97 protein-coding genes, 3 tRNA genes and 1 pseudogene (1 of these 101 cut by a window edge) are annotated in these 114,471 nt (G+C 67.1%); 44 read left to right on the forward strand and 57 right to left on the reverse strand.

From position 1 onward, the window contains the following. The 3 genes and pseudogenes from ACAD63_RS14240 to ACAD63_RS14250 all read right to left on the reverse strand — a co-directional run. Nucleotides 1-398 (reverse strand): annotated as a pseudogene (locus ACAD63_RS14240) (esterase/lipase family protein); the annotation flags it as partial. Further along, entirely contained in the window at nt 388-2,997 is a 2,610-nt protein-coding gene (locus tag ACAD63_RS14245) for a type VI secretion system Vgr family protein (protein ID WP_434032877.1), read from the reverse strand. The pseudogene ACAD63_RS14240 and the gene ACAD63_RS14245, both read right to left, overlap by 11 nt. Before the next feature lie 237 nt (nt 2,998-3,234). Then, nucleotides 3,235-3,618, reverse strand: coding sequence for a hypothetical protein (locus ACAD63_RS14250; RefSeq protein WP_434032878.1), 384 nt, complete (start codon nt 3,616-3,618; stop codon nt 3,235-3,237). Between the two features lie 379 nt (nt 3,619-3,997). Here ACAD63_RS14250 and ACAD63_RS14255 point away from each other — a divergent pair, with 379 nt between their 5' ends. Continuing rightward, the gene (locus tag ACAD63_RS14255) at nt 3,998-4,900 is read left to right on the forward strand and encodes an acyltransferase (RefSeq protein WP_135706253.1); all 903 of its coding nucleotides are present in this window, start codon (nt 3,998-4,000) and stop codon (nt 4,898-4,900) included. Between the two features lie 28 nt (nt 4,901-4,928). On the opposite strand, the gene ACAD63_RS14260 is transcribed toward ACAD63_RS14255, so the two are convergent. The 3 genes from ACAD63_RS14260 to ACAD63_RS14270 are packed head-to-tail and all read right to left on the reverse strand — an operon-like array spanning nt 4,929 to nt 8,428. After that, a complete protein-coding gene (locus tag ACAD63_RS14260; RefSeq protein WP_434032879.1) occupies nt 4,929-6,776 on the reverse strand; it encodes an NAD(P)-binding protein in 1,848 nt (615 codons plus the stop codon). A 42-nt stretch (nt 6,777-6,818) separates the two neighbouring features. Beyond that, the gene (locus ACAD63_RS14265; RefSeq protein WP_243737104.1) at nt 6,819-8,153 is read right to left on the reverse strand and encodes a cytochrome c; all 1,335 of its coding nucleotides are present in this window, start codon (nt 8,151-8,153) and stop codon (nt 6,819-6,821) included. 50 nt (nt 8,154-8,203) lie between these two features. Beyond that, a complete protein-coding gene (locus tag ACAD63_RS14270) occupies nt 8,204-8,428 on the reverse strand; it encodes a DUF2970 domain-containing protein (protein ID WP_133098345.1) in 225 nt (74 codons plus the stop codon). 171 nt (nt 8,429-8,599) lie between these two features. On the opposite strand from ACAD63_RS14270, the gene ACAD63_RS14275 reads away from it, so the two are divergent. Further along, a complete protein-coding gene (locus ACAD63_RS14275) occupies nt 8,600-10,015 on the forward strand; it encodes a PLP-dependent aminotransferase family protein (RefSeq protein ID WP_135705081.1) in 1,416 nt (471 codons plus the stop codon). Nucleotides 10,016-10,048: 33 nt separating this feature from the next. Here ACAD63_RS14275 and ACAD63_RS14280 read toward each other — a convergent pair whose 3' ends face one another. After that, nucleotides 10,049-11,566 (reverse strand): glycine betaine ABC transporter substrate-binding protein, encoded by a 1,518-nt coding sequence (locus ACAD63_RS14280; protein WP_434032880.1) that lies wholly within the window; start codon nt 11,564-11,566, stop codon nt 10,049-10,051. A gap of 207 nt (nt 11,567-11,773) precedes the next feature. Between ACAD63_RS14280 and ACAD63_RS14285 the strand changes: the two genes are divergently transcribed. Genes ACAD63_RS14285 through ACAD63_RS14300 form a run of 4 tightly spaced genes read left to right on the forward strand, consistent with a single transcriptional unit; the run spans nt 11,774 to nt 15,412 of the window. Continuing rightward, entirely contained in the window at nt 11,774-12,784 is a 1,011-nt protein-coding gene (locus ACAD63_RS14285) for a LysR family transcriptional regulator (RefSeq protein WP_434032881.1), read from the forward strand. Next, nucleotides 12,777-14,243: an FAD-dependent oxidoreductase gene (locus tag ACAD63_RS14290; protein WP_434032882.1), complete on the forward strand. Its 1,467-nt coding sequence runs from the start codon at nt 12,777-12,779 to the stop codon at nt 14,241-14,243. Before ACAD63_RS14285 ends, ACAD63_RS14290 begins: the two co-directional genes overlap by 8 nt. Before the next feature lie 42 nt (nt 14,244-14,285). After that, a complete protein-coding gene (locus ACAD63_RS14295) occupies nt 14,286-14,819 on the forward strand; it encodes a CMD domain protein (protein WP_434032883.1) in 534 nt (177 codons plus the stop codon). Next, nucleotides 14,816-15,412, forward strand: a complete 597-nt coding sequence (locus tag ACAD63_RS14300) for a peroxidase-related enzyme (RefSeq protein WP_133098340.1) — start codon at nt 14,816-14,818, stop codon at nt 15,410-15,412. The genes ACAD63_RS14295 and ACAD63_RS14300 overlap by 4 nt, the downstream gene beginning before the upstream one ends. Nucleotides 15,413-15,469: 57 nt before the next feature. On the opposite strand, the gene ACAD63_RS14305 is transcribed toward ACAD63_RS14300, so the two are convergent. Then, nucleotides 15,470-15,811 (reverse strand): cupin domain-containing protein, encoded by a 342-nt coding sequence (locus ACAD63_RS14305; protein WP_133098349.1) that lies wholly within the window; start codon nt 15,809-15,811, stop codon nt 15,470-15,472. Between the two features lie 26 nt (nt 15,812-15,837). After that, entirely contained in the window at nt 15,838-19,371 is a 3,534-nt protein-coding gene (locus ACAD63_RS14310) for a DNA translocase FtsK 4TM domain-containing protein (protein WP_434033996.1), read from the reverse strand. Between the two features lie 208 nt (nt 19,372-19,579). Here ACAD63_RS14310 and ACAD63_RS14315 point away from each other — a divergent pair, with 208 nt between their 5' ends. Then, nucleotides 19,580-20,800, forward strand: a complete 1,221-nt coding sequence (locus ACAD63_RS14315; RefSeq protein WP_434033997.1) for an EAL domain-containing response regulator — start codon at nt 19,580-19,582, stop codon at nt 20,798-20,800. A 16-nt stretch (nt 20,801-20,816) separates the two neighbouring features. Here ACAD63_RS14315 and ACAD63_RS14320 read toward each other — a convergent pair whose 3' ends face one another. The 3 genes from ACAD63_RS14320 to ACAD63_RS14330 all read right to left on the reverse strand — a co-directional run bounded on the left by ACAD63_RS14320 (nt 20,817) and on the right by ACAD63_RS14330 (nt 23,063). Next, nucleotides 20,817-21,383 (reverse strand): DUF4136 domain-containing protein, encoded by a 567-nt coding sequence (locus ACAD63_RS14320; protein WP_135705077.1) that lies wholly within the window; start codon nt 21,381-21,383, stop codon nt 20,817-20,819. Between the two features lie 102 nt (nt 21,384-21,485). Next, complete coding sequence (locus ACAD63_RS14325; RefSeq protein ID WP_133096916.1) at nt 21,486-21,896, reverse strand: DoxX family protein; 411 nt, start codon at nt 21,894-21,896, stop codon at nt 21,486-21,488. Nucleotides 21,897-22,115: 219 nt separating this feature from the next. Continuing rightward, a complete protein-coding gene (locus ACAD63_RS14330; protein ID WP_133096915.1) occupies nt 22,116-23,063 on the reverse strand; it encodes a LysR family transcriptional regulator in 948 nt (315 codons plus the stop codon). A 118-nt stretch (nt 23,064-23,181) separates the two neighbouring features. On the opposite strand from ACAD63_RS14330, the gene ACAD63_RS14335 reads away from it, so the two are divergent. Further along, nucleotides 23,182-23,802, forward strand: coding sequence for an FMN-dependent NADH-azoreductase (locus tag ACAD63_RS14335; protein ID WP_133096914.1), 621 nt, complete (start codon nt 23,182-23,184; stop codon nt 23,800-23,802). 206 nt (nt 23,803-24,008) lie between these two features. Beyond that, entirely contained in the window at nt 24,009-25,298 is a 1,290-nt protein-coding gene (egtB, locus tag ACAD63_RS14340) for an ergothioneine biosynthesis protein EgtB (protein WP_133096913.1), read from the forward strand. A gap of 26 nt (nt 25,299-25,324) precedes the next feature. Here the strand turns inward: egtB and ACAD63_RS14345 are convergent, their stop codons facing one another. From ACAD63_RS14345 to mltG, 8 genes are all read right to left on the reverse strand, one after another. Continuing rightward, the gene (locus tag ACAD63_RS14345; protein WP_434032884.1) at nt 25,325-25,732 is read right to left on the reverse strand and encodes a YkvA family protein; all 408 of its coding nucleotides are present in this window, start codon (nt 25,730-25,732) and stop codon (nt 25,325-25,327) included. Nucleotides 25,733-25,745: 13 nt separating this feature from the next. Beyond that, nucleotides 25,746-26,504, reverse strand: a complete 759-nt coding sequence (locus ACAD63_RS14350) for an ankyrin repeat domain-containing protein (protein WP_434032885.1) — start codon at nt 26,502-26,504, stop codon at nt 25,746-25,748. Beyond that, on the reverse strand, nt 26,497-27,291 hold the full coding sequence (locus ACAD63_RS14355; protein ID WP_434032886.1) for a TatD family hydrolase: 795 nt from the start codon (nt 27,289-27,291) through the stop codon (nt 26,497-26,499). Before ACAD63_RS14355 ends, ACAD63_RS14350 begins: the two co-directional genes overlap by 8 nt. A 24-nt stretch (nt 27,292-27,315) precedes the next feature. Next, a complete protein-coding gene (locus ACAD63_RS14360; protein ID WP_195431383.1) occupies nt 27,316-27,840 on the reverse strand; it encodes a GNAT family N-acetyltransferase in 525 nt (174 codons plus the stop codon). Between the two features lie 37 nt (nt 27,841-27,877). Beyond that, on the reverse strand, nt 27,878-28,282 hold the full coding sequence (locus ACAD63_RS14365) for a PilZ domain-containing protein (RefSeq protein WP_135705072.1): 405 nt from the start codon (nt 28,280-28,282) through the stop codon (nt 27,878-27,880). A gap of 98 nt (nt 28,283-28,380) precedes the next feature. Then, nucleotides 28,381-29,394, reverse strand: coding sequence for a DNA polymerase III subunit delta' (locus tag ACAD63_RS14370; RefSeq protein WP_135705071.1), 1,014 nt, complete (start codon nt 29,392-29,394; stop codon nt 28,381-28,383). Nucleotides 29,395-29,422: 28 nt separating this feature from the next. Beyond that, entirely contained in the window at nt 29,423-30,034 is a 612-nt protein-coding gene (gene tmk, locus ACAD63_RS14375; protein WP_133096906.1) for a dTMP kinase, read from the reverse strand. Between the two features lie 7 nt (nt 30,035-30,041). After that, the gene (mltG, locus tag ACAD63_RS14380; protein WP_195431385.1) at nt 30,042-31,037 is read right to left on the reverse strand and encodes an endolytic transglycosylase MltG; all 996 of its coding nucleotides are present in this window, start codon (nt 31,035-31,037) and stop codon (nt 30,042-30,044) included. Nucleotides 31,038-31,219: 182 nt separating this feature from the next. Here mltG and ACAD63_RS14385 point away from each other — a divergent pair, with 182 nt between their 5' ends. The 3 genes from ACAD63_RS14385 to ACAD63_RS14395 all read left to right on the forward strand — a co-directional run bounded on the left by ACAD63_RS14385 (nt 31,220) and on the right by ACAD63_RS14395 (nt 33,457). Further along, nucleotides 31,220-32,236, forward strand: coding sequence for a YgfZ/GcvT domain-containing protein (locus ACAD63_RS14385; protein WP_434032887.1), 1,017 nt, complete (start codon nt 31,220-31,222; stop codon nt 32,234-32,236). Nucleotides 32,237-32,259: 23 nt separating this feature from the next. Further along, nucleotides 32,260-32,550, forward strand: coding sequence for a DUF4936 family protein (locus ACAD63_RS14390; protein ID WP_434032888.1), 291 nt, complete (start codon nt 32,260-32,262; stop codon nt 32,548-32,550). Nucleotides 32,551-32,629: 79 nt separating this feature from the next. Further along, nucleotides 32,630-33,457: an NRDE family protein gene (locus tag ACAD63_RS14395; RefSeq protein ID WP_133096903.1), complete on the forward strand. Its 828-nt coding sequence runs from the start codon at nt 32,630-32,632 to the stop codon at nt 33,455-33,457. Nucleotides 33,458-33,473: 16 nt separating this feature from the next. Here the strand turns inward: ACAD63_RS14395 and ACAD63_RS14400 are convergent, their stop codons facing one another. Further along, nucleotides 33,474-33,902 (reverse strand): GNAT family N-acetyltransferase, encoded by a 429-nt coding sequence (locus ACAD63_RS14400; protein ID WP_133096902.1) that lies wholly within the window; start codon nt 33,900-33,902, stop codon nt 33,474-33,476. Between the two features lie 201 nt (nt 33,903-34,103). Here ACAD63_RS14400 and ACAD63_RS14405 point away from each other — a divergent pair, with 201 nt between their 5' ends. The 7 genes from ACAD63_RS14405 to denD all read left to right on the forward strand — a co-directional run bounded on the left by ACAD63_RS14405 (nt 34,104) and on the right by denD (nt 41,104). Beyond that, nucleotides 34,104-34,859, forward strand: a complete 756-nt coding sequence (locus ACAD63_RS14405; protein ID WP_434032889.1) for a FadR/GntR family transcriptional regulator — start codon at nt 34,104-34,106, stop codon at nt 34,857-34,859. Nucleotides 34,860-34,909: 50 nt separating this feature from the next. Further along, a complete protein-coding gene (ltnD, locus tag ACAD63_RS14410) occupies nt 34,910-35,803 on the forward strand; it encodes an L-threonate dehydrogenase (protein WP_133096900.1) in 894 nt (297 codons plus the stop codon). 12 nt (nt 35,804-35,815) lie between these two features. After that, nucleotides 35,816-37,087 carry a 3-oxo-tetronate kinase gene (otnK, locus tag ACAD63_RS14415; protein ID WP_133096899.1) on the forward strand — a complete coding sequence of 424 codons (1,272 nt, stop codon included), beginning with the start codon at nt 35,816-35,818 and terminating at the stop codon, nt 37,085-37,087. Continuing rightward, the gene (locus ACAD63_RS14420; RefSeq protein WP_434033998.1) at nt 37,087-37,740 is read left to right on the forward strand and encodes an aldolase; all 654 of its coding nucleotides are present in this window, start codon (nt 37,087-37,089) and stop codon (nt 37,738-37,740) included. The genes otnK and ACAD63_RS14420 overlap by 1 nt, the downstream gene beginning before the upstream one ends. Before the next feature lie 149 nt (nt 37,741-37,889). Then, nucleotides 37,890-39,254, forward strand: coding sequence for an MFS transporter (locus ACAD63_RS14425; RefSeq protein ID WP_434032890.1), 1,365 nt, complete (start codon nt 37,890-37,892; stop codon nt 39,252-39,254). Between the two features lie 65 nt (nt 39,255-39,319). Then, the gene (gene otnI, locus ACAD63_RS14430) at nt 39,320-40,102 is read left to right on the forward strand and encodes a 2-oxo-tetronate isomerase (RefSeq protein WP_135705066.1); all 783 of its coding nucleotides are present in this window, start codon (nt 39,320-39,322) and stop codon (nt 40,100-40,102) included. Between the two features lie 27 nt (nt 40,103-40,129). Next, entirely contained in the window at nt 40,130-41,104 is a 975-nt protein-coding gene (denD, locus tag ACAD63_RS14435; protein WP_135705065.1) for a D-erythronate dehydrogenase, read from the forward strand. A gap of 115 nt (nt 41,105-41,219) precedes the next feature. On the opposite strand, the gene ACAD63_RS14440 is transcribed toward denD, so the two are convergent. The 3 genes from ACAD63_RS14440 to ACAD63_RS14450 form a co-directional block, all read right to left on the reverse strand. After that, a complete protein-coding gene (locus ACAD63_RS14440; protein ID WP_063241858.1) occupies nt 41,220-41,657 on the reverse strand; it encodes a YbgC/FadM family acyl-CoA thioesterase in 438 nt (145 codons plus the stop codon). 111 nt (nt 41,658-41,768) lie between these two features. Beyond that, the gene (locus ACAD63_RS14445; protein WP_133096895.1) at nt 41,769-42,752 is read right to left on the reverse strand and encodes a tripartite tricarboxylate transporter substrate binding protein; all 984 of its coding nucleotides are present in this window, start codon (nt 42,750-42,752) and stop codon (nt 41,769-41,771) included. Between the two features lie 63 nt (nt 42,753-42,815). Further along, entirely contained in the window at nt 42,816-43,823 is a 1,008-nt protein-coding gene (locus ACAD63_RS14450) for an alpha/beta hydrolase (RefSeq protein WP_135705064.1), read from the reverse strand. Nucleotides 43,824-44,128: 305 nt separating this feature from the next. Here ACAD63_RS14450 and ACAD63_RS14455 point away from each other — a divergent pair, with 305 nt between their 5' ends. Then, the gene (locus tag ACAD63_RS14455) at nt 44,129-45,277 is read left to right on the forward strand and encodes an iron-containing alcohol dehydrogenase (RefSeq protein WP_135705063.1); all 1,149 of its coding nucleotides are present in this window, start codon (nt 44,129-44,131) and stop codon (nt 45,275-45,277) included. A gap of 62 nt (nt 45,278-45,339) precedes the next feature. Further along, a complete protein-coding gene (locus tag ACAD63_RS14460; RefSeq protein ID WP_133096892.1) occupies nt 45,340-45,861 on the forward strand; it encodes an O-acetyl-ADP-ribose deacetylase in 522 nt (173 codons plus the stop codon). A gap of 63 nt (nt 45,862-45,924) precedes the next feature. Here the strand turns inward: ACAD63_RS14460 and ACAD63_RS14465 are convergent, their stop codons facing one another. The 19 genes from ACAD63_RS14465 to ACAD63_RS14555 form a co-directional block, all read right to left on the reverse strand. Further along, on the reverse strand, nt 45,925-46,881 hold the full coding sequence (locus ACAD63_RS14465; protein ID WP_135705062.1) for an alpha/beta fold hydrolase: 957 nt from the start codon (nt 46,879-46,881) through the stop codon (nt 45,925-45,927). Nucleotides 46,882-46,913: 32 nt separating this feature from the next. Then, nucleotides 46,914-47,816 (reverse strand): SDR family oxidoreductase, encoded by a 903-nt coding sequence (locus ACAD63_RS14470; protein ID WP_133096890.1) that lies wholly within the window; start codon nt 47,814-47,816, stop codon nt 46,914-46,916. A 68-nt stretch (nt 47,817-47,884) separates the two neighbouring features. After that, entirely contained in the window at nt 47,885-48,820 is a 936-nt protein-coding gene (locus ACAD63_RS14475; protein WP_133096889.1) for a glutathione S-transferase family protein, read from the reverse strand. 81 nt (nt 48,821-48,901) lie between these two features. After that, on the reverse strand, nt 48,902-49,756 hold the full coding sequence (locus ACAD63_RS14480; protein WP_135705061.1) for a class II aldolase/adducin family protein: 855 nt from the start codon (nt 49,754-49,756) through the stop codon (nt 48,902-48,904). Between the two features lie 103 nt (nt 49,757-49,859). Then, nucleotides 49,860-50,870, reverse strand: coding sequence for an NADP-dependent oxidoreductase (locus ACAD63_RS14485; RefSeq protein WP_116378597.1), 1,011 nt, complete (start codon nt 50,868-50,870; stop codon nt 49,860-49,862). A gap of 88 nt (nt 50,871-50,958) precedes the next feature. Then, nucleotides 50,959-51,396, reverse strand: a complete 438-nt coding sequence (locus ACAD63_RS14490; protein WP_133096886.1) for a PaaI family thioesterase — start codon at nt 51,394-51,396, stop codon at nt 50,959-50,961. Nucleotides 51,397-51,502: 106 nt separating this feature from the next. Continuing rightward, the gene (locus tag ACAD63_RS14495) at nt 51,503-52,285 is read right to left on the reverse strand and encodes an SDR family oxidoreductase (protein WP_133096885.1); all 783 of its coding nucleotides are present in this window, start codon (nt 52,283-52,285) and stop codon (nt 51,503-51,505) included. A gap of 41 nt (nt 52,286-52,326) precedes the next feature. Further along, nucleotides 52,327-54,189 carry an acyl-CoA dehydrogenase gene (locus tag ACAD63_RS14500; protein WP_135705060.1) on the reverse strand — a complete coding sequence of 621 codons (1,863 nt, stop codon included), beginning with the start codon at nt 54,187-54,189 and terminating at the stop codon, nt 52,327-52,329. A gap of 247 nt (nt 54,190-54,436) precedes the next feature. Next, complete coding sequence (locus tag ACAD63_RS14505; RefSeq protein ID WP_135705059.1) at nt 54,437-55,615, reverse strand: acetyl-CoA C-acyltransferase; 1,179 nt, start codon at nt 55,613-55,615, stop codon at nt 54,437-54,439. A 45-nt stretch (nt 55,616-55,660) separates the two neighbouring features. Beyond that, nucleotides 55,661-56,305: a bifunctional nicotinamidase/pyrazinamidase gene (pncA, locus tag ACAD63_RS14510; RefSeq protein WP_133096881.1), complete on the reverse strand. Its 645-nt coding sequence runs from the start codon at nt 56,303-56,305 to the stop codon at nt 55,661-55,663. A gap of 30 nt (nt 56,306-56,335) precedes the next feature. Then, the gene (locus tag ACAD63_RS14515) at nt 56,336-58,417 is read right to left on the reverse strand and encodes a 3-hydroxyacyl-CoA dehydrogenase NAD-binding domain-containing protein (RefSeq protein ID WP_133096880.1); all 2,082 of its coding nucleotides are present in this window, start codon (nt 58,415-58,417) and stop codon (nt 56,336-56,338) included. A gap of 1,261 nt (nt 58,418-59,678) precedes the next feature. Then, nucleotides 59,679-61,556, reverse strand: coding sequence for a TonB-dependent receptor (locus ACAD63_RS14520; protein ID WP_434033999.1), 1,878 nt, complete (start codon nt 61,554-61,556; stop codon nt 59,679-59,681). Further along, entirely contained in the window at nt 61,448-61,972 is a 525-nt protein-coding gene (locus ACAD63_RS14525) for a TonB-dependent receptor plug domain-containing protein (protein ID WP_434032891.1), read from the reverse strand. The genes ACAD63_RS14520 and ACAD63_RS14525 overlap by 109 nt, the downstream gene beginning before the upstream one ends. A 357-nt stretch (nt 61,973-62,329) precedes the next feature. Beyond that, on the reverse strand, nt 62,330-63,043 hold the full coding sequence (locus tag ACAD63_RS14530) for an ABC transporter ATP-binding protein (protein ID WP_133098361.1): 714 nt from the start codon (nt 63,041-63,043) through the stop codon (nt 62,330-62,332). Then, a complete protein-coding gene (locus ACAD63_RS14535; RefSeq protein ID WP_434032892.1) occupies nt 63,043-63,816 on the reverse strand; it encodes an ABC transporter ATP-binding protein in 774 nt (257 codons plus the stop codon). The genes ACAD63_RS14530 and ACAD63_RS14535 overlap by 1 nt, the downstream gene beginning before the upstream one ends. Next, nucleotides 63,813-65,126, reverse strand: a complete 1,314-nt coding sequence (locus ACAD63_RS14540) for a branched-chain amino acid ABC transporter permease (RefSeq protein ID WP_133098359.1) — start codon at nt 65,124-65,126, stop codon at nt 63,813-63,815. The genes ACAD63_RS14535 and ACAD63_RS14540 overlap by 4 nt, the downstream gene beginning before the upstream one ends. 4 nt (nt 65,127-65,130) lie before the next feature. Beyond that, entirely contained in the window at nt 65,131-66,078 is a 948-nt protein-coding gene (locus ACAD63_RS14545) for a branched-chain amino acid ABC transporter permease (protein WP_029048186.1), read from the reverse strand. 212 nt (nt 66,079-66,290) lie between these two features. Beyond that, the gene (locus tag ACAD63_RS14550; protein ID WP_133098358.1) at nt 66,291-67,541 is read right to left on the reverse strand and encodes a branched-chain amino acid ABC transporter substrate-binding protein; all 1,251 of its coding nucleotides are present in this window, start codon (nt 67,539-67,541) and stop codon (nt 66,291-66,293) included. A gap of 170 nt (nt 67,542-67,711) precedes the next feature. Next, nucleotides 67,712-69,337 carry a 3-(methylthio)propionyl-CoA ligase gene (locus ACAD63_RS14555; RefSeq protein ID WP_434032893.1) on the reverse strand — a complete coding sequence of 542 codons (1,626 nt, stop codon included), beginning with the start codon at nt 69,335-69,337 and terminating at the stop codon, nt 67,712-67,714. A 420-nt stretch (nt 69,338-69,757) separates the two neighbouring features. Between ACAD63_RS14555 and ACAD63_RS14560 the strand changes: the two genes are divergently transcribed. From ACAD63_RS14560 to ACAD63_RS14580, 5 genes are all read left to right on the forward strand, one after another. Further along, on the forward strand, nt 69,758-71,338 hold the full coding sequence (locus tag ACAD63_RS14560; protein WP_135706247.1) for a protein adenylyltransferase SelO: 1,581 nt from the start codon (nt 69,758-69,760) through the stop codon (nt 71,336-71,338). A gap of 151 nt (nt 71,339-71,489) precedes the next feature. Continuing rightward, nucleotides 71,490-71,954 (forward strand): peptide-methionine (R)-S-oxide reductase MsrB, encoded by a 465-nt coding sequence (msrB, locus tag ACAD63_RS14565; RefSeq protein ID WP_063242135.1) that lies wholly within the window; start codon nt 71,490-71,492, stop codon nt 71,952-71,954. Between the two features lie 39 nt (nt 71,955-71,993). Next, nucleotides 71,994-72,533 carry a septation protein A gene (locus tag ACAD63_RS14570; RefSeq protein WP_133098356.1) on the forward strand — a complete coding sequence of 180 codons (540 nt, stop codon included), beginning with the start codon at nt 71,994-71,996 and terminating at the stop codon, nt 72,531-72,533. A 37-nt stretch (nt 72,534-72,570) separates the two neighbouring features. Next, on the forward strand, nt 72,571-72,852 hold the full coding sequence (locus ACAD63_RS14575) for a BolA family protein (RefSeq protein ID WP_135705056.1): 282 nt from the start codon (nt 72,571-72,573) through the stop codon (nt 72,850-72,852). Nucleotides 72,853-72,887: 35 nt separating this feature from the next. Next, nucleotides 72,888-73,682 carry a peptidylprolyl isomerase gene (locus tag ACAD63_RS14580; RefSeq protein WP_133098354.1) on the forward strand — a complete coding sequence of 265 codons (795 nt, stop codon included), beginning with the start codon at nt 72,888-72,890 and terminating at the stop codon, nt 73,680-73,682. A 1,287-nt stretch (nt 73,683-74,969) separates the two neighbouring features. On the opposite strand, the gene purL is transcribed toward ACAD63_RS14580, so the two are convergent. Next, entirely contained in the window at nt 74,970-79,016 is a 4,047-nt protein-coding gene (gene purL / locus ACAD63_RS14585) for a phosphoribosylformylglycinamidine synthase (protein ID WP_434032894.1), read from the reverse strand. A 378-nt stretch (nt 79,017-79,394) separates the two neighbouring features. Between purL and ACAD63_RS14590 the strand changes: the two genes are divergently transcribed. The 7 genes from ACAD63_RS14590 to pgi all read left to right on the forward strand — a co-directional run bounded on the left by ACAD63_RS14590 (nt 79,395) and on the right by pgi (nt 88,564). Beyond that, nucleotides 79,395-80,759: an amidase gene (locus ACAD63_RS14590; RefSeq protein ID WP_195431409.1), complete on the forward strand. Its 1,365-nt coding sequence runs from the start codon at nt 79,395-79,397 to the stop codon at nt 80,757-80,759. 115 nt (nt 80,760-80,874) lie between these two features. Continuing rightward, the gene (locus ACAD63_RS14595) at nt 80,875-81,840 is read left to right on the forward strand and encodes a TRAP transporter substrate-binding protein (protein ID WP_133096877.1); all 966 of its coding nucleotides are present in this window, start codon (nt 80,875-80,877) and stop codon (nt 81,838-81,840) included. Between the two features lie 74 nt (nt 81,841-81,914). Beyond that, complete coding sequence (locus ACAD63_RS14600; RefSeq protein WP_135705052.1) at nt 81,915-82,466, forward strand: TRAP transporter small permease subunit; 552 nt, start codon at nt 81,915-81,917, stop codon at nt 82,464-82,466. Next, entirely contained in the window at nt 82,466-83,776 is a 1,311-nt protein-coding gene (locus ACAD63_RS14605) for a TRAP transporter large permease (RefSeq protein ID WP_133096875.1), read from the forward strand. The genes ACAD63_RS14600 and ACAD63_RS14605 overlap by 1 nt, the downstream gene beginning before the upstream one ends. Before the next feature lie 54 nt (nt 83,777-83,830). Further along, nucleotides 83,831-85,126, forward strand: a complete 1,296-nt coding sequence (locus tag ACAD63_RS14610) for a D-amino acid dehydrogenase (RefSeq protein WP_135705051.1) — start codon at nt 83,831-83,833, stop codon at nt 85,124-85,126. Between the two features lie 5 nt (nt 85,127-85,131). Further along, a complete protein-coding gene (locus ACAD63_RS14615) occupies nt 85,132-86,739 on the forward strand; it encodes an NAD(P)H-hydrate dehydratase (RefSeq protein ID WP_195431411.1) in 1,608 nt (535 codons plus the stop codon). Nucleotides 86,740-86,920: 181 nt separating this feature from the next. After that, a complete protein-coding gene (gene pgi / locus ACAD63_RS14620; RefSeq protein WP_434032895.1) occupies nt 86,921-88,564 on the forward strand; it encodes a glucose-6-phosphate isomerase in 1,644 nt (547 codons plus the stop codon). Nucleotides 88,565-88,568: 4 nt separating this feature from the next. Here the strand turns inward: pgi and ACAD63_RS14625 are convergent, their stop codons facing one another. Further along, nucleotides 88,569-89,267: an ABC transporter ATP-binding protein gene (locus tag ACAD63_RS14625; RefSeq protein ID WP_195431413.1), complete on the reverse strand. Its 699-nt coding sequence runs from the start codon at nt 89,265-89,267 to the stop codon at nt 88,569-88,571. Here ACAD63_RS14625 and ACAD63_RS14630 point away from each other — a divergent pair. After that, nucleotides 89,254-89,943 carry an arylesterase gene (locus ACAD63_RS14630; protein WP_195431415.1) on the forward strand — a complete coding sequence of 230 codons (690 nt, stop codon included), beginning with the start codon at nt 89,254-89,256 and terminating at the stop codon, nt 89,941-89,943. The two genes, ACAD63_RS14625 and ACAD63_RS14630, sit on opposite strands and share 14 nt — an antisense overlap. 118 nt (nt 89,944-90,061) lie before the next feature. On the opposite strand, the gene ACAD63_RS14635 is transcribed toward ACAD63_RS14630, so the two are convergent. The 8 genes from ACAD63_RS14635 to mnmC form a co-directional block, all read right to left on the reverse strand. Then, nucleotides 90,062-91,993, reverse strand: a complete 1,932-nt coding sequence (locus ACAD63_RS14635) for a SurA N-terminal domain-containing protein (protein WP_195431418.1) — start codon at nt 91,991-91,993, stop codon at nt 90,062-90,064. Between the two features lie 288 nt (nt 91,994-92,281). Then, nucleotides 92,282-92,358 (reverse strand) — tRNA-Asp (locus ACAD63_RS14640). 50 nt (nt 92,359-92,408) lie between these two features. After that, nucleotides 92,409-92,484: transfer RNA gene (locus tag ACAD63_RS14645), tRNA-Val, on the reverse strand. Nucleotides 92,485-92,665: 181 nt separating this feature from the next. Further along, nucleotides 92,666-95,077 carry an endopeptidase La gene (gene lon, locus ACAD63_RS14650; RefSeq protein ID WP_133096923.1) on the reverse strand — a complete coding sequence of 804 codons (2,412 nt, stop codon included), beginning with the start codon at nt 95,075-95,077 and terminating at the stop codon, nt 92,666-92,668. 262 nt (nt 95,078-95,339) lie between these two features. Beyond that, nucleotides 95,340-96,617 carry an ATP-dependent Clp protease ATP-binding subunit ClpX gene (gene clpX / locus ACAD63_RS14655; RefSeq protein WP_133096868.1) on the reverse strand — a complete coding sequence of 426 codons (1,278 nt, stop codon included), beginning with the start codon at nt 96,615-96,617 and terminating at the stop codon, nt 95,340-95,342. Between the two features lie 271 nt (nt 96,618-96,888). Further along, nucleotides 96,889-97,539: an ATP-dependent Clp endopeptidase proteolytic subunit ClpP gene (clpP, locus tag ACAD63_RS14660; protein ID WP_029049269.1), complete on the reverse strand. Its 651-nt coding sequence runs from the start codon at nt 97,537-97,539 to the stop codon at nt 96,889-96,891. A gap of 120 nt (nt 97,540-97,659) precedes the next feature. Continuing rightward, complete coding sequence (gene tig, locus ACAD63_RS14665; RefSeq protein ID WP_135705047.1) at nt 97,660-99,018, reverse strand: trigger factor; 1,359 nt, start codon at nt 99,016-99,018, stop codon at nt 97,660-97,662. A 210-nt stretch (nt 99,019-99,228) separates the two neighbouring features. Beyond that, on the reverse strand, nt 99,229-101,202 hold the full coding sequence (gene mnmC, locus ACAD63_RS14670; RefSeq protein ID WP_135705046.1) for a bifunctional tRNA (5-methylaminomethyl-2-thiouridine)(34)-methyltransferase MnmD/FAD-dependent 5-carboxymethylaminomethyl-2-thiouridine(34) oxidoreductase MnmC: 1,974 nt from the start codon (nt 101,200-101,202) through the stop codon (nt 99,229-99,231). A 143-nt stretch (nt 101,203-101,345) separates the two neighbouring features. Here mnmC and ACAD63_RS14675 point away from each other — a divergent pair, with 143 nt between their 5' ends. Next, the gene (locus ACAD63_RS14675) at nt 101,346-102,203 is read left to right on the forward strand and encodes a 23S rRNA (adenine(2030)-N(6))-methyltransferase RlmJ (protein WP_135705045.1); all 858 of its coding nucleotides are present in this window, start codon (nt 101,346-101,348) and stop codon (nt 102,201-102,203) included. Nucleotides 102,204-102,234: 31 nt separating this feature from the next. Here the strand turns inward: ACAD63_RS14675 and ACAD63_RS14680 are convergent, their stop codons facing one another. Then, nucleotides 102,235-102,606, reverse strand: a complete 372-nt coding sequence (locus tag ACAD63_RS14680) for a VanZ family protein (RefSeq protein ID WP_135705044.1) — start codon at nt 102,604-102,606, stop codon at nt 102,235-102,237. A 259-nt stretch (nt 102,607-102,865) separates the two neighbouring features. On the opposite strand from ACAD63_RS14680, the gene ACAD63_RS14685 reads away from it, so the two are divergent. The 3 genes from ACAD63_RS14685 (at nt 102,866) to ACAD63_RS14695 (ending at nt 103,748) form a co-directional block, all read left to right on the forward strand. Continuing rightward, nucleotides 102,866-102,952, forward strand: a tRNA-Leu gene (locus ACAD63_RS14685). A 137-nt stretch (nt 102,953-103,089) separates the two neighbouring features. Next, nucleotides 103,090-103,398, forward strand: coding sequence for a hypothetical protein (locus ACAD63_RS14690; RefSeq protein WP_434032896.1), 309 nt, complete (start codon nt 103,090-103,092; stop codon nt 103,396-103,398). Next, nucleotides 103,395-103,748 (forward strand): hypothetical protein, encoded by a 354-nt coding sequence (locus ACAD63_RS14695; protein WP_133096863.1) that lies wholly within the window; start codon nt 103,395-103,397, stop codon nt 103,746-103,748. The genes ACAD63_RS14690 and ACAD63_RS14695 overlap by 4 nt, the downstream gene beginning before the upstream one ends. A 41-nt stretch (nt 103,749-103,789) precedes the next feature. Here ACAD63_RS14695 and ACAD63_RS14700 read toward each other — a convergent pair whose 3' ends face one another. Together ACAD63_RS14700 and ACAD63_RS14705 are read right to left on the reverse strand one after the other, a co-directional pair. Then, nucleotides 103,790-106,903 (reverse strand): efflux RND transporter permease subunit, encoded by a 3,114-nt coding sequence (locus ACAD63_RS14700; protein WP_434032897.1) that lies wholly within the window; start codon nt 106,901-106,903, stop codon nt 103,790-103,792. A gap of 7 nt (nt 106,904-106,910) precedes the next feature. Then, a complete protein-coding gene (locus ACAD63_RS14705; RefSeq protein WP_133096861.1) occupies nt 106,911-108,098 on the reverse strand; it encodes an efflux RND transporter periplasmic adaptor subunit in 1,188 nt (395 codons plus the stop codon). 301 nt (nt 108,099-108,399) lie between these two features. On the opposite strand from ACAD63_RS14705, the gene hpnD reads away from it, so the two are divergent. Together hpnD and ACAD63_RS14715 are read left to right on the forward strand one after the other, a co-directional pair. Beyond that, nucleotides 108,400-109,236 (forward strand): presqualene diphosphate synthase HpnD, encoded by an 837-nt coding sequence (gene hpnD / locus ACAD63_RS14710; RefSeq protein WP_135705041.1) that lies wholly within the window; start codon nt 108,400-108,402, stop codon nt 109,234-109,236. A 36-nt stretch (nt 109,237-109,272) separates the two neighbouring features. After that, complete coding sequence (locus ACAD63_RS14715) at nt 109,273-110,535, forward strand: Zn-dependent hydrolase (protein WP_135705040.1); 1,263 nt, start codon at nt 109,273-109,275, stop codon at nt 110,533-110,535. A 16-nt stretch (nt 110,536-110,551) separates the two neighbouring features. On the opposite strand, the gene ACAD63_RS14720 is transcribed toward ACAD63_RS14715, so the two are convergent. Next, nucleotides 110,552-110,779: a hypothetical protein gene (locus ACAD63_RS14720; RefSeq protein ID WP_255519910.1), complete on the reverse strand. Its 228-nt coding sequence runs from the start codon at nt 110,777-110,779 to the stop codon at nt 110,552-110,554. Between the two features lie 438 nt (nt 110,780-111,217). Between ACAD63_RS14720 and ompR the strand changes: the two genes are divergently transcribed. The 4 genes from ompR to ACAD63_RS14740 form a co-directional block, all read left to right on the forward strand. Next, entirely contained in the window at nt 111,218-111,940 is a 723-nt protein-coding gene (gene ompR / locus ACAD63_RS14725) for an osmolarity response regulator transcription factor OmpR (protein ID WP_010810107.1), read from the forward strand. 24 nt (nt 111,941-111,964) lie between these two features. Next, nucleotides 111,965-113,314, forward strand: a complete 1,350-nt coding sequence (locus ACAD63_RS14730; protein WP_133096857.1) for an ATP-binding protein — start codon at nt 111,965-111,967, stop codon at nt 113,312-113,314. 317 nt (nt 113,315-113,631) lie between these two features. Further along, on the forward strand, nt 113,632-114,180 hold the full coding sequence (locus ACAD63_RS14735) for a peroxiredoxin (RefSeq protein ID WP_133096856.1): 549 nt from the start codon (nt 113,632-113,634) through the stop codon (nt 114,178-114,180). Between the two features lie 118 nt (nt 114,181-114,298). Beyond that, nucleotides 114,299-114,471, forward strand: the 5' portion of a protein-coding gene (locus tag ACAD63_RS14740) for a carboxymuconolactone decarboxylase family protein (RefSeq protein ID WP_133096855.1). It continues 349 nt past the right edge of the window; the window shows 173 of its 522 coding nt (coding positions 1-173); it begins with the start codon at nt 114,299-114,301; its stop codon lies beyond the right edge, outside the window.

The following is a 114,471-nucleotide window of genomic DNA, read 5'->3' on the forward strand; positions in this document are numbered from 1 at the left end:
ACATTGCGGTGCCGTTTGTCGGAATTTGCGGTCGCCTCGCCCATCAGGTCGAACTTTCCCGCGTCTTCGGTCACCTCATAGCGATCGACCTCGGTCTCGTCGGGATCGAAGTTCAGTTGCCGGCGTTTCGGTGAGTCTCTGCGGCGGGAAAGGCTGTCGATCTTCTCGTCCGGCCGCCACGCCCGGTTGTCAGTGCGCTCGAGCTCGGCCTGACGCTTCCGGCTCATGCGCAGATGGGATCCCATCACGCCGGGAATAAAGATGATCGGAATGACCCAGTCCGGAGGCACCGGCAAGCTGACGCGGCGCTTGTCGGTTGACGGTGTCAGGGCAACGGTGGCACCGGCGCGGCCGCCGATCTCTTCGCCGGTTTTCAGGTGGATGCGATCATTGGCCACTTGCTGCCTCCCCGATCTCGATCGTGACGTTTTCCGCGCCCTGGCTTTGCTGGAACGTGGTCAGCCCATCCATGTCGGTGACGCCCTCGATCACGCTGCCATCCGACTGCGTCAGGCGGAATCTCCGATTCCTGGCCGGTGAGCCGTCGGGCAGGTGCAAGTACACCTCCTGGTCGAAATCGCTGTGCGGCAATGCCAGCGAGCTTGGACTCATTCCATCCGGGCCATCGAGACAGAATCCGGCGGCGTGAATCTGCTTTGTCCCGCGCATGCCTTCCACAATCTGCGAAGGCGTCCAGCGCTGGTAGGTCTGCCCGACCTTGAGCACGATGCCCTGGTCGGCTTCAAGGACGATATCGCCGAGCGCCCGAAAGTGGATGTTGCGCCGAGCGGTGCCCTTGATGTCGCCGCCCTGCGCTTCCAGTGCAATGTGATCGGTCGCGGCCACCAGCCGAATCCCCAGGCTGTGCGCGAACAGCGCAATACGCCGGGCCGCGCTGGCGAAGAAGCCGCCGCTGCTGGCGAACGACGCATGCTTGCCGGTCGTGACGGCCAGATGCTCCCCGCTATGCAAGTGGGTGGACCGTGCAGCCGTCGCGGCCAGTGCTGCTGCGGACGCCATTACCAGATGGGGTTCGGTCAGTTCGCCGTTGACCTCGCCCGAGCCACAGATCTCTTCGTGTTGAGCCTTGAGGACCGTGGCGACGTCCTGCTGTTCGCTGTCCTGCGCCTGGTGGTGACGGGCGAGCTGTGCGGTGGTGTGATGGGCGTGCTGCGCGTGGTGCAGGCGGTCCAGCGTTTCGCCCATGTCCTTGTGATGCGCCCTGGCATCGGGCCGGGCCTCGGTGCTGACCAGCAGGCCGTTGGCGCCGCGTATGGCGCCGTGCCCATCGGTACGCAGCTCGAAGCCCTCGCCCCGATGGTCCTGCCGCCCCCGGTTGTCCTCGATACGGGTGAGGTAGCCCAGGCTGAGCTGGGACCGCTGATGATCGGAGGACAGCTGGGACTGGATCTCGCCCTTGGTATCGTCGAATACCAGATGGCCGCTGCCCGAGCCGTCCTGTTCCCGGCTACGAATGCCCGTCAATGCATGCTGGTCCGGCAACTGCCACGGCGGCATGTTCAGGCTGTTCGGCACCGCGCCCATGACAATAGGCTTGTCCGGATTGCCGCCATCCAGGAACATCACAAGCACTTCGCTGCCGATGCGGGGGATGCCGACCTGGCCATGCTGCGAGCCCGCCCATGGCGTTGCCACCCGGACCCAGCATGACATCCGGTTGAACCGGTCCCACGGAAACTGCACGCGTACACGCCCGAAGCGGTCTGGCCATACCGCATGGCCCTCCGGGCCGACCACTGTCGCGCTTTGCGGACCTGTCACCACGGGCCACGGCACGCTCAGGGCGGGACGGAACACCTCCTGTGCCGGATGGCATTCGAATGCCACCCTGCAGTGCCAACGCTGGCCTTCGCCGGCGGCTTCCGCCACGTCTTCCACCGTGAGGTGCGTGTCCAGCACCACATACTCCCGGTTGGCGGCCAGCTGTGGATGCCCGCTGACGTGCATGGTGTGCCCGGGCACGACAGCGCGCAGGTTGCCCTTGCCGAAGCAGCGAAGCCCCCGGGAACGAATCTCTTCCATGCGGATGCGGGCGATCATCTCGCCTTCATCCCAGGGGCGGTTGTCCGTCGCCGGCTGCGCGTGCTCGCCGGGAAATTCGTAGACCTCCTGGTGCAGCGCGCCGGTGTTCTGGCCGGTTTCGCGGGCATCGGCGCTGCTGGCGGTCAGGTTGCCGCGCGGCTGGGTGAAACTGTAGGCATTGGTCGTGTACCTGCCGGCGACCACGGCATCGACTACCGAAAAATCGTCCAGGTGTTCCTCGTCGATCCTGACGCCGGGCGGATGGACTGCAAGCACCTGATAGGCCTCGCTCGGCATCCTGGGATAGCCGCCGACATGGTCGACCAGGATGAGGCGGTGCTTTCCCTCCGAATGCGCGAAGAACCATGAGATGCCCCAGTGCTGCATGAGACGGGCGATGAAGGTGTAGTCGCTCTCGTCGCATTGGGTCCGGTAGGCCCGCGTTGGGTACTTCGCCACATCCAGCCTGCGCTCAACGGGAAAGGAGTAGGCGGACAGCACCTCCTCGATGATCTCGATGTCGGTGCGGTTCTCGAAGATCCGGCTGTTCCCGTTCAGCGTGGCAAGCCACAGCCACGGACGCAGGGTCAGGCCATAGACGAAGTGCCGCCCTTCGGCACGCAGGTAGCGGGCACGATCGACGATGCCGCTGATCTCGCGGGTGCCCTCGCCGATCCGGCCCGCCAGCCCGGTTCCCATGCCATCGAGCTGGATATGCACGGTCAACTCCCGACCGTTCATTTCGCGCAAATCGACATTGCCTTCCCGGCCGTGGAAGTTGAAGTCCTTATCGGAAGTCTTGAGCTCGATCTCGTACTCGAACAGGCCGCAGAGTCCTTCCTTGCCCTGCAGGCGTACGAAGGCAAACGGTGCCTGCCCGCGGCCATGCGGCAATGCCGGGCCGGAGACTGTGACGGTGCGGACGGAGATCGGCAGATGGTCGCGGACATTCATGCGGGCACTCCTGGAATGAAGACAACCACAGGGTGCCCGGATGCACGTCGAGCACGTTCTGCGGAGGGAGTCGATGCTATCCGCAAAACATGCCTGAAGAGGCCCGACTATCGCGACATTTGATGGTACCGATGCAAGTTCAGATTCTTCCCAGCGGACACGCAGACAAAGCGCAAATTGAATTCACACGGCGGACGCTGATATTTCTCCGCAGCCGCGGGGAAATGTAAGACGGCCCTAAGGCAACGTATCCTCCGGCAACACACTCAACCCCGACGCGCTGGTCGACATGGTCCGGCGCTGGCTCCTGAGCACCCCGTTCTCGTCGAACTCGAGCAGCACCGTCGACGAGCGGATGGAGCCGCCGGCGAACAGCGGTCCGATGAACGGGATAAAGCTCTCGGGATTCGGCCGGGAACTCGCGAAGGAATAGACCAGGATGGTCGAGCCGTTGCTGAGCGTCGTCTGCGAGGTGGGCTGGCCCAGTTGCGTGGTGACGTCGTCAAGCGTGGAGAAATCGAGCAGGAAATTCTCCAATTGCTCCTGCCGGACATTGACGCCCGTCGAAACGCAGGCAGCCAGCATCGCGCTGGCTGCAATCAGGGCGTGAACACGTTTCATGTCGTCACCGCCGTACCATGGTGCGTGGCGGGGAGCGTGTCCAGGGCCGTGCTGCCAGCGTAGCCCCGCATTGCGTCCGGCATGCCCTGCTTCAAGCATAGACGCTCCGGGCGGCGTCGGCTTGCGTCCGGTTGACCTGACAATGCAGGTGCCTCCGGCGCCATCCGGTTCCGCTTGCTGTCGTACACTAGGCACTGGCGCCGCACTGACGCTTGCGGTTCCATGTTCGTAGTGCCCGCCTTGACTCTGCTCAAGCCTTTACTCGCCGAGCGCTAGCAAACTGTCATCCATGACTTTTCCTACCTCGCCATCCGGCACGCCCCGCGCCGCCAATGCTGGCCAAGCCAGCGCCTCGTCCAGGTCCCATCGCCCGCTGCCCTTGCCGCGCGGCCGTCTTGCATGGGTCACCGGCATCGTCAGCTGGATCCTGCTGGTTGCCAGCACCCTGTTCTGGTGCCTGCTGCTATTCCCGCTGGCGCTGCTGAAGCTGGTGCTGCCGTTCGCCGCGGTCCGCCGGCGCATCGATCCGGTACTCAACGGTATTGCCACGGCGTGGATTTCCTGGAATACCGGCTGGTTCGCGCGCATCCAGCAGGCGCCGTGGGATATCCAGGGCAATACCGGGCTGCGCTACGCGGACTGGTACCTGGTCAACTGCAACCATCAGTCGTGGGCCGATATCTTTGTGCTGCAGCGCTCGCTGAACCGGCGCATCCCGCTGCTGAAATTCTTCCTGAAGCAGCAGCTGATCTATGTGCCGGTGATCGGGCTGGCGTGGTGGGCGCTGGACTTTCCGTTCATGAAGCGCCATGGCAAGGCGGAACTGCGCCGCAATCCGGCGCTGCGGCGCCAGGACCAGGAAACGGCGCGGCGCGCATGCGAGAAATTCTCGCTGGTGCCAACCAGCGTGATGGTGTTTGCCGAGGGCACGCGCTTCAGCGAGGCCAAGCGCGTCGCGCAGGCGTCGCCGTACCGTCACCTGCTCAAGCCCAAGGCGGGCGGGCTGGCGGTGGCGCTGAATGCAATGGGAACGCGCTTTCGCTCGATGATCGACGTGACCATCGCCTATCCAGACGGCGTGCCAAGCTTCTGGGACCTTGCTTGCGGCCGCGCCGGCATGGTGGTGGTGCGCATGCACCAGTTGCCGGTGCCACCGGCATTCTGCGAGGCCGACTACGCCACCGACAAGGCGTTCCGCACGGAATTCCACCACTGGCTGGCGCATCAGTGGCAGTCCAAGGACGACGAGATCGACGCCCTGACGGCCCGGCGCGCCGACTGACCGCGCGCATCGGCCGGCCGCCGCCCGGCTAGCCCGGCAACCGCTCCACCGCCCGCTTGCCCTGGCTGACCGCCGCCGTCACCGACGGGCTGCCGGCATTGTCGCTGTTGGCAATGCTGATGTTGCCGACCCCGGCCAGGTCCGGCCAGGCCGCGTCGGCAGCCACGTTCTCGCCTGCCACGCTGTCCGGCATATAGCTGTAGCCGTGCGCCCAGCGGTTCACCGTGATGCCGCGGATCAGCTTGCTGGCGCTGAAGCCGGCCTGCCCCAGCATCCGGTCCAGCTGCGCGCGGATGTCGCGCTCGAGCGCATCGAACGGGGTTCCCAAGAGGAAGGCGCGGCCAGCGCGGAAGCGGTCGCGCGCGCGCATGCCGCTGTCGGGCACGGTTGGCACATAAAGCATGTGCAGCACTGCCGGGTCGGACGGACGGGGGCCAGCGGGCGGCTCCAGCCACAGGTCGGTGTACGTCATGGCCGGCGCGTGGATGCGCCGCGCGCGCAGCGCGGCGAAGGCCTGCCAGTTGTCGAGCGCCACCTTGGTGTAGACCAGCGGGGCCTTGGCCTCGTCGCGCAGCACCGCCTTCTGTGCGGCCGGCAGCGACGGCAACAGATACGGGATCATCATGTTGTAGCCGGCCAGCACCACGTGGCGCGCTTCGACACGGTGCAGGTTGCCGCCCCAGCCGTAGGTCACGCGCGTGATGTTGCCATCGGGCTCGACCGCAATCGCGGTGCTGTTCAGCCGCAGCCGCACCGGCGCGCCGTCGCGGTCCAGCCGGTTGTAGTCGAAGGCGGCAGTGGCCACCTCTGCCGGCACGGCAATCGACGCCACGCCCGGAATCAGGCTATGCACCAGCAGCCGTGCCAGCGAGGCATTGCCATCCGGGAACCACAGGCGCGAGGCCGGCGACTTGCCCAGCCGGGGGTTCGGCGCCGGCGCGGGCATGTTGGCGCCGGCGGGCAGTCCGATGGCGATGGCATCGGCGACCGAGATGCCGTCGGCATCGAGCGCATAGGCATCGTTGCTGCGGCTGCGCAGGAAGCGCAGCGCCGGCAGGCCGAGGCCGGCCTTGTCGCGCAGGAAGGCGGCGTAGCGCATGGTGCGCAGCGCCGCGGCGCGTGCGGCGTTGTCGAGGCCGGGCAGGTAGTCGGTGGTGCCGGCCGCCAGGCGGGCCAGCGCGGCGCGATCCGCCGCGGGTAGCGGCGCCTGCTCGAGGAAGCGTTGCAAGGCAGCGGCATCGGGCCCCTGCGCGCGCAGGCCATTGCGCGCATCGGCCAGTTCGCCGAACGGATCGCCGCCGAGCCACTGGTCGCGGCCGAAATGCTCGGCATCGAAGAACACGGCGCGGCCCATGCCCAGCGCGGCATATGGGTCGGACGGCGGTGCAGCCGGCGGGCGCGCGGGATCGAGGCCGATGCCGGCCAGCAGCTCGCGCATGGCAGCGTCGCTGGCTGCGCCGGGCGGCATCTCGGCGCTGCCGCCATAGGTGACCAGCCGCTGGCCGCGGACGGTGAATTCGTTGCGCTTGGCATGGCCGCCGAAGTCGTCGTGATTGTCGAGGATCAGGATGCGCCGGGCGGCGCCGAAACGGCGCCGGTAGAACCATGCCGCCGCCAGTCCGCTCACCCCGCCGCCGACCACGACCAGGTCGAAGGCCTCGCGCGCCAGCACCACGGGATATTTGGCGCCCTCGCGCGCCAGGCCGTGGGCCAGCGTATACGTGCCGTCATGGTTGCCGCGCAGCCCGGTCAGGGCCGGCGGATAGCCGGCGCTTGCCGCCCCGCCCTGCTGCGCGTGCAGCCATTGCACCGGTGCCAGCCCGGCGGCAATGGTCAGCGCGGTGCCGTTGAGGAAGTCTCTGCGCGTGATCGTCATCGGATGCTCATCGGAAAGCGGTGCGTGCCGGAGCGCTTCGCCTCAGCGCTGTGCCGCCAGCGCCTTGCGCCGCGCGGCCACGTCGGCTTCGGTCACCGGACCGGCACGGTTGCCCCAGCCGCGCCGGATGAAAGTCAGCACGCTGGCCAGTTCCTGGTCATCCAGCGTCCAGCCATAGCCGGGCATGTGGTAGTCGGTGGCGGCGGTGCCGACACGCGCGGTCACGGCGCCATCGAGCAGCAGGTTGACCAGCGACGCCGGATCGGGATCGGCCACGGTCGGGTTGCCTGCCAGCGGCGGGAACACGCGCGCGAAGCCCTTGCCGTCGGCGCCATGGCACGGCATGCAGTACACCGCGTACTGGCGTGCGCCCGGCACGTCGAAGCGGCCCTGGTGCAGTTGCTGCGCGGTGGCGGGATCGGGGCGGAACGGCTTGTCCTCGCCGCGCGCGCCGGGCAGCGACTTGAGGTAGGCCGCCACGGCATCGAGGTCGCCCGGACTCATGTATTGCGTGGCGGTGGAGATCACGACGGACATGGGCCCGAACGAGGTTGCGTGCCCATTGCGCCCGGTGCGCAGGAACTCGGCAATGTCCGCGCGCGACCATGCCCCGAGGCCGGTGACCTGGTCGCCGGTCAGGTTGGTCGCGGACCAGCCTTCCACGCTGGCGCCCGACAGGAAATGCCGGCTGCGCTCGTCCAGTCCTTGCTCGGCGAACAACCGGCCGCGGGGCGTGTGGCAGGCTCCGCAGTGGGCCACGGCCTGCACCAGGTAGGCGCCGCGGTTCCACGGGTCGCCGCGCGCGGGCTCGGTGCGAACCGGGTCGTCGTCGAGAAACAGCAGGTTCCAGACCGACAGCAGCGAGCGCATGCCGTACGGAAAGCGCAGCTGCGGCGCCGGGTTGCGCTGCGCCACGGGCGCGACTTCCGCGCGCAGGTAGGCATACAGCGCGGCCACGTCGTCGGCACGCATGCGGGCGTAGGACGGGTACGGCATGGCCGGATACAGGCGCTTGCCGTCGCGCGCCACGCCCTGGCGCAGTGCGCGGTCGAACTCCGCCAGCGTATAAGCGCCGATGCCGGTGGCGGCGTCGGGGGTGATATTGGTCGAGTGAAGGGTGCCGACGGCGGTGCGGATCGGCAACCCGCCGGCAAATGGCTTGCCGCCCTCGCGGGTATGGCATGCGGCGCAGTTGGCGATGCGCGCCAGATAGCGGCCGCGTTCGACCTGCTGCGCCTCGGCGGCGCCCGCGGCCAGTGCCGGACGGGCCGGCCAGGCAACCAGCAGCGCCAGGGACAGCCACAGCCAGGGTAGCCAGGACAGCCACTGCGCGGGCAGCAAAGCGGCGGCGCAATGCCGCCCGGTCGGGCGAGACATGGGGTCGATCAGATTGTTGTTGTGATGAGAATGTAACGCGACGCCGCGGCTCAGGCTATCGTCATGGCCGGTATGGCGCTTGCCGCTGCCGATGCGCCCGACACGGCCCAGTTGGCGGCCAGCACCAGGCAGGCTACCAGTCCGGCGGCCACGGCCACGCCGGTCAGGATCAGCGGCACGGGACGCAGGTTTTCCAGGTCGCGCTGGTGTTCCTGGCCCTTGCGCAGGCCAAAGAAGCCCCACAGCACGGTCCGCAACAGCCTCAACGGGTTCATTGTCTCTCCTTGCACGAAAGCCTTTGGCGACGACAACCGATTATGGCCGCCAGCCGCCGGCCATAACAGCATCAGATACCCGGAAAATTTACGTATCAGTTGCCGGACCCGGGGCGATAATGGCACCCTACACCCCGCCCCGCCCCGCCCCGCCCCGCCCGACTGCGCCCCATGAAACGGTACGAAGCCCTCGCCGAAACCCTGGCCGCCGATATCCGCAACGGCAGCCTGCCGCCCGGCACCCGCCTGCCGTCGATCCGCAAGACCGTGGCGCAATACGGGGTCAGCCCGTCCACCGCGTTCCAGGCCTACTACCGGCTGGAAGAGCGCGGACTGGTGCGCGCGCGCGAGCGTTCCGGCTACTACGTGGCGGGGCCGGCCCGGCGCGACCTGCCGCAGCCGCAGGCGCGGCCGTCGCGGCAGGTGTCGACCCAGGTCGACATCTCCAAGCTGGTGTTCGCGGTGCTTGAAGGCGCGCGCGACCGCAAGCTGGTGCAGTTCGGCTCGGCCTTCCCCTCGCCTGAGCTGTTCCCGTGGGAGCGGCTGGGCAAGTCGCTGGCGCGGGCCGGCCGTGCGCTGGACCCGTGGCATTCGGTCAACGACCTGCCGCCCGGCAACGCGGCGCTGCGGCGGCAGATCGCGCTGCGCTACCTCGGCGCGGGCGCGCCGCAGCCGGCCGAAGACCTGGTCGTCACCAACGGCGCGCTGGAGGCGCTGAACCTGTGCCTGATGGCCGTGACCCAGCCGGGCGACGTGGTCGCGATCGAGTCTCCGGGCTTCTATGCCGCGCTGCAGGCGCTGGAACGGCTGCGACTCAAGGCGCTGGAGATCCCGGTCGATCCGGCGCAGGGCATCGACCTGGGCGCGCTCGACAACGCGCTGTCGCGTCACCCGGTCAAGGCCTGCTGGTTCATGACGCAGTTCCAGAATCCGCTCGGCGCCAGCATGTCGGAAGACAAGAAAAAGGCGCTGGTGGCCCTGCTCGCCCGTCACCAGGTGCCGCTGATCGAAGACGATGTCTATGGCGAGCTCTATTTCGGCAACCGCTGCCCGCTGCCGGCCAAGGCCTTCGATACGCAGGGGCTGGTGATGCATTGCAGTTCGTTCTCGAAGACGCTGTCGCCGGGCTTCCGCATCGGCTGGGTGGCGCCGGGCCGCTTCGGCGAGGCGATCCAGCGGCTCAAGCTGATGACCACGCTGTCGGCCGGCGTGCCCACCCAGGTAGCACTGGCCGAGTACCTGCAGCACGGCGGCTATGACAAGCACCTGCGCCGCCTGCGCCATGTGCTGGAGATGCAGCAGGGCCAGATGCTCGATGCCATCGGCCGGCATTTCCCGGAGGGCGTGCGCGTATCGCGGCCGGAGGGCGGGTACTTCCTGTGGGTCGAGTTCGCGCCCGGCTTCGATGCGCTGGCGCTGCACCATGCCGCGCTGGAGGCCGGCATCGGGCTGGCGCCGGGGCCGATCTTCTCGGCGCGGCAGGGCTACCGCAACTGCATCCGGCTCAACTACGGGCACTTGTGGAACGACGAGGCCGAGACGGCGGTCGCCACGCTCGGCCGGCTGATCGCGCAACAGGCGACCTGAGCGGCCTGAGCGGCCTGAGCGGTCTCAGCGGTCTCAGCGCGCGTCGCGATGGCGGCGCAGCGCCCATTCCAGCGTCTCGAACGCGGCCTGCACGGCGAGCGCCAGCACCGCGGCCGGGATCGCGCCGGCCAGCAGCAGCGTGGTGTCGTTGAGCGCCAGCCCGGTGGCAATGCGCTCGCCAAAGCCGCCGGCGCCGACGAAGGCCGCGATCGTGGCCGTGCCCACGCTGATGATGGCGGCGGTCTTGACGCCGGCCAGCAGCACCGGCAGAGCCAGCGGCAGTTCCACGTAGCGCAGTACCTGGCCGCCGCGCAGCCCGAGCGCGCGGGCCGCATCGCGCATGCCCGGCGGCACCTGCTCCAGTCCGGTGGCGGTGTTGCGCACGATCGGCAGCAGCGCATACAGGAACAGCGCCACCAGCGCCGGCCACACGCCGATGCGGCCCAGCAGCGGGATCAGCATCGCCAGCAAGGCCAGCGACGGCACGGTCTGCAGCACGCTGACGGCGCCCAGCACCACCTGGCCTGTGCGCCGGCGGCGCGCGGCCAGGATGCCCAGCGGCACGCCGGCCAGCGTTGCGGCGCCGACGGCGCCCGCCACCAGGCCAACATGGCGCCGTGCCAGCCGGTTGGTGTCGGGTCCAAGCAGCGCGCCGAGCAGGCCGCGATCGCTGGTGCCTGCCACCGAGGCCGCGGACGCCGCGGACGCCGGCACTGCGGCCGGTTCGGCGCCGGGGTTCGGGCCATGCGTCAGGAACTCTCGCGCGACGAGATCGAACGGCTTGCGGTCGATCTCCGCTGCGGCGTTCATCGCCACCATGTCGGCCGCGCTGATACGGCCCGACAAGCGCTGCAGCGCCTGCCACGCCTGCGGGAAGCGCTGCGGCACGTCCAGCCGGTACACCACCACGGCGTCATAGCGCGGGAAATAGCGGCGGTCGTCTTCGAGCACGCGCAGCCGGTACTTGAGGATCTTGGCGTCGGTCGAATAGATGTCGATCGCATCCACCTGCCCCGCTGCCAGCGCCTCATAGGCAACGCCGTGGTCCAGCCCGACCGGCTGCTGCGGCAGGCGATAGCGGCTGGCAAGACCGGGCCAGCCGTCCGCCCGGCCGAGGAATTCATGCGACAGGCCCAGCCGCAGCCGCGGCTGCGCGGCCAGGTCGCTGAGCCGGCGCAGGTGTGGCGGCCGGGTATCGGAGACGGCCAATGCGTAAGTGTTTTCGAAGCCGAGCGGCATCGCCGCCCCCAATCCCAGCGGGGCCAGTGCCCGCTGGATGGCGTCCAGGCCGGCGCCTGGCGGCAGCTTCAGGATCTCGGCGGCGAGCGTGCCGGTGTAGTCGGGATAAAGGTCGATGCTGCCGGCCTTGAGCGCCTCGAACACGATCGCGGTATTGCCCAGCCCTTGCTGGTGCTGCGCGGTGCCCGGCGGGCCGGCGGCCTGCGTCAGCAGTTCGCCAAGGATATAGGACTCGGTAAAGCGCTTGGAGCCGACGCGCAAGGGGTCGGCGGCCTGCGCGGGCGCCGCCCCGACGAGTGCTGTCGCGAGCACCCAGAGTGTCAAGCGCCACAACGTGGTCCTTTCATTGACCTGCCGATAGCCACCGAGCCAGGCAAACACGTCCGTCCTTTTTGGGGGGCCGGTGTGCTCCCGGCATCTCTACATCATAGCCGCGGCATAGCCTTATCCCGAAATAGTATTTGCCATCTGCATGATAAGCACGTCAGAATCCGTATTAAACATACATCGCCAACGCCAATGGAAATCCGGCAACTGGAAGCCTTCGCCGCCGTCGTGACCACCGGCAGCGTCACCGCCGCGGGCCGCCTGCTCGGCCGCTCGCAGCCGGCCATCACGCGCCTGATCCAGGAGCTGGAGGCCGAACTCGGCTTTGCGCTGTTCACCCGCAGCGGCCCGCGCGTCAGTCCGACGGAACAGGGCTTCCTGCTCTACGACGAGGTCGAGCAGACGCTGGCCGGCATGCAGCAGATCCGCAGCCGGGCCGCGGCGCTGGCACGCGGCGACGGCCGCCCGTTGCGCATCGCCGCCACGCCGGCACTGGCCGCCGGCCTGCTGCCGCCCGCGCTGGCGCTGGCGTTCGAGCGCGGCCAGTGCGCGCCGGAACGCGTGGCCGTGCAGGCCGTATCGCCGGAACAGGTGGTGCATGCCGTGCTGACCGGCGCCGCCGACATCGGGCTGAACAGCCTGCCGCTGGAACACCGCGGCGTAACCGTGCACTGGATCGGCCAGTCGGCTTGCGTGGCGGCGGTGCGCGGCGACGATCCGCTCGCGGCACAGGCAGCGATTTCACTGCAGGATTGCCGCGCGCGCCGCATCGTCACCATGCAGAACCCCTACCGGCTGCGCCGCCGCGTGGACCGGGCGCTGGCCAGTGCGGGCGTGCCGGCCGCCGGCGTGATTGACATCAACACCTCGATCAACGCGCTGACGCTGGTCCGCGCCGGGCTTGGCATTGCGCTGCTGGAGCCCGTGACCGCACGCGGGCTGCCGCTGACCGACATCGCGGTGCGCCCGATCGACGCGGATATCCCGTTCTACTTCGGCGTCATCACGCCGCAGGCGCGACCGGCCAGCACCGCCGTGCTGGCGCTGGTGCAGGCGGCGGCCGATGCCGCCGCCGCGCTGCTGCCGGATCTGCTGCTGCGCGATGCGGCCGAGCACGGCGCGCTGCTGCAATCGCTGTACGGCGACACCGGCGCCGGCACCGACTTGTTTTCACCGGACACCGATCTTCCCAGCCATGACTGACCCCACCACTACCACCCCCGCCGGCCTGCCCGCCCTCGAGGCACGTCTGCGCCAGGACCTGTCCTGGCTGGAACTGCCCGCAAAGCCGTGGACCATGCCGCGCACCCACGACGGCCGTGACGTGCTCGACGTCGCCGTGATCGGCGGCGGCATGGCCGGCCTGGCGGCCGGCGCCACGCTGGCGCACCTTGGCATCCGCGTGCGCGCCTTCGACCGCGCGCCGGCCGGCTTCGAGGGCCCATGGGCCACCACGGCGCGCATGGAAACGCTGCGTTCGCCCAAGCAGCTGACCGGCCCCGCGCTGGGGCTGCCGGCGCTGACCTTCCGCGCCTGGTTCGAGGCGCAGTTCGGTGAAGACGCATGGCAGGCGCTGGACAAGATCCCGCGGCTGCAATGGATGGACTACCTGCGCTGGTACCGGCAGGTGCTGGACCTCGATATCCGCAATGAGCACCGCGTCGAACAGATCGTGCCGCGCGCCGATGGCCTGGTGTCGCTGTCGATGCGGTCCCCCGAAGGCCCGCTGACCGTCCTCGCGCGCCGCGTGGTGCTGGCGACCGGCCGCGACGGCCTCGGCGGCGCCTACGTGCCTCCGCTGGCGGAGGCGCTGCCGCGCCACCTGTGGGCGCACTCGTCCGACGAGATGGACTACGCCACGCTGCGCGGCAAGCGCGTGGGCGTGGTTGGCGCCGGCGCGTCGGCAATGGACAGCGCCGCCACCGCGCTTGAAGCCGGCGCGGCCTCCGTCGAGATGCTGGTGCGGCGCCAGGACATCCCGCGTGTCAACAAGAGCAAGGGTGCCGGCAACCCGGGGCTGACCCACGGCCACTATGGCCTGCCGGATGCCTGGAAATGGCGGCTGCGAAACTACATCAACACCGAGCAGGTGCCGCCGCCGCGCGGCAGCACGCTGCGGGTTTCGCGCCATGCCAATGCGCATTTCAACCTGGGCGCGGCGCTGGAGTCGGTCGAAGTGCGTGGCGACGTGCTGCATGTCGCCACGCCGCAGGGCACCTTCGAGCTGGATTTCCTGATCTTCTCGACCGGCTTCCGCATCGACCTGGAAACCCGGGCGGAATTTGCCGCCTTTGCCCCGCATATCCGTTACTGGCGCGACCGCTACGTGCCGCCGGCAGGCCAGGAAGACCGCGAGCTGTCCGATTCGCCGGACCTGGGCGAATCGTTTGAATTCCAGGAAAAAAAACCGGGCGCGTGCCCGGGCCTGTCGCGCATCCACTGCTTTTGCTACCCGGCGGCGCTGTCGCACGGCACCATTTCCGGCGATATCCCGGCAATCAGCGACGGCGCGCGCCGGCTCGGCCAGGGCATCGCCGCGCTGCTGTACCGGGAAGACGTCGAACTGCACTACGCCGCGTTGCAGGCCTTTGCCGAGCCGGAAGTCTTCGGCGACGAATGGACCCCGGCGCTGCCGCCGGCTCTGCGCACCGCGCAGGCCTGACCGCAAATACTTGAACCGATACCCCCGAACCAACAGAGTCCGATGACCCAGACCTCCGCCCCCGCGATCGACCTGATCGACCAGCTCACCGGCCTGGCGCCCGGCAGCGCCACTTACGCGCTGCGCCATCAACGCGACAAGGTCGTGGCCGCCACCCAGGGCAGCCATGACGCCCTGTTCGACCCGGCCCTGCCCGGCCTTTCGCTCGAAGAACGCCTGCTTGTCGCGCTGTACGCGGCGCGCCTGACGCCCTCCGCGGCGCTGGCGGCGCACTACCGCGCGCGGCTGGAACAACTCGGCGCCGATGCCGCGCACGTGCGCGCCGCCGCCGAAGGCCAGCCTCAGGAGATCGCCGAGCCGCGCCTGCGCGCGATGCTCGCGTTCACCCGCACGCTGATCGAAAAACCCGTCGAAGGCGACAAGGCCGCGCTGCAGGCGCTGCCCGCAGCGGGCCTGAGCACGCCCGCCGTGGTCACGCTGGCGCAGCTGATTGCCTTCCTGTCGTACCAGGTTCGGCTGGTAGCCGGCCTGGACGCCTTGAAGGCATTGAACGACACTGCAGGAGCCCAGGCATGAGCGAGATCATCAAATCCCACGGCTTTACCAACGAAGTGCTGGACTGGAAGGCTTGGCTCGATATTGTCGAACTGGACCAGGCCACGCCCGAACAGGTTGCCGTGCTGGAAGAAAGCCATCCCAAGGCCAAGGTGCAGGACTACTACCGCTTCCTGGTGCACCAGCCCGAGATCCTGCGCCAGCGCTCCACCGCCTTCAACGCCATCATGTACGCACCCGGCGGCATGCCGCGCGCCGAGCGCGAGCTGGCGACCACGGTGGTGTCGCGCATCAATGGCTGCGTGTACTGCGCGTCGGTGCATGCGCAGCGCTTCGAGCAACTGGCCAAGCGCAATGACGTGATCCGGGAAGTGTTCGAGGACCCGCGCTCGGCGGGGACCACCGCGCGTGAGAAAGCGATCGCGCAGTTCTCAATCGAACTGACGGAGCGGCCGGCGGAGGTAACCGCGGCACTGCTCAAACCGCTGCGCGATGCGGGGGTGACGGATGCGGAGATCCTCGACCTGATCCACTCGGTCGCGATCTTTGCGTGGGCGAACCGGTTGATGCTGAATCTTGGCGAGCCGGTGTTTCCGGATCAGGCTGAGGGGTGAGGGTTGACTGAGGACCGGCCTCGATAGCCAGCAACATGCGCTGTCGCGGGACACGGTCTAGCTGTCACCGCCCCCGTAATGCACCGCCAACCAAACCGTCGGCTGCGTTTCGTCAGTCCATGCCACACGATGCCGGCAATGCGCCGGCAAGTGCAGCCAGTCGCCGGGCCGCATCACATGCTGAACTGCCTCACCTTCAATCTCCAGCGCAGCACTGCCGCTGACCAGCAGCACCCACTCGGCTTCCGCGCTGTCGTACCAGAACCCTGCCGGACTGGCCTGCCCGTTGGAGACGATCCGCTCGATCTTCAGGCCAGGCCGAGCCAGCAGCGGCTCGAACACTTCTTCCGCCAGGTTCACCGGCACAGCGGCCAGCAAGCTTCCATGCTCGAGCGCCATCATCGCCTCCGGAAGGTAACGTCGTGTCAGTCCGCCGGCCCCGGCGCCAGCACGTCGCGCGCGCCGTTGCGGCCCATTGGCGACACCAGCCCGGCGACTTCCATCTGCTCGATCAAACGCGCGGCGCGGTTGTAGCCGATGCGCAGCTGGCGCTGCACTGCCGAGATCGAGGCGCGCCGGCTGGTCAGCACGAAGGACGCGGCTTCGTCATACAGCGGATCGGCTTCGCCATCGCCGCCGCCTTCGCCGAACAGGTCGGCGCCGCCGGCCTCGGCCGGGTCGCCGGCCAGGATGGCTTCATCGTAATCCGGCTCGCCGAATTGCTTCCAGTGCTCTACCACGCGGTGCACTTCCTCGTCGGCGACGAAGGCGCCGTGCACGCGCTGCGGGTAGCCGGTGCCCGGCGGCAGGAACAGCATGTCGCCCTGGCCGAGCAGGCTCTCGGCGCCCATCTGGTCGAGGATGGTGCGCGAGTCGATCTTGGACGAGACCTGGAACGCCACCCGCGTCGGGATATTGGCCTTGATCAGCCCGGTGATCACGTCGACCGACGGTCGCTGCGTCGCCAGGATCAGGTGGATGCCGGCGGCGCGGGCCTTCTGGGCCAAACGCGCGATCAGTTCTTCGATCTTCTTGCCCGCGACCATCATCAGGTCGGCCAGCTCGTCGATCACCACCACGATCATCGGCAGCCGCGACAGCGGCTCGGGCGCGTCCGGCGTCAGCGAGAACGGGTTGGGCACCTTGCGCTCCGCCGCCTCGGCGGCGCGGATCTTCTGGTTGTAGCCGGCCAGGTTGCGCACGCCCAGCGCCGACATCAGCTTGTAGCGCTTTTCCATCTCGCCGACGCACCAGTTGAGCGCGTGCGCGGCCTGCTTCATGTCGGTGACCACCGGCGACAGCAGGTGCGGGATGCCCTCGTAGACCGAGAGCTCGAGCATCTTGGGGTCGATCATGATCAGGCGCACATCTTCCGGCGTGGCCTTGTACAGCATCGACAGGATCATGGCGTTGACCGCGACCGACTTGCCCGAACCCGTGGTGCCCGCCACCAGCAGGTGCGGCGCGCGCGCCAGGTCGGTGACCACCGGATTGCCGGTGATGTCCTTGCCCATCGCCAGCACCAGGCGCGAATGGTGTGCCTGGAACGAGGCCGCCTGGACGATCTCGGACAGCCGGATCATCTGCCGGCGCGCATTGGGCAGCTCCAGGCCCATGCAGGTCTTGCCGGGGATGGTCTCGACCACGCGGATCGAGGTCACGCCGAGCGCGCGGGCAAGATCCTTCATCAGACCCACGACTTGCGCGCCGCGCACGCCCATGGCGGGCTCTACCTCGAAGCGCGTGATGACCGGGCCGGCATCGGCGCCGACCACGGCGACGGGTACCTTGAACTCGGCCAGGCGCTGCGCGATCAGTTCACCGGTGTCGCGAAGGCGCTCTTCCGACACCTGCTCGCCGCTGTCGAGCTGGTTTTCCAGCAGGTCGGCGGGCGGCAGGCGGTAGTCGACCGGCGGGCGGGGCGCGGGCGGTTCGGGAACCGGTGCGGGTGCGGGAGCGGGCTGGCTCGAGCCCAGCGGCACCGTGCGGCCGACCACGGCCGGCAGGACGATGCGGGGCTTGGCCAGGGGCGCGGCGATCGGGGGCGGTGCCGGCTCGGGTGCGACGGTCGCTTCCGCAGGTTCCGCTGCCGCCTCGATCGCGGCAGCCGCTAGCTCTTGTTCCGGCTGGATAGCTTCGGTTGACTCGACTGCTTCAACAGTCTCAACTGCTTCAGCTGCCTCAACGACCTCAGCCGACTCAACGACCTCAGCCGACTCAACGACCTCAGCCGACTCAACGACCTCAGCCGACTCAACGACCTCGGCCGATTCAGCAACCTCAACGGCCTCAGCGACCTCCGCCTCCGCATCAGGTTCGCCTGCCCCCCTATCAGCAACCGCTTCGCCGACCAGACCGTTACCGTCCATCAGCGTTTCCGTGTCCCGCTCGGCGGCAGGGTCGGCCGAGGCCGGTGCAGCCCCACTCTCCTCCTCCATCGCCGAGGTAGCGACGGCCTGTGCCACGGCACCGAGATCGTCAGTGTCGTCAGCCGGCACGGCGCCCACAGGCTGGCTTTCGACCTCAGTTTCGCCTGCCGGGACCAGGCCGTCTGCTTCATCCTTCGGCGCAGCATCGATTTCGTCCGCAGCATCCGTCGCGTCGGCAATGTCGGCCAGCGCCGCCGTGATTGCGGGACTTTCAGGAACTGCGGCGACTTCCGTTACGGACGCAGGCTGCCTGGCCTTGCCCGCCAGCGCCTGCAACTCGGCCAGCAGGTCCAGCGCTTCCTGCCGGATTGCTGCCAGCGTGACGGCGTCGATGTCGCCGGCAATGTCCTTGTCGATAGCCGGCTGCGCAGCCGGCTCTGCCGGCTCTGCCGGCTCTGCCGATTCTGCCGCCCCTGCCGGCGTGACCGGCGCCGCGTCGTCGGGCTCGATCACAACCGTGTCAGCGGCGACAGCCGTGTCGGCCTCGGCCACCGGCGTTTCCGGCACCGCCGGCTTGGCGATGGCAATCGCCGGCTCGACTGCTGCCTGGACAACGCCGGCCGCCGCGGCAGGCACAACCTCTGCGGCAGGCGAGAGCGCAGCCAATGGCACCGTTGCCGCCGCCTTCGCCTGCGCCTCCGGCAAAGTCGTGATCGACGAGCGCACCAATGGCTGCGGCTGTCGGAACGGGCTGCTGACGACGGTTGCGCGCGGGGGTTGCGCAGGACGTGCGGCCGCTGCTGCCTGTGCCGGCGCTGCAGCCACTGCGGCCGCTGCGGCCGCTGCGGCCGCTGCGGGCTTGCGTGGCGCCGGCGCCGGCGCAGGCCGTGCTGCCGGCGCCGCCTGCGCAACGGCCTGGGCCGCGCCTGCCGCAGCGGAGGGTCCCGCGGCGCGCACGGTCTTGCCCGCGGCCGGCGCATCGGCAGCATGCAGCCAGATCTCGCCCGGCTGCGGCGGCGATTCACGGGTACGCCGCGGCGGCTGCCACGCGGGCTGGCGCCGCGCCGAAACCGCTTCGAAACTGCGGTGGCGCTGGGGCGGCGCGCTCCAGTTGCCCTGGGCGCCGGTGGCGGCCTCGCGGCGCTCGGCTTCGCGCGGCGCCTGCGGCGTGAAAGTATTGGCGAACGGGTTGGTGAAGGCCGGCGCCGGCTCGTCTGTCGGGGCATCAGGGTCCGCCGCGCGGCGCGGCTTGCGCGCGAACAGGCTGCGCCAGGTTTCGCCGAACACCATCGGTGCCGCCAGCGCCAGCACGCCCAGCATCAGCAGCAAGGCACCGGTCCAGCCGAACAGGTTGCCGAACATGCCGGCAAGCGCGCGTCCCGCGGAACCGCCCGCGCTGGACTCCGGGTCGGACCCGCCGGTGAGCGCCTCCAGGCTGGCGCTGGCACACAGCACCGCCAGCGTACCGAGCCAGGTACGCAGCGAGCCCGGCCCGGCCAGACGGCGATCGCCGGCAAGCCAGCGCCCGGCCATCCGCCAGACCAGCGGCAGCACCCAGAAAGTCGAGAATCCGAACCAGCCCAAACCCATTATCGACATGCCATGTTCAAAACTACGGGCAGCGATTGTAGCGGGTATGGCAGCGGGTCATTGAACCGGAAAGCGCAAATATTCGTAACGCAGCGCGTTTCACCGGCTATATCGCCAATTTCGCTGCGCCATGGCGACAGCCCCACTGCTGGCCGGCGCGCCGATGCCGCGCTACCATGCCCGGATGCGCTCGCCGCGCCCCCCTCCCATGCCGATCCGTTACGCTACCCTGCGCATCCTCGTTGTCGAAGACCACCCGTTCCAGCGGCTCGCGGCCGAGGGACTGCTGCGGCAATTGGGGGTGCAGACGGTGGTGTCGGCGCAGAGCGGCATGCAGGCCGCCGAGTTGCTTGGCCGCCAGCCGTTCGACGCCGTGCTGTGCGACATCGAGATGCCTGGCGGCAATGGCCCGGAACTGATCGCCGAACTGCATCGCCGCGGCGCGCAGGCGTTTGCCGCGGCACCGCCGGTCTGGGTCTGGGTTACCGCGCTGGCGGATGACATCCTGGAATCGAATCGCAGCCTGGCGCACGCCGCGGGCATTGCGCGCGTGCATGCCTTGCGCAAGCCACTCGCGCGCGATGCCGTGGAAGAGGTCCTGGCCGCCGTGCTGGCGCCCGGCCCGGATGACGACGCACGAATGCCCGCCTGCTTGCCCGACGATGCCGAGCTGACCGCCGCGGCGCGCTCGGGCGACGGCCTGCTGGTGATGCTGCAGCCGCAGCACGACCTTGCCAGCGGCCGGCTGGCCGGCGCCGAAGCGCTGGTGCGCTGGCGCCATCCGCGGCACGGACTACTGCGGCCCGATGCCTTTGTCCCGCGCCTGGAAGCGCTGGACGCCGCCCACCTGGTGTTTGAATTCGTCGTGCGCCAGTGCCTGGCGGCACAGCAGCGACTGCAGGCCGCAGGCATCGACATCACGCTGGGCATCAACGCGTCGGCGCAAACCCTGTGCCGGCCGGGCGTGCTGGAACAGCTCGATACGCTGGTGGCGGCCAGCGGCGTGTCGCCGCGCGCATTGACGGTGGAACTGACCGAAGGCTATCCCGTGCCCGACACGGTGGCGCTGTCGGTCGCGCTGAACCGGCTGCGGCTGATGGGCTACGGCGTGGCGATCGACGATTTCGGCATCGGCATCGCCACGCTCAAGCTGCTGGCGGACCTGCCCTTCACCCAGCTCAAGCTGGACCGCTATTTCGTCGCGCAGATCGACGGCCACGGCCAGCGCGAAGCCATTTGCCGCCACATGATCGCAATGGCGCGCGACCTGGGGCTGGAGTGCGTGGCCGAAGGGGTGGAAACGGAATCGCAGCGCGCAGCACTGCGCGCGCTGCGCTGCCCGCTTGGCCAGGGCTACCTGTGGTCGGCGCCCAAGCCCGTCGATGCCTTTATCGCCGAGGCGATCGAGCGCGCGCCGCGGCCCGGCTAGTGCAGGCTAGCGGGGACTATTGCCCCGCACGGAACGGGTACTTCGCGAAGATCTGCCCCACGACCTTGTCGATGCGCTGCTGCGCATCGGCCTTGTCGCCGGTATCGACGCTGCCCACCGCCACGCCTTCCCACACCAGCTTCTTCTGGCGGGCATCGACCAGGTCGATATTGAGCGTGCCTTCGGTGTAGGTATAGACGTCGTTGTAGAAGCCGTAGCCGGGCCACGGCGCATAGAGGCCGCCGCGATAGCCGTAATAGCCCATCATCGGCGCCGGCGCCGGGCTGACCTGGACCTTTTCCTGCAACCGCGTGTTGAAGTTGACCAGCAGGTCCGGGGACTGCTGCGCGTAGCGGTAGCCGCGCGCGGTCATCTCGCGCTGTACCGCGCCCTTCAGGTACTGGGTGGTCAGGCTCTCGTATCCCTGTCGGTCGGTGCCCGGATGCTCGACGAAGCCGAAGCTGCGGTAGGCGCTGAAGTCGGCCGAGCGATTGTAGTCGGTCTTGATGTCGGGCGCGCTGGCGCAGCCCGCCACGGTCAGCGCCACCGCCACCAGCGGAAAGGACAACCGGAAGGATTTCACGATACGTCTCCAGAGGCCACGGTCACGCGTTCACCCGGCACCCCTGCCCATCCGCGCGGCGCCGGAACGCCACGGTGCCGCGCGGCGCCAGACCCGCGGAAGCTAGTTGAGCTTCCCGTTGATGCCGCCCACGCTGAACCTGCCGGCGCCCAGCAACGCCACCGCCAGCGCCGCCCCCAGGAACATGCCCTGCAGCTCCAGCGCCCAGCCGCCGGTCTTGGATAGCGCGCCGAATTCGGCGCTGTGCACCAGGAACAGCGCAAACAGCATGTTGATGGCGACGATGATCGCCGCCAGCCGGCTCCACAACCCGATGATCAGCAGGATCGGCGCCACCAGCTCGCCGATATAGACACCATAGGCAACCCAGGCCGGCAACCCCGCATCCGCGACCACCTTCGACACGAAACCGATGCCGGATGCGCCGGTCACCTTGGCGATGCCGTGCATCAGGATCAGCACGCCAAGCACGATGCGCAACAGCGCCTTGCCCAAATCCTGAGAGCCACCCATGGCCATTCTCCTTGCCGAGTTTTTTGGGAACGGTCCGGCTTCCATGCGCCTTTACCCTCACGCGCAGGTGCCGCCCCTGTACCTTAGTGCGAGCCGGCGTGAAGGTAAAGCCGCAATTGCCAGACTTGCCCGTGGCGCGCCGATGACCCGCGCGGCCGAGATCCGTGCGACGTCCGCCCTCTCGCCGATCACACCACACGCTCCCGGACGGGGCGCGCGCTAGACCACCCTGTGCATGGCCGGCTGCCTCGGTTCGACCATGCCGACCTTGCGCGCGCACTCGGGCAGGATCTCGCCCAGGAAATCGAGAAAGCGCCGGGTCGCCGGCGTGACGCCCTTGCGCGACGGGAACACCGCGTGCAGCGTGCCGACCGGCATCTCATACTGGGGCAGCAGCAGTTCAAGCTGGCCGCTGTCGATGGCATCGCGGCAGTACATGCGCGGCAGCATGGCCACGCCCACGCCGGCGATCGCGGCCTCGCGCAGCAGCGCGAATTCATCGGTGACCAGGCGTGGGTCGTAGGCGATCTGGATGGTCTCGCCGGGCTGGCAGCGCAGCATCCAGACATGCTTGCCGTCATGCGGGTGCTGGCCCACGCCGGGCATGCCGTCGAGCGCCTGCGGCGTGCGCGGCCGGCCGATGCTGTCGAGCAGCGCGGGGCTGGCCACCAGCATCAGCTGGCTCTCGCCGAAGGTGCGCACGGCCAGGCTCGAGTCTTCCATCACCTCGCGCACACGCAGCGCCAGGTCGAAGCCCTCGGCGATCACGTCGACACGCCGGTTGGTCGCCTCCAGCTCGATCCGCACCGCCGGGTTGGCCCGCATGAAATGCCCGATGGCCGGCGCCAGCAGGATCTGCGCTATCGCCACCGGGCAGCTGACGCGCAGCGTGCCGCCAGGCTGCTCGCGCGCCTGCTCGATCACTTCGCGCGCGGCCTGGGCTTCGTTGAGCATGGCCCGGCAGCGTTCGTAGAACGACTCGCCAAGCGGCGTCACGCGCACCTGCCGTGTGGTCCGGCGCAGCAGCTGCACGCCCAGGTCGCGCTCCAGCTGGGCGATGCGCCGGCTCAGGCGCGACTTGGGGACGCCGGTGGCGCGGCTGGCCGCCGAAAAGCTGCCGTGTTCCACCACCTGCGCGAACAGGGACAGGTCGTTGAGGTCTTGCATGACGGTTTGGCTTGGCGTTGCATCGATAGAACAATCATTTGCATTTTGCCTCACTACCGATACCAATGGCCAGCCAGTATCTTTCCTCCATCGCAACCGCCCCTTCGTGGAGAAAGACATGAACATCCTGCAGATCGATTCCAGCGTCCTCGGCGACAACTCCGTTTCCCGCAACCTGACCGCCAGCGTGGTGGCCGACCTGGTCGCGGCCAACCCTGAAGCCAAGGTCACCGTGCGCGACCTGGACCGGGATGGCCCGGCGCACCTGTCGGGCAACCTGCTGCCGGTTCTGGGCGGTCCCAAGGATGGCCTGAACGCCGTGCAGCAAGCCGAGCTGGAGCGCACCGAGCAGTTCCTGGCCGAATTCCTCGCCGCCGACGTGCTGGTGCTGGGCGTGCCGCAGTACAACTTCGGCATCCCGAGCCAGCTCAAGGCCTGGATCGACCGCATCGCACAGGCTGGCCGCACCTTCAAGTACACCGAGAACGGCCCGGTCGGCCTGGCCGGCGGCAAGCGCGTGATCGTGGTGTCGTCGCGCGGCGGCGTGCGCCAGGATGCAAATTCGCTGGACCTGCACGAAGTCACCGTCGACGTGGTGCTGCGCTTCCTCGGCATCACCGACATTACCTACGTGCGCGCCCACGGCCTGGCCATGGGTCCGGAGTTCCGCGAAGCCGGCCTGGCCAACGCCCGCACCGAAGTCGCGGCGCTGAACGACGCCACCCGGCTGGCCGCCTGAACGGCTTGCTGGAATGGCTGACTGAAGCCAGCGGGCAGCCGCGCGCCGTGTAGGACGGCGCCTGCTCGCCCCGGCAACGGATCGGGTCTATGATGGATCGGGGCGCTACGGCGCCCCGCGTGCCATTGGCGGCACGCTGGCGCAGCCAGCAAGGACGCGCCCGCCGGCCGCCTGCAGTCATCGATCGATCCATTCCGGGAGCCCGCATGACTTCAGCCCTGTTGCCCGCCGCCGCCCTCCATCCTCCGCACGAACCCGCCCTGCTTTCGCAGTATCGCCACGTCCGCGCCAGCACCGAGACGCTGGTGGCCGACCTGTCCGATGCCGATGCCACCGTGCAGTCGATGGACGACGCCAGTCCGGCGAAATGGCACCTGGCGCACACCACCTGGTTCTTCGAGGAATTCGTGCTGGCCGCGCGCATCCCCGACTATGAGCCGGTGGACCCGGACTACCGCTACCTGTTCAACTCCTATTACGAGGCAGTCGGCCCGCGCTATCCGCGCCCGCAGCGCGGCCTGCTGACGCGCCCGTCGCTGGACGAGGTGCTGGCCTACCGCGAGGCCGTGGACGAGTCGATGATGGCGCTGCTCGGCAGCGCCCAGACCGACGCCGAGGCCGCGCTGATCATGCTCGGCCTGCAGCATGAGCAGCAGCACCAGGAACTGCTGCTGACCGACATCCTGCACCTGTTCGCGCAGAATCCGCTGCGGCCGGCCTTTGCGCCGGAACTGCCCGAGCCGGTGATTGCCGACCCGCGCCCGGCGCCCGACTGGATCGGCTTCGACGGCGGCGTGGTCGAGATCGGCCATGGCGGCGAGAGCTTTGCCTTTGACTGCGAGGCGCCGCGCCACAAGGTCTACCTGCAGCCGTTCACGCTGTGCTCGCACCCGGTCAGCAACCGCCAGTGGTTCGAGTTCATCGACGACGGCGGCTACCAGACCGCCGGCCTGTGGCTGTCCGACGGCTGGCGCTGGGTCGGCGAGCAAGGCATCCAGGCGCCGCTGTACTGGGAAGCGCGCGAAGGCACATGGTGGCAGATGACGCTGCGCGGCATGCATCCGGTCGATCCGGACAGCCCGGTCACCCATATCAGCTTCTACGAGGCCGACGCATTCGCGCGCTGGGCCGAGCGCCGGCTGCCGACCGAGGCGGAATGGGAGCACGCCGCGCGCAGCCTGCCGGCCACGGGGAATTTCGTCGAAGGCCGCGCGCTGCGGCCGCTGCCGGACCGGCAGAACACCTCGGGCGTGCTGCGCCAGATGTTCGGCGATGTGTGGGAATGGACCGGCAGCGCCTTCCTGCCTTACCCCGGCTTCCGCCCGAACGCCGGCGCGGTCGGCGAGTACAACGGCAAGTTCATGAGCAGCCAGATGGTGTTGCGCGGCGGGTCGTGCGTCACGCCCGAATCGCATATCCGGGCAACCTACCGCAACTTCTTCTACCCGCACCAGCGCTGGCAGTTCACGGGCGTGCGGCTGGCGGACGACGTCTAGAGGCTGTGCCCGCTGTCAGCGCACTGTCAGCGCGGCGCCAGCCAGCGCCAGGCCAGCCACGCCAGCACGCCCCACAGCAGCACGATCACCACGGCGGCCGCGCGAATGCGCGGCCGCTGCGCATGGGTGGCCTGCCAGGCCTCGGCGCGGCCGCGGCATTCCTCGGTGACCGCGGGCGGAATCATCCGCAAGGCGAGCCAGATGCCCACCGGCACCAGCACGACATCGTCGAAGTAACCCAGCACCGGGATGAAATCGGGAATCAGGTCGATCGGGCTGAAGGCATAGCCGACCACCAGCACCGCCAGCAGCCGCGCGCCCCGTGGAGTGCCGGGGTGGCGAGTGCAGAACCACAGTGTCAGCAGGCTGGCCTTGAGCCGCCGTGCCCACTGGCGCAGCCGGCCCGGTGCGGCCGGGGCGGGGGTTGCATCCATGCCGGGGCGCGCCTTACCAGCCCTTGGTCTGCGGCGCAGCCGGCGCGGTGGCGGGACGCTGGCCGCCCGGCGTCCCGGTGGGCGCCTTCAGCGGCGGCGCCGGCACGATCGGCGTCTGCGGATACATCTTCTGCCAGCGCGACTTCAGCCCGTTGGCGATCTCGGCCTGGTTGTAGCGCTCGGCAAAGTCGATCACGGTCATGCCCTGCTGGTTCTTCAGGCGCATGTCGGCGCCTTCGTCCAGCAGCAGCTTGACGGTCTCGATATGGCCCGCGCGCGCGGCCATCATCAGTGGCGTGGTGCCGTTGGGCGACTCGGCGTCGATATACGCGGCATGGTCGACCAGGTACTTGACCACGTTGTTGTGGCCATTGGTGGCGGCGTAGTGCAGCGGGGTCCAGCCGGTCTTGTTGATCTCGGCCTCCATCTCGTCGACCATCAGCTTGACCATGTCGAGCTGGCCCTGCAGCGCCGCCATCATCAGCGGGGTCTCCCCGGCGGGGTTGGCCTTGTCGAAATCGATGTCCTTGGCGCGGATCAGCACCGTTGCCACCTTGAGCGACTTCTCGCGCAGCGCCAGCACCAGCGCCGGGTTGCCGCGGCTGTCGACGATATTGGGATCGACGCCCTTGGCCAGCAGCTTCCTGACGGTATTGGCATCGTCGAACTCGACCGCCTTGCGCATGTCGTCGGCCGGCGTGGCCTGCGCCAGCGTGGCCGCCACCAGCACCACGGCGCCGGCGGCACGGCGGACAGACTTCAGGTCAAACATGAGCATTCCTGTCGATGTGCTTGAATAGGTTAAAGAAATTTTCCGTGGTCTGCTCAGCCACCTGCGCCACCGGCACCCCCCTCAGCTGCGCAATGAACTCGCCTACGTGGCGCACCCAGGCCGGCTCGTTGGTCTTGCCGCGGTATGGCACGGGTGCCAGGTAGGGTGAATCGGTCTCGATCAGCATGCGGTCGAGCGGCACCTTGCGCGCGGTCTCCTGCAGGTCGGCGGCGCTTTTGAAGGTGACGATGCCGGAAAACGAGATATGGAAGCCCTGGTCCAGCGCCTGCCGGGCGACGTCCCAGGTCTCGGTAAAGCAGTGCATCACGCCACCCGCTTCGCCCGCGTTCTCTTCGCGCATCAGCCGCAGCGTGTCGTCGGCGGACGAACGGGTATGGATGATCAGCGGCTTGCCGGTCTGGCGCGCGGCACGGATATGGTTGCGGAAGCGTTCGCGCTGCCATTCCATGTCGGCGATGCTGCGGCCGTTGAGGCGGTAGTAGTCCAGCCCGGTCTCGCCGGTGCCGACCACGCGCGGGTGCGCCGACAGCTCGACCAGGCGCTCGACGGACGGGTCCTCCCCCTCTTCATAATCGGGATGCACGCCGACCGAGGCATACAGGTTGGGATGCTGCTCGGCCAGCGCCAGCACGCGCGGGAAGTCCTCCAGCGTCACCGAGATGCACAGCGCATGCGTGACCTGGTTGGCGCGCATGTTTTCCAGCAGTTCGGGCAGGCGCGCGGCCAGCTCGGGGAAATCGATATGGCAATGGGAATCGACAAACATGGGAATTCTCTTGTCTTCGGCCGCTCAGGCCGGCTGCCCGCCATCCACGCGGAGGCCGAGGATGATCAGGTCGCGCTCGACGCCGTCGAGCACGGCCACGCGCGGCAGGTCGCCCCAGCGGGTAAAGCCCATCGCGGCGAACAGGCCCAGGCTGGGGGCATTGTGCCCAAAGATGAAGCCGAGCAGCGTATTCACGCCGACCGCGGGCGCATGGTCGATGGCCCGCTGCAGCAAGTACCGGCCCAGCCCCTGGCCCCGGCGCTCGGCGTCCAGGTAGATCGAGACCTCGGCGGTGCCGCCATAGGCCGGGCGGCCATAGAAATCCGAGAAGCTCATCCAGCCGGCCATGCGGCCGTCGGCATCCTCGCACACCCATAGCGGGCGGCGTCCGGGCTGGTGGGCGTCGAACCAGGCCTGGCGCGAGTCCACGGTGACCGGCTCGGTGTCGGCGGTGACCATGCGCGACGGCACGGTGCTGTTATAGATCGCCACGATGCCCGGCAGGTCGCGGGGCTCGGCAATGCGCAGGGAAAAACGGGAAGAATTCATTAACTATCAATGGATTGCGAAGCAATCTTCGCAATCTTCATATGGTTTGCGTGGGGCGCCCGGATTCCAGCATCTTGCCCAGGATCTCCTCCACTGCGCGGCGCAGGTTGCGCCCGTTGTCGTCGTCGGGGAAGTGTACGCCGACGCCGGGGGTCTTCATCGGCGTGCCCGCCGGGGTGATCCAGGCCACCTGGCCCGCGATCTGGTACTTCTGCGGCCGGTCCAGCAGGGACAGCACCAGAAACACCTGCTCGCCCAGCCGGAACGGGCGGTTCGACGGCACGAAAATGCCGCCGCGCGCCAGGAATGGCATATAGGCCGCGTACAGCCCGGCCTGATCCTTGATCGACAACGACAGCACGTTGGGACGCGATGCCGCACCGCTGCCGGTCGGCGCGCCCAGCGGGGCGCCCGGCGGTGCCCCGGTGACTGCAGTGTTCATGGTTGACCCCCTGAATGACGATGCTGCTTGTTACTGCTTGTTGTTATGGTGTTGCCACGAAACGGCACTGCGTAGCGGCACTGCGTAGGGGCGCTGCCTTATCGGAACAGCTGCCGGTACTCCAGGAATACTGCCTCCATCACCAGCCTTGCCGCCAGCGGATGGTTCTCGCTGCGGCGATGCGCGGTCAGCCGCGTCGCGTAGGCCTGCAGCCGGTGCGCGTCGGTGGCCCCGGCGCAGCGCGCCAGCGCGGCGCGCTCCTTGGGGAAGTAGCGCGGCGCGGTGCCGCCGGCGCCATCCAGCCGCAGCTTCAGCAGATCGTACGTCCAGCGCTGCAGGATGCCAAGCACGGCGGGCACCGGCAGCTTCTGCAGTTGTTCGGCGGCTGCAGAGGCGTCGAACGCGGCGCCCGCGCCCAGCTGGCTGACCAGCAGGCGTTGCAGCGGCTGCTCCTCGGCCTCGGCCGCGTGCAGCGCGGTCAGCGGCGAACCGCCGGCCTGCGCCAGCTGGGCCTCGGCATCGGCAACCCCCTGGCCCTGCAGCCACGCGAGCGCGGCCTCCGGCGTCGGGCGTTGGGCCGAGAACTGGCGGCAGCGCGACAGGATGGTCGGCAGGATACGGTCGAGCCGGTCGGTCACCAGCAGGAATACGGTCGACGGGGGCGGTTCCTCCAGCGTCTTCAGCAGCGCGTTGGCGCCCTCGGTCTGCAACGCATCGAGCGGATACACGACCACCACGCGCAGGCCTGCACGGTGCGTGCCGACGCCCACCGCCTCGATCAGCGCGCGCACCTGCTCCATGCGGATGATCTTGCTCGGCGCCTTTTTCTTGCCGCCTTCGTCGGTATCAGGCTCGGCCGAGGCATCCAGCGCCTCGGGGCGCACCACGGTGAAATCAGGGTGATTGCCCTGACTGAACCAGTGGCACGCGGAACACTGGCCGCAGGGCTGGCCGTCGGGCCGCGGCGCTTCGCAAAGCAGGCCTTGCGCGAAATGCAGCGCCAGGTCGCGCTTGCCGATGCCTTGCTGGCCATGGATCAGCAAGGCATGCGGGAGCCGTTCGCGCAGGATGCCGAGCCGTTGCCAGTCTTCCTTCTGCCAGGGATAGAGCATGTGAATCAGGGAGTATAGTGCCGTCAGATCAAAGGGTTGCGATAATCTGATCGAGTTCTTCTCGAATTGCGTCGATGCTGCGCGTGGCGTCGATCACGCGGAAGCGCCCCGGTGCCGCCGCGGCCCGGCGCAGGTATTCGTCGCGGGTGCGCTGGAAGAACGCACGCGATTCCGCCTCGAACTTGTCCGGCGCCCGGGCTCCGGCCAGCCGCTCGCTGGCGGTTTCCAGCGGCACGTCGAATAGCAGCGTCAGGTCCGGCTGCAGGCCGTCCTGCACCCAGTCTTCCAGCACTTCGAGCCGCTGCGTCGGCAGGCCCCTGCCCCCGCCCTGGTAGGCAAAGGTGGCATCCGTGAAGCGGTCGGAGATCACCCATTCGCCACGTGCCAGCGCGGGGTCGATGACCTCGGCGATATGCTCGCGGCGCGCCGCGAACATCAGCAGCGCCTCGGTCTCGAGGTGCATTTTCCGGTGCAGCAGCAGCTGGCGCAGGTCTTCGCCCAGCGGCGTGCCGCCCGGCTCGCGGGTGGTGACCACGGCGGGAATGCCGGCGCGCGCCCGCAGCCGTGCCGCCACCCAGTCGATATGGGTGCTCTTGCCGGCGCCGTCGATGCCTTCGAAAGTGATGAATTTTCCGCGCATGGAATGCCTATTTGCCGCGCTGGTACTTGTCGACCGCGCGGTTGTGTTCGGGTAGCGAGTTGGAGAAATGGCTGCTGCCGTCGCCGCGGGCGACGAAGTACAGCGCATCGGACGGCGCCGGTGCGGTGGCCGCCGCCAGCGAGGCCAGGCCCGGCAGCGCGATCGGCGTGGGCGGCAGGCCGGTGCGGGTGTACGTATTGTACGGGGTGTCGGCCTGCAGGTCGCGCTTGCGCAGGTCTCCGTCGAAGGCCTGGCCCAGGCCGTAGATCACGGTCGGGTCGGTCTGCAGCATCATGTTCTTGCGCAGCCGGTTGATGAACACCGCGGCGATCATCGGGCGCTCCGACGCCTGCCCGGTCTCCTTCTCCACGATCGACGCCATCACCAGCGCCTCGTACGGGGACTTGTACGGCAGGTCGGGCGCGCGTGCGTTCCAGGCTTCATTGAGCCGGCGCTGCATGGCGCGATAGGCGTGCTTGTACAGGTCGATATCGCTGCTGCCGCGCGCGAACAGGTAGGTGTCCGGGAAGAACAGCCCCTCGGGCGAGGCCTCGGCGGCGCCGATTGCCTTCATCAGCTGCGCGTCGGACATGTCGCGCGTATCGTGGCTCAGCGCCGGGCTGGCATCGACCGCCGCGCGCATCTTGCGGAACTCCCAGCCCTCGATCACGGTAACCACGTAGTGCGTGACTTCGCCGCGCACCAGCTTGCCCATCACCGACAGCGGCGTGGCGCCGGTCTCGAATTCATAGCCGCCGGCCTTCAGGTCGGGCCCGTGGCCGGTCAGGCGCACCAGCAGCGTGAACAGCCGCGGGTCCATGCCGACGCCGCCGCGCTGGATCTGGCGGCCGACGCTGGCTACGCCCGAATTGGGCTTGATCACCACTTCGACCGGCGAACGGTTCAGCGCCAGCGGGTGATTGGCCCACCACGCAAAGCCGCCGGCTGCCGCCAGCGCGAGTACCAGGAACGCCAGGCCCAGGCGAAGGAAAAAACGTTTCATGTATCAGGATCGGGGTGAGACTGCGGCGCATCGGCCGAAAATCTCGTAGCCCCATATAATAACCGGCAGCCTCGCACCGACCATGCGCGGCGGCTCCGGCGCCTCTTGCGCACCTGGCCGCGCGCGCCGCCACCGGTGCCTTTCCAACCCGATCTGTCTCGGACGATCGCCACGATTTCGCAATGCCAGTGATGAATGCCAAAGCCCCGGAACTCGCCGCCAGCCTCGAATCCTTGCAGGCAAGCGGAATCGTCTGTGCCCCCGCCGGGCTCGGACTGATCCGCGTGGCCGGCGACGATGCCGCCAGCTTCCTGCACACCCAGCTCACCAATGCGGTCGAGGACCTGACGCCGGGCTCCGCGCGCCTGGCCGGCTACTGTTCGCCCAAGGGTCGCCTGCTCGCCACCTTTCTGATGTGGCGCGATGCTGAAGGCATCGTGCTGCAGCTGTCCGCCGATATCCAGGCCGCGGTGCAGAAGCGGCTGTCGATGTTCGTGCTGCGCTCCAAGGCAAAACTGGCCGATATCACGCCCGCCAGCGCCATCGTCGGCGTCGCCGGTGCCGGTGCCGCCGATGCGTTGGCGGCCGCGAACCTGCCGGCGCCGGAAGCGGCCTTTGCCGTTGCCGAGGCCGACGGCGTTGCCGTGATCCGCCTGCCGGACGCCGCCGGGCAGCCGCGCTGGCAACTGTTGCTGCCCGCCGGGCGCGCCGAGGCCGTGCGCGCGGCGCTGGCCGGCAAGCTGCAGGACGCGCCGCCGGCGCTGTGGGACTGGCAGGAAGTGCAGTCCGGCCTGCCCCGCATCGTCGCCGCGACGCAGGAACAGTTCGTGCCGCAGATGATCAATTTCGAGCTGGTCGGCGGCGTGAATTTCCGCAAGGGCTGCTACCCGGGCCAGGAAATCGTCGCGCGCAGCCAGTACCGCGGCACGCTCAAGCGCCGCATGTGGCTGGTGCAGGGCGATGGCGAGGTGCCGGCGCCCGCGGCGGAGATCTACCGGCCGGAAGACCCCGGCCAGCCGTGCGGCATGATCGTCAACGCCGCGCCCGCGCCGCAGGGCGGCTGGGCCGGGCTGGCCGAGCTGAAGATCGACGCCGCCGGCAGCGCGCTGCGGCTGGGCAACGCCGAAGGCCCTGCGCTGGCGACCGCCACCCTGCCCTATGACGTGCCGCTGGGCGAAGCGGCCCAGGCGGCGGGCTGACATTTCGGAACCGGGACCCTGCCATGAGCGACCACCTGTTCGTCTATTTCCGCGTGCCCGAGGCCGTTGCCGCCGAAGCGCTGCCGCTCTGGCACCGCTGGATGGAGACGGTTGCCGAGGCGACCGGAATTGGTGGTACGCTGATGTGCAGGCCCGAGACCCGAGCCGGCGTGCAGACCTGGATGGAATGCTACGCCGACGTGCCGCCCGCCTTCGATGTCACGCTGGCCGGCCTGTGGCGCCAGAGCGGGCTGGACCAGTGGGTGGACGGCGAGCGGCAGGCCGAACACTTTATCGACCTGGACGTGCTGTAGCGTCCCGGAACTGCAGAAACGCGAAGTACGCCGGAACGCCCGCGCGCCCAGCGTCCCCGGCGGCAAAGGAAGCCGAACGATGTGCCTGATCCTGGTTGCCTGGCAATCCCACCCGGACTATGCCCTGGTCGTTGCCGGCAACCGCGATGAATTCTATGTCCGCCCCGCGGCGGCCGTGCACTGGTGGCAGGATGCGCCGCAGGTGCTGGCCGGACGCGACCTGGCGGAAGTGATCGGCGAGCCCGGCACCTGGATGGGCGTCAACGCCGACGGGCGTTTTGCCGCGCTGACCAATTACCGCGCCCCTTCCGAGAAACGCACCGACGCGCGCTCGCGCGGCGAGCTGGTGGCCGGCTTCCTGCGCGGCCATGATGCGCCGTTCGATTATCTCGACGGGCTGGCCGGCGAGGATGGCTGCTACAACGGCTTCAACCTGCTTGCCTGCGACCTGCGCGAACTCTGGTGGTACAGCAACCGCTCGGCCACGCGCCAGCCGCAGAAGCTGCGCCCGGGACTGTACGGGTTGTCCAATGCACTGCTCGACACCCCCTGGCCCAAGGTGCGCAGCCGCGTGGGCGCGCTTGCCGAGGTGCTGGCGGCCGACAGCGGGCGAGCCGATGCCAGCGCCGAGCCCTACCTGCAGATGCTGGCCGACGAGCGCCAGGCGGCGGATTTCGAGCTGCCCTCCACCGGCGTCGCGCCGGAGTGGGAGAAGCTGCTGTCATCGGCATTTATCCGCTCGGCGTCATACGGCACCCGCGCCAGCACGGTGCTGCGCGTGCGGCACGATGGCCGCTTCGACCTGAGCGAACGCAGCTTCGACGCCAGTGGCCGCATCGGCGAGGTGTCCTACCACGGCAAGCTGAACCTGCCGCGCGATACGGGCATCGTGCAGGCGCCGCGGTAATGGCGGCAGCGGGCGCTCAGCCCGCCAGCCGCTTGCGCATCTCGATATGCGGGATGCCGGCCTCTTCGAACTCCTCCCCCGACTGGGCAAACCCCGCGCGCAGGTAAAACGGCGCGGCATGGGTCTGGGCATTGAGCACCAGTTCCGGGTAGCCGAGTTGCGCGGCCTTCTCCATCAGCGCCCGCAGCACCTGCGCGCCGACGCCGGTGCCGCGCGCCGCCTTCAGCACGGCCATGCGGCCGATATGGCCGTCGGGCAGCAGCCGGCCCGTGGCCACCGGGGTGCCATCCCCGGCCAGCGCCAGCGCGTGCCAGCTGGGCTCGTCCCATTCGTCCCATTCCAGTTCCACCGGCACGTTTTGCTCTTCGACAAACACGGTGTAGCGGATGGCGCGGGCACGTTCGCGCGCTTCGGACCAGGGGCAGATCAGGACGGTGACTGGCATGGCGGTTGGGTCTGGGCAATAGGTGTCCCGGCCTTCCAGGCTCGGGCGGGCGCCCATGATACGCCAGCCCGGGGCAGGCGGCGAAGCACCAAAGTGGAGCATTGGTAACTACCAACGCACCATCCTAGGGTTTTCCCGGGATCGCATCGTCCTAGCAAATTTGTATGATGACCTGATTACCGAATAACCCGGCGAATCCGCATGTTCCAGAAAGTCCCTGCCCGAGCGCTGACCGACAACGTCGCCGAACAGCTGCTGGACAAGATCCAGAGCGGCGCCTTTGCCCGCGGCGACAAGCTGCCCACCGAGGCGGTGCTGTCCGAAGAGTTCGGCGTCAGCCGCACCGTGGTGCGCGAGGCGATTTCCCGGCTGAAGTACGAAGGCGTCGTCGAATCGCGCCAGGGCAGCGGCGTGTTCGTGACGCTGCAGGCCGGCATCCGGCCGCTGCGCATCGACTACACCGACACCGGCACGCTGGAATCGGTGCTGCAGATCGTCGAGCTGCGCCGCGCGATCGAAGCCGAGGTGGCCGCGCAGGCCGCGCGCCGCCGCACCGACGCATCGATGGCCGCCATCGATGCCGCGCTGGCCCGCATCGACGAGGAAGTCGGGCAAGGCGGCGACGGCGTGGCCGCGGACGTGGCCTTCCATCGCGCCATCGCCGGCGCCACCGGCAACCCCTACTTCCTGAAGACACTGGAATTCCTCAGCCAGTACCTCGAAGCGGCCACCCGCGTGACCCGGACCAACGAGGCACGCCGCGCCGACTTCTCGCGCCAGGTGCGCGAGGAACACCAGGCCATCGTCGCGGCGATCCGCGCCGGCGACCCGCTGGCCGCGCGCAATGCCGCGCAGAACCACATGTACAACGCCGCCCGCCGGCTGGCCCAGCTGGGCGCCGACGAGAACGGCGCCGGTGACGATGAAGCCGCCGTCACGCGGGGCGCGTCGAACTGACGCCAGCCGCACCTTTCAAGCTTTCCCCGTATCAGATTCAGGAGTCCTCTATGTCCAGGAATATCGGCGTCATCGGCCTTGGTGCCATGGGCTTTGGTGTCGCGCAGTCGCTGCTGCGTGCCGGTTTCAAGGTGCACGCCTGCGACCTGCGTCCCGAAGTACTGCAGCGCTTTGCCGATGAAGGCGGCGTGCCGTGCGCGTCGCCCGCCGAGCTGGGCAGCCGCTGCGACGTGGTGCTGACGCTGGTCGTCAACGCGCAGCAGACCGAGGCCGTGCTGTTCGGCGCCAACGGCGCCGTGGCCGAGATGCAGCCGGGCAAGCTGGTGATCGCCAGCGCCACGGTGCCGCCGGGCTTTGCCGAGACGCTGGGACAGCGCCTCGCCGAAAAGGGCCTGCTGATGCTTGACGCGCCGGTCTCCGGCGGTGCCGCGCGCGCCGCCAGCGGCGAGATGACCATGATGACCTCGGGCCCCGCCGAAGCCTACGCGCTGGCAGAGGACGTGCTGGCCGCCATCGCCGGCAAGGTATACCGCCTGGGCGCCGCCCACGGCGCGGGCTCCAAGGTCAAGATCATCAACCAGTTGCTGGCCGGCGTGCATATCGCCGCCGCGGCCGAGGCGATGGCGCTTGGCATGCGCGAAGGCGTGGACCCGGACGCGCTCTATGACGTGATCACGCACAGCGCCGGCAATTCGTGGATGTTCGAGAACCGCGTGCCGCATATCCTGAAGGGCGACTACACGCCGCTGTCGGCGGTCGACATCTTCGTCAAGGACCTGGGCATGGTGCTCGACACCGCGCGCACCAGCAAATTCCCGCTGCCGCTGTCGGCCGCCGCGCACCAGATGTTCATGATGGCCTCCACCGCCGGCCACGGCGGCGAAGACGATTCGGCCGTGATCAAGATCTTCCCGGGCATCGAACTGCCGGGCACGGCCGAATAAGGAGCACCAACGATGACCGCGCTCCTTGGCTGTATCGCCGACGACTTTACCGGCGCCACCGACCTCGCCAACACTCTGGTGCGCAATGGCATGCGCACCGTGCAGACCATCGGCGTGCCTGAATCCGTGGCCGATACCGGCGCGGCCGATGCGCTGGTGGTCGCGCTGAAATCGCGCACCATCCCCGCCGCCGAGGCCGTGGCGCAGTCGCTGGCCGCGCTGGAATGGCTGCGCGCGCAGGGCTGCCGCCAGTTCGTGTTCAAGTACTGCTCGACCTTCGATTCGACCGATGCCGGCAATATCGGCCCGGTCGCCGAAGCGCTGCTGAACGCGCTGGACAGCGATTTCACCATCGCCTGCCCCGCCTTCCCCGAGAACGGCCGCACCATCTTCCGCGGCCACCTGTTCGTGGGCGATGCGCTGCTCAACGAATCGGGCATGGAGCACCACCCGCTGACGCCGATGACCGATGCCAGCCTGGTGCGCGTGCTGCAGCGCCAAAGCCAGAGCAAGGTCGGCCTGCTGCGCTATGACGCGGTCGCGCGCGGCGCGCAGGCCACGGCCGACCGCATCGCGTCGCTGCGCCACGACGGCGTGCGGCTGGCGGTCGCCGATGCGGTGTCTGACGCCGACCTGCTCACGCTGGGCGAAGCCTGCGCCGGCCTGCCGCTGATCACCGGCGGCTCCGGCATCGCGCTGGGCCTGCCCGGGAATTTCCGCCGCGCCGGCCTGCTGCCGCAGCGTGGCGATGCCGACGCGGTCCCGGCCGTCGACGGCCCGGGCGTGGTGCTGGCCGGCAGCGCCTCGCGCGCGACCAACGGACAAGTGGCCCGCTGGCTGGAGCAAGGCCGCCCGGCGCTGCGCATCGACCCGCTCGCGCTGGCGCGCGGCGAAGCCGTGGCCGACGCCGCGCTGGACTTCGCCGCCTCGCACGACGAGCCGGTGCTGGTCTACGCCACTTCCAGCCCCGACGAGGTCAAGGCCGTGCAGGCCGAACTGGGCGTCGAGCGCGCCGGCCACCTGGTCGAGCAATGCCTGGCCACCGTCGCGGCCGGCCTGCTCGCACGCGGCACGCGCCGCTTTGTCGTCGCCGGCGGCGAGACCTCCGGCGCCGTGGTGCAGGCGCTGAACGTCCGCGCGCTGCGCATTGGCACGCAGATCGCACCCGGCGTGCCGGCCACGGTCACGCTCGGCGCCACGCCGCTGGCCCTGGCGCTCAAGTCGGGCAATTTCGGCGGCCCGGACTTCTTTGACGAAGCGCTGCGCCAGCTCGGAGGCCAATGATGAGCACCGAAAGCAAGCTGCGCGAAGAGATCTGCCGCATCGGCGCCAGCCTCTACCAGCGCGGCTATACCGTCGGCTCGGCCGGCAACATCAGCGCGCGGCTGGACGATGGCTGGCTGATCACCCCGACCGACGCCTGCCTGGGCATGATGGATCCGGCCGTGGTAGCCAAGGTCGCCGCCGACGGCACCTGGGTGTCGGGCGACAAGCCGTCCAAGACGCTCACGCTGCATCGCGCGATCTATGACAACAATCCCGGGGCGCACGCCGTGGTGCACACGCACTCGACGCACCTCGTGGCCCTGACGCTGGCCGGTGCCTGGCAACCGGACGACGTACTGCCGCCGCTCACGCCGTATTACGTGATGAAGGTCGGCCATATCCCGCTGATTCCCTATCACCGGCCCGGCGATCCCGCGGTCGCCGCGCGCGTGGCCACGCTGGCCGCGCAGGTGCGCGGCGTGCTGCTCGAGCGCCTCGGTCCGGTGGTGTGGGAGTCCAGCGTCTCGCGCGCCGCGTTCGCGCTGGAAGAACTGGAGGAGACCGCCAAGCTATGGATGATGATGAAAGACACGCCGGGCTTCGCCGCCCGCGCGGCGCTGCCTGACGGCGCGCTGGCTGAATTGCGTGACGCCTTCCAGGCGCGCTGGTAGCACGGCCACCCGTTTTTCCGACTGACACGGCCATACGGATCTGACCGGCGCGGTTGCCTTGCGGCCACCGTGCGGGACACGCGCATGCCTGCAATTCGCGCGGCCGCCACCCATTACTAGACCAGACTGACTCTACCCGGAGACCACCAATGCCATCCAACCAACCGGCGGCCAGCGTGCCAGCCTTCGACAGCCTGGGCGGCAACGCCCGGCTCGACACCGACACCCAGATCGAGAAACGCGCCTACAACAAGGTGTTCTGGCGCATCATGCCGTTCCTGATGCTGTGCTACGTGGTCGCCTACCTCGATCGCGTCAACGTCGGCTTTGCCAAGCTGCAGATGGGCCAGGACCTGGCCTTTTCCGAGACCGTGTTCGGCCTGGGCGCCGGCCTGTTCTTCATCGGCTATTTCCTGTTCGAAGTGCCCAGCAACCTGCTGATGCACAAGATCGGCGCGCGCATCTGGATCGCGCGCATCATGATCACGTGGGGCATCATCTCGGCGCTGTTCGTGTTCGTGCAGACGCCGACACAGTTCTACGTGATGCGCTTCCTGCTCGGCCTGGCCGAGGCGGGCTTCTACCCCGGCGTGATCCTGTACCTGACCTACTGGTACCCGGCCAACCGCCGCGCCAAGATGATCGCGCTGTTCATGTCGGGCATCCCGGTCGCCGGCATGTTCGGCAACCCGCTGTCGGGCTGGATCATGGACGCCTTCAACGGCACGCATGGCATGAGCGGCTGGCAGTGGATGTTCCTGCTGGAAGCCCTGCCCGCGCTGGTCATCGGCGTGGTGACGATCTTCGTGCTGCGCGACGGCATCGACAAGGCACCGTGGCTCAGCGCCGATGAAAAGCGCGTGCTCAAGCGCAATGTCGAGGAAGACCAGAAGAAGGCCGGCGCCGCCGCCGGCCAGGCCCACGGCCATTCGCTGGGCGCCGTGTTCAGAGACCGCCGCGTGTGGTGGATGTGCCTGATCTACTTCTGCTTCGTCACCGGCCAGTATGCGCTGACGTTCTGGATGCCCACGCTGGTCAAGGCCAGCGGCGTCACCGGCAACCTGAAGATCGGCCTGCTGTCGGCGATCCCGTTCATCTGCGCCATCATCGTCATGAACATCCTCGGCCACAGCGCCGATGCGCGCCAGGAACGCCGCTGGCACCTGATCGTGCCGGCGCTGATGGGTGCGGTGGGCTTCGCCATTGCCGCCTCGTTCACCAACAATACGACCGTGTCCATCGCCGCGCTGTCGCTGGCCGCCGCCGGGGTGCTGACCTGCGCGCCGCTGTTCTGGTCGCTGCCCACCGCGTTCCTGTCCGGCATTGCCGCCGCCTCCGGCATCGCCGTGGTGAACTCGGTCGGCAACCTGGCCGGTTTCGTGTCGCCATACATGGTTGGCGCGCTCAAGGACCTGACGCACAGCACGCAGCTGCCGATGTACGTGCTGTCCGCGATCCTGGTGGTGGGCGCCGTGCTGGTGTGGCTGACGCCGGCTAAACTGGTCAACCGCTGAAATCCGGCCGGGCCGGTCGCGCTGGCCGCGACCGGCCCGGCTTCGTCCTACGCTCTGGAGTTCCCATGCCGCGCTTCGCCGCAAATCTCTCGATGATGTACAACGAGCACGCTTTCCTGGATCGCTTCGCCGCTGCGGCGGCGGACGGCTTCCAGGCGGTGGAGTACCTGTTCCCGTACGAGCACCCCGCCGCCGAGCTGCGCGCACGCCTCGACGCGAACGGCCTCACCCAGGCGCTGTTCAATGCCCCGCCGGGTGACTGGGCAGCGGGCGAGCGTGGCCTGGCCTCGCTGCCGGGGCGCGAGGCGGAATTCCGCGACGCCGTCGGCCGCGCGCTGGAATACGCCGGCGTGATCGGCAATGACCGCGTGCACGTGATGGCGGGCCTGGTGCCGGCCGATGCCGACCGCGCGCGCTACCGCGCCACCTACCTGGAAAACGTCGCTTTTGCCGCGAAGGCGGCTGCCGCGCAGGGTGTGACCATCGTGCTGGAGCCGATCAACACGCGCGACATGCCGGGCTATTTCCTGAACCGCCAGGACGACGCGCAGGCAATCTGCAAGGAAGTCGGCGCGGCCAACCTGAAGGTGCAGTTCGACTGCTACCACTGCCAGATCGTCGAGGGCGATATCGCGATGAAGCTCAGGCGCGACATGGCCGGCATCGGCCATATCCAGATCGCCGGCGTGCCCGAGCGCCATGAGCCGGACCTGGGCGAGCTGAACTACCCGTACCTGTTCGACCTGATCGACTCGCTCGGCTACAAGGGCTGGATCGGTTGCGAATACCGTCCGCGTGCCGGCACGTCCGAAGGACTGGGCTGGCTCAAGCCCTACCTCGGCCGCTGATTACAGAACAACCACAGATCTCTTGCCATGAACGTACTGATTACCGGCGGCGCCGGCTTCCTCGGCCTGCAACTCGCCCGCCTGCTGCTGCAACGCGGCACCCTGAACCTGGACGGCCAGGCCGTCGCCTTCGACCGCCTGACGCTGCTCGACGTGGTCGCGCCGCAAGGTCTTGACGATGCGCGCGTGCGCGTGGTGACCGGCGACCTGTCCGACCCGGCGGTGCTGCGCCAGGCCATCGACCAGGACACCGGCGCGGTGTTCCACCTGGCGGCCGTGGTCAGCGGCCAGGCCGAGGCGGATTTCGAACTGGGCATGCGCGTCAACCTCGACGCCTCGCGCGCGCTGCTCGAAACCTGCCGCGAGCTGGGCCACAAGCCGCGCGTGCTGTTCACCAGCTCCGTCGCGGTCTATGGCGGCGAGCTGCCGGCGGTGGTGCAGGACGACACCGCACTGAACCCGCAATCGTCGTACGGCGTGCAAAAGGCGATCGGCGAACTGCTGCTGTCCGACTACAGCCGCCGCGGCTTCGTCGACGGCCGCGTGCTGCGCCTGCCGACCATCAGCGTGCGCCCGGGCAAGCCCAATGCGGCGGCCTCGTCGTTTGCCAGCGGCATCATCCGCGAGCCGCTGTCCGGCGTGGCAGCGAACTGCCCGGTGGCGCCGGAGACCAAACTGTGGCTGCTGTCGCCGCGCGCGGCGGTGGCCGCGCTGATCAATGGCATCGAACTGGCCGGCGAACGGCTGGGCAACCGCCGCGTGATCAACCTGCCGGGGCTGTCGGTGACGGCCGCGGGCATGGTCGATGCGCTGCGCCGCGTGGCCGGCGATGCGGTGGCGGATCGGGTGACCTGGGAACGCGAAGAGCGCGTCGAGAAGATCGTCGGCACCTGGCCGGCGGCATGGAATGCGGAACGGGCCTTGTCGCTGGGATTCGAGAGCGATGCCAGCTTTGATGCGGTGATCCGGGCTTATATGGAAGATGCGGGTGTGGGCAAGTAAAAATTTGCCGCCTTCGCTATGACGACGGCCTCCTCAGCTGCTGAGAGCCTGTTCCCTCTCCCGCTAGCGGGAGAGGGGAGCAAACATGCGGGATTCAAGGCTCAGTGGCACGCCATCACCCCGCCGGCTTCACCACTTCATACCCCTCGATAATCTCCCGCACCACCCCCGGGATCGCCGCCGACTTCTGCGTCGCCGGATCCGCGCACACATAGACGATTTCACCGGTGATCAGGTGCTCGTCGCCCCGGTACATCTCCACCCGGAACAACATGCTGGATCGCCCCAGCCGCGCCATGCGCCCGCGCAGTTCCAGCTCGTCGTCAAAGCGCGCCGATGCGTGATACTCGAGCGTGGACTTGACCACAAAGATATCGACGCCATGCGCGTGCAATACGTCCTCGGGATAGCGGATCCCCAGCGCGCGCCAGTACTCCGTCACGCAGATATCGCAATAGGTCAGGTAATGCGCATTGAAGACGATCGATTGCGGATCGACTTCGGACCAGCGCACGCGCAGCGGGATGGTGTGGCGGAACTCCTCTTTGGCCATTGACGTGGTCTCCCTGTTTGTTTGTCGGAGCAATGCAAAGCATCAGGCCGCCGCCCCGCCGGCACGGGTCCGGCAGGCGCGGCGGCCTGGTTGAACGCAACTGGTGCTGGCTTACTGCGGCTTGGCCAGGCCCAGCTTCTCGATGATCGCCTTTTCCTTCTTGACGGTTTCGGCGGCGAACTGCGCGTACTGCTGGCTGTTCATGTAGAACGGCTCCATGTCGAACTTGGCCAGCGATTCGCGGTAGTTGGGCATTTCCATCGCCTTCTTGAAGGCGTCATGCAGCTTCTGCACGATTTTCGGATCCGTGCCCTTGGGCGCGACCAGGCCGAACGGCGAGGTCTGCACGATGCCCATGCCCAGTTCCTTCAGCGTCGGCACGTTGGGGAAGCGCGCCGAGCGCTTCTCGCCCCAGGTCGACAGCAGGCGCAGCTTGCCCTGCTCCACGTACGGAGCCCACGCCGGCGTGTCGGCCACCGACATCACATGGCCGCCCAGCAGCGCCTGCATCGATTCCGCATTGCCCTTGTATGGGATATGCGAGAACTGCACGCCCTGCTTCAGCGCCAGTTCTTCCATGGTCAGGTGCAGCGTGGTCATGCTGCCCGGCGACCCATAGGTGAGCTTGCCCGGATTGGCCTTGGCGTAGGCGACGTAATCCTGCATGGTCTTGATCGGCGAATCGGCCGGCACCACCAGGCCGAACGAATAGCCGGCCAGGTTGATGATGTAGCTCAGGTCCTTGACCGGGTCCCAGTTGATCTTGGTGGTGTACGGCAGGCGGTAGACCGGCATGGCGACCTGCGCCAGCGTGTAGCCGTCGGGCGCGGTGGTCTGCATCAGCTGCGCGGGCAGCACGCCGCCAGCGCCGGGCTTGTTCTCGACGATCACCGGCTGGCCCAGGATCTTGGAGGCGTTGTCGGCCAGGACGCGGAACGGGATGTCGGTGGAGCCGCCGGCGGTATAGCCGATCACCAGGCGGATCGGGCGCTGCGGGAACTTGTCGGCCTGTGCCTGGGCAGGCATGGCGGACAGGCCGATGGCTGCGGTAGCGGCGGCGAGGCCCGCGCGGGCGATAAATTGGCGGCGTTGCATTTGACTAGGTCTCCTTGTGCTGCAAGTCACTGCTGAAAAATGTCGGTGCTGCTTTTTTTTTGTTCAGGGCTGGGCGAAGGCGGTCCGCAGCGCGGCGACGGCATCGGCATGCGCCTGCGCCACCGCCGGCACGAACCGGCCCAGCTTGAAGAAATCATGGATCATGCCGGGGTAGTTCGCCAGCGTGGCCGGCACGCCGGCGGCGCGCAGCTTGGCCGCGTAGGCGACGCCTTCGTCATGCAGCGGGTCGTAGCCCGCCACGGCGACCCAGGCGGGGCACACGTTGCGCACGTCGGCACCGTTGCCGCCACCGTCCAGCGGGGCGAAGCGCCAGTCGTCGCGGCTGGCTTCCTGGTCCAGGTACTGCGCGAAGAACCAGCGGATCATTTCAGCGGTCAGCAGGTACCCCTCGGCCAGTGCACGGTGCGACGGCGTGTCCTGGCGCGCGCAGGTGCCGGGGTACAACAGCATCTGCAGCACGGGCGCGAACCCGGCGTTGCGCGCCTCTACCGCGCTGGCCGCGGCCAGCGTGCCGCCGGCGCTGTCGCCGCCCAGCGCGATGCGGGCGGGGTCGGCGCCCAGCCGCCCGGCCTCGGCAAAGATCCAGTGCAGCGCGTCGAACGCGTCGTTGACCGCGGCTGGAAAGCGCCATTCTGGCCCGAGGCGGTAATCCACCGACAGCACCATGCAATCGGCCTCGCCGCACAGCAGCCGGCACAGCGCATCATGCGAATTGACGCTGCCGACCGTAAAGCCGCCGCCGTGGTAGTACACCAGCAGTGGCAGCGGCTCGGCCCAGCTGGCCTCGCGCGGCGTGTACAGCCGCGCCGGGATGGCATGGCCGTCACGCGCGGGCACGTGCAGGTCTTCGGTTGCGTGCACGGCGGGCGGGCTGATGTCGAGGATCGGCGCGCTCTTCTCGTAGGCGATCTTGGCGTCCTCCGGGTCCAGTGCGTTGATCGGCGGCCGCTTGGCGCGGGCGATCAGTTCCAGCAGCTGTGCCACCTGCGGGTCGAGCTGCGCCGACGGCAAGCCGGGCATTTGGTTGACGGAGGATGGTACGGCGGACATGAGAAATCAGTTAAATCCGAGCTTCCGCTGCGACGGCCAGCGTGTCGTGCACGCCGCCCGGGTGGAAGTTCGAATAGTGAACGATCGTTCGATTTTAGTATGATGCCAGATGTTTCTGAAACGAGGCAGTACGAGATAACCCCGAAAGCTCTCGCCAGCCCCTGCCACGCGGCCACTTTTTGCGCGATGATCGGCTGACGCGCGGCGCGGGTCACAACAACTCATTGAAACCGAAGGCAGCGCGCCTGGCCAGTGCCTTACCCTGACCCCGGTTCGCGGCAGATCCCTGCAGGAGGCAAGCAAATATGGCGTTTATCTACTATCTGACCCACATCCACCTGGATTTCGGCGCGGTAAGCCTGCTCAAGTCGGAATGCGAGCGCATCGGCATCCGCCGCCCGCTGCTGGTCACCGACAAGGGCGTGGTTGCGGCCGGCGTGGCGCAGCGCGCCATCGACGCCATGCAGGGCCTGCCGGTCGCGGTATTTGATGAAACCCCGTCGAACCCGACCGAGGCGATGGTGCGCAAGGCAGCCGCGCAATACCGCGAAGCCAACTGCGACGGGCTGGTGGCGGTGGGCGGCGGATCGTCGATCGACCTGGCCAAGGGCATCGCCATCCTCGCCACGCACCCGGGCGAGCTGACCACCTATGCCACCATCGAAGGCGGCAGCGCCAGGATCACCGATCAGGCCGCGCCGCTGATCGCCGTGCCGACCACCTCGGGCACCGGCAGCGAAGTGGCGCGCGGCGCCATCATCATCCTGGACGACGGGCGCAAGCTGGGTTTCCATTCGTGGCACCTGCTGCCCAAGTCGGCCATCTGCGATCCGGAGCTGACGCTGGGCCTGCCGGCCGGGTTGACCGCGGCCACCGGCATGGACGCGATCGCGCACTGCATCGAGACCTACCTCGCCCCCGCCTTCAACCCGCCCGCCGACGGTATCGCGCTCGACGGGCTGGAGCGCGGCTGGACCCATATCGAGCGCGCCACGCGCGACGGCCAGGACCGCGATGCGCGGCTGAACATGATGAGCGCATCGATGCAGGGCGCGATGGCCTTCCAGAAAGGGCTGGGCTGCGTGCATTCGCTATCGCACCCGCTGGGTGGCCTGAAGATCGACGGCCGCACCGGCCTGCATCACGGCACGCTTAACGCGGTGGTGATGCCGGCGGTGCTGCGCTTCAACGCCGACGCGCCCACGGTGGTGCGCGACAACCGCTACGCGCGCCTGCGCCGCGCCATGCATCTGCCCGACGGCGCCGATCTCGCGCAGGCCGTGCACGACATGACCGCACGCCTTGGCCTGCCCACCGGACTGCGCCAGATGGGCGTCACCGAGGACATGTTCGACAAGGTGATTGCCGGCGCGCTGGCCGACCATTGCCACAAGACCAACCCGAAAGAAGCCAGCGCGGCGGATTATCGGCGTATGCTTGAGCAATCCATGTAGTGCATAGCAGCAAGGTGGCCCGCCGGCACCGCGGCGGGCGCGCTCTCAAACCAGGAGACGACATGACCGGCGAGCACCTGCAGGTAGTCCATGGCGACATCACCCGGATGGAAGTCGATGCCATCGTCAACGCGGCCAACAGCGGGCTGCTGGGCGGCGGCGGCGTCGACGGCGCCATCCACGGGGCCGGCGGCCCCGCCATCATGGAGGCCTGCCGCGCGATCCGCGACGCGCAGGGCGGCTGCCCCACCGGCGAGGCGGTCATCACCACGGGCGGGCGCCTGCCCGCGCCGTACGTGATCCACGCGGTCGGCCCGGTCTGGCATGGCGGCGGCCAGGGCGAGGACGAACAGCTCGCCGACGCCTACCGCAACAGCATCCGCGTGGCCACGCAGCACCACCTGCGCACGCTCGCCTTCCCCAACATCAGCACCGGCATCTACGGCTTTCCGCGCGAGCGCGCGGCGGATATCGCCATCGCCGCGGTGCGCGAAGCGCTGGCGGCAGCGCCCGAGATCGAGCAGGTGACCTTCGTCTGCTTCGACGACGAGAACTACCGCCTGTACCGCGAGCGCCTGACCTGACGCTGGCCGCCGGGCCTGCGGCAGAACCTGTAGCGCAGGCCTTCCGGATGCCGCAGGGCGCAGCTAAACCGCAGGCAATGCGCTGCGGATCAGCAGGTTGACGTGCTCCGGCTGCTCGTGCACGACCCAGTGGGTGCCGTCCGGGATGCGCTCCAGGCGCAGGTCCGTGACAAAGTCCTCCAGGCCATTGAGCAGGGATTTCGGCAAGGCGCGGTCGCGTTCGCCCCAGATCACCAGCGTCGGCACGCGGATGACGAACCTGGCCGGATCGAGCTTTGACAGATCCGGCCCCGCGTCGCCGTCGGCCGGCGGCCGCATCGGCGACGCGCGGTAGAAATTGACGCCGCCGGTCAGCGGATGCACGCCCCCTTCACCCTCTCCACCCTCTTCGCCAGGCTGCGACCACGCGGCGTGGTAGCGCTCGCGTGTCTGCGGCGTGTACCACGCGGCCGGCTTGCCGTCGGCATCGGCAAGCATGCGGTCCAGCAGCGCAAAGTCGTTGGCGGCCAGTGCCTTCTCCGAACCCGACTTGCGCAGCCAGTTCATGTAGGCGGAGGCGGCCTGCTGCTCCGGATCGGTGGCCAGCGCGCGCGCGAACAGGTACGGGTGCGGCGAGTTGATGATGACGAGCTGGCGCACGAGCTGCGGGAACTGGATCGCCAGGTTCCAGCAGATCGCGCCGCCCCAGTCGTGCGCGACAACGATGGCCTGGTCATAGCCCAGCGCACCGATGAACTGCACCAGGTCTTCGACGATATGGCGCGGCCGGTAGGACTCTACGTCGCCCGGCTTGCTCGACAGGTTGAAGCCGCGCAAGTCCGGCGCGACGGCGAAATGCGTGTGCCCGAACTCGGCCAGCTGGGCTTCCCACTCGTACCAGAACTCGGGGAATCCGTGCACGAACAGCATCAGTGGCTTGCCGCGCTCGCCTGCGCTGGCGTAGTGCAGCCGGGTGCCGTTGGGCAGGCTGGCGTACTGCAGGTGCCGGATGACGGCGGGGGCGGCCATGGTGGTCTCCATGTGCGTGGCTCCTCGTTGGTGGCGTTGGCGCGTCAGCCGCGCAGCGCGGCCACGAGGCCCGCACGGACTTCGGGCTTGTCGGCAAAGGGATCGCCGGGGTTGCGCGGCCCGACGATGTCCTCGAAGCGCTGGCGCACCGGCGCCAGTGCCTGCGGATGCGAATAAATATAGAAGCTATCGGCGCGGATGGCATCGAAGGTTTTCTGCGCCACCTCGGCCGCGGTCACCTTGCCCGAGCCGACGGCCTTGTCCGACAGCGCCTGCGACACCAGCTGCGAACGCGTGGGCGGCGCCTGGTTGGCCAGCTCCGCCGGCCGGTTGCGCTGCGACTGGTTGATGCCGGTCGGCACGAAATACGGGCACAGTACCGAGCAGCGCACCTGCTCGCTGACCAGGCCGAGGTCCTGGTACAGCGTTTCCGACAGCGACACCACGGCGTGCTTGGACACGTTGTACACGCCCATCGCCGGCGGGTTGAGCAAGCCCGCCATCGACGCGGTGTTGACGATATGGCCCTGGTACGACGGGTCCTTCTCCGCGGCGGCCAGCATCAGCGGGGTGAAGATGCGCACGCCGTGGATCACGCCGTAGAGATTGACGCCCAGCACCCACTCCCAGTCCTGCAGCGAGTTTTCCCAGACCAGTCCGCCGGCGCCCACGCCGGCATTGTTGAACAGCAGGTTGACCTGCCCGAACGCCTCCATCGCCGCGTCGGCCAGCGCCTGCACCTGCTCGGCGCGCGACACGTCAGTGCGCAGCCCGATCACCGGGACGTTGCGCGCCTTGAATTCGGCCACGGTCGCGTCCAGCGCGTCTTCCTGCACGTCGGCCAGCACCAGCTTCATGCCGAGATCGGCGCCGATGCGGGCGAATTCCTTGCCAAACCCCGAAGCACCACCGGTGATGACGGCTACCTTGTTGGAAAAATCCTTCATGTCGTCTGTCCTGTCGCGTGAAATCAATAGGAGAAGGGCCGCGCGCAGCGGCGCAGCGCAGCACCGGTTCAGGCGGCGCGCTGTACCTGGTAGCCCTGCCGCGGGAAGTGCACGTTGAGCGCGCCCGCGCGCGGGTCCTGCCGGCGCAGCGTGACGCGGTGCGGGCCCAGTGCCAGCAGCACGCCGGCCACGGGGTCGCGCGCGTAGTCGGTGGGCGTGACCGTGACCGGGTCGCCCGGCTGCAGGCCTTCGCCCTCGCGCACGCCTTCGTCGAGCGCCACCGGATCTGCGCTACGCGCCATGCCGATGGCCTGCTCGCCATCGATCACGCGCGGACGCCCGTGGCCGAAGGTATTCATGCGCGCATACCAGGCCTGCAGCCTGGGATAGGCCTCCAGCATCTGGGCCAGAGCGCCGGCGCGGCGGATAAACCAGAGGTTGTGGTACAGCGAGAAGTCCGCCACGGACAGCAATGGCCCGGCCACATACTCAACGCCCGCGGCGAACTGCGTTTCGACCCTGCCAAAGGTCTCGTGCAACTGCGCGGTGGCCTCGGGCAGCGGCATGCGCAGCGCGTTGGTGTCGCCGCGCATGGCCTTGCGGTCGGCGACAAACGCCTGGATCTGCGCGGGCGACAGATGGCCCAGCATGCTGGCGACGCCGGCCGGCTGGAACACGTAGGTCGCGGCAGCGGTGAACAGCGCACTGTCGAACCACGCCGCCATCATGCGTGCCGCCGCGGCCTGCGTGGGCGGATACAGCGGCGTGGCCGGGGCCAGCTGGTCGATGACTTCGCAGATCAGTGCCGTGTCGCAATAAATGTCGGCGCCGACCTGCATCACCGGCGTGCGACGGTAGCCGCCGGTCAGCGCCAGCAGGTCGGGCTTGGGCAGGATGGCCGGGATTTCCACCGCCTGCCACGCCAGGCCCTTGGCGCCCAGCAGCAGCCGTACCTTTTCCGAGAACGGCGAGGTTGCGTACTGGTGAAGGATGATGTCTGCCATGCGTGCCACCTCACGGTTGTTGATCGACTGCAGGGATGGCCGCCATGCGGCGGCCGCATTGCAATGCCTTCCGCAGGCCGCTCAGTCCAGCAGGTCGGGCTGTTCCTTGACGATGCGCGCGTACAGCGGCTGGAACTGGAACCAGCCCGCCTGCGCCGTGCCGACGATCGAATACGCCTGCCGTGCGGCAGCGTCGGCAATCACCTTCAGCGGCGCCTGCGTGCGCGCCGCGGCCGCTTCGGCCAGCAGCTGCACCTGGCAGGAGCGTTCCATGGTGATGAACCACCACGCCGCTTCGTCCACGGTCTTGCCGACCGTCAGCAGGCCGTGATTCTGCAGGATCGCCGCCTTGTTCTGGCCGAGCGCGTTGGCGATGCGCTGGCCTTCGTCCAGCTCGACCACCACGCCGCCAAAGTCGTCATAGACCGCGTGGTCGTTGTAGAACGCGCACACGTCCTGCGTCAGCGCATCGAGCGGGCGGCCGAGCGTCGACCAGGCGCGGCCATAGGTGCTGTGCGAGTGCGCGGCGGCGACCGCGTCGGGGCGGGTCTGGTGCACGCGCGAATGGATCGCAAAAGCCGCGGCATTGACCGGGTAATCGCCCTCCACCACGTCGCCATGGTGGTCGCAGCGGATCAGGTTGGACACCTTGACCTGGCTGAAATGCACGCCGAAGGGATTGACCCAGAAGGTGTCGGGAAACTCGGGATCGCGCGCGGTGATATGGCCGGCCACGCCCTCATCGAAGCCGAATTTCGAGAACAGCCGGAAGGCGGCGGCCAGGCGCTGCTTGCGGTGCAGGCGCTCCTCGCCCACGGTGGCGAACTGCGGCGGCCGCGGCAGGTTGCGGTAGCGGGCCTTGACCTCTTCAGGCAGGCCGGCGCCGATATCGTCGCTAGTGTCTTGCTGGACTTGCGGAACTTGCGGGGCATTCATGGGTGTCTCCTCCTCTTTCTTGCCTGCGCTGTCTTGCCTGCACTGTCTTGCCTGCGTTCGCTGCGCGGCACGCCCGTGGGGACGCGGCGTGCCGGTGCTGCATTCAGACCAGCTTGACCAGCTGCTTGCCGAAGTTCTTGCCCTTGAGCAGCCCCATGAAGGCTTCCGGCGCGCTGGCCAGGCCTTCGGCAATGCTCTCGCGGAACTTCAGCTTGCCCTGCGCGACCGCGGTGCCCAGCTCCTTCAGCGCCTGCGGCCAGACTTCCATGTGCTCGGATACGATAAAGCCCTCGATGGTCAGGCGCGAGACCAGGATCAGCTGCGGGTTCTTCAGCGGCAGCGGCTGACCGTCATAGCCGGCGATCATGCCGCACATGGCGATGCGGCCGAAGGCGTTCATGCGCGACAGCACTGCGTCGAAGATCTCGCCGCCGACGTTCTCGAAATAGCCGTCGATACCGTCTGGCGTGGCTTCCTTGAGCATGGTGTAGAGCTCTTTCGGGTCTTTTGCCGCCTTGTAGTCGATACAGGCGTCGAAGCCCAGCTCATTGACCACGTAGTCGCACTTGTCCTTGCCGCCGGCAAAGCCCACCGCGCGGCAGCCCGCCAGCTTGGCCAGCTGGCCCACCACGCTGCCGACCGCGCCCGACGCGGCGCTGACCGCGATGGTCTTGCCCGCCTTGGGCTGGATGATCTTGTTCAGGCCATACCACGCGGTCACGCCCGGCATGCCGACCGAACCAAGGTAGGCCGACAGCGGGATATGCGTGGTATCGACCGGCTGCAGGCCGGTGCCGTCGCTGACGCCCATTTCCTGCCAGCCGAACATGCCGACCACCTTGTCGCCCGGCTTGAACTTGCTGTTTTTGCTTTCCACCACTTCGCCGACGGTGCCACCGATCATCACTTCATTAAGCGGCTGCGGCGCGGCATACGACTTGCTGTCGTTCATGCGGCCGCGCATGTACGGGTCGAGCGACAGGTAGTGGTTGCGCACCAGCACCTGGCCGTCGGCGATCTGCGGCACGGGCACCTCTTCCAGCCGGAAATTGGCCGGCGTCACCGCGCCCTCGGGACGCGAGGCCAGGACGATGCGCTTGAATGTGTTGGACATGGTCGGGTTCCTTCCAATGGGAGATGGAAACTGCATGGAAACTGCTAATGCGGGGCACGAACCGCCCCACATGTCCTGGCGCCGGCGCTCAGCCGTCGGCGCCGGTATCGGTTTCGCCCGGGCGCTGCGGCGGCATGCGCCGGATGTACTTGAACGTGCCCGAGCCGCGCGCCACGGTCTTGCCGTCGGCATCGACAATCTCCGCCTCGCAGAACACCATGGTGGTGGTGCGGTGCACGGTGGTGCCGCGCGCGGTCAGCTGGCCGCGGCCCGGCGCCATGAAGCTGCTCTTCATCTCGATGGTCACCACGCCACGGCCATCGGCATCGCTGCTGCGGCCGGCCACCGCCATGGCCACGTCGAGCAGCGTCATGATCACGCCGCCGTGGGCCATGTCCCAGCTGTTCTGGTGGCGTTTTTCAACCGGCAGCGAGATCTCGCTGCGCCCGCTCTCTGCAACGCTACAGGTCACGCCGAGGTCGGCAAGGAAGGGGATATGGCTCAGGGAGCCGGTGTACTGGTTCATGGCAATGCGAGTCGAAGTGGGGGCTGGAGAGGCGCCGGCGGCAGCTTGCCCGCCGGCGCCGATCCCGCATTATTGCCGCAAACGCCGGCAGTCGTTCAGACCGCGCTCAAACCGCGCTGACGCCGCCGTCGACCGCCAGGATCTGCCCGGTGATGTGCTTGCCGGCATCGCTGGCGAACAGCAGCGCCGCGCCCTTGAGGTCTTCGTCGTCGCCCAGGCGGTGCAGCGGCACGCCGGCACACATCGCTTCGACGCCCATGCGCTCCAGCGAGCCCTTGGTCATCTTGGACGGGAAGAAGCCCGGCGCCAGCGCGTTGACAGTGATGTTGTGCTCGCCCCACTCGCCCGCGAGCGTGCGGGTGAAGTTGACCACCGCTCCCTTGGACGTGTTGTAGGCGATGGTCTCCATCGATCCCGGCGGATTGCCGGCCAGGCCCGCGATCGACGCCACGTTGATGATGCGGCCGTAGCGGCGCGGAATCATCGACAGCTTGCCGATGCGCTGGCTCAGCAGGAACAGGCCGCGGATATTCAGGTTCATCACCTTGTCCCAGGCCTCCACCGGATGGTCTTCCGCCGGGGCGCCCCAGGTGGCGCCGGCGTTGTTGACCAGGATGTCGACGTGGCCAAGCCTGGCGATGGCTTCGTCGGCCAGGCGGGCAATCTCGGACTCCTGCGAGCCATCGGCGGCGATCCAGTCGGCCTCGATGCCGAGGCCCTTCAGGTGTTCCTGCGCCGCGCGCAGCTCGTCGGCCTTGCGTGCCGACAGCACGATACGCGCGCCCTGCTCGCCCAGTGCCTCGGCGATCTGCAGGCCAAGGCCGCGCGAGCCGCCGGTGATCAGCGCGGTCTTGCCCTTCAGGTCAAACAGTTGCTGGATGGTGCGCATGTGTCTCTTCCTCGGTTGTCTTTGAATGATGTAGTCAGCGGTCAGAACCAGGCGTCCTGCATGTCCAGCGTGGTGCGGTCGAGCGATGCCAGCAAATCGAGCTGAGGGCCGACCCTGGGCAGCTCGAAGCGGAAGAAGTACGCCGCCGCGGCCAGCTTGCCGCGATAGAAGTCCTGGTCTTCCTTGCCGCCCGCCTGCGCCAGCGCGGCCTGTGCCAGCAGTGCCTGCTCCAGCCAGATCCACGCGACCACCACGTGGCCGAAGGCTTCGAGGTAGACCGAGGCGTTGGCCAGCGTCACATTGGAGTCGCCGGCGCTCCACAGCGTCTGCGTCACTTCGGCCAGGCGCCGGGTTGCGGCGCCGAGCGCGCGCGCCTGCCGCGCCAGCTCGGCATCGTCCGCGGCGAGCGCGCGGCCGATGGTGGCCTGCACGCGCTCGCCCAGCAGCTTGAACGCGGCGCCATCCTTCATCACCACCTTGCGGCCCAGCAGGTCCAGGCCCTGGATGCCATGCGTGCCCTCGTGGATCGGGTTCAGGCGGTTGTCGCGGTAGAACTGCTCGACGTTGTATTCGCGGGTGTAGCCATAGCCGCCATGCACCTGGATCGCAAGGTTGTTGGCCTCCAGGCACCATTGCGATGGCCAGCTCTTGGCGATCGGGGTCAGGATGTCGAGCAGCAGCGCCAGGCGCGCATGCGCTTCCTGGTCGCCCGCGGCGGCCGCGGCTTCTTCCTCGTCCACCAGCCGCGCGCAATACAGGTTCAGCGCCAGGCCGCCCTCGACATAGCTCTTCTGCGCCAGCAGCATGCGGCGGATATCGGCGTGCTCGACCAGCTTCACCTGCGGGCTGGCGGCATCCTTGCCGCCGGGGCCGACGGGGCGGCCTTGCGGACGGTTGCGCGCATAGTCCAGCGCGTGCAGGTAGCCGGTATAGCCCAGCATCACCGCGCCCAGGCCCACGCCGATGCGCGCCTCATTCATCATGTGGAACATGCAGGCCAGGCCCTTGTGCGGCTCGCCCACCAGATAGCCGATGGCACCGGCCTTGCCGCCCGGCTTGTACTTCATGCCTTCGCCGAAATTCAGCAGGCAGTTGGTGGTGCCGCGATAGCCCATCTTGTGGTTCAGGCCGGCCAGCACCACGTCGTTGTGCTCGCCCAGCGAGCCGTCTTGGTTGACCAGGTACTTGGGCACGATGAACAGCGAGATGCCCTTCACGCCCGGGATCAGCTTGCCGTCCCGGCCGGGGATCTTGGCCAGCACCAGGTGGACGATGTTGTCCGACAGCTCGTGCTCGCCCGCGGAAATCCACATCTTGTTGCCGCGCAGGCGGTATTGCGCGCCCAGCGGCGATTCGCCCTCATACTCGGCGCGCGTCGTGATATCCGACAGCGACGAGCCGGCCTGCGGCTCCGACAGGCACATGGTGCCGAAGAAGCGCCCTTCCATCTCCGGCTTGACGAAGGTCTCGACCTGCGCCGGCGTGCCGTGCGTCAGCAGCAGGTTGGCGTTGCCGATGGTCAGGAACGGGTAGGAGCTGGTACCGACGTTGGCGCCCTTGAAGTAGGCGAAGCCGGCCTTTTCCACTACCACCGGCAGCTGCATGCCGCCCAGTTCGTAGTCCTGCCCGGCGGCCATCAGGCCGGCCTCGCAGAAGGCCTTCAGCGCGGTGCCGACCTCGGGAATGATGGTGACGGTCTCGCCGTCGAATTCGGGTTCCTGCTGGTCGTTCTTCTTGTTGTGCGGCGCGAACAGGTCGGTGGCGATCTTCTCGCAGGTGTCCAGCGCGGCGTCGAAGGTCTCGCGCGAGTGGTCGGCGTAGCGCGGGATGCGGGTCAGCTCGTCGACCTTGAGCCATTCATACAGAATGAAGTTCAGGTCGCGACGGGAAAGGATCATCGACATGGTGTCTCCATGCGGCGCACTGCTTGGTGCGCCGTGAATTCTTGTTGCCTTCTTGTGCGAACCGCCCCCGCATTGAATCGCACCGCATGTGTGCTCCCTCTCCCGCTTGCGGGAGAGGGTTGGGGTGAGGGCCGGCGGGACGACGAAGTAGAGGCCGGTGGTATGCCACCGCCTGCCCTCACCCCCTGCCCCTCTCCCGCAAGCGGGAGAGGGGAGCAAACCGGCAGCGTGCCGGTTTTGTCGGCAGTTACAGGACTTCGAACAGACCAGCAGCACCCTGCCCGCCGCCGATGCACATGGTCACCACCACATACTTCACCCCACGGCGCTTGCCTTCGATCAGCGCATGGCCGACCAGGCGCGCACCCGACACGCCGTACGGGTGGCCCACCGCGATGGCGCCGCCGTTGACGTTGAGGCGATCCATCGGGATGCCGAGCTTGTCGGCGCAGTACAGTACCTGCACCGCGAAGGCTTCGTTCAGCTCCCACAGGCCGATGTCCTCGACCTTCAGGCCAGCCTTCTTCAGCAGCTTGGGCACCGCAAACACGGGGCCGATGCCCATCTCGTCCGGCTCGCAACCGGCCACGGCAAAGCCGCGGAACACGCCCAGCGGCTGCAGGCCCTTGGCCTCGGCCACGCGCGCGTTCATCACCACGGCCGCCGAGGCACCGTCCGAGAACTGCGAGGCATTGCCGGCGGTGATCACGCCACCCGGCACCGCGCTGCGGATCTTGGCCACGCCTTCCAGCGTGGTGTCGGCGCGGATGCCTTCGTCGCGGTCGATGGTCACTTCCTTCGTCACCAGCTGTCCGGTGGACTTGTCGGCGACGCCGGCGAGCACCGTCATCGGCACGATCTCGTCCTTGAACTTGCCGGCTTCCTGCGCGGCGGCGGCGCGTTGCTGGCTGCGCACGCCATATTCGTCCTGGCGCTCCTTCGAGATGCTGTAGCGCTTGGCCACGTTCTCGGCGGTCTGCAGCATGTTCCAGTAGATTTCCGGCTTGTTCTTCACCAGCCAGCTTTCCTGGATCATGTGGCGGTTCATTTCCTGCTGCACGCAGGAGATGCTTTCCACGCCGCCGGCGACGAAGATGTCGCCTTCATTGGCGATCACGCGCTGCGCGGCCATGGCGATGGTCTGCAGGCCCGACGAGCAGAAGCGGTTGACGGTGGCGCCGGGGACGGTGACCGGGCAGCCGGCGCGCAGTGCGATCTGGCGCGCGATGTTGGCGCCGGTGGCACCTTCCGGGTTGGCGCAGCCCATCAGCACGTCTTCCACTTCGGCGGCGTCGATCTTGGCGCGGGCGATCGCATGCTGGACCGCATGGCCGCCCAGGGTGGCGCCGTGGGTCATATTGAAGCCGCCCTTCCAGCTCTTGGCCAGGCCGGTCCGTGCGGTAGATACGATGACTGCTTCGTTCATGTGTTGCTCCTCGGAATCTTGTGTCGTTCAGTTCGGTGGTTTGGTTCAGCCCTGGCCCTTGAGCACATCCGCGGACATCACGCGCGCGACGCCGGCGGCGCCGAGGTCCTGCCATGCTTTCGCCAGCGACCCTTGCAGGTCGATGGCCCGGCACGCATCCTCGATCACCGCGGCCTCGAAGCCGGCGGCGCGCGCATCGAGCGCGCTCCATGCCACGCAGTAGTCCGTCGCCAGCCCGGCGCAGAACACGCGCTTCACGCCATGCTCGCGCAGGTAGCCGGCCAGCCCGGTACGCGTGGTGCGGTCCGCCTCAAGGAAAGCGGAGTAGCTGTCCACGTCGGCATGGTGGCCCTTGCGGATCACCAGCCGCGCGTGCGGCACGTGCAGGCCCGCATGCAGCGCGGCGCCGGGCGTGTCCTGCACGCAGTGCACCGGCCACAGCACCTGCTCGCCATACGGCAGCGTGAGCATCTGGAACGGCTGCGTGCCGGCATGGTTGGCCGCAAACGAGACGTGCGCGGCCGGATGCCAGTCCTGCGTCACCACCACATGCCCGAACGCGCGCGCCAGCCGATTGATGACGGGCACCACCTCATCGCCGTTGGGCACGGCAAGCGCGCCGCCCGGCATGAAGTCGTTCTGCACGTCAATCACCAGCAGGCAATCGTCCGGTCCGATGGTGGTGTTCATGGCCGCTCCTTGCTGAACCCTCTTGGCAAATTAACCGTTGAAGCCCTTGCCTTCGTCCGCCAGCTTCTGCAGCAGCGGCGCGACCTGCCAGGCTTCGCCGTGGTATCCCTTGGCGTAGCGCTTCATTGCCAGCGCCACGTTGTACAGGCCGACCTGGTCCGCATACAGCATCGGGCCGCCGCGGAACAGCGGGAAGCCGTAGCCGGTCAGGTACACCATGTCGATATCCGAGGCCTTGGAAGCAATGCCCTCTTCCAGGATCTTGGCGCCTTCGTTGACCAGCGCGAACACCAGGCGCTCGACGATCTCTTCGTCCGAGATCTTGCGGCGCGTCAGCCCCAAGTCCTTGGAGTGCTGCACGATCATGTCGTTGACCTGCTGGTTCGGGTACGGCTTGCGGTCGCCCGCCTTGTAGTCGTACCAGCCCGCGCCGGTCTTCTGGCCGTAACGGCCCATCTCGCACAGCAGGTCGGCGGTCTTCGAGTACTGGATCTCGGGCTTGTCGACGGCGCGGCGCTTGCGGATGGCCCAGCCGATGTCGTTGCCGGCCAGGTCGCCCATGCGGAACGGGCCCATGGCGAAACCGAACTTCTCGATGGCCTTGTCGACCTGCTCGGGCAGCGCGCCCTCGTCCAACAGGTAGCCGGCCTGGCGGCTGTACTGCTCGATCATGCGGTTGCCGATAAAGCCGTCGCACACGCCCGACACCACCGCGGTCTTCTTGATCTTCTTGCCGATCTGCATGACCGTGGCCAGCACGTCCTTGCCGGTCTTCTCGCCGCGCACCACTTCCAGCAGCTTCATCACGTTGGCCGGGCTGAAGAAGTGCATGCCGACCACGTCCTGCGGACGCTTGGTGAACGAGGCGATCTTGTTCACGTCCAGCGTGGAGGTGTTCGAAGCCAGGATCGCGCCCTGCTTCATCACTTCGTCCAGCTTCTTGAAGACGATTTCCTTGACGCCCATTTCCTCGAACACGGCCTCGATGACCATGTCGGCGTCCTTGATGTCGTCATAGGACAGCGTGGTGCTCAGCAGGCCCATGCGCTGCTCTACCTTCTCCTGCGTGAGCTTGCCCTTCTTGGCGCTGTTTTCGTAGTTCTTGCGGATGATGCCGACGCCGCGGTCCAGCGCTTCCTGCTTGGTTTCCAGGATCGTGACCGGGATGCCGGCGTTGAGGAAGTTCATGCTGATGCCGCCGCCCATGGTGCCGGCGCCGATCACGGCAACCTTCTCGATCTTGCGCACGGGGGTGCCTTCGGGCACGTCGGGGATCTTGCTGGCGGCACGCTCGCCAAAGAAGGCGTGGCGCAGCGCGCGCGATTCCGGCGTGGTCACCAGGAACAGGAAGCCCTCGCGCTCTTCCTTCAGGCCTTGCTCGAACGGCTTGAGCGAGCCGGCCACCGCTTCCAGGCACTTCAGCGGCGCCGGGAAATTCTTGGCCATCGCGGCCACGGTGTTGCGGGCGAAGCCGAGATAGCCTTCGGGGTTCTCGTGGCGCACCTTCAGGTCGCGCACCTTCGGATGCGGGCCGCTGGCGGCGCCGACGTTCTGCGCGAACTTGACCGCCGCGGGCAGCACGTCACCCTCGACGATTTCATCGAACAGCTTGGTGCCGGCGAACTTCTCGGACAGCACCGGGGTGCCCGACACGATCATGTTGGCGGCGGCCTCCAGGCCGATCACGCGCGGCAGGCGCTGGGTGCCGCCGGCGCCGGGCAGCAGGCCCAGCTTCACTTCCGGCAGCGCGATCTGCGCGCCCTTGGACGCCACGCGGTAGTTACAGCCCAGCGCCAGTTCCAGCCCGCCACCCATGGCGACCGAGTGCACGGCCGCGACCACGGGCTTGGACGACGCTTCCAGTACGCGGATCACCGAGTGCAGCGTCGGCTCCTGCATGGCCTTGGGGGTATTGAATTCACGGATGTCGGCGCCGCCCGAGAATGCCTTGCCGGCGCCGGTAATGACGATGGCCTTGACGGCGGCATCGTCCAGCGCACGGGTCATGCCTTCGACGATGCCAAGACGGGTGCTGTGACCCAGGCCGTTGACAGGGGGATTGTCGAGCGTGATGACGGCTACACCGTCCTGAACCTGATACTGCGCTGTCATGCTGGTTCCTTTTACAAAAGTTTGTCTCGGGATTCGAATTCTCGAATTATTGTTTTGCTGCTGGGTGCAGGGGTGATTGGCACAGGGTTAACCCGCCGCGGTTACCGCTTGCCACAAGCCTTCCGGGGCTTGGGCGAAACAAGCATACACAAAATAGCACGGTCGTTCAATTTCAATTTCACGGGTTTTTGTGGGGCATGCGTGGGGCGAATTTCGGCCTGTAGCGTGGTGCATGGAGGCGGGAGCTTGGGCGTGCGGGAGACCGTTTGCTGATGGCGCATCAGGCACATTGGTGAATGTAGCGAGCGCTGGCTCTAGATTAGTATGGGATTTGGAAATGGGGATTTGGGGTTGGGCGCTGGGGTGGCTGCTGGCGGCGGCGGGTGGCGGCTGGCGGCGGCGGGGGCTGCTGGTGACATGCTGTTGGCCGTTGAACCGCCTGGTTCCGCCCTCCTGGGCGGGTCACTTTTTGGCCGAGCGCCAAAAAGTAACCAAAAAACGCGTCGCCTGAGCGGCTGGCTATCAAGTTGGCGGCGTGGGTGGTTCGGGCGGTGGTGATTTCCGCTTGGGCTTGGTGGCCGTTCGACCCTGCTAACGCCAGGTGATTCAGGGCCTGTGCCTGACGTTAACCGGTTATTGAACGATCTCCATGCCGGGCGTAGGCCGCCTGCTAGAAGCCTCATCGGTGGGACGCCTTCGGCTGCGCTACGCGCGGGCCCAAGGTGGCAGAGCGGCCGAAAGCGCTCTGGTCATTGCCGTCGCCGCCCAGCGAGCGAAGCAATGCGGGTTCGGGCCAGGACACCTCACCCGCGAAACTGAGCCGCGCGCAGCGCAGCCGTAGGCGATGACGCGATACCGCAGGCAGCAGGCGGCCTACACCCGTCCTGGGGATGGTTCAAAAGTCGGGAATCGTCAGGCACCGACACTCACTCACCTGGCGTAGCAGGCTGGCACCGCGACCACCTCTCACTGAGACCAATAACGCCCATACATCAAGAAGCGCCAAATTGGCCCAGCCAGCCGCTAGGCGACGCGCTTTTTGGTTACTTTTTGTCGCTCGGACAAAAAGTGACCCGCCCAGGAGGGCGGAACCAGGCGGTTCAAAAGCCGACAGCATGTCACCAACAGCGACAGCGCGGCGCCTCAAAACCCGACAGCATGTCACCAACCGCGACATAGTAGGCACAGAGCACTGGCACCAGCGAAAACAGCCCGCCTCCCATAAATCACAGGAAACGGGCCGCATTGAATTATCAAAAAATTAGAACTTGAAGTTAGCCGTCAACATCCCAAACCGCCCAGCACCCAGCGCACCGTAGTGGTTATGCGCCTTGGTGTAATAGGTCTTGTCAAACAAGTTCTGCACATTCAACTGCAACGACAGATTCTTGTTGACGCGATAAGCCGCCATCAGGTCAAACCGCCAGTACGACGGCACATACAGCGAGTTGGCCGGATTGGCATACACCTTGTCGACATAGTACGCACCACCGCCAACCGTCAGCGCCGGCAGCACCTGATAGGTCGTCCACAGGCTGAAGCTGTTCTTGGGCGTATTGGGGAACTGGTTCCCGTTGTTGGCCGCGTTCGCAGCCTGCGGGCCGTTATCGATCAGTTCGCTGTTCAGGTACGTATAGCCGCCGAACAGGCCCCACTTGTCCGTCAGGTTGCCGGCAAAGCCCAGCTCGAAGCCCTTCACACGCTGCTTGCCGGCATTGACGGTCGTGTTGGCATCAACCGCCACGCGCGCATTGTTCTTCTCGATCTGGAAGATCGCACCAGTCAGCGACAGCCGCTTGGCCAGCAGATCCCACTTGGTGCCGATTTCCACCGAGCGCGCCGTTTCCGGCTCCAGGTTGCGCTGCGCCGCCGTGATGTTGTCGGCGCCGTCACCGTTGGTCGAACCCGGCGGCGTCGACGAGGTGCCATATGACACATAGATGCTGCCGTACTCGACCGGCTTGTAGACCACGCCCGCCTGGTAGTTGAAGAAATTCGACTTGTTGCGGATGTCCACCTGCGCCACGGCCGCGCCCGTGTTCGGGTTGGTATAGGCGTTGGTGAAAGCGTGCGTGTCGTAGCTGTCGTAGCGAACGCCACCGTTGATCATCCACTGCTTGGTGATCTCGACCGTATCGAACAGGTAGACCGAGCGGGTATTGGTCGTAGTGGTCGTGGTGAAGGGCATCTTGGTGATGGTGCCGCGCCACGGGTCGTTCGGGTTCGGGTTGGCCAGCGACGTGCAGTCGAAGCTTGCCAGCAGCGACGCGTTGCAGATGCCCGGGACAGTCGGCAAACTCCGCGTAGGATTGCTCGCAGGATTGGCCGAAAGGACGTTGTACGGCGTGTTGTCGGTATCGTCGCGGCTGAACTCGAAGCCGAACAGCACGCTGTGCTTCAGGCTGCCGGTCTCGAACTTGGCGGTCAGGTCGGTCTGGTTGGTCAGCGTCTCGGTGGCGGAGTCGCGGTTCTTGGTGTTGCGCCAGACAAAGCCGCGCGGCACGTTGCCGCGGCTGTCGTCAGGGTTGGTGACGATGTAGTCGTTGGTGGCGCGGCCCCAGCGCGTGGTGTTGCTGAAGACCAGGCCGTTGCGGAAATCATGCTGGACCGTGGCCGTGGCGATATTGCTCTGTGTCTTCTGGAAATCGCGGTCGGTCAGGCCGTAGAAGTTGTTGCGGTCAACGTTTGCGGGCTGCGACGGGTTGGCCTTGGACGACTGGCTGGCCGGGCGCGAGTACGGAATGCTGTAGTCCGGCATGCCGTTGCCCTGCAGATGGTAGTACGACAGCGTGACCTTTGTATCGGACTTCATGCCGAACGTCACCGACGGCGCAAAGCCCCATGAGTTCTGGTCGACCTCGTCGCGGCCCGGCACGTTGGCGGTATAGCCCAGCGCGTTCAGGCGCACGGCGGTGTTGTCGTTGATCACGTAGTTGCCGTCGGCCGTGGCGCGGAAGTACGAGTCCGTGCCCACGCCGATCGAGCCCTGCGCGAAGTTCTCGGCCTGGGGCAGCTTCGACACGATATTGATCATGCCGCCGGCCGAGCCCTTGCCGCCGTAGGCCGAGCTGGGGCCCTTGATGACTTCGATGCTTTCGATGTTGAAGGTGTCGCGGGTCTGCGAAGCGGTATCGCGCACGCCGTCGACATAGATGCTCGACATCGAGTCGAAACCGCGATGAAAGGACGGTCGCCGATCGGATTGCCGCCTTCGCCGGCGCCGAAGGTAATGCCGGGCGTGGTGCGCAGCGCGTCCTGCAGCGAGTTCGAGCCCGACTGCCGGATCACCTCGGTCGGCACGACGGTCACGGACTTGGGCGTGTCGAGCAGCGGCGCGGTGAACTTGGGCGACTGCGCCTCTTCCACCTTGTAGCCATCGTCGCGCTTGCCGGTCACGGTGACCCGTTCCAGCGTCACCGGCGCAGCCTGGCCGGTGGCGGCGACGACAGGCTGGCTCCCCTGCGCCGATGCACCCTGCATGGCAAACGCTGCGACGGCGCCTGCCAGTGCAGCGGCGAGCGGGGTCAATTCAAACGACTTCTGGTTTCCTTTCACGGTCTTGCCTTCCCTGTGTTGTCTTGTAGTTCTTGACGCGAACAAGCGTGGTCAATGAAGACAAGCCCAAGGAAGCGCACCACCGTCGCCCGTGAATCAAGTCGTCCATCCCCGGCGGGCGACTATAGGGAGGTAGGAATCGAAGTACAAATGCGAATCATTCCCATTTTTTGTGTTAAGACAAATTTACAACAGTGTTGCAAAGTGGCTTGTCCTCAACTGGAAATTTGAGTAATCAACGACCTGAGAAGCACTAGTGAGACGCTCGGAGTTGAAGGAGCGCCTTTCCCGCGGCTGTCGTGAAACATGAAGTGACGCCGACGCTACGGGTGGCACCCGCAGCGCCGGCGGAGACGCTTACACCTCCAGCCACTCCTTCCGGATCTGCGAGTTCGCCTTGAGTTCGCCGGGCGTGCCCTCGAACACGATATGCCCGTGCCCCATGACGTAGACCCGCTGCGAGATATCCAGCGCAATCGCCAGCTTCTGCTCGATCAGCAGCACCGAGACGCCCCGCTCCTTCAGCGTCTTCAGGTAGTCACCCACCAGCGCCACGATCATCGGCGCCAGCCCTTCGGTGGGCTCGTCGATCAGCACCAGGTCGGGATCGCCCATCAACGTCCGGCACAGCGTCAGCATCTGCTGCTCGCCGCCTGACAACACGCCCGCGGAGGTGTTCTCGCGTTCCCTGAGCCGGGGGAACATGTTGAACATGTCTTCCACCGACCAGCGCGGTTTGGGCTGCCGCGGGTTGCGCTTCTCGCCAAGCAGCAGGTTCTGCCGCACCGTCAGCGTCGGGAAGATGTCCCGGTTCTCCGGCACATAGCCGATGCCGAGGTGCGCGATCTCGAACGTGCGCCGCCCCAGGATCTCCTCGCCGCGGAACTTCACCGAGCCCTCGGCCTTGACCATGCCGAGGATGGCCTTGGCCATGGTCGAGCGCCCCACCCCGTTGCGCCCCAGCAGCGCCACGATCTCGCCTTCGTCGATATGCGCATCGACGCCATGCAGGATATGGCTCTTGCCGTAGTAGGCATGCAGGCCCGTGACTTCCAGCATCCGCTTGCCCATCAGTGCGCTCCTTCGGTGGCGTCTTCGTCCAGCGTGGTCCCCAGGTAGGCTTCCTTGACCTTGCGGTTGTTGCGGATCGCCTGCGGGGTATCGGTGGCGATCACTTCGCCGTAGACCAGCACCGAAATGCGGTCGGCCAGCCCGAACACCACGCTCATGTCGTGCTCCACCATCACCAGTGTCTTGCCGACGGTGACCTTGCGGATCAGTTCGACTGCATGGTCGGACTCGGAGCGGCTCATGCCCGCGGTAGGCTCATCCAGCAGGATCACCTCGGCACCACCGGCGATGGTGATGCCGATTTCCAGCGCGCGCTGCTCAGCGTAGGTCAGAAGGCCCGCCTGTGTATTGCGCCGGTGCTGCATGCCGATCAGTTCCAGCACCTCGTCGGCCCGCTCGCGCGCATCGCGCAAACCCGTCAGCCGGTGCCAGAACGAGTACTTGTAGCCAAGCGACCACAGCACCGCGCAGCGCAGGTTCTCGAACACCGACAGCCGATGGAAGATATTGGTGATCTGGAAGCTGCGCGACAGCCCCATGCGGTTGATCACGAACGGCTGCAGCCCGCCGATCTCATGCCCGTTCAGGCGCACCGTGCCGCTGGTGGGCGCAAAGCGGCCCGAGATCAGGTTGAAGGTGGTGGACTTGCCCGCCCCGTTGGGCCCGATCAGCGCGTGGCGCTCACCCTTCGGGATGCTCAGGTTCACGCCGCGGATAATCTCCGTCTGGCCGAACTTCTTGCGTACCTCGGTCAGTTCCAGTGCCGCCGTCATGCCGTGCCTCCCGCGATCTCCGCCTGCACCTTGTCCCATTCGGCGCGCGACGCGCGCACCGTCAGCCGCCATGCGGCCAGCCCCCCGGCCCACAGCACCGCCGCCACCGCCCATGGCGTCCACGTCGCCGCATCGAAGCCGACGCCGAACAGCTTCATGGCCGTGCCATTGGCGCTGTCGACCTGCACCTTGTAGACGAGTTCGACCGTCACGATCATCGCCACCAGCAGCACCACGCCGGCCGCGCCCGCCTTTGCATAAGAGGGCAGCATGCGGCGCAACCTGCCCTTCGCCGCCAGCGGCAGCTGCATCAGCAGCAGGCTGGCCAGGCCGCCCGGCACGAACATCACCATCAGCACGAAGAACAGGCCCAGGTACAGCAGCCACGCCTTGGTCAGGTCCGACAGCGCCACCGCGAACAGCACGAACACCACCGCCCCGATGATCGGCCCGAAGAACACGCCCGCGCCGCCGATGAACACCGCCAGCAGCACGCCGCCTGATCGCACCGCGCTGACGTTCTCGGCCGAGACGATCTCGAAGTTGATCGCCGCGAGCGCCCCGGAGATCCCGGCGAAGAACGCCGACAGCACCAGCACCAGGTAGCGCACGCGCTGGGTGTTGTAGCCGATGAACTCGACCCGCTCGGGGTTGTCGCGCACGGCGTTGGCGATACGGCCCAGCGGCGTCTGCGTCCACGCGTACATGGCCACCATCGACACCAGGCACCACACCGCGATCAGGTAGTAGACCTGGCGCCCGGGCCCGAAGGTGAGCCCCAAAAACGGGTCGCCGACCACGCGGTTGGTGGAGATGCCGCCCTCGCCGCCGAAGAACTCGGGGAACATCAGCGAGCTGGCGAACACCATCTCGCCGATGCCCATGGTGATCATGGCAAAGGTGGTGCCGGCCTTCTTGGTGGTGACATAGCCGAAGATCACGCCGAAGAACGCGCCGGCCAGCCCGCCCACCAGCGGCAGCATCGACACCGGCAGCCAGACCGTGCCGGCGCCGACCATGTTCAGCACGTGCACGGCAATGAAGGCGCCCAGCCCGGAATACACCGCATGGCCGAACGACAGCATGCCGGTCTGCCCGAGCAGCATGTTGTACGAGAGCGCAAAAATGATCATGATGCCCATCTGCGACATCAGCGTGATGGCGAAGCCCCCGGTAAACACCAGCGGCAGCACCAGCATGATGACGATGGTCAGGCTCCAGATTACCCAGCGCGCCAGGTTCAGCGGGCGGTAGCGCAGGGTGCGGCCGGTCGACACCGGCTCGCGCGGTTGTTGCATCGCTTGCTCCATGGCCTCAGCTCTCCCGGGTTCCCATCAGTCCACGCGGGCGGAAGATCAGCATCACCACCAGCAACAGGTACGGCAGCACCGGCGCCACCTGGGCCACCGTGAGCTTCCACAAGGCGTAGAACGGCGTGGCTTCGCTGACTGCCATGCCAAGGCTGCGCAACAGCCCCGCAAGCGAAGCGTCGATCGTGACCGCAAAGGTCTGCAGCACGCCAATCAATATTGACGCAATGAAGGCCCCCACCAGCGACCCCATGCCGCCGACCACCGCCACCACGAATACGATCGACCCGACCGCCGCCGCCATCGACGGCTCGGTGACGAAGGCATTGCCGCCGATCACGCCGGCCAGCCCCGCCAGCGCGGCGCCGCCGCCGAACACCATCATGAACACGCGCGGCACGTTGTGGCCCAGCGCCTCGACCATCTCCGGATGGGTCAGCGCGGCCTGGATCACCAGGCCGATGCGGGTGCGCGTCAGCACCAGGTAGATCGCCACCAGCATGCCCAGCGACACCAGCATCATGAAGGCGCGGTATTTGGGGAAGGTCGAGGTGAACACCTGGAACAGCGGGCCTTCCAGTTCGGCCGGGATGCGGTAAGGCACCGCGGCCAGTCCCCACACCAGCTTGACGCCCTCTTCGATCAGGTAGGCCAGGCCGAAGGTGAACAGCAGCTCTGCCACGTGGCCGTACTTGTGCACCGTGCGCAGGCCGAAGCGCTCCACCAGCGCGCCCGCGCCAGCGACCAGCAGCGGCGCGAAGATCAGCGCCGGCCAGAAGCCGACCTTGCTGGCGATGGTGTAGGCGAAATATGCGCCCAGCATATAGAAGCTTGCGTGCGCGAAATTGAGCACGCCCATCATGCTGAAGATCAGGGTCAGGCCTGATGACAGCATGAACAGCAGCAGCCCGTAGCTGATGCCGTTGAGCAGGGAGATGACAAAGAATTCCACAGCGTGTCCTTCAAGCTGGTGCCGCCGCAGTGGGGTGCGTTGGCATCCGTCCGGTTGGATTTGGGGTGAGCGTCCCCCTCCGCAGGGCGCATGGCGCCCCGGACGCTACCGCTATCGATCCAGAAAGACCGAGAGTATGCAGGATCGGGCCGCCACGCTGTCACGCTGCATCACCTGCGCGTGTCATCGTGGCCGGCCCGACATGGACAGGATCAGCCCGGCCGCTTCATCTGGCAGGACGTCGGCTGCGCGGACACGTACTGGTCCATCTGCGCGTTGGTCTTCCAGCCGTACCCGGTGTTCTCCTGGTCGTACTTGATTTCCTTGCCGTCGATCTTGGTCCAGGTGGCCACCACCAGCGGCTGCTGGGCCTGGTGGTCGGTATTGCGCATCTCGACCAGGCCGTTCATGCTCTCGACCTTGATGCCTTCCAGCGCCTTGGCCACCTTGACCGGGTCGGTCGAGTTGGTGTCCTTGAACGCCTTGGACAGCATGGCGATGCCGGTGTAGGACGCCATCACGTAGAAGTCATCGTTGTACTTCTTCTTGAAGCCCTCGATGACGTCGGAGCCCTTGAACCCCTTGTTGTTGGGGTTGTAGTAGCCCACGTACTTGACGTGCTCGGCACCGGCCGCGCCCATGGCGGTCGGCACGCCGGTGGTGCCGGCGTAGTAAGTGTAGTAGTTGGTGGTCAGGCCGGCGTCCTTGCCCGCCTTGATCAGCAGTGCCAGGTCGCTGCCCCAGTTGCCGGTGATCACGGTATCGGCGCCCGAGGCCTTGATCTTGGCCGCATACGGCGCAAAGTCCTTCACCTGCGCCAGCGGGTGCAGGTCTTCACCCACGATCTGGATATCCGGGCGCTTGCGCTTCAGGTAGTCCTTGGCCGCCTTGGCCACCTGGTGCCCGAACGAGTAGTTCTGGTTGATCAGGTAAACCTTCTTGACGCCGGGATCCTTGGCCAGGAAGGTGGTCAGCGCCTCCATCTTCATGTCCGAGTTGGCGTCGAGCCGGAAATGCCAGTAGTTGCACTTGGCATTGGTCATGTCCGGGTCCACCGCGGCGTAGTTCAGGTAGATGATTTCCTTGCCCGGGTTGCGCTCGTTGTGCTTGGCCACCGCATCCTGCAGCGCCAGCCCGACCGACGAGCCGTTGCCCTGCACGATATAGCGGATGTTCTGGTCGATCGCCTGCTTCAGGATGGTCAGGCTCTCCTGCGGCGAGAGCTTGTTGTCAAAGCCCACCACCTCGAACTTGTGCGCGCCGGCCCAGCCCTTCTGGTTGGCCACGTCGGCCACGAACTGCCAGCTCTTGAGCTGGTTCTGTCCAACGGGGGCCATCAGCCCCGAAAGCGGATCGATGAAGGCGATCTTCACCGTATCCGCGAGTGCCGAACCCGAAACCAGCGCAGAACCCATTGCGGCGAACATGGCCACACCAGCCACCAGCGGACGCATCTTGGTCATACTGTCTCCTTCACTCTTGTCGTTGGCTTGTCGTTGATTGCAGTCGTTGATTGCAGTCGTTGATTGCGGCCGGCGGCGTGGCGCCCTCCTGTCCGCGCCATGCAGCCGGGCCCCGGGCGGCGCCATGCCGCAAGCAGGCGCGGCGCACCGGATGCTGCCCTGTGCCGGCTTCAGGCCGCCGGCAGCTTGTAGTCCTTGAACTGTTCGCGCAGCTTGAGCTTCTGCATCTTGCCGGTGGCGGTCAGCGGAATCTCGGTGACAAAGGCGACATCGTCCGGGATCCACCACTTGGCGACCTTGCCCTCGAAGAACTGCAGCAGTTCCTCGCGCGTGACTTCGGCGCCGGGCTTCTTCACCACCACCAGCAGCGGGCGCTCGTCCCACTTGGGGTGGTAGGCCGAGATGCAGGCCGCCATATGCACCGCGGGGTGCGCGGCGGCGACGTTCTCGATGTCGATCGACGAAATCCATTCGCCGCCGGACTTGATCACGTCTTTGCTGCGGTCCGTGATCTGCATGAAGCCGTCTTCATCGATGGTGGCGACGTCGCCGGTCGGGAACCAGCCGTCGACCAGCGGGTTGCTGCCGTTGCGGTAGTACTGGTCGATGATCCATGGCCCGCGCACCATCAGGTCGCCGAAGGCCTTGCCGTCCCACGGCAGTTCCTTGCCTTCGCCGTCGACGATCTTCATATCGACGCCGAAGATCACGCGGCCCTGCTTCTCCTGGATCTTGTGGCGGTCGGCATCGGACAGTTCCTCATGCTTGGCCAGCAGCTTGCACGAGGTGCCCAGCGGCGACATCTCGGTCATGCCCCAGGCGTGGATGACGTCCACGTCCAGCGCCTCGAGCGCGCGGATCATCGCTGGCGGCGCAGCGGAGCCGCCGATCACGGTGCGGCGGAAGGTGGAGAACTTCAGGTTGTTCGACTGCACGTATTGCAGCAGGCCAAGCCAGACCGTCGGCACGCCGGCGGAGAAAGTCACCTTCTCCTGCTCGAACAATTCATAGAGCGAGGCACCGTCCAGCTTGGCGCCCGGGAACACCAGCTTGGCGCCGACCAGCGGCACCGAGTACGGCAGGCCCCAGGCGTTGACGTGGAACATCGGCACCACGGGCAGGATCACGTCGCGCGCCGAGCAGCCGAGCGCGTCGGGCAGCGCCGAGGCGTACGAGTGCAGCACGGTGGAGCGGTGCGAATACAGCGCGCCCTTGGGATTGCCGGTGGTGCCTGAGGTGTAGCACAGGCTCGACGCGAGGTGCTCGTCGAACTGCAGCCATTCGTAGTTGCCATCCTGCGCGTCGACCAGTTCCTCGTAGCAGAGCAGCGGCACCTTGGACTCGGCCGGCATGTGGGCGCGATCGGTCATCGCAACCCAGCCTTTCACGTTGGGGCAATGCGGCGCGACGCCCTCTACCAGCGGCAGGAAGGTCAGGTCGAAGAAGACGTAGCTGTCTTCGGCATGGTTGACGATATAGGCAATCTGCTCGGGGAACAGGCGCGGGTTGATGGTATGGCAGACGGCGCCCATGCCCGACACGCCATAGTAAACCTCCAGGTGGCGATAACCGTTCCACGCCAGCGTGCCGACGCGCTCGCCCTGCTGCACGCCCAGCGCGCCGAGCGCCTGCGCCACCTTGCGGGCGCGCAGTTCGCAATCGCGGTAGGTATAGCGGTGCAGGTCGCCCTCGGTGCGGCGCGAAACGATTTCCGTCGACCCGTAGTAACGGGCGGCGTGCTTGATGATGGAGGAAATGAGCAGCGGCGCGCTCATCATTTGACCCATCAATGCCATGAAACTGCCTCCTGAAGTCTGGTGGATTCGTCAAAAAACGAACAACCGTACTATTTTTGGGCGGTTGTCCGCGTGCCTCGAAACAGCGTCACTGCGATTCTGTTGTGCACTGCCGTACTGCTGTGGTTAAGCCGTGTGGTGAAGCGTGGTAATCGGGGCCGCAATTCTGCGAAATCCATGCACCGGATTCATGTGCGCATTGAAGGAGGGAAATAACTGCGCGGTGCGTGGCGGTCTCACCGGATGTGAGCCGTTGAGGACGTACAATACTGCGTGGCATGTTGCACCTCAACATGTCGTTTTCCCTAGCCATCTACGCATTCCCGTGCCCTCGCCATGCGGCGCCCGCACCGCCCCGGAAGCGGCTTTGCGCGCCGCACCCGAACCCGCGGATTGCGCTTGCCGCGCGCCCCTATCGCGATGCCAGACACGCCCCAGTCCAACGCCTTGCACGACTTCGATACCTACGGTGCCAACGGTGCCTCGGCGCTCGCCGTACCGTTCGACACCACGCCCGGCTTCTCCGTGCTCGGCGAGAAATTCTTCACGCGCCTGCAGCCAACGCCGCTGCCCTCGCCGTACCTGGTAGGCGTGGCGCCGGCCGCCGCGGCGCTGCTTGGCTGGGATGGCGGCGTGGGCGCCGAGCCCGGCTTTGTCGAGACCTTTGTCGGCAACCAGGTGCCCCGCTGGGCCGATCCCATTGCTACGGTCTATTCCGGACACCAGTTCGGCATCTGGGCCGGGCAACTCGGCGACGGCCGCGCGATCCGGCTGGCACAGGCCGACACGGCCACGGGCCCCTGGGAAATCCAGCTCAAGGGCGCCGGACTGACGCCCTACTCGCGCATGGCCGATGGCCGCGCGGTGCTGCGCTCGTCGATCCGCGAGTACCTGTGCTCGGAAGCAATGGCCGCGCTCGGCGTGCCGACCACGCGCGCGCTCAGCATCGTCGGCTCGGATGCCCCGGTGCGGCGCGAAACCATCGAGACCTCGGCGGTGGTCACGCGCCTGGCGCCGACCTTTATCCGCTTCGGGCATTTCGAGCATTTCGCCGCGCATGACGACGTGGCCTCGCTGCGCCAGCTGGCGGACTTCGTCATCGACAACTTCATGCCGGCGTTGCGCGACGAGGCACAGCCATACCAGGCGCTGCTGCGCGAAGTCTCGCTGCGCACTGCCGACCTGGTCGCGCACTGGCAGGCCATCGGCTTCTGTCACGGGGTGATGAACACCGACAATATGTCGATCCTGGGACTAACCATCGACTACGGCCCGTTCGGCTTCCTCGATGCATTCGACGCCAACCATATCTGCAACCACTCCGATACGCAGGGCCGCTACGCCTACAGCCAGCAGCCGCAGGTGGCATTCTGGAATTTGCACTGCCTGGCACAGGCGCTGCTGCCGCTGTGGCTGCCGGCGGTGGACGCCGACAAGGAAGGCGCCCGCGATGCCGCCATCGAATCGGCGCGCACGGCGCTCGATCCGTTCCGCGACCGCTATGCTGCCGCCTTCTTCCGCCACTACCGTGCCAAGCTTGGCCTGCGCCCGCCGGCCGGCGGCGATGACAAGGTTGACGAGCCCCTGCTGACCAGCCTGTTCCAGCTGCTGCACGGTCAGCGCGTCGACTACACGCTGTTCTGGCGCAAGCTGTGCGGCATCTCGTCGCACGATGCCTCGCGCGATGCGCCGGTGCGCGACCTGTTCCTGGACCGCGCGGCCTTCGACGCCTGGGCCGTCGACTACCGCGCGCGGCTGCGTGCGGAGCAATCGGACGACGCCGCGCGCGAGCTGGAAATGCTGGCGGTGAACCCCAAATACGTGCTGCGCAATCACCTGGCCGAGACCGCGATCCGGCACGCGCGAGAAAAGGATTTCAGCGAAACCGGGCGCCTGCTGGCGGTGCTGTCGCGCCCCTTCGACGAGCAGCCCGAGGCCGACCACTATGCCGCGCTGCCGCCCGACTGGGCCGCCGGGCTGGAAGTCAGCTGCTCGTCGTGACCGGATTGCTCATGTGCCCGAGCCTGCACGCCGGCGCCATCCGGTGTAAGGTTCGCGCCAGTGCGCCGACCAACGAAGGTTCCGGGGCCAGGAGTTCCGAGGCCAGAAGTTCCGAGGCCATTATCCCGGGCAAGACCGTGAGGAAACGACAATGACCACCACCAAGACCGACGCCGAGTGGCGCGACCAGCTCTCCGACATCGAATACCGTGTGACGCGCGAAGCCGCGACCGAGCGCCCCTTCACCGGCCGCTACTGGGATCACTGGGAACGCGGCATCTACAACTGCGTCGGCTGCGGCACGCCGCTGTTCGAGTCCGCCACCAAGTTCGATGCCGGCTGCGGCTGGCCCAGCTATTTCCGCCCCATCAACGGCGAGGTCATTGCCGAACATGCCGACCACACCCACGGCATGGTGCGGGTAGAAGTCCGCTGCAAGGAATGCGGCAGCCACCTGGGCCATGTGTTCGAGGACGGGCCGGCCCCGACCGGCCTGCGCTATTGCATCAACTCGGCTGCGTTAAAATTCGACGATCGCGACCCGGCGCAGCGTGAGGCGGATCATGCCCACGATGCCGGCAGCGGCAACGAACCCCGGCGCGACCCGCAGCGCTGACAAGCGCCGGCCATCGGGCCGGCAACAACCTGGTACCGCATGAAATTCCTGTTCGACCTGTTCCCGGTCATCCTGTTTTTCGCCGCCTTCAAGCTGGCCGACATTTACACCGCCACTGCCGTGGCCATTGCCGCCACGGTGGTGCAGATCGGCTGGGTCTGGTTTCGCCACCGCAAGGTCGAGCCGATGCAGTGGGTCAGCCTGCTGATCATCGCCGTATTCGGCGGCGCCACGCTGGTGCTGCACAACGAAACCTTCATCAAGTGGAAGCCGACGGTGCTCTACTGGATGTTCGCCGTGGCACTACTGGGCTCGGCGATGGTCTGGCGCAAGAACCTGATCCGCGCCATGATGGAAAAGCAGGTCACCCTGCCCGATCCGGTGTGGGCGCGCCTGAATGCCGCCTGGGCCGGGTTCTTCGCGGCCATGGGTGTGCTGAACCTCTACGTGGCCTATCAGTTTTCCACCGACGTCTGGGTCAACTTCAAGCTGTTCGGCAGCATGGGGCTGATGCTGGTGTTCATCGTCGCGCAGAGCGTCTGGCTGTCGCGGCACATGCCCGAGAACAGCCAGGACTGACGCTTCTGCCGTTTTATCCCCGATAAGGAAACTACCGATGGCAGCCAATCCCGCCACGATCGAGGCACTGCTGCGCGAAGCGCTCGCCCCCAGCTACCTGGCCGTGCGCGACGACAGCGCACTGCACGCCGGACATGCCGGCGCCGCATCCGGAGGCGGACATTACGACGTGACAATCGTCAGCGAGCGCTTTGCAGGTCACAGCCGGGTTGCGCGACACCGCATGGTGTATGATGCGCTGCGCAGTCTGTTCCCCGCGCAGATCCACGCCTTGGCCGTGACTGCGTACACCGACCAAGAGTACCAATCGCGCGCATGAGCGCGCTTCTTTCAGCAACTCTCAGACCAGATTCCATGAAGACCACCGTCCTCTCGTTCAGCCTGGCGGCTGTGCTTGCAGCTGGCAGCTTGCCGGCCATCGCCCAGAATGCCGCCGTCGTGAATGGCAAGGCCATTCCGTCGACAAAGCTGGACAAGTTGATCGCCGGCACCGGCCAGCCCGACAATCCGGAGCTGCGCAAGCGTGGCCGCGACATGCTGATCGACCGCGAACTACTCGTGCAGGAAGCCAACAAGCGCGGCCTGACCCAGCGCGACGACGTGCAGGAGCAACTGGAACAGGCACGCCTGAACGTGCTGGCCGGCGCGGTATTTGAGGACTACGTCAAGACCCACGGCGCCAGCGACGCCGAGCTGCGCAAGCAGTACGACAAGATCAAGTCGCAATTCGGCAATGGCAAGGAATACCATGCCCGCCATATCCTGGTGGAGAAGGAAGCCGACGCCAAGGCGATCATCGCCAAGATCAAGGGCGGCGCCAAGTTCGAAGACCAGGCCAAGGCCGCCTCGAAGGACCCGGGCTCGGCTGCCAACGGTGGCGACCTGGACTGGGCCAACAGCGGCAGCTACGTGCCGGAGTTCTCGGCGGCCATGACCGGCCTGAAGAAGGGCCAGATGACCGATACGCCGGTCAAGACGCAGTTCGGCTGGCACATCATCGAGCTGGTCGACGTGCGTGAAGCGAAGATCCCGTCATTCGAAGAGGTCAAGCCGCAGCTGATGCAGATGCTGATGGGTGACCAGAACTGGCAGCGCGAGCAGTTCCAGGCCATGATGAAGTCGCTGAAGGACAAGGCGAAAATCCAGTAATCACGGACCGGTCGCCCCCACCGGTCCTGCAAGGTTGAACGATGCAGCGTGTGGAGACGACCGCCCCCTACTGGCAACTGTGGCATCTCACGTCCCGGGGCATGTGCTATTGCGCGTTGGCCTGGGCGACTCTGGACGGCGCCGCCCCCGGCTGGCGCCAGCTCCACCCCTACCTTCCCCTGCGTGACCGTTATGCGCCCGAGAAGATCCTGCACGCCGTGGTGGCGTACAAGGAGGCTCGGGGTGAAATCAAGCCTGCACCTGGATTTGAATCGGGGCGGATGTTGACTTATGCGTATGCGTCTTGGAGTTCTAGGTTGATGGCGTAGGTTTTGGGGTGAATCGGCTTTAGTAGATTATCGACGGTCCTCGCAGCTGGTGAGATGCTGTCGGCCGTTGATGCGTCGCTGTCGCTGATGGTGACATGTTATCGGCCGTTGCTGCGTCGCTGTCGCGGTTGGTGACATGCTGTCGGCCGTTGAAGCGCCTGGTTCCGCCCTGCTGGGCGGGTCACTTTTTGTCCGAGCGACAAAAAGTAACCAAAAAGCGCGTCGCCTGCGGCTGGCTGAGCCAATTTGGCGCTTCTGGCTATATGGGCGGCGTTGGTCTCAGTGAGCGTGGTCGCGATGCCAGCCTGCTACGCCAGGTGAGTGAATGTCGGTGCCTGGCGAATCCCCACTTTTGAACAATCCCCAGGCCGGGCGTAGGCCGCCTGCTACCAGGGGGATCGCGTCATCGCCTACGGCTGCGCTGCGCGCGGCTCAGTCTCGCCGGTGAAATTCTCGGGCACGGACCTGCGTCGCTACGCTCGCAGGGCGCTGTTGGTGACCAAGTCGAAATCAGCCGCTCTGCCTTCTTGGGCCCGCGCGCAGCGCAGCCGAAGGCGTCCCACCAATATGGCATGCAGCAGGCGGCCTACGCCCGGCATGGGGATCGTTCAATAGCCGGTTAACGCCAGGCACTATCCCTAACTCACCTGGCGTTAGCAGGCTCGAACGGCCACCCAAGCCAAAACGGAAATCACCGCCGGCCGAACCACCCACGCCGCCAACTTGATAGCCAGCCGCTCAGGCGACGCGCTTTTTGGTTACTTTTTGGCGCTCGGCCAAAAAGTGACCCGCCCAGCAGGGCGGAACCAGGCGCTTCAACGGCCGACAGCATGTCACCAACCGCGACTCCAACGCTTCAACGGCCAACAGCATGTCACCAACTGCGACAAAGCGCTTCAAAAGCCCGACAGCATGTCACCAACCGCGAGGTCCCTAGGCGCAAGACAGATCCCAAGCCTTACCCCACCCACTTCCTGGCATTCCTGAACATCCGCATCCACGGGCTACCACCATCGCCAACCTGCTTCCAAGCATCCGGCGCCCAGCTCATCGTGGCAGCACGGAACACACGCTCAGGATGCGGCATCAGCACGGTAAAGCGCCCATCGACAGTAGTCACCGAGGTGATGCCCTCAGGCGAACCATTCGGATTCAACGGATAGCTCTGCGTCACCGCGCCGTAGTTGTCGACGAAACGCAGCGCAACGTTGGCCTCGCCGATATTCCCCTGCTGCGAAAAGTCCGCATACCCTTCACCGTGCGCAACCACGATAGGAATGCGGCTACCTTCCATGCCAGCAAAGAAGATCGACGGCGACGACTGCACCTCCACCGTGACATAACGCGCCTCGTACTGCTCCGACTGGTTACGCGTGAACTGCGGCCACGCCCCCGCCCCCGGAATGATCGGCGCCAGGTTGCTCATCATCTGGCAACCATTGCAGACGCCCAGCGCAAACGTGTCCTCGCGATTGAAGAACGCCGCGAACTGCTCGGCCATCTGCGCATTGAACAGGATGGTCTTGGCCCAGCCCTCGCCCGCGCCCAGCACGTCGCCGTAGCTGAAGCCGCCGCAGGCAACAAAGCCCGTGAAATCCGCCAGGTTGGCACGCCCGGCGATCAGGTCGCTCATATGCACATCATGCGTATCGAAGCCCGCACGATCCATGCTGTAGGCCATCTCGATCTGCGAGTTGACGCCCTGCTCCCGCAGGATCGCCACGCGCGGACGCGCGCCGGTAGCGATGAACGGCGCGGCGATGTCCTCCGCCGGATCGAACGTCAGCACCGGGCTGATGCCCGGATCGGCGGCGTCCAGCAGGCGGTCATACTCGCTGTCGGCGCAGGCCGGGTTGTCGCGCAGGCGCGCGATGCGCCAGCTGACCTCGCTCCAGTTGCGCTGCAGGTCCGTGCGCGACGCGCCGAACACCTTCTTGGCATCGCGGTAGATCTCGACCTGGTCGGTGGTGTTGGGCTTGCCGACCACGTGACTGCATGCGGACAGGCCAGCCTCGCGCAGCACCGCGAAGACCGCGTCGCGGTCCTGCAGGCGCACCTGCACCACCGCGCCCAGTTCTTCCGAGAACAGTGCGCGCAGGGTCTGGTCGTTGCGGCGCTCGGCGATCTGCTGGGCCCAGTTCTTGGCGTCGCCGTAGTCCTGTTCCTGCTGCGGATCGAGCGCCAGCATGTCGACGTTCAGCGACACGCCGCAGTGGCCGGCAAAGGCCATCTCGGCCAGCGTGGCGATGAAGCCGCCATCGGAACGGTCATGGTAGGCCAGCAGCTTGCCCTCGCGGTTCAGGCGCTGGATGACGTTGAAGAAGTTCTTCAGGTCTTCAGCGCTGTCGACGTCCGGCGCGCTGTCGCCCACCTGCTGCGTGACCTGCGCCAGGATGCTGCCGCCCATGCGGTTCTTGCCGCGGCTCAGGTCGACGGCGATCAGCACGGTGTCGCCGGCGTCGGTGCGCAGTTGCGGCGTCAGCGTGCGGTTGACGTCGTCCACCGCGGCAAAGGCCGAGATGATCAGCGATACCGGGGCCACCACTTCCTTGTCGACGCCCTCGTCCTGCCACTTGGTGCGCATCGACAGCGAATCCTTGCCCACCGGGATGCTGATGCCCAGCGCCGGGCACAGCTCCATGCCGACGGCATGCACGGTGTCGTACAGCTTTGCATCTTCACCTTCGACGCCGCAGGCAGCCATCCAGTTGGCCGACAGCTTGACCTTGCCCAGGTCCTTGACCGGTGCGGCCGCCAGGTTGGTCAGCGCCTCGCCGATCGCCATGCGGCCCGAGGCCGGTGCATCGATCACGGCCAGCGGCGTGCGCTCGCCCATGGTCATCGCCTCGCCGGCATTGCCCTTGTAGTCCAGCGTGGTCACGGCCACGTCGGCCACCGGCACCTGCCACGGACCGACCATCTGGTCGCGTGCGTTCATGCCGCCCACGGTGCGGTCGCCGATCGAGATCAGGAACGACTTGCTGGCCACGGTCGGATGACGCAGCACGTCGCGCACGGCCTGCTCCAGGCTAATGCTGGTCACGTCCACCGCCGGCAACGGCTGCTCGACGCGCTTGACGTCGCGGTGCATGCGCGGCGGCTTGCCCAGCAGCACGTCCATCGGCATGTTGACGGCGTAGTGCTCCTTGAGCGCAGCGTCGACGCTGGCATCGACCAGTTGCAACTGCTTTTCCTCGGTGGCGATGCCGACCACGGCGAATGGCGAACGTTCGCGCTCGCACATGGCCTGGAACTGCGGGAAGCTGTCCGGCGCGATCGCCAGCACATAGCGCTCCTGCGACTCGTTGCACCAGATTTCCGCCGGCGACAGGCCGGACTCTTCCAGGTGCACCTGGCGCAGGTCGAAGCGCGCGCCACGGTCGGCGCCGTCCACCAGTTCAGGGAAGGCGTTGGAGATGCCGCCAGCACCGACGTCGTGGATCGAGAGGATCGGGTTGGCGTCGCCAAGCTGCCAGCACGCGTTGATCACTTCCTGCGCGCGGCGCTCCATCTCTGGGTTGCCGCGCTGGACCGAGTCGAAGTCCAGGTCGGCGGTGTTGGTGCCGGTTGCCATCGAGCTGGCGGCGCCGCCGCCCATGCCGATGCGCATGCCCGGGCCGCCCAGCTGGATCAGCAGCGTGCCGGCCGGCAGCGGGTTCTTGTGCGTGTGCGAGGCATCGATATTGCCAATGCCGCCGGCGATCATGATCGGCTTGTGGTAGCCGCGCACGGTGCCGCCGACGTTCTGCTCGTAGACGCGGAAGTAGCCACCCAGGTTGGCGCGGCCGAATTCATTGTTGAACGCGGCGCCGCCGAGCGGGCCGTCGATCATGATCTGCAGCGGCGAGGCGATGCGGTCCGGCTTGCCGGTCACGCCAGGCTTGTCGTCGGGGTTGCGGTGCGCCACCGGCTGGGCGGCGTCGCGGTCGTTTTCCCAGGACTCCACCGCCTCGGGCAGCATCAGGTTGGACACCGTGAAGCCGGTCAGGCCGGCCTTGGGCTTGGCGCCGCGGCCAGTCGCGCCTTCGTCGCGGATTTCACCGCCGGCGCCGGTCGAGGCACCCGGGAACGGCGAGATCGCGGTCGGGTGGTTGTGCGTCTCCACCTTCATCAGCGTGTGCGTCAGCGCCTCGTGGCGGCCGTACTTGTGGCTGTCGCCGCGCGGGAACCAGCGCTCGGCCACGTCGCCTTCCATCACCGCCGAGTTGTCCGAATAGGCCACGATCGAGCCCTGCGGATTGAGCTCGTGCGTATTGCGGATCATCGCGAACAGCGACTTGTCCTGCTGCACGCCGTCGATGGTCCAGGTGGCGTTGAAAATCTTGTGGCGGCAGTGTTCGCTGTTGGCCTGCGCGAACATCATCAGCTCGACGTCGGTCGGGTTGCGCTCCAGCTTGCCGTAGGCGTCGACCAGGTAGTCGATCTCGTCCTCGGACAGCGCCAGGCCCATCTCGACGTTGGCCGCGGCCAGCGCGCTGCGGCCGGCGGAGATGTCGATGAAGCGCAGCGGCTTGGCCGGCAGTTCCTGGAACAGGCCGGCGGCATCGTCGCGCGAGGCCACCACGGTCTCGGTCATGCGGTCGAACAGGTGCGCGGCGACGGCGGCGCGGGTGTCCGCGTCCAGCGACTTGCGGCCGCGCAGCAGGCCCTTCTTGCAGATCACGGTGATCTCGATGCCGCGCTCGATGCGGTGGATATGCGTCAGGCCGCAGTTATGGGCGATGTCGGTGGCCTTGCTGGCCCACGGCGAGATCGTGCCGAAGCGCGGGATCACGACGAAGCGGTCGCCCTCGGGCTGCTCGGCGAACGGTGCGCCATAGGTCAGCAGCGCCGCCACGCGCGACTGGTCGTCGGCCGACAGCGGCGTCTGCGCGTCAACAAAATGCAGGAACTGGCCGTGCACCGATTCGATATCGGCATCGATTTGCCGCAGGGCGGTAAGCAGGCGTTGCTGACGGAAGGCGGAAAGCGCCAAAGCGCCGGGGAAGCACGAGAAATGCGCCATGATCGTAGCGGTCGGGAGGCGTGTAGTAAGGCCGGGAAGGCCTGGGTAATGGCTGGGTATGGCTGCTGCTTGGCCGGCACCGCTGCATGGGGTGTCCGGCTGGCGGGAAACCGCTATTGTACCTTGCCGAGGGCGTGATTTTGCACTGCGCCATCACGACGGCTCCGTGCTACACGGATTCGTGATAATGCTTATGCATCACTTTACGCAATTTATCGCCCATGCGGCATGTGCGACCGCCGGGCCGACACCGGGCCGAATCTCGCCTGCCATGCACGGCACGCGGCGCTTATGCGCGCCATTCGGCATTTTTAGCTTGACACTTGATTCCCGAATTATGAGCATGGTCACCACCCCCGGTACCGCAACCCCGCGCCCATGCCATCCATGCTTCCCGATCTCGATACCCTGAACACCCGCCTGCGCGAGGGCGCCACCAGCCGCGCGGCGATCCTCGAGCAGGCCGCCGCCGCGGCAGCCGGGCCCGCCGCCGAGGCGGTGTTCCTGCACAGCACGTTCGAGGCTGCTGCCCAGGTTGCCCGCGCCGCCGATGCCGCCAGCGGTGCCGGCAAGACGCTGCACCCGCTGGCCGGCCTGCCGGTCTCGGTGAAAGACCTCTATGACATCGCCGGAGAAGTCACGCGCGCAGCCTCGGTCGTGCGCCGCGATGCCGCCCCGGCGACGGCGGACGCGACCGTGGTGGCGCGCCTGCGCCAGGCGGGCGCCGCCCTCGTCGGCCGCACCAATATGACGGAGTTCGCCTTCTCCGGCGTCGGCATCAATCCCCACTACGGCACGCCGGCCAACCCGGCCAGCGAGCCCGGCACGCCGCGCATTCCCGGCGGGTCGTCGTCGGGCGCGGCAGTGTCGGTGGCGCTCGGGCTGGCGGTCGCCGCGCTCGGCAGCGATACCGGCGGCTCGATCCGCATCCCGGCCGCGCTGTGCGGCATCACCGGTTTCAAGCCGACTGCCCGGCGCGTGCCGCTGACCGGCGCCTTCCCGTTGTCGTATACGCTCGACACCGCGTGCGCCATGGCGCGCACGGTCGGCGACTGCGTCGCGGTCGATGCCGTGATCGCCGACCAGGCGGTGCTGCCGCGTGTCACCAGCCCGACGGCGACGCGGCTGGCAATTCCGCGCCAGTACCTGCTGGACGACCTCGACCCCGTCGTGGCCCGCGCCTTCGACCGCGCACTCGGCCGGCTGTCGGCCGCCGGCGTGCAGCTGGAACACGTCGACCTGCCCGAGCTTGGCGAGCTCGCCGCCCTGAACGCACAGGGCGGCTTCAGCGCGCCCGAGGCCTATGCCATCCACCGCCATGTACTGGCCGGCAAGCGCGAGCTGTACGACCCGCGCGTGGCGTCGCGCATCGACCGCGGCGCAACGGTCAGCGCCGCCGACTATATCGACCTGGGCCGCGCCCGCCTCGACTGGATCGCCCGCATGGAAGCGCGCCTGGCCCGCTTCGACGCCGTGGTGTGCCCGACCGTGCCGATGGTTGCGCCCGAGATCGCCCCGCTGCGCACCGATGACGCGCAGTTCTTCCGCGTCAATGCCCTGCTGTTGCGCAATACCTCGGCCTTCAACTTCTTCGACGGCTGCTCGATCTCGATGCCCTGCCATGCGCCGGACGAACTGCCGGTCGGGCTGATGCTGTCGCACGGCCCGATGCGCGATGCCGGACTGCTGGGCACGGCGCTTGCATTGGAACGGATCGTGCAACCGTCTTCGCGCGACGACTGAGACCGCCGCCGCGCTGTTGATCTTGCGCCGACCGCGGCCCGCCGCGCAAGGCACCAGGTAGTACGCAGACAAGCTGTACAACCGCGCCCCCGAGCGCACACCAGGAGAGATCGAGATGCGAGTCAAGGCAATCGTTGCGGCTGGCCTGGCGCTGGCCGCCATGACGGTACAGGCGGATATCAAGTGGGACCTGCCCACCGGCTACCCGGCGAGCAACCTGCATACGGAAAACCTGCAGCAGATGGCCAACGACGTCGACAAGGCGACCGGCGGCAAGCTCAAGATCGTGCTGCATCCCAATGGCTCGCTGCTCAAGGCCAACGAGATCAAGCGCGGCGTGCAGACCGGCCAGGTGCAGATGGGCGAGATCCTGATGTCGCTGCTGGCCAACGAGAATCCGGTGTTCGGCGTGGATTCGGTGCCATTCCTGGCCACCAGTTATGGCGATGCCTACAGGCTGTGGCAGGCCTCGCGCCCGGTCACAGAGAAGGTGCTCGACAAGCAGGGCATCAAGCTGCTCTATGCGGTGGCATGGCCGCCCCAGGGCATCTACGCCAACAAGCCGATCAACTCGGCCGCCGACATGAAGGGACTGAAGTGGCGGGCCTACAACCCGGCCACCTCGCGCATCGCCGAACTGGTCAGCGCGCAGCCGGTGACGATCCAGGCGGCCGACCTGGCGCAGGCGCTGGCCACCGGCACGGTCAATTCGTTCATGTCGTCGGGGGCGACAGGGGTCGACACCAAGGTGTGGGAAAGCGTGAAGTACTTCTACACCGTGGATGCGTGGCTGCCCAAGAACATGCTGGTGGTCAGCAAGAAGGCCTTCGCGGCGCTGGACAAGCCCACGCAGGACGCGCTGCTCAAGGCCGTCGCCGACGCCGAGAAGCGCGGCTGGCAGGTCTCGGAGCAGAAGACCAGGGAGTACCTGGCCACCTTGTCGAAGAACGGCATGACGGTGCAGGCGCCCTCGCCGCAGCTCAAGGCCGACATGCAGAAGGTCGGCCAGACCATGGTGGACGACTGGGCCAAGACCGCGGGCGATGACGGGAAGGCCATCCTCAACGCTTATCGCAAGTAAGCCGTACCGCAGCCTTCCCGCCAGGCCGCGCAGGCTGGCATGGCGGGAATTCCTTCCTTCCTGACGCTGCCATCATGCCGACTACCCCACTCCCCAAGCGCTGGCTCGACCGTCTGCTCGACCTGTTCGCCGCGCTCGGCGCGCTCTGCATTTTCGCCGTCTGCGTGATCATGATCCTGATGTCGCTGTCGCGCGAGACCGCGGTGATCTTCAAGGGCGGCGACGATATCGTCGCGTGGCTGTGCGCGGCCTCGGCCTTTCTCGTCCTGGGCCAGACTTTCCAGCACGGCGGCATCGTGCGCGTGGAAATGCTGCTCGAAGCCGTCGGCCCACGCCTGCGCTGGGTGCTGGAGGTGGTCTCGCTGACCGTCTGCCTGGCGTTTGCCGCCTACGCGGCATGGGCACTCGGCACCTTCGCCTGGCAAAGCTGGGACATCGGCGATGTCTCGCAGGGACAGATCGTGATCCCGCTGTGGATTCCGCAGAGCTTCGCGGTGGTGGGCATCATCGGCTTCCTGCTGGCGGTGGCCGACGAATGGCTGCGCGTGCTGCGCCGGCAGAAGCCGCGCTACCGGCTCGCGCAGGAAGCCAGGCTCGCCGCCGGCGATTTCGGGGAGACGGTCTGATGAGCACAGTCCTGGTTGCATTGGTCCTGCTGCTGGTGCTGATCGTCTTCCTGGCGATCGGCGCGTGGATCCCGGTGGCGATCGCGGTCACGTCGTGGATCGGGCTGGTGGTCTTCTCCGACCGCGAGGCGCTGGTGAGCCTGGCCAACGCGTGGTGGTCGTCGAGTGCGTCGTACACGCTGGCCTCGCTGCCGCTCTTTGTCTGGATGGGCGAGATCCTGTTCCGCACCAAGCTGTCGGAGCAGATGTTCACCGGGCTTTCGCCGTGGTTGAACTGGCTGCCAGGGCGGCTGATGCACGTTAACATCCTGGGTTGCGGCATCTTCGGCTCGGTGTCGGGATCGTCTGCGGCGACGTGCGCCACCATCGCCAAGTCCGCGTTGCCGGAGCTGACGCGGCGCGGCTATGACGAGCGCACCACGCTCGGCTCGCTGTCTTGCGCGGGCACGCTGGGCATCCTGATCCCGCCGTCGATCACGATGGTGGTGTATGCGGTGTCGGCGGACGTGTCGATCATCCGCGTGTTCCTGGCCGGCTTTATCCCCGGGCTGATGCTGATGCTGCTGTTCTCCGGCTATATCGTTGTCTGGGCGCTGGCCAACCCGGACAAGACCCCGGCGCCAGACCGCTTCGACTGGCACGCGCGGCTGGCGTCGATCCGTCAGCTGCTGCCGTGCATCGTGCTGATCGCCTTTATCGCGTGGGTGATGGTCACCGGTTATGCCACCGCGACCGAAGCGGCGGCTTACGGCGTGGTGGCGTCGCTGGGGCTGGCGTGGGCGGGCGGCTCGCTGACGCGCGCGGCGTTCTGGGACAGCCTGATGTCGGCGACGCGGCTGACCGCGATGATCATGTTCGTGCTCGGCGCCACCTCGTTCCTGTCGGTGACGATGAGCTTTACCGGCATCCCGCGCGCACTGGCCGAGTGGGTGGCGGCGCTGCAACTGTCGCCGTGGGCGCTGATCGCGGTGCTGACGGTGATCTACATCGTGCTCGGCACCGCGCTGGACGGCATCTCGATGATCGCGCTGACGACTGCCACGGTGCTGCCGATGGTGCAGGCGGCCGGGTTCGACCTGGTCTGGTTCGGCATCTTCATCGTGCTGCTGGTGGAGATCGCCGAGGTGACGCCGCCGGTGGGGTTCAACCTGTTCGTGCTGCAGAGCATGACCGGCAAGGACAGCAACTATATCGCCCGGGTCTCGCTGCCGTTCTTCATGATGATGGTGGTCGCCATCGGCATCATCACGATCTGGCCGCAGGTGGTGACGTGGCTGCCTGACCTGGTCATGCAGCAGGAGGTCAAATAGCATGGGCCCGGCGCCGCTCGTGCGCCGCTGCGCTGGGCGGAGGCCGCTGACCGCATGCATGTGATTGTCATCGGCGCCGGCGTAATCGGCGTCTGTTCCGCGTGGTACCTGCGCCAGGCCGGTTTCGACGTGACCGTGCTGGAGCGGCGCGCCGCGCCCGCGCAGGAAACCAGCTTCGGCAATGCCGGCATGATCGCGCCGGGCTATGTCACGCCGTGGGCGGCGCCGGGCATGCCGGGCAAGGTGCTGCGCACGCTGTTCGCGCGCGAGGCGCCGGTGGTGTTCCGCCCGTCGGCGGACCCGGCGATGTGGCGCTGGATCGCGCGCTGGCTGCGCGAATGCGATCTGGAACGCTACCGTGCCAACAAGCTGCGCATGCAGCGGCTGGCGTTCTACAGCCGCGCCTGCCTGCACCGGCTGCGCAGTGAACTGGAGATCGACTACGAGCAGTCGCAAGGCTACCTGCAGCTGTTCCGCACCGCGCGCGACCTGGACGTGGCAGGCCCCGCGGTGGCGCTGCTGCGCGAGAACAATGTGCCGCACCGGCTGGTCAGCGCGCAGGAATGCCGGCGCATCGAACCCGGCCTGGCGGCCGATACGCCGCTGGCCGGCGGCCTGCACCTGCCCGAGGATGAGTCCGGCAACTGCCCGATGTTCGTGCGCGCGCTGCACCGGCATGCCGAGGCGGCGGGGGTGGCATTTCGCTTCGAAGCTCAGGTAGCGCGCATCCGGCCAGACCAGCGTGGCAAGCTGCAGGTCGAACTCGCGCACGGCAAGAGCGAGAGCGCGCTGGTGCTGGCCGCCGACCGCGTGCTGGTCGCCGCCGGGGTCGACAGTGTCCCGCTGCTGCGGCCGCTGGGCCTGCGCGTGCCGCTGTATCCGGTCAAGGGATACTCGATCACGCTGCTGGTGCGCGACGAACTGCAGGCGCCGCTGGGCGCGCTGATGGACGAGTCGTACAAGATCGCGATCACGCGGCTGGGCAACCGCATGCGCGTCGCCGGCACGGCCGAGCTGGGTTCGCGCCGGCTCGACCTGCGCCCCGCCGCGCTGCGCACACTGGTCAAGGTAGCGCGCGACTGGTTCCCGGTGGCGGGCAACTACCAGGAAGCCACGCAATGGGCCGGTGCGCGCCCGATGCTGCCGGACGGACCGCCGCTGATCGGCCCCACCGCCGTGCCCGGCCTGTTCCTTAACCTCGGCCACGGCTCGACGGGCTGGGCGATGAGCTGCGGATCAGGCAAGATTGCGGCTGACCAGATCGCCGCCAGCGCCGGCGCGGCACGCGGGCCCGACATCGACATGGAGGGGCTGCTGCCGGACCGCTATGGCCTTGGCCCCGCCGGATAGCCACCATGAGCCACCCTGCCACTTCCACCGCCGCGCCGCAAGACCAGGGCGACGGCTGGTTCGAGCTCGACGCCGCCTCGCCCTTGGCTGTGCCGCTGTACGACGTCGCCGCCATCCGCCGCATCGAGAATGCCGCATTCGCACGACTGCCTTCGTTCACGCTGATGTCGCGCGCCGGCGCTGCCGCCGCGGACTGGCTGGCGCGGCATGCGCCGGCGGGTCCATTGTTATTTCTTGCCGGGCCGGGCAACAACGGTGGCGACGCACTGGTGGCCGCGACGCTGCTGCACGGCGCGGGCCGCACGGTGCAGGTATGGATCGCGGCGAACCCGGCCCGGCTGCCGGCCGATGCGGCGATCGCGTGGCAGCAGGCGCAGGCGGCCGGCGTGCCGATCCGAGAAGCCGGGGAGATGCCGGCATCCGCATCGGATCCCGCACCGGAGTGGCCGCCACAGGCCGCCGCCATCGTCGACGGCCTGCTCGGCATCGGGCTGAACCGCGCGGCCAGCGGCGCCATGGCGTGGTGGATCGAGCAGGTTAACCGCAGCGGGCTGCCGGTATTCGCGCTCGACATTCCCAGCGGGCTGTTCGCCGATACCGGTGCGGGCGCACCGGCGATCCGCGCCCGCCGCACGCTGACCTTCATTGCCGCCAAGCCCGGCCTGCTGACGCTGGATGGCCGCGATTGTGCCGGCGCCGTCGACATCGCGCCGATCGGCCTCGACTATCCTCCCGCGGAACCGCCGCATGCAATGGCCAACGGCACGGCGCTGTTCGGCGCAGCGCTGCCGCGACGGCACCATGCCGGCAACAAGGGCACGCATGGCTCGCTGGCGGTGATCGGCGGCAACCACGGCATGACGGGCGCGCCCTTGCTCGGTGCCCGTGCCGCGCAGTTCCTGGGCGCGGGCAAGGTCCATATCGGCTTTCTGGCGCAGCCGGCGCCGCTGCTCGACCCGGTGCATCCGGAACTGATGCTGCATGCGCTGGACGGCCTGGCGCCGGGCGCAATGTCGGCACTAGTGATCGGCCCCGGGCTTGGCACCGACGCCACGGCGCAGCGACACTTCGCGCGGCTGCTGCAGGCACTAGCCACGACGCCGGTGCCGACGGTGCTCGACGCGGATGCGCTCAACCTGCTCGCTGCCGATCCCGCCCATGCCGGCGCGCTGGCCGCCGCCCGCGCACCCTGCGTGATGACGCCGCACCCGCTTGAAGCGGCGCGCCTGATGGGCACCTCGGTGACGGACGTGCAGCGCGACCGCATCGCGGCGGCCACCGCGCTGGCCAGGCAATGGCAGGCGGTGGTCGTGCTGAAGGGCTCGGGATCGGTGATCGCAGCGCCGGACGGCAGTCCCGCCACACTGAACCCGACCGGCAACGCGGCGCTGGCCAGCGCCGGCACCGGCGACGTGCTGGCCGGCATGATCGGCGCATTGCTGGCGCAGGGCATGCCGCCGCTGCCGGCCGCGCAGGCGGCGGTATGGATCCACGGCCAGGCGGCGGACGACCTCGTCACGCAAGGCACCGGACCGGCCGGCGTGACCGCCAGCGAACTGTACCTGCCCGCACGCGCCGTATTCAACCGGTTGCTCACGGAGAGCGGCGCGTGACGTCCGGTGCGCCGGTCACGACGCGGCCGTCAGACAACGTCCGATAGCTGGCTGGCACGCCGGATGCTATGTTGCAAGTGGTAACGATATGGCGTGGCGACCTGCACGGATGGTCACATTGCTGACGCTATACTTCCTGTCTGCGACTCGGCTCGCGCCCCTGCAACCTGAATTGTCCTGCATGCCCACTGACCTTCACGCCTGGAACGCCCTGCTTCGGCACCATGACACGATTCGCGATGCACAGATGCGCGAGTGGTTCGATGCCGATGGCAAGCAGCGCGTCGCGCAGTTTTCGCTGGAAGCCGCCGGCCTCTATCTCGACTATTCGAAGAACCGCATCACGCCCGAGACCATGCGGCTGCTGGTGCAACTGGCAGCCGAATCCGGTGTGCCGCAGCGGCGCGACGCGATGTTTGCCGGCGAGCATATCAACACCACCGAGGACCGCGCGGCGCTGCATGTGGCGCTGCGCGCCACGGCCGGTGATGGCTACAAGGTCGACGGCGAGCGCGTCATGCCGGCCATCCAGCAGGTGTTGGTGCGCATGCGCGACTTCTCCGAGCGCGTGCGCAGCGGCGCATGGAAAGGCGCCACGGGCGAACGCATCACCGACGTGATCAACATCGGCATCGGCGGCTCCGACCTCGGGCCGCGCATGGTATGCCGCGCGCTGTCGCACCTGTCCGACGCTGATGGCCACGACGGCCCGCGCATGCACTTCGTCTCCAATGTCGACGGCACCGACCTCGCCGAAACGCTGGTGCGCCTCGACCCGCAACGTACGCTGGTGATCGTCTGTTCCAAGACCTTCACCACGCTGGAAACCATGGCCAATGCGCGCAGCGCGCGTGCCTGGTTCATCGCCAGCGGGGTGGCCGAGAACGACCTGGCCAAGCATTTCGTCGCGGTCTCGACCAATACCGACGCGGTGCGCGAGTTCGGCATCGATCCCGCCAACATGTTCGAGTTCTGGGACTGGATCGGCGGGCGCTTCTCGCTGTGGTCGTCGGTCGGCCTGTCGATCACGCTGGCGGTGGGCTTCAACGCCTTTGCCGACCTGCTCGCCGGCGGCCACGCCATGGACGAGCACTTCCGCACCGCGCCGCTGGAGCGCAACATGCCGGTGATCCTCGGCATGCTGGGCATCTGGTACCGCAATTTCTGGCACCTGCCGACCAGCTGCATGGCGCCCTACTCGACTTCGCTCGAACTGTTCCCCGCATTCCTGCAGCAGCTGGAGATGGAGAGCAACGGCAAGTCGGTGCAGCTCGACGGGCAGCGCGTGCGCACGCATACCTCGCCGGTGGTGTGGGGCACGGCCGGCACCAACGGCCAGCATGCCTACTTCCAGCAGATTCACCAGGGCTCGCAAGTGGTGCCGGTGGATTTCGTCGCGCCGCTGGTGCCGCCGCGCCGGCTGCCGGGCCATCACGCCAAGCTGCTCGCCAACTGCTTTGCGCAGGCCGAGGCGCTGATGCGCGGCCGCAGCGCCGACGAGCTGCGCGCCGGGGGGCTGAACGACGAAGTTCGCATCGCCCATATGGTGTTCGATGGCAACCGGCCCAGCAATACCTTGCTGATGGAGGACCTGACGCCGCACGTGCTGGGCGCGCTGATCGCGCTCTATGAGCATCGCACCTTCGTGCAGGGCGTGGTGTGGAAGATCAATTCGTTCGACCAGTGGGGCGTGGAACTGGGCAAGATCCTCGCGCGGCCGATCGAAGCCGAGCTCACCGGCGCCGGCACCGGCCAGCACGACGCCTCGACCGCGGCGCTGATCGAGCGCGCCCGCGCGGTCCTGAAGGCAGGCGCCGCCAGCTAGCGCGTCAGACCTCAGCGCCCATCCATTCGTCGCTGGCCACACGGCCGGCGTCGATGGTCAGGATGCGCCCACAGCGTGCCGCCACCGAGCGGTCATGCGTGACCAGCACCAGCGTCGAGCCGGCGTCGCGGTTGAGCGCGAACATCAGCGCGATCACCGCCTCGCCGGTGGCCGTGTCGAGGCTGCCGGTGGGTTCGTCGGCAAACAGGATGTCGGGACGCGCGACGAACGCGCGTGCCAGCGCCACGCGCTGCTGCTCGCCGCCCGACAACGTGCGCGGATAGTGGCTCAGGCGCGCTCCCAGGCCGACGCGTTGCAGCATGTCCACCGCGCGCTCGCGCACCTGCGACGTTTCACCGCGCAATTCCAGCGGCAGCATCACGTTTTCCAGCGCGGTCAGGTGCCCCACCAGCTGGAACGACTGGAACACAAAGCCGACATGCCGGCCGCGCAGCGCTGCGCGCTGGTCCTCGTCCAGTGCATACAGGTCCTGCCCATGCAGGCGCACCGTGCCCGCGCTGGGCAGGTCCAGCCCGGCCAGCAGTCCCAGCAGCGTCGACTTGCCCGAGCCGGACGCGCCCACGATGGCCAGCGTTTCACCCGGCGTGACGGAAAACGACACCTCGTGCAAAATCGTCAGCGAACCTGTCGTGTCGGCTACGGTCTTTCCAAGGGACTCGACGGCAAGAATGGAAGGGGACATGGATAAAGTGATCCGAGTGATCGGAGAAATCCGGCACAAAAGGCGCAGGCTGCTGCTGGCAGCCGCGGCGACGCTGACGATGTTGGGCGGGATGCAGCCCGCACAGGCCGCAGCGCCTGCGTTGCTGGTGCTGGGCGACAGCCTGTCCGCCGAATACGGCATCACGCGCGGCACCGGCTGGGTCACCCTGCTGCAAGACCGGCTCAGGCAAGAGCGCTTCGATTATAACGTCGTCAATGCCAGCATCAGCGGCGAGACCACCATCGGCGGCAAGACTCGCTTGCCGGACCTGTTGTCGCGGCACAAGCCGGCCATCGTGGTGGTGGAGCTGGGTGCCAACGACGCCCTGCGCGGCCTGCCGCTGCAGACCACGGAGTCCAACCTGCGCCAGATCGTCAGCAGCGCGCAGAAGGCCGGCGCCGGGGTGCTGCTGGTCGGCATGCGCATCCCGCCCAACTATGGCCAGGACTACACCGAAAAGTTCTTCTCGCTGTATCCGAAGCTGGCCGGCGAATACAAGGTGCGGCTGGTGCCGTTCTTCCTCGACAAGGTGATGGCCAGGCAGGATTGGTTCCAGCCGGACCGCATCCACCCCACCGCCGAGGCGCAGCCGGCACTGCTGGAGACGGTGTGGCCGCAGCTCAAGCCGATGCTCAAGCGTAACGCTGACAGGTAGACGATTAAGAGATAAGAGACGATCACGGCGAAGCTTCCAGCAACAAAAAACCCCTGCCTCCATGGCAGGGGTTTTTTGCTTGCGGCGCGCGGCGTGGCGCGTGCCAGCCTTACCAGCCTTACTCGGCGTTCTGCGCCTGCTTGTCCGCCGGCGTCAACAGCTTGACCTTGGAGCGCGCCTTCAGGCTTTCATAGAAGGCCTGCAGGTCAGCCTGGCCGGCGAGTTGCGACAGTTGCTGCGCTTCGGCCTGGCGTTGCGCCGGGTTGGCTTGCGCCGGCTGGCTGACCTTGGAGATGCGATAGACGGCATAGCCATCGGCGCCCAGGTCAACGCCAACTACCGCGGGCAGCTTGGTGGCATCGGCCCGCATCACTGCCTCGACCGCCTTCGGCGGCACGCCATCGGCCTTGGCGCGCGACACGGTCTGCACCGCGCCGAAGCCGTCGGCGCTGTCGGCCTTCTTCAGCGCCTCGAGGCGCGCCTCGCCATCCTTGCGGGCCAGTTCCGCAGCCTGCTGGGCGATATAGCCTTCGCGCACCTTGGCTTCCACTTCCTCGAACTTGCGCACGGTGGCCGGGCGATAGTCGACGATGCGGGCCGCGACCAGCGTATTCGGCGCGACCTGGACGGCTTCGGTATTGCGCTTCTTCTGGACCGACTCTTCGCTGAACAGTGCCTTCAGCACCTTTTCGTTGTTGAGCGGGTTCTGCGCGCCCTGGGCCGGGTTCGGCTTGCGCGTCACGTTGTCGGCGGTCTGGATCGTCAGCTTGAATTTGTCGGCGGCCGGCTTCAGGCTGTCAGCCTGTTCGTACACCATGTTGCCGAAGGCGTCGGCCTGCTCGGCGAACTTCTTGTCGGCCAGCTGTTTGCGCAGCTCGGCTTCCAGTTCGGTGCGCACGGCTTCAAGCGGCCTGGTTTCCGACGCCTTGATGCCGGTCAGCTTGATGATGTGGAAACCGTAGTCGGTCTCGACCACGTCGCTGATCTGGCCATCCTTGAGCGCGTACATCGCCTCCTCGAACGGCTTGACCAGCGCGCCCCGGCCCATGAAGCCGAGGTCGCCGCCCTTCTCGGCCGAGCCCGGATCCTGCGACCGCTTCTTCGCCACATCGGCAAAGGTCTCGGGATGCTTGCGCAGCTCTTCCAGCAGCTTGGTCGCCTTGTCCTTGGCGGCCTGGCGTTCGCCAGCCGGTGCATCCTTCGGCGCGACGATCAGGATATGGCTGGCACGGCGCTGCTCATCGGTACGGAAGCGCGCGATATTGCTTTCGTAGTAGGACTTCAGCTCTTCCGGCGTGACCGCCTGCGCGGCAGCAAGGGCTTCGCCCGACAGCACCAGATATTCGACCTTGGCCTGCTCCGGCACCGAGAACGCCGACTGGTGGCTGTCATAGTAAGCCTTCAGCGCGGCGGCATCGGGCTGCACCTTGGCGGTGTAGCTGGCCGGCTTGAACACCAGTGCCTGCACATCGCGCTGCTGGTCGCGCACGGCGATCAGGCGCTCGAGCAGCGACTTGGGCATGAATGCCGTGGCGGCCACCGAGGCGCCCAGTTGCTGCGTCGCCAACTCGAAGCGCATGCGGGCATCGAACTGCTCGGGCGTCATGCCCTGCGACTGCAGCAGCTGCAGATAGGCCTTGTCGTCGATCTTGCCGTCCGCCTTGCGCGGCAGCTGCGCGATCGCCGGCAGGTTGCTGATTTCCTCGAGCAGCTTGGCATCCGACACGGTCAGGTGCTCGCGCGCCACGGTATTGGCCATGACGCGCTGCAGGATCAGCTGGTCCAGTACCGCCTTGCGCGCCTCCGGGCCTTCGAACTGGCGCGGATCGTAGTTGTTGCCGAGGATCTGGCGCGCACGCTCGCTCTGGTCACGCACGACGTTGTCGACTTCCTGCACGCTGATGGCCCGGCCCTCGACCTTGGCCGCATCGTGCGAGCTGTCCATGAAGCGCGAGTAGCTCTCCACGCCGAAGAACACGAACGACGGGAAAACAAGCACCAGCAGCAGCAAGAGCATCAGGCGCCGGTTGTTGCGTACGAAATCAAGCATGCGGATTCGGGTAGTGGATTGGCACGAAAGACTAACTTCGCGATTCTAGCAGGAGCCGGTGGGGGCGGACCTTTTGTGCAGGGCGCGAAACATGGCGCAGAAAGGAAAAACGCCCGCGAAAGCGGGCGCTTCATAAAACTGGCGGAGTGGACGGGACTCGCCCACGTCCCGCGGGCCGCGGCTGCGCTTGCAAGCGCAGCCCTTCGACTCCCGCCGGAAGCCGCGCAGGCGGCTTCCTCTACTCCGCAAAAATGAAAAACGCCCGCTAAAGCGGGCGTTTCATAAAACTGGCGGAGTGGACGGGACTCGAACCCGCGACCCCCGGCGTGACAGGCCGGTATTCTAACCGACTGAACTACCACTCCTTTGTCGGTTGCTTCCTGCCGCATATGTACCGCACTTGCGATGGGGAACGTGGTGGGTGCTGAGGGGCTCGAACCCCCGACCTACGCCTTGTAAGGGCGCCGCTCTACCAGCTGAGCTAAGCACCCGTTCGACCATCGCAGGCAAGCTGCCTGCAGGTTGCTTTCGCTTCGCACCTCGCGGCAGCTGCCGTGGTTTGCGTTGCGAGGGCGCAAGTGTAATACAGGAGATTTCAGTTTGCCAAGGCCGTGCGCATAAAAAAACGCCGCCGGGCATCGCTGCCCCGCGGCGTTCATTTCACGCAGCCAATCAGTGGTGCAGACGCTCCACCTTGGCCGTGGCCTTGTCCGCCACGTCAGCGGGCTTGGCATCTTCTTCCGGCAACGGCTCGGGCTTGCGCTCGAGCGCCAGTTCCAGCACCTTGTCGATCCAGCGCACAGGCACGATCTCGATGGCGTTCTTCACGTTGTCGGGGATCTCGGCCAGATCCTTGACGTTTTCCTCCGGGATCAGAACCAGCTTGATGCCGCCACGGTGGGCCGCCAGCAGCTTCTCCTTGAGGCCACCGATCGGCAGCACCTCGCCGCGCAGCGTGATCTCGCCGGTCATGGCGACATCCGCGCGCACCGGGATGCCGGTCAGCACCGACACCAGCGCCGTGGTCATGGCACCGCCTGCCGACGGGCCGTCCTTGGGCGTGGCGCCTTCGGGTACGTGGATGTGGATGTCGCGCTTCTCGAACATCTCATCCGTGATACCCAGGCGGCGTGCCCGCGAACGCACCACCGAACGCGCGGCCTCGACCGATTCCTTCATGACGTCGCCCAGCGAACCGGTGCGGGTGATGTTGCCCTTGCCCGGCATGATCGCGGCTTCGATGGTCAGCAGGTCGCCACCCACTTCCGTCCACGCCAGACCGGTCACCTGGCCGACCTGGTTTTCCTTGCCGGCCAGGCCGAAGTCGTACTTGCGCACGCCGAGGAACTTGTCGAGGTTCTCCGAATCGACCTTGATCGTGCCGGACTCCTTCTTCAGCAGCAGGAGCTTGACCGCCTTGCGGGCGATCTTGGACACCTCGCGCTCAAGCGAACGGACACCAGCTTCGCGCGTGTAGTAGCGGATGATGTCGCGGATCGCAGCATCGGTCACCTCGATCTCGCCAACCTTCAGACCATTGTTCTTGATCTGCTTCGGCAGCAGGTAACGTGTGGCGATGTTGAGCTTTTCTTCCTCCGTGTAACCCGACAGGCGGATCACTTCCATCCGGTCGAGCAGCGGCGGCGGGATGTTCAGCGAGTTCGACGTCGCCACGAACATCACGTCGGACAGGTCGAAGTCCACCTCGATGTAGTGGTCCTGGAACGTGTGGTTCTGTTCCGGGTCCAGCACCTCGAGCAGCGCCGACGACGGATCGCCGCGGAAGTCCATGCCCATCTTGTCGATTTCATCGAGCAGGAAGAGCGGATTGCGCACGCCGACCTTGGACAGGCTCTGCAGGATCTTGCCCGGCATCGAACCGATGTAGGTACGGCGGTGGCCGCGGATCTCGGCCTCGTCACGCACGCCACCCAGTGCCATGCGCACGAACTTGCGGTTCGTCGCGCGCGCCACCGACTGGCCGAGCGAGGTCTTGCCCACGCCGGGAGGCCCGACCAGGCACAGGATCGGCGCCTTCACCTTGTCCACGCGCTGTTGCACCGCGAGGTACTCGAGAATGCGTTCCTTGACCTTCTCCAGGCCGTAGTGGTCTTCATCCAGCACGCGCTCGGCGTTGGCCAGGTCGTTGTTGACCTTGCTCTTCTTGCGCCACGGCAGGTTCACCAGCGTGTCGATGTAGTTGCGCACGACGGTGGCTTCGGCCGACATCGGCGACATCAGCTTGAGCTTCTTGAATTCGGCGTCGGCCTTCTTCTTGGCTTCCTTCGGCATCCGCGCAGCCTTGATGCGCTTGTCGAGCTCTTCCAGGTCGGCGCCTTCTTCGCCCTCGCCCAGTTCCTTCTGGATGGCCTTGACCTGCTCGTTCAGGTAGTACTCGCGCTGGCTCTTCTCCATCTGGCGCTTGACGCGGCCACGGATGCGCTTTTCAACCTGCAGGATGTCGATCTCGCCCTCGAGTTGCGACAGCAGGCTTTCCAGGCGCTCGGTCACATTGACCATCTCCAGGATCTTCTGCTTCTGCTCGAGCTTGATCGGCAGGTGCGCGGCGATGGTGTCAGCCAGGCGCCCTGCCTCGTCGATGCCCGACAGCGAGGTCAGGATCTCCGGCGGAATCTTCTTGTTGAGCTTCACGTACTGGTCGAACTGCGACACGATCGCGCGGCGCAGGGCCTCGGTCTCGGCGCTTTCGCCAGGTGCGGGCGGCACGGGCACGGCTTCGCACATGAAGTGCGATTCGTCCTCGCTCACCTCGCGGATATTGGCACGCTGCGTGCCTTCGACCAGCACCTTCACGGTACCGTCGGGCAGCTTCAGCATTTGCAGGATATTCGCGATGCAGCCGACCTCATACAGGTCGTCGGCGGTCGGCTCGTCCTTGGCCGCCGTCTTCTGGGCTACGAGCATGATGCTCTTGCCCGCCTCCATCGCAGTCTCAAGCGCCTTGATGGACTTCGGGCGTCCCACGAACAGCGGGATCACCATGTGCGGAAACACCACCACGTCGCGCAGCGGCAACAACGGGAGGCGAATCGGCTCGGCCGGGAGGAGTTGTGTTCCGGACATCATTTTCCCCAAGTCAGTCATTTAAGGCGTAAATTGGGCCGCCTGATTCGATTACAAGATAAATGATAAATGCCAATCGATTCACCAAGGCAGGGAGATGCCGCTCCCTGCACTTGCAGGCCCCTCTGAAACAGCATACCCGCGTTTCCTCCTTCTCGTCGGTGGAAATAAACAAAAAAAGCCGCTCGCTTCTACGCGAACGGCTTTCTCGCCTGGCTGCCGGTGTGGTTCCAAACACTTACCACCGTTGGCAGCCCTCGCGTCAGTTGGAGCCTGCCACTTTCGGCTGCTGCTCTTCGTACATCAGCAGCGGCGGCGCATCCCCGGTAATCGTATTTTCATCGATCACCACCTTTTGCACGCCCTTGTAATTCGGCAGGTCATACATGACGTCCATCAGCGATTGCTCCAGGATCGAACGCAGGCCGCGGGCGCCGGTCTTGCGGCGGATCGCCTTGCGCGCGATCGCGGTCAGCGCGCCCGGGCGGATTTCCAGCTCGACGCCTTCCATCGCCAGCAGCTTCTGGTATTGCTTGACCAGCGCGTTCTTGGGCTCGACCAGGATCTGCACCAGCGCGGCCTCGTCCAGCTTGGACAGCGTGGCGACCACCGGCAGGCGGCCGATCAGCTCGGGGATCAGGCCGAACTTGATCAGGTCTTCCGGCTCGGTCTGCGGCAGGACTTCGCTGACGTCGCGCTCTTCCTTGCTCTTGACCTGCGCGGCAAAGCCGATCCCGGTCTTGTCCGAGCGCTGCATGATGACCTTTTCCAGGCCGTCGAACGCGCCGCCGCAGATAAACAGGATGTTGGTCGTGTCGACCTGCAGGAAGTCCTGGTTCGGATGCTTGCGGCCACCCTGCGGCGGCACCGAGGCCATCGTGCCCTCGATCAGCTTCAGCAGCGCCTGCTGCACGCCCTCGCCCGACACGTCGCGCGTGATCGACGGGTTGTCGGACTTGCGCGAGATCTTGTCGATCTCATCGATGTAGACGATGCCGCGCTGCGCCTTCTCGACTTCGTAGTTGCAGTTCTGCAGCAGCTTCTGGATGATGTTCTCGACGTCCTCGCCCACGTAGCCGGCTTCGGTCAGCGTGGTCGCGTCAGCGATCACGAATGGCACGTTGAGCAGGCGCGCCAGCGTCTGCGCGAGCAGCGTCTTGCCGGAGCCGGTCGGCCCGATCAGCAGGATGTTGCTCTTGGACAGCTCGACGTCGTCCTTCTTGCCGAGGTGCTTCAGGCGCTTGTAGTGGTTGTAGACCGCGACCGCCAGGATCTTCTTGGCCTGTTCCTGGCCGATCACATACTGGTCCAGGCTTTCGCGGATTTCGTGGGGCGTGGGCAGGTCCGAGCGCGCGGCCGCGGCGGCGTCTTTCTCGGTTGCGGTGGCTTCGTCACGAATGATCTCGTTGCACAGGTCGATGCATTCGTCGCAAATGAACACCGAGGGGCCCGCGATCAGCTTCTTGACCTCATGCTGGCTCTTGCCGCAGAAGGAGCAGTAGAGAAGCTTTTCGCTGGATGAACCTTTTTTGTCCGCCATAGGAATCAGTCACTTTTGCATTGCGCACATCGCGGGGCGAAAGGCTCCCCGGCAATACGCATTAAACGCATCATACGCCAAAACAATTGGCCTCACCGGCGCTCTCCCCCAGCTGTGGGGCAAAAGCAAAAAACGAGGCACAAGGCCTCGTTCCGGTGTAGCCTTCGCCATTTGGGCAATGCTGCCGCGCCAGGACGTTCCGCGCAATGCGGGTTTCCCGGCAGGCTGGCATAGCCGCCGTTGCGGATTGCGCCGCCGGCGGCCCGTGGCATCAGCCGCGGCGGGCGATGACCTTGTCCACCAGGCCGTAGTCCACCGCCTGGTCGCCGCTCATGAAGTTGTCGCGATCGGTATCGCGTGCAATCTTCTCGACCGGCTGGCCGGTCACTTCCGACAGGATGCTGTTCAGCCGCTCGCGCAGGTACAGGATCTCGCGCGCCTGGATCTCGATATCCGAGGCCTGGCCGCGCGCGCCGCCCAGCGGCTGGTGGATCATGATGCGCGAGTTGGGCAGCGCGAAACGCTTGCCCTTGGCGCCGGCCGCCAGCAGGAAGGCGCCCATGCTCGCCGCCATGCCCATGCACAGCGTGGACACGTCCGGCTTGATGAACTGCATGGTGTCGTAGATCGCCAGCCCCGCCGAGACGGAACCGCCCGGCGAGTTGATGTAGAGCGACACGTCCTTGTCGGGGTTCTCGCTCTCCAGGAACAGCAGCTGTGCCACCACCAGGTTGGCGGTCTGGTCGTTGACCTCGCCCACCATGAACACCACACGCTCCTTCAGCAGGCGCGAATAGATGTCATAGGCGCGCTCGCCCCGGCCGGACTGCTCGACGACCATCGGCACCAGCCCCAGGCCCTGGGTTTCCAGTGCCGAAGCCTGCGTGGTGGCGAGACGGTCAAGCAAATCATTGCGGGTCATGCAGGTTCTCCATGGATTCATCGGATCGCAAGGCGATCAGTCACTCGGGACACTGGCCCGCTTTCGCTTGCCTCCGCGCCGGGGCGCGGAAGAAAGCGGGCTTACGGGTTATCCCCGACCTCAGGCAGCTTGCTGCTGGTTGCCTTCGGCGGTGAGTTCCTCGAAGGACACCTTCTTGTCGGTGACCTTGGCCTTGTCGCACACGAAATTTACCACGTTGTTTTCGAGCACGTAGGCTTCCATTTCAGCCAGGCGTTGCTGGTCGCCGTAGTACCAGCGCATCACTTCCTTCGGGTCTTCGTAGCTCTTGGCGAAGTCCTCGATCTCGGCCTTGATCTGGTCGGCCTTGGCTTCCAGGCCGTTGGCCTTGACGATCTCGGCCAGGATCAGGCCCAGCTTGACGCGGCGCTCTGCCTGCTGCGCGAACATCTCGGCCGGGATCGGCATGTCCTTGGCATTGGGCATGCCACGCTGTTCCAGGTCGCGGCGGGCCATCTCGACCAGGCGCTCCTGGTCCTGCTCGATCAGGGCCTTGGGCACGTCCAGCTCGCTCGCCTTCAGCAGCGCTTCCATGACCTGGTCCTTCAGCATCGAATGCGTACGGCGCTTGACTTCACGCTCCAGGTTCTCGCGGATGTCGGCGCGCATCTTCTCGACGCTGCCGTCGGCGATGCCCAGCGACTTGGCGAAGGCTTCGTTGACTTCCGGCAAGTGGGCCCACTCGATCTTCTTCAGCGTCACGGTGAACTCGGCGGTCTTGCCGGCCACTTCCTTGCCGTGGTAGTCCTCCGGGAACGCCAGCGGGAAGGTCTTGCTCTCGCCGACCTTCAGGCCCAGCGTGGCCTGCTCGAACTCGGGCAGCATGCGGCCTTCGCCCAGCACGAACGGGAAGTCCTCGGCCTTGCCGCCGGCGAACTCTTCACCGTCGATCTTGCCGACGAAGTCCAGCGTCACGCGGTCGCCGTTCTGGGCGGTGACGTCGGCACCGCCGTCGCCATGCTCGCCGGCTTCGCCGCGGGTGTGGTAGTGCACGCGCTGCTTGCGCAGGATGTCGACGGTCTTGTCGACTTCGGCGTCGGTGATCTCGGTGCCGGTGCGGGTGACTTCGGCGGCCGACAGGTCGCCGATCTTCACTTCCGGGTACACCTCGAAGGTGGCATCGAACGCGACTTCGTCAGCGCCCACGCCTTCGGTCTTGACCTCGAACTTGGGCTGGCCGGCAACCTTGACGTCCTGTTCCTTGGTGATGTCGAAGAACTTGCGCGCGGCCTTGTCGAAGCGCACTTCGAACTCGACTTGCTGGCCGTACTGCTTCTCGACCATCTTCATCGGCACCTTGCCCGGACGGAAGCCCGACATCTTCACGGTCTTCGACAGGCGAACCAGGCGCTCCTGCTTTTCCTTCTCCACTTCGGCCTTGGGGATGGCCAGGGTCACCTTGCGGTCCAGCTTGCCGAGGTTCTCAATCACGTTCGACATGGTCGTAGATCCAATCCAGAAATGTAGTTGTGTTCGTTGGCGCTACCGTTTGCGCTGCGCCATATGCAGCACTGCCTGGGGCCGCCGCGGCGCGACGGCGCACGGAGGGCTCCGCGCAAACGGAAAACGGGGATTATCGCACGGTTTTGATTCGCTTCCGGCGTTTTTGCCCTGAAGCGGGCCGGGAACCGCTTTCCGGCACCCTCGCCCCTAGCTCACCTGGCCGTGGCGCAGCGCGCGCAGCAGCAGGCGTGCCGGATCGATGGCATCGGCCAGGTCGGCCTCGAGCGGCAGCGGCTCGCCTTCGATCTGGCTGGCCAGCAGCTCGGCCCCCAGTGCGGACCATGTGAGGCCGCGCGACGCATAGGCAAGGGCCGCGTACAGGCCGGGGATTCGCGGCAGGTCGCGCAGGTGCGCGCCGCGCAAGGCACCCGCGTGCGCACGTGCCGCCGCTTCGTCGGCGACCTGCCCGATCAGCGGCAGCCGGTTGTGCGTGACCGTGCGCACGCCGACATAGCCGGTGAGCGCGGCGGGGTCGATGCCGGCCACCGCGCCGGCCTGCCGCGGCAACAGGCCCGCCAGGCGCACGAGGTTGGCGGCATGCACGTCCGGATGATCGACCAGTGGCCCTTCGTCGGGGTCGTAGCTGGAGCCGACGCGGCCCGTGCCGTCGGCGGCACGCGGCAGCAGGTAGCCCGCGCCCGTGACCACGCAGTCCGGCCAGCCGCCGATCGCATCGACTTGCGCGGCCGGCAGCGTGGAGAGCTGGCCGCGCACGCGCCGCATGGTCCAGTGCTGCTGCGGCAGCAGGTGCTGCGCCTCGTGCGCATTGGCCAGCACCAGCACCGGCGCCGACGCCAGCACGGCGCCGTCGGCAGCCAGCGCGTGCCACCGGTCGTCGTCGCGCGCGATGCGCGCCACGCGGCAACCGAAGCGCGCGGCGACGGCATCGCCCGCACGCGCCAGCTGCGCCTTGCAGACATCGGGCGGCGCAACCCAGCCGCCGGCCGGGAACCACAGCCCCCCTCGCGGCACGCCGGCCCGGTGGGCGGACGCCGCCTCTTCGGCACTCATCCAGCGCACGAACGATTCCGGCAGTCCCATGGCCGCGAGCGCGGCGCGCTGGGCCTCGCCCTCGGCTTCGTCCTCGCCGATCTGCAGCACGCCGCAGCCGTGCCAGTCGACCGCGTAACCGGCTTCGCCCAGCGCCGCCCAGGCTCGCAGCGCGTACTGGTTGCCGGCGCGCGAAAGGCGCGACAGCAGGCTGTCGTCGGCAGACACGTGGGCATGCATGGCCGCCGCGCGATGCGCCGAGGTCTGCCGCGCCGGGCCGTCATGGGCATCGAACAGCGTAATGCGCCAGCCGCGCGCGGCCAGGCGCTCGGTCACGGCGCAGCCGGCCAGGCCGGCACCGATCACGATGGCATGCCGGTCGGGCCATTGCGCCGCCAGCGGAGGCGCATGGCGGCGCGACTTCCACAGCGGGCGGAAGCGCGCGACCGTCATGTCGCGCTTGCCACCGAAGCCTGGCGCCTTGCTGGCCTCGAACCCGACCTCCTTCAGCCCGCGCCGGACAAACCCGGCGGCGGTGTAGGTGGCCAGCGTCGCGCCCGGCCGGGCCAGCCGCGCCAGCCCGCGGAACACCGGCGGCGACCACATGTCCGCATTGCGCGCCGGGGAAAAGCCGTCGAGGTAGAAGGCGTCGGCGCCCACCGACAGCCTGGGCAGCAACTGCCCGGCGTCGCCAAGCGCAATCGTCAGCACCACCTGCCCGCCGTCGAAGGCAAGCCGGTGCAGGCCCGGCAAGGCGTCGGGCCATTGCGCCTGCAGCGCCTGCGCCAGCGGTTCCAGCCTTTGCAGGCCGGCATGCAGCCGGGACAGGCCCTCGCGCGTGAAGGGATGCTTCTCGATCGAGACGAAATGCAGCGTGCCGCAGCGCCGGGGATCGTCGCGCCACGCCTGCCAGGTCGCCAGGAAATTCAGCCCCTGGCCGAAGCCGGTCTCGACGATGACGAACTGGCGCTGCCCGGCCCACGCCTGCGGCAGGCCGTTGCCGCCCAGGAAGACATGGGCGGCCTGCGCCAGCCCGCCTTCGGTGCTGTGGTAGACGTCGTCGTAGCGGGGTGAATACGGGGTGCCCTCGGCAGACAGGATGGGCTCGGCGGGCTCGAGTGCGCGCGGCATGGGATACGGATACTTGGGGCCCGGGCGGAGGTGCCGGACATGGGGAGGGGGCGACTCGCCGCGGATGGTAGCATAGCGGCCTTCCCCGCAGTGGCCACGCCGCCCTGCTCCCGATCTTGCGCCTCAGCGGCGCCCGCTTCGCCATGCTCAGCTATCGTCACGCCTTCCATGCCGGCAACCATGCCGATGTCCTCAAACATGCCATCGTCGTGCAGTTGCTCGAGCATCTGACGCAGAAGGACAAGGCGTTCTGGTACATCGACACCCACGCCGGCGCCGGTCTTTATGCGCTCGAGCACGAGTGGGCGCAGAAGAAGGCCGAGTTCGAGACCGGCATTGCGCCCCTGTGGCAGGCCGCCGCCAGCGGCACCGCGCTGCCGCCGCTGCTGGACGAGTACCTGGACCAGGTACGGGCGCTGAACCAGGACGGCACACTGCGCCACTATCCCGGTTCGCCATGGCTCGCCTGGCAGATGCTGCGCGAGCAGGACCGGCTGCGCCTGTTCGAACTGCACAGCACCGAGATCCAGGTGCTGCGCGATAACTTCCGCGGCGCCGGCCGCCGCGTGATGCTGTACGACGGCGACGGCTTCGGCGGCATCAAGGCGATCCTGCCCCCGCCGCCGCGGCGCGCGCTGGTGCTGGTGGACCCGTCCTACGAAGACAAGCAGGACTATGCCCGCACCGTGCAGACCGTGCGCGACGGCCTGGAGCGCTTCGCCACGGGCGTCTACGCGGTCTGGTACCCGCAGGTGCAGCGGCGCGAATCGCTGCAGCTGCCGGTGCAACTGAAGGCGCTGCCGCTGAAGAGCTGGCTGCACGTGACGCTGACCGTCAGGAACCCGGTCGAAGGCGGCCTCGGCTTGCACGGCAGCGGCATGTTCATCGTCAACCCGCCGTGGCGGCTGAAGGAGATGCTGCAGGAGGCGATGCCGCTGCTGGTCGACCTGCTCGGCCAGGACGGCGGGGCGAAGTTCACGCTGGAAGCCGAAGAGCGGTAGAGCGGCAGACCGACAGGCGCCGCCGCGCGAACTAGCGCGGCCAGCGCCGGCCACGGCCGCGCCACAGCCAGTCAAGCGCCAGGCCCGCCAGCACCCCACAGGCGTCCGCCACCAGGTCGAGCCAGTCGGCCTCGCGGTAGGCGGTCATGCCCTGCAGCAGCTCGATGACGCCGCCATAGACGACCAGCACCAGCAGCAAGGACAGCCCGTGGCCGGCAAACGCGCGGCGCCCCAGCAGCGCCAGCACACCGAAGGCCAGCAGGTGATTGCTCTTGTCCCAGCCCGTTGTCGGCAGCGGCTGGGACGGCGGCATCAGCGACAGCGCCAGCACGGCGGCGGCGCAAGCCCAGAACAGCAGGCGCCATGGCGGCGCCTTGAGGGAGGAAGTCTGACCAGGGAGCATGGGACGAGGAGCGCGCCGCCCCATGCGGCACGCGTTGGCAATGCCGACAATATATATCGCTGGCCGGCAGGGCTGGATTCCCCCCGCGCCTTGCGCTACAATCCGCAGCCTCGTTGCGCTGCGGGCGCATAACTGCCGCGGCAGGCGCCGGCAGCAGCGGACCGATGAAAGGCGGGCAGTTCCAGCCGCCTTTTTTGCTTTCGAGTCTGCGCAGGCAACGAGCATCGCGGCCGCCCGTCCGGGCTGGGCCGCAAGGACCGCGAGGGTGGCGAAATTGGTAGACGCACCAGGTTTAGGTCCTGACGCCAGCAATGGTGTAGGGGTTCGAGTCCCCTCCCTCGCACCATCCGCCCTTCCTGTGGCGGCGCCAGCACATCCCCAATCGTCACGGAACCCTCTCAGGCAACGCGGATCGCCGCGCCGGCATTCACTCGTGCCATTCGACGGCCGCTGACACCGCCACAACTGGCAGCGCTGACCGGCATGACCAGCAGTTCGGCTCAGCGGACAGTCCATACGCTCGAGGCGCGCGGCTACGTCGACAGGTATCACCGAGCGCAGGGGTACGCCTGCAGTGACGCGGAATTTTTCCTCGTCGACATGGGTGGTCTCGTCGCGCCGATCGTGTCGGCATTGCCGATGCCAGGAAAAGACTGGCGAGGTGGTAGAACACCTGAGTGCCAACGGCTTTCGCAGCCCTTCCCCGCCATCTATGCTGAAGGTGTTGGAGCGCTGTTGCGCACTTCGCCTGCCGCTCCAGTCTTCACCTCAGCCCTATCGGAGGGCATATGAAAGTTTCTGCCTTGCTGTTGGCAGCGTCGATGGCCGCTGGCTGGTCATCGCTCGCCCAGGCTGCCGGATGCCAGTACGACATGCAGTGCAAAGGGGAGCGGATCTGCCAGCAAGGGCAGTGCGTATTCCCTGATGCCGAAGAAACGGCCGAAGCCGGCGGGCCGAGCCCGGTTCCGGCGCCGACCCTCAAGCGCACACCGATGCCGCCACCGCCGCGCGGCTGCTGCACGGTAGCAGGCAAGCTCAAGCTGTCGCCGGCTTCGGCCTCCGACACCAGCCTGGTCACCGGCGACGCTTGCCAGGGCCTGACCAACTCCGGCAAGCCGGTTCCCGGCACGATCTGCAACTAGGCGCGCAGGCCTGAGGCGTGATGCTGGCGCGCCGCGGCCCGTCAGCTTGCCAGCGCCCCCACCCCTGCCTCGGGCCGCCTGATGCGGAACCACGCCGCATACAGCGCCGGCAGGAACAGCAGCGTCAGCACGGTGGCGATGATCAGCCCGCCCATGATCGCCACCGCCATCGGCCCCCAGAACATCGAGCGCGACAGCGGGATCATCGCCAGCACCGCCGCCGCGGCGGTCAGGATGATCGGGCGGAAGCGGCGCACCGCGGCCTCGACGATGGCGGTCCAGGGCGGCACGCCCGCGCTGATGTCCTGCTCGATCTGGTCGACCAGAATCACCGAGTTTCGGATGATCATGCCCAGCAGCGCGGTGATCCCCAGCTGCGCCACGAACCCCATCGGCGCGCGCAGCAGCAACAGCGTCGCGGCGGCGCCGATCAGGCCCAGCGGGCCGGTCAGGAACACCATCAGCGCGCGCGAGAAGCTGTGCAGCTGCAGCATCAGCAGCGTGAAGATCAGGAAGATGCACAGCGGCAGCTGCGCCGCGATCGAAGCGCCGGCCTTGCCGCTTTCCTCTTCCGCGCCGGCCACCGTGATGCGGTAGCCCGCCGGCAACTGCGCGCGCAGCTTGTCCAGCTGCGGGTTGATCTGCGCGGTCACGGTCGGGCCCTGGATGCCGTCGACCACGTCCGCCTGCACGGTCACGCCGAAGTCGCGGTTCTCGCGCCAGACCACGCCGGGCTCGGACTTCAGCGCCACGCGGGCCACTTGCGTCAGCGGTACGGTGCGGCCGGTGTTGGTCGGCACCAGCACGTTGTTCAGGTCGGACATGGCATCGCGCTCGTTGCGCGGCGTGCGCATCAAAATCTCGATCAGCTTGTCGCCGTCGCGGTACTGCCCGACCGGCACGCCGGTCAGCACGGTCTGCGTCACGCGCGCGATCGCGCTGGTGGTGACGCCCAGCGCGCGCGCCTTGTCCTGGTCGATCTCCAGGCGCAGCATCTTGACGTTCTCGTTCCAGTTGTCATTGACGCCGACCGTGTTCGGGTTCGCGCGCATCTCGGCCTTGACCTGGTCGGCCAGCTGGCGCACCGCGCCCGCCTCCGGGCCGATCACGCGGAACTGCACCGGATACGCTACCGGCGGCCCGTTCGGCAGCAGCTTGACGCGGCCGCGCAGGTACGGCAATTCGGTGTCGAGCAGCGCGATGATGCGACGGCGCAATGCATCGCGCACCTCGGTGCTGACCGGCATCACGATCACCTGCGCCACGTTGCTCTGCGGGAAGATCTGGTCGAGCGGCAGGTAGAAGCGCGGCGCGCCGGTGCCGACGAAGGTGGTCAGGCTTTCCACCTGCTTGTCCTTGCCCACCAGCCGCTCGAAGCGCTTGGCCTCGGCTTCCATCTGGGCAAAGCTGGTGCCTTCCGGCATCCACAGTTCCACCATCAGCTCGGGCCGGCTGGAGTCGGGGAAGAATTGCTTCTCGACGAACTTGAACGCATAGATGCCCAGCACGAACGTCACCAGCGTGATGGCGATCACGGTCTTGCGCCACGTCACGCACCAGTCCACCAGCCGGCGGAAGCGCGCGTAGAACGGCGTGTCGAACACCTCATGGTGCTCGCCGGCGCCCGGCCCGCGCGTCCTGAGCAGCAGGTAGCCGAGGTAAGGCGTGAAGTACACCGCCGCCAGCCACGACAGCACCAGCGCCAGCGCGGTCACGGCAAAGATGGCGAAGGTGTACTCGCCCACCGTCGAGCGCGCCAACCCCACCGGCAGGAAACCCGCCGCCGTGATCAGCGTGCCGGTCAGCATCGGCATCGCCGTCGAGGTATAGGCAAAGGTGGCTGCCTCCATCTTGGAGAAGCCCTCTTCCAGCTTGCGCACCATCATCTCGACCGCAATGATGGCGTCGTCGACCAGCAGCCCCAGCGCCACGATCAGCGCGCCCAGCGAGATCTTGTGCAGGCCGATGCCGAAGATGTGCATGAACAGGAAGGTCACCGCCAGCACCAGCGGAATCGTCAGCGCCACCACCAGCCCGGGCCGCACGTCCAGCCGCAGCGGCCGCGTATGCAAGCCCAGCGCGACAAAGCTGACCGCCAGCACGATCACCACGGCCTCGATCAGCACGCGCACGAACTCGCCCACCGATTGCCTGACCGCCTTGGGCTGGTCCTGCACCTGGTCCATCTCGATGCCGACCGGCAGCTGGCCGCGCAGCTTCTCGAAGGCCGCGCGCAGGTCCTTGCCGAGCTGGATGATGTCGCCGCCCTTCTGCATCGAGATGCCCAGCCCGATCACATCCTTGCCGTTGAAGCGCATGCGTGTCTGCGTGGGGTCGACATAGCCGCGGTACACATGCGCGATGTCGCCGAGACGGATATTGGCGATGCCGTTGGGCCCGCGCAGCACCAGGTTCTCCAGGTCGCCGACGCTGGCGAACTGGCCGGACAGGCGCACCTGCAGGTTGTCGCTCGGCGTGACCAGCACGCCGCTGCCGGTCAGGTTGTTCTGCTGCGAGATCTGGTCGGCGATGGCATTGATGTCCAGCCCGAGCTGGGCAAAGCGCGCCTGGTTGAACTCGATATAGACCTTCTCGTCCTGCAGCCCGATCAGCGACACCTTGGCCACCGACGGCACGCGCAGCAATTCCTGCCGCACCAGGTCGGCGTACTCGCGCAGCTCCTTGTAGTTGAAGCCGTCGGCGGACAACGCATAGATTGTGCCGTAGACGTCGCCGAACTCGTCGTTGAAGAACGGCCCGCGCACGCCCGCGGGCAGCGTCTGCTGGATGTCGCCGATCTTCTTGCGCACGGTGTACCAGATCTGCGCGGTTTCCTTCGCCGGCGAGGTGTCCTTGAGCTGGAAGATCACCGTGGTCTCGCCGGGCTTGGAGAAGCTGCGGATCTTGTCGGCGTAAGGCACTTCCTGCAGCTGGCGTTCGATCTTGTCGGTCACCTGCACCGCGATTTGCTCGGCGGTGGCGCCCGGCCAGAACGCCTGCACCACCATCACGCGGAAGGTAAAGGGCGGGTCCTCGTCCTGGCCCAGCTGGAAGAACGCCAGCAGGCCGCCCAGCAACAGCACCACCAGCAGGTAACGGGTCAGCGGCTGGTGCTCGAGCGCCCAGCGCGACAGGTTGAAGCGGGAATGATCCATGCCGGCTTCAGCCCTCCCTGGGGGTCGGCGCGGAAGCGGGCGCGACGGTCTGCAGCGGCCGCACCTTCTGCCCCGGGCGCAGCAGGTGTACGCCTGCGGTGACGATGGCCTGGCCCGGCGCCAGCCCCTGGCGCACTTCCACCTCGTTGCCGACGGCCTCGCCCAGCGTCACCGTGACCGGCTTGACCGTGCCGGCGGCGGCGTCGTAGATCCACACCTGGTTGCGGCCCTGCTCCTGCAGCAGCGCGGTCAGCGGCACGCGGATCGCGGGAGTGGCCCCGGTCCGCACGAAGGTCACCACAGCGGTCATGCCGAGCTTGAGGTCGGCGGGCGGATCGGGAATGGTGACGCGGGTCGCATAGGTGCGCGTGACCGGGTCGGCTGCCGCGGCAATCTCGCGCACGCGGGCGGGCAGCGCGCGCTTCGGCTCGGCCCAGGTATGGATACTGACATCGGTAATGCCGCGCAGCAGGTCTACCTGGTCTTCCGGCAGGCCGATCGCCACTTCCTTCTCCGCGGTCTGGGCCACGCGCACCACCGGCTGGCCCGCGGTGACGACCTGGCCCACCTCGGCGTCGATGGCCGTGACCACGCCGTCGGCGTCGGCGTGCAGCACGGCATAGCCGGTCTGGTTGGCCTGGCTGCGCAGGCCGGCCTGGGCCTGGCGCAGGCGCGAGTCGGCCGCCTCGAAACTGGCCTGGCGGCGGTGCTGCTCGGCGGCGCTGATAAAGCCCTTGGCAAACAGGTCGTTGTAGCGCTTCAGGTCGGACGCGGCAAGGTCGCGGTCGGTCTTCGCCGCCTCGAACTGGGCGCGCGAGCCTGCTTCGGCCAGCGAAAGATCGGTCGGGTCGAGCCGGGCCAGCGGCTGGCCCTTGGTGACGACGGCACCCACATCCACCAGGCGGGCCGCGATCTTGCCGCCCACACGGAACCCCAGCCGCGATTCGACGCGCGGTCGCACGTCGCCGGAAAATTCGAAGGCGGTCTTGCCGCTGTGCTGGCTCAGTTGCATCAGGCGCACCGGACGGACTTCCTGCACCGGTTCGGCCTTCTTGCCGCAGCCCGCGACCATGACAGCGGCGACGGTCACCAGCGCGGCAGCCGCGAAGCGCCCGAAGCGCGCGCGGCGTAACGATTTTGTGTCAAAAAGAGTCGCTGCGGCCGCAACTTCCGGCACTGGGCAAAGCACTGGCATCGGTAAGCTAGGATTCGGATGGAACAGCTGGCAAGGCAGGCCGTCGGCCGTGGAGGCCAGTGCGGGGCAATAAATAACTGGCCGGTCAGTAATATAGCGATCCCCGCGGGGGTGCGTCAAACGACAGGCGACGAAACGTCTGGAATGCCTCCTCGGGTGCCGTTCCCGGCGGACGAGCTGTGGTTAAATGGCCGCCGCCGGGTCGTCAGCCGGCGTCCGGCTGTCCGGATCGGCGATGCTACAATCGGCGCCCCGCGCTTCTGCCATCCTTCCCCCACCCCATCTTCAGACCGAGACCGGCGTGACGCCCGATCAGTATTGCCAAGAGAAAGTCGCCCAGAGCGGCTCCAGCTTCTATTACAGCTTCCTGTTCCTGCCGGCCGAGCGCCGGCGCGCCATCACCGCGCTGTACGCCTGGTGCCGCGAAGTCGACGACATGGTCGACGATACGCATGATACTGGCCTGGCGCACCAGCAACTGGACTGGTGGCGCGCGGAACTGCGGCGGCTGTTCGACGGCGCGCCCACGCACCCGACGACCCAGGCGCTGCAGCCGCATGTTGCCGGCGCCGGCCTGCCGCAGGGCGAAATGGCCGAAGTGCTCGACGGCATGGAGATGGACCTGACGCAGACACGCTACCTTGATGAGGCCGGCCTGAACCGCTACTGCCATTGCGTGGCCGGCGTGGTCGGCACGCTCAGCGCGCGGCTGTTCGGCTATACCGACCCCAAGACGCTGGAGTTTGCCGAGAAGCTCGGCCTGTCGCTGCAGCTGGTCAATATCCTGCGCGACGTTGGCGAGGATGCCCGGCGCGGCCGCATCTACCTGCCCGTCAATACGCTGCAGCAGTTCCAGGTGCCGGCTTCGGAAATCCTCAAGGGCCAGCATTCCGAGCGCTTCGTCGCGCTGATGCAATACCACGCCGAACGCGCCCGCAAGCTGTACCGCGAGGCGCTGGCAGCCCTGCCCCGCCAGGACCGCCGCGCCCAGCGCGCCGGCCTGCTGATGGGGGCGATCTACCATGCGCTGCTCGATGAGCTGGAAGCCAGCCAGTTCCAGGTCCTCAGCCAGCGCATCGCGCTGACGCCGCTGCGCAAGCTGTGGATCGCATGGAAGACCTGGATCCGCAATAGCTGACACATAGCAAACAGGCCGCAAGCCACGATACCCGCCATGACCCAGACCACCGCTTCCCTCGGCCAGGCCATCCTCGACCACGCCGACCAGCTCGCCCGCTTCTCCGACATGGAAGGCGGCCTCACCTGCGCCTACCTGACGCCGGCGCACCGCGCCGCGCAGGACCGGCTGGCGCAATGGATGGAAGCCGCGGGCATGCAGGTGCGCATCGACGCCATCGGCAATGTCATCGGCCGCTACGCCGCCGACCCCGCCGTCACCGATGCGCGCGTGCTGATGACCGGCTCGCACTTCGATACGGTGCGCAATGGCGGCCGCTATGACGGGCGCCTCGGCATCCTGCTGCCGATCGCCGTGGTGGATGCGCTGAACCGGGCCGGGATACGGCTGCCGTACCACTTCGAGGTGGTGGGGTTCGCCGAGGAGGAAGGGCTGCGCTTCAAGACCAGCTTCCTGGCCAGCAGCGTGCTGGCGGGCCGCTTCGACCCCGCGCTGCTCGCCCGCGCCGACGCTGACGGCGTCACGCTGGCCGAGGCGCTGGCCGCCTCCGGCCTGCCCGGCGCCGGCGGCCTGGATGCGCTGCGTGCCGCGGCGATCGATCCGGCGACACTGCTGGGCTTTGTCGAAGTGCATATCGAACAGGGGCCGGTGCTGCTGCACCACGGCCTGCCGCTGGGCGTGGTCACGCAGATTGCCGGAAGCAGCCGCTTCCAGGTCCGGGTGGAAGGCCAGGCCAGCCATGCCGGCACCACCCCGATGGGCATGCGCAAGGACGCCGCCGCGGGTGCGGCCGAGATGATCCTGCTGGTGGAAGAGCGCTGCGCCGCCGCGCCCACGCTGGTCGGCACCGTCGGCCAGCTGCAGGTGCCGAATGGGTCGAGCAATGTGATCCCGGCCGCCTGCACCTTCTCGATGGACATCCGCGCCGGCGCCGACGACATCCGCGAGGCGGCCATTGCCGACATCGTCGCCGGCATCGAACGGATCGCCGCACGGCGCGGGCTGTTGGCGCAGGTCGAGCGCGTGCCGCCGGTCAACAACGCGCCCTGCGCCCGCTGGCTGATGGACCAGTTCGGCGCGGTATTGAAGAAGCGGGGGATGGAGGCGTTCGAGCTGCCTTCCGGCGCCGGCCACGACGCCATGATGATGCACCGCATCACCGACGTGGCGATGCTGTTCGTGCGCTGCGGCAATGGCGGGATCAGCCACAACCCGCTGGAGACCATCACCGCCGAAGATGCGCAGCTGGCGGCCGAAGTCTTCGTCGACTTCCTGCGCCACTTCCAGCCGCGCGGCTGACAGCACACGGCAGCGCTCAACTGCCGTCGTACATCTCCCGCCCGAAATCGTAGAGGCTCTTGCGCAGGCGGCGCCGCTCGTCCGGCGACAGCCGCGAACCGCCGCGCTCGCGTTCGTCCGCGCGGCGGCGGTCGGTCTCGCGTTGCTCGGCGCGATGGCGCTCGGCACGGGCACGCGCCTCGCGCTGGCCGTTGCCCGGATCGCTTGCCTGCGTCGACGGATGGCGCTTGAGCAGGTTGGCCATGCCGGCCGACTGGGCCCGCGCCGGCCCGGCCGGCCCCAGCAGCCATGCGGCAGCCGCAAGCGCAATACATGCGCCGGCTATACCATGCTGCGGAGGCCCGTGCCGGGTTCGGTTCACTTTCATTGATAATGGCGGTCTTGGCTTCGGGAAACGCGGTCGTTGAAACCATCTGAAGCCGGGAAATTTCGTTACCCCGTCCGATCCCCGCCTGGCGCTGCTGGCCTCTGCAAGCATCGGGCCAGGGCCCGCGAGCCAGGGCAGCCGATGCCGCGGATCATGCGGTGCAAATGCGCGGAAAATCAGTCCGCAAGGAGCGCAAATAGACGGGATGGCGCAGTGTAATCGCACGATTGATGCACGCTGCCATACCACGGGGTAAAGTATGTAACGTTTTGTTAAGCCATTTTGAGCGAAAGCGATAGTCGCTAAGATACCGCCATGGAAAATACCAGCCACAAGATTCTTGTCGTCGACGATGACCCGCGTCTGCGCGATCTGCTGCGCCGCTATCTGGGCGAACAGGGTTTCACCGTACTGGTGGCGGAAAACGCCACCGCGATGAACAAGCTCTGGCTGCGCGAGCGTTTCGACCTGCTGGTGCTGGACCTGATGATGCCGGGCGAAGACGGCCTGTCGATCTGCCGCCGGCTGCGCGGTGCCAACGACCAGACCCCGATCATCATGCTCACCGCCAAGGGCGAGGACGTGGACCGCATCGTCGGCCTGGAAATGGGCGCCGACGATTACCTGCCCAAGCCGTTCAATCCGCGCGAGCTGATCGCGCGCATCCACGCGGTGCTGCGCCGCAAGGGCCCGGCCGAAGTGCCCGGCGCCCCGTCGGAAACTCCCGAGACCTTTGCCTTCGGCGACTTCGTGCTGAACCTGGCCACGCGCACGCTGACCAAGAACGACGAGGAAATCACGCTCACCACCGGCGAATTCTCGGTGCTCAAGGTATTCGCCCGCCATCCGCGCCAGCCGCTGTCGCGCGAAAAGCTGATGGAAATGGCGCGCGGCCGCGAATATGAAGTGTTCGATCGCAGCCTGGACGTGCAGATCTCGCGCCTGCGCAAGCTGATCGAGCCGGACCCCAGCAACCCGCGTTTTATCCAGACGGTCTGGGGCCTGGGCTACGTCTTCATTCCCGATGGCGTGAAATAACCGATAACGGCCGCTGTTCCTATCGTGGCGACCGTTATCGGCAGAACCGCGACGCGGTTCTTTGGTTCGCTGTTCTGGCGAACCTTCATGCTTATCGCCCTGCTGCTGGCGATCTCGCTGGGCATCTGGTTCCAGAGCTACCGGCTGTTCGAACGCGCCCCGCGCGCGCAGCAGATCGCCATGCAGGTGGTCAGCGTGGTCAAGCTCACGCGCGCCGCGCTGCTCTACTCCGACCCCGCGCGGCGCCGCTTCCTGCTGCTCGACCTGGTGCAGAACGAAGGCATCAAGGTCTATCCGCGCGAGAAGGACGACGACTTCGCCGCGCCTACCGCCAATCCCTTCCTGACCTCGCTGGTCCAGCAGGAAATCCGCAGCCGCCTGGGCGAGGACACCGTGCTGGCCACCACCGTCAACGATATCCCTGGTGTCTGGGTCAGCTTCGAGATCGAGGGCGACGACTATTGGGTCGCGATCAGCCCCGAGCGCTTCGAACGCGTGCCCGGCATCCAGTGGCTGTGGTGGAGCATTGCCGCGCTGCTGCTGTCGATCATCGGCGCGGCCTTTATCACCGCGCGCGTCAACTATCCGCTCAAGCGCCTGGCCAATGCCGCGCGCGCGATCGGCGCCGGCGGCGACCCGCCGCCGCTGCCCGAGCGCGGCGCCAGCGAGGTGGCGCTGGCCAACCACAGCTTCAACCAGATGGTGCAAGACCTGCGCCAGCTTGACGACGACCGCGTGGTGATGCTGGCCGGCATCTCGCACGACCTGCGCACGCCGCTGACGCGGCTGCGGCTGGAGACCGAGATGTCGCCGATGGACACGCCCACGCGCGACGCCATGATCGCCGACATCGAGCAGATGGACGCGATCATCGGCCAGTTTCTCAACTACGCGCGGCCGCCGCTGGAGACCGTCGAACCGGTCGACCTGTCGGCACTGGTGCACGATGCCGTGGGCGTCTATGCCGCGCACGACGACGTGCGCGTGCATGTGCGCGCCAACGCGCCGGTGATGGCCGTGGCCAACCGCATGGAAGTCCAGCGCATCCTCGACAACCTGGTCGAGAACGCGCGCCGCTATGCCAAGGACGAGCAGAGCGGCATGGCGGTGGTCGAGATCTCCACCCGCGTCGATGACAAGGAAGCCGTGCTGACCGTAGCCGACCGCGGCAATGGCGTGCCCGAAGGCCAGCTGTCGCTGTTGACGCGGCCGTTCTACCGGCTCGACAGCGCGCGCAGCGAGGCCAAGGGCGCGGGACTGGGCATGTCCATCGTCAACCGCATCATGCAGCGCAACGGCGGACGGCTGCTGCTGGCCAACCGCCCCGCGCCGGATTCGGGCCTGGTGGTCAGCGCCTGCTTCCGCCGCGCCTGAGCGCGGCTGCCTTCCGCGCGCGTCGCAGCGGTGCCGTGCTGCAGCCGGCTTGAATCCCGGCGGATCGTCACCAACTTGCCCTTTGTGTGCCTGCCTTGCATGGCATACTTGCCGCTTCGCAGCGTCGACCCTGCCCGGCGCTGAACCACTGCATGCCGTGCCTATCGGGCTCTTTGAGAATATCAATTAGCCCCCCGCGGGATGTTCACGCATAATCACGTTTTGTCGCGGTGCGCCGCAGCAAAGTGCCTGGCAAGCTTCACGCCGGGCCAGCGGCGGACACTGTACTTATCGCAACCGTATCTGGAGATAGTCTTATGAAGACCGTTGGTGAAAAGCTCGAAGCCTTCCACGTCGTCGGTGTCAAGCCGGGTTTCAACAATCACGAAGAGAACGGCCAGTCGGCTTTCGAAGACATCACCGAAAAGTCGTTCGAAGGCAAGTGGAAGGTCATCTACTTCTACCCGAAGGACTTCACCTTCGTGTGCCCGACCGAAATCGTTGCCTTCGCCAAGCTGAACGGCGACTTCGCTGACCGCGACGCGATCGTGCTGGGCGGTTCGACCGACAACGAGTTCGTCAAGCTGGCATGGCGCCGCGAGCACAAGGACCTGAACAAGCTGAACCAGTGGCAGTTCGCCGACGTGACCGGCTCGCTGATCGACCAGCTGGGCGTGCGTGACCAGGCCGCCGGCGTTGCCCTGCGCGCGACCTTCATCGTCGACCCGGACAACGTGATCCAGCACGTTTCGGTGAACAACCTGAACGTCGGCCGCAACCCGGACGAAGTCCTGCGTATCCTCGACGGCCTGCAAACGGACGAGCTGTGCCCGTGCAACCGTGCCGTTGGTGGCGCAACGCTGTAATTTGCGCTGTCACCTGCAATTCTTCGCCAGACACCGTGGCGAGCCGCGGAGGGCCCTGCCCTCCGCTCCGAAACCCGCTTGCGCGGGTTTTTTGGGCCCCGATCGATAGGAGAAATAAATGGAATTCCTCAGCACAATTAAAAATCTCATCCCCGATTACGCCAAGGATATCCGCCTGAATGTGGACGGCACCATCGCCCGTTCCTCGCTGGAAGGCAACGATGCGGTCGGCGTGGCGCTGGCGGCGGCATTCGCGGCGCAGAGCAAGGTGCTGGTGGATGCCATCCGCAA

It is taken from the genome of Cupriavidus sp. a3 (assembly GCF_051015765.1).
GTDB classification, from domain to species: Bacteria; Pseudomonadota; Gammaproteobacteria; order Burkholderiales; family Burkholderiaceae; genus Cupriavidus; species Cupriavidus oxalaticus_A.

Bases quoted from the DNA above. Each gene is read 5' to 3' on its own strand.
- ACAD63_RS14245 (WP_434032877.1), bottom strand. From the start codon at position 2,997: ATGAATGTCCGCGACCATCTGCCGATCTCCGTCCGCACCGTCACAGTC.
- ACAD63_RS14250 (WP_434032878.1), bottom strand. From the start codon at position 3,618: ATGAAACGTGTTCACGCCCTGATTGCAGCCAGCGCGATGCTGGCTGCC.
- ACAD63_RS14260 (WP_434032879.1), bottom strand. From the start codon at position 6,776: ATGACGATCACGCGCAGAGACTTCCTCAACGGCACCGCGCTGACCATT.
- ACAD63_RS14265 (WP_243737104.1), bottom strand. From the start codon at position 8,153: ATGTCTCGCCCGACCGGGCGGCATTGCGCCGCCGCTTTGCTGCCCGCG.
- ACAD63_RS14270 (WP_133098345.1), bottom strand. From the start codon at position 8,428: ATGAACCCGTTGAGGCTGTTGCGGACCGTGCTGTGGGGCTTCTTTGGC.
- ACAD63_RS14275 (WP_135705081.1), top strand. From the start codon at position 8,600: ATGAAACGGTACGAAGCCCTCGCCGAAACCCTGGCCGCCGATATCCGC.
- ACAD63_RS14285 (WP_434032881.1), top strand. From the start codon at position 11,774: ATGGAAATCCGGCAACTGGAAGCCTTCGCCGCCGTCGTGACCACCGGC.
- ACAD63_RS14290 (WP_434032882.1), top strand. From the start codon at position 12,777: ATGACTGACCCCACCACTACCACCCCCGCCGGCCTGCCCGCCCTCGAG.
- ACAD63_RS14295 (WP_434032883.1), top strand. From the start codon at position 14,286: ATGACCCAGACCTCCGCCCCCGCGATCGACCTGATCGACCAGCTCACC.
- ACAD63_RS14300 (WP_133098340.1), top strand. From the start codon at position 14,816: ATGAGCGAGATCATCAAATCCCACGGCTTTACCAACGAAGTGCTGGAC.
- ACAD63_RS14305 (WP_133098349.1), bottom strand. From the start codon at position 15,811: ATGGCGCTCGAGCATGGAAGCTTGCTGGCCGCTGTGCCGGTGAACCTG.
- ACAD63_RS14310 (WP_434033996.1), bottom strand. From the start codon at position 19,371: ATGGGTTTGGGCTGGTTCGGATTCTCGACTTTCTGGGTGCTGCCGCTG.
- ACAD63_RS14315 (WP_434033997.1), top strand. From the start codon at position 19,580: ATGCCGATCCGTTACGCTACCCTGCGCATCCTCGTTGTCGAAGACCAC.
- ACAD63_RS14325 (WP_133096916.1), bottom strand. From the start codon at position 21,896: ATGGGTGGCTCTCAGGATTTGGGCAAGGCGCTGTTGCGCATCGTGCTT.
- ACAD63_RS14330 (WP_133096915.1), bottom strand. From the start codon at position 23,063: ATGCAAGACCTCAACGACCTGTCCCTGTTCGCGCAGGTGGTGGAACAC.
- ACAD63_RS14335 (WP_133096914.1), top strand. From the start codon at position 23,182: ATGAACATCCTGCAGATCGATTCCAGCGTCCTCGGCGACAACTCCGTT.
- egtB (WP_133096913.1), top strand. From the start codon at position 24,009: ATGACTTCAGCCCTGTTGCCCGCCGCCGCCCTCCATCCTCCGCACGAA.
- ACAD63_RS14345 (WP_434032884.1), bottom strand. From the start codon at position 25,732: ATGGATGCAACCCCCGCCCCGGCCGCACCGGGCCGGCTGCGCCAGTGG.
- ACAD63_RS14350 (WP_434032885.1), bottom strand. From the start codon at position 26,504: ATGTTTGACCTGAAGTCTGTCCGCCGTGCCGCCGGCGCCGTGGTGCTG.
- ACAD63_RS14355 (WP_434032886.1), bottom strand. From the start codon at position 27,291: ATGTTTGTCGATTCCCATTGCCATATCGATTTCCCCGAGCTGGCCGCG.
- ACAD63_RS14360 (WP_195431383.1), bottom strand. From the start codon at position 27,840: ATGAATTCTTCCCGTTTTTCCCTGCGCATTGCCGAGCCCCGCGACCTG.
- ACAD63_RS14365 (WP_135705072.1), bottom strand. From the start codon at position 28,282: ATGAACACTGCAGTCACCGGGGCACCGCCGGGCGCCCCGCTGGGCGCG.
- ACAD63_RS14370 (WP_135705071.1), bottom strand. From the start codon at position 29,394: ATGCTCTATCCCTGGCAGAAGGAAGACTGGCAACGGCTCGGCATCCTG.
- tmk (WP_133096906.1), bottom strand. From the start codon at position 30,034: ATGCGCGGAAAATTCATCACTTTCGAAGGCATCGACGGCGCCGGCAAG.
- mltG (WP_195431385.1), bottom strand. From the start codon at position 31,037: ATGAAACGTTTTTTCCTTCGCCTGGGCCTGGCGTTCCTGGTACTCGCG.
- ACAD63_RS14385 (WP_434032887.1), top strand. From the start codon at position 31,220: ATGCCAGTGATGAATGCCAAAGCCCCGGAACTCGCCGCCAGCCTCGAA.
- ACAD63_RS14390 (WP_434032888.1), top strand. From the start codon at position 32,260: ATGAGCGACCACCTGTTCGTCTATTTCCGCGTGCCCGAGGCCGTTGCC.
- ACAD63_RS14395 (WP_133096903.1), top strand. From the start codon at position 32,630: ATGTGCCTGATCCTGGTTGCCTGGCAATCCCACCCGGACTATGCCCTG.
- ACAD63_RS14400 (WP_133096902.1), bottom strand. From the start codon at position 33,902: ATGCCAGTCACCGTCCTGATCTGCCCCTGGTCCGAAGCGCGCGAACGT.
- ACAD63_RS14405 (WP_434032889.1), top strand. From the start codon at position 34,104: ATGTTCCAGAAAGTCCCTGCCCGAGCGCTGACCGACAACGTCGCCGAA.
- ltnD (WP_133096900.1), top strand. From the start codon at position 34,910: ATGTCCAGGAATATCGGCGTCATCGGCCTTGGTGCCATGGGCTTTGGT.
- otnK (WP_133096899.1), top strand. From the start codon at position 35,816: ATGACCGCGCTCCTTGGCTGTATCGCCGACGACTTTACCGGCGCCACC.
- ACAD63_RS14420 (WP_434033998.1), top strand. From the start codon at position 37,087: ATGAGCACCGAAAGCAAGCTGCGCGAAGAGATCTGCCGCATCGGCGCC.
- ACAD63_RS14425 (WP_434032890.1), top strand. From the start codon at position 37,890: ATGCCATCCAACCAACCGGCGGCCAGCGTGCCAGCCTTCGACAGCCTG.
- otnI (WP_135705066.1), top strand. From the start codon at position 39,320: ATGCCGCGCTTCGCCGCAAATCTCTCGATGATGTACAACGAGCACGCT.
- denD (WP_135705065.1), top strand. From the start codon at position 40,130: ATGAACGTACTGATTACCGGCGGCGCCGGCTTCCTCGGCCTGCAACTC.
- ACAD63_RS14440 (WP_063241858.1), bottom strand. From the start codon at position 41,657: ATGGCCAAAGAGGAGTTCCGCCACACCATCCCGCTGCGCGTGCGCTGG.
- ACAD63_RS14445 (WP_133096895.1), bottom strand. From the start codon at position 42,752: ATGCAACGCCGCCAATTTATCGCCCGCGCGGGCCTCGCCGCCGCTACC.
- ACAD63_RS14450 (WP_135705064.1), bottom strand. From the start codon at position 43,823: ATGTCCGCCGTACCATCCTCCGTCAACCAAATGCCCGGCTTGCCGTCG.
- ACAD63_RS14455 (WP_135705063.1), top strand. From the start codon at position 44,129: ATGGCGTTTATCTACTATCTGACCCACATCCACCTGGATTTCGGCGCG.
- ACAD63_RS14460 (WP_133096892.1), top strand. From the start codon at position 45,340: ATGACCGGCGAGCACCTGCAGGTAGTCCATGGCGACATCACCCGGATG.
- ACAD63_RS14465 (WP_135705062.1), bottom strand. From the start codon at position 46,881: ATGGAGACCACCATGGCCGCCCCCGCCGTCATCCGGCACCTGCAGTAC.
- ACAD63_RS14470 (WP_133096890.1), bottom strand. From the start codon at position 47,816: ATGAAGGATTTTTCCAACAAGGTAGCCGTCATCACCGGTGGTGCTTCG.
- ACAD63_RS14475 (WP_133096889.1), bottom strand. From the start codon at position 48,820: ATGGCAGACATCATCCTTCACCAGTACGCAACCTCGCCGTTCTCGGAA.
- ACAD63_RS14480 (WP_135705061.1), bottom strand. From the start codon at position 49,756: ATGAATGCCCCGCAAGTTCCGCAAGTCCAGCAAGACACTAGCGACGAT.
- ACAD63_RS14485 (WP_116378597.1), bottom strand. From the start codon at position 50,870: ATGTCCAACACATTCAAGCGCATCGTCCTGGCCTCGCGTCCCGAGGGC.
- ACAD63_RS14490 (WP_133096886.1), bottom strand. From the start codon at position 51,396: ATGAACCAGTACACCGGCTCCCTGAGCCATATCCCCTTCCTTGCCGAC.
- ACAD63_RS14495 (WP_133096885.1), bottom strand. From the start codon at position 52,285: ATGCGCACCATCCAGCAACTGTTTGACCTGAAGGGCAAGACCGCGCTG.
- ACAD63_RS14500 (WP_135705060.1), bottom strand. From the start codon at position 54,189: ATGTCGATGATCCTTTCCCGTCGCGACCTGAACTTCATTCTGTATGAA.
- ACAD63_RS14505 (WP_135705059.1), bottom strand. From the start codon at position 55,615: ATGAACGAAGCAGTCATCGTATCTACCGCACGGACCGGCCTGGCCAAG.
- pncA (WP_133096881.1), bottom strand. From the start codon at position 56,305: ATGAACACCACCATCGGACCGGACGATTGCCTGCTGGTGATTGACGTG.
- ACAD63_RS14515 (WP_133096880.1), bottom strand. From the start codon at position 58,417: ATGACAGCGCAGTATCAGGTTCAGGACGGTGTAGCCGTCATCACGCTC.
- ACAD63_RS14530 (WP_133098361.1), bottom strand. From the start codon at position 63,043: ATGGGCAAGCGGATGCTGGAAGTCACGGGCCTGCATGCCTACTACGGC.
- ACAD63_RS14535 (WP_434032892.1), bottom strand. From the start codon at position 63,816: ATGACGGCGGCACTGGAACTGACCGAGGTACGCAAGAAGTTCGGCCAG.
- ACAD63_RS14540 (WP_133098359.1), bottom strand. From the start codon at position 65,126: ATGGAGCAAGCGATGCAACAACCGCGCGAGCCGGTGTCGACCGGCCGC.
- ACAD63_RS14550 (WP_133098358.1), bottom strand. From the start codon at position 67,541: ATGACCAAGATGCGTCCGCTGGTGGCTGGTGTGGCCATGTTCGCCGCA.
- ACAD63_RS14555 (WP_434032893.1), bottom strand. From the start codon at position 69,337: ATGGCATTGATGGGTCAAATGATGAGCGCGCCGCTGCTCATTTCCTCC.
- ACAD63_RS14560 (WP_135706247.1), top strand. From the start codon at position 69,758: ATGCCAGACACGCCCCAGTCCAACGCCTTGCACGACTTCGATACCTAC.
- msrB (WP_063242135.1), top strand. From the start codon at position 71,490: ATGACCACCACCAAGACCGACGCCGAGTGGCGCGACCAGCTCTCCGAC.
- ACAD63_RS14570 (WP_133098356.1), top strand. From the start codon at position 71,994: ATGAAATTCCTGTTCGACCTGTTCCCGGTCATCCTGTTTTTCGCCGCC.
- ACAD63_RS14575 (WP_135705056.1), top strand. From the start codon at position 72,571: ATGGCAGCCAATCCCGCCACGATCGAGGCACTGCTGCGCGAAGCGCTC.
- ACAD63_RS14580 (WP_133098354.1), top strand. From the start codon at position 72,888: ATGAAGACCACCGTCCTCTCGTTCAGCCTGGCGGCTGTGCTTGCAGCT.
- purL (WP_434032894.1), bottom strand. From the start codon at position 79,016: ATGGCGCATTTCTCGTGCTTCCCCGGCGCTTTGGCGCTTTCCGCCTTC.
- ACAD63_RS14590 (WP_195431409.1), top strand. From the start codon at position 79,395: ATGCCATCCATGCTTCCCGATCTCGATACCCTGAACACCCGCCTGCGC.
- ACAD63_RS14595 (WP_133096877.1), top strand. From the start codon at position 80,875: ATGCGAGTCAAGGCAATCGTTGCGGCTGGCCTGGCGCTGGCCGCCATG.
- ACAD63_RS14600 (WP_135705052.1), top strand. From the start codon at position 81,915: ATGCCGACTACCCCACTCCCCAAGCGCTGGCTCGACCGTCTGCTCGAC.
- ACAD63_RS14605 (WP_133096875.1), top strand. From the start codon at position 82,466: ATGAGCACAGTCCTGGTTGCATTGGTCCTGCTGCTGGTGCTGATCGTC.
- ACAD63_RS14610 (WP_135705051.1), top strand. From the start codon at position 83,831: ATGCATGTGATTGTCATCGGCGCCGGCGTAATCGGCGTCTGTTCCGCG.
- ACAD63_RS14615 (WP_195431411.1), top strand. From the start codon at position 85,132: ATGAGCCACCCTGCCACTTCCACCGCCGCGCCGCAAGACCAGGGCGAC.
- pgi (WP_434032895.1), top strand. From the start codon at position 86,921: ATGCCCACTGACCTTCACGCCTGGAACGCCCTGCTTCGGCACCATGAC.
- ACAD63_RS14630 (WP_195431415.1), top strand. From the start codon at position 89,254: ATGGAAGGGGACATGGATAAAGTGATCCGAGTGATCGGAGAAATCCGG.
- ACAD63_RS14625 (WP_195431413.1), bottom strand. From the start codon at position 89,267: ATGTCCCCTTCCATTCTTGCCGTCGAGTCCCTTGGAAAGACCGTAGCC.
- ACAD63_RS14635 (WP_195431418.1), bottom strand. From the start codon at position 91,993: ATGCTTGATTTCGTACGCAACAACCGGCGCCTGATGCTCTTGCTGCTG.
- lon (WP_133096923.1), bottom strand. From the start codon at position 95,077: ATGTCCGGAACACAACTCCTCCCGGCCGAGCCGATTCGCCTCCCGTTG.
- clpX (WP_133096868.1), bottom strand. From the start codon at position 96,617: ATGGCGGACAAAAAAGGTTCATCCAGCGAAAAGCTTCTCTACTGCTCC.
- clpP (WP_029049269.1), bottom strand. From the start codon at position 97,539: ATGACCCGCAATGATTTGCTTGACCGTCTCGCCACCACGCAGGCTTCG.
- tig (WP_135705047.1), bottom strand. From the start codon at position 99,018: ATGTCGAACGTGATTGAGAACCTCGGCAAGCTGGACCGCAAGGTGACC.
- mnmC (WP_135705046.1), bottom strand. From the start codon at position 101,202: ATGCCGCGCGCACTCGAGCCCGCCGAGCCCATCCTGTCTGCCGAGGGC.
- ACAD63_RS14675 (WP_135705045.1), top strand. From the start codon at position 101,346: ATGCTCAGCTATCGTCACGCCTTCCATGCCGGCAACCATGCCGATGTC.
- ACAD63_RS14680 (WP_135705044.1), bottom strand. From the start codon at position 102,606: ATGCTCCCTGGTCAGACTTCCTCCCTCAAGGCGCCGCCATGGCGCCTG.
- ACAD63_RS14690 (WP_434032896.1), top strand. From the start codon at position 103,090: ATGACCAGCAGTTCGGCTCAGCGGACAGTCCATACGCTCGAGGCGCGC.
- ACAD63_RS14695 (WP_133096863.1), top strand. From the start codon at position 103,395: ATGAAAGTTTCTGCCTTGCTGTTGGCAGCGTCGATGGCCGCTGGCTGG.
- ACAD63_RS14700 (WP_434032897.1), bottom strand. From the start codon at position 106,903: ATGGATCATTCCCGCTTCAACCTGTCGCGCTGGGCGCTCGAGCACCAG.
- ACAD63_RS14705 (WP_133096861.1), bottom strand. From the start codon at position 108,098: ATGCCAGTGCTTTGCCCAGTGCCGGAAGTTGCGGCCGCAGCGACTCTT.
- ACAD63_RS14715 (WP_135705040.1), top strand. From the start codon at position 109,273: ATGACCCAGACCACCGCTTCCCTCGGCCAGGCCATCCTCGACCACGCC.
- ACAD63_RS14720 (WP_255519910.1), bottom strand. From the start codon at position 110,779: ATGGCCAACCTGCTCAAGCGCCATCCGTCGACGCAGGCAAGCGATCCG.
- ompR (WP_010810107.1), top strand. From the start codon at position 111,218: ATGGAAAATACCAGCCACAAGATTCTTGTCGTCGACGATGACCCGCGT.
- ACAD63_RS14735 (WP_133096856.1), top strand. From the start codon at position 113,632: ATGAAGACCGTTGGTGAAAAGCTCGAAGCCTTCCACGTCGTCGGTGTC.